This window comes from Pelomonas sp. Root1444 (assembly GCF_001426885.1).
Lineage (GTDB): Bacteria > Pseudomonadota > Gammaproteobacteria > Burkholderiales > Burkholderiaceae_C > Pelomonas.
On sequence record NZ_LMFP01000003.1, the window covers coordinates 1168216 to 1281598 of the forward strand.

Below are 113383 nucleotides of genomic sequence, written 5' to 3' on the forward strand. Positions count from 1 at the left end.
CAACGCCGGCGCTGCGCCGGTGTCGCTGAACGGCATGTCGGTGCAGTACGCCAGCGCCACGGGCACCGGCAACTTCGTCGCCGTGCCGCTGACCAACGTGATGCTGCAGCCTGGCCAGTACTACCTGGTCAAGCTGGCCACTGCCGCGGCGGGCGCCGACCTGATCACCCCGGACGCCTCCGGCAGCACCGACCTGTCGGGCACCAACGGCAAGGTCATCCTGGCCAGCCAAGCCACGACCATCGGCTGCAACGGCGGCTCCAACGCCTGCTCGGACGCGCAGAAGGCGCTCATCGTCGACCTGGTCGGCTACGGCACGGCCAACTTCTTTGAGGGCGCGGCGTCCATCGCCTCGAACAGCACGAGCGGCCTGTTCCGCGCCGCCAACGGCTGCACGGACACCGACAACAACCTGGCCGATTTCAGCCGCGGCACCCCGGCGCCGCGCAACACGGCGAGCACGTTCAACGCCTGCGGCGGTGGCGGCGGCAACGCCCCCATCGTGCCGAGCTGCCCCGACGCCGTCGCCGTGGCCGGCACCGCGTCCGGCTTCTCCGTCAGCGCCAAGGACACCGACAGCCGCGTCACGGCCGTCAGCGTCGTCGGCAGCCTGCCCGACGGCGTGGCGCTGGACAGCTTCGTTGCCGCCAGCGGCGACGGCGTGGCCGCCACGCAGTCGTTCAGCGTCGCCAACACGCTGGCCGCCGGCAACTACAACCTCAGCCTGAAATGGGACAACGACGAAGCGCAGACCGCGAGCTGCACGTTCAAGCTGACCGTCAGCGGCATCGTCACCATCCCGGCCATCCAGGGCTCGGGCGCCAAGAGCACGATGGACGGTGCCAGCGTCACCACTAGCGGCGTCGTCACCAAGCTGATCAACAACGGCTTCTACCTGCAGGACCCGGACGGCGACGGCGACCCGGCCACGTCCGACGGCGTCTTCGTCTTCACCAGCACCGCGCCTACCGTCGCCGTGGGCGACAAGGTGACCGTCTCGGCCAAGGTGCAGGAGTACTCGGTCTCCACCAGCGCGGCCAGCCAGGCCAACCCGCTGACCGAGCTGAGCAGCGTCTCCGCCGTCACCGTCGTCAGCACCGGCAACCAGCTGCCGCAGCCGGTCGAGGTGAGCCTGGCCGCGCTGGCCACGCAGTCGGCGATGGAGCGCTACGAGGGCATGCTGGTGCGCATCACCGACGCGCTGACTGTCAACCAGACCAACTTCGTCGGCAGCTGGGGCCAGCTGACCGTGTCGGCCGGCGGCCGCACGCTGACGCCCACCAACGTGCTGCGCCCCGGCGCCGCGGCCCAGGCCTTGCTGGCCGCCAACCTGGCCCGCAGCGTCGTGCTGGACGATGGCAGCGCCACCAAGTTCCCCAACCCGACGCCCTACCTCTGGCAGGACGGCACCGTGCGCGCCGGCGACAGCGTCGAGGGCGTGACCGGCGTGGTCGACTTCGGCCCGTCGACCGACTCGGCCGGCGGTCCGCTGTCGTACAAGATCCACCCGACCGCCGCGCCGGTGTTCGCCCGCCCGACCGCCCGCCCGGCCACGCCGCCGGCCGTGGGCGGCAACCTGCGCGTGGCCAGCGCCAACGTGCTGAACTACTTCACCAGCGGCAGTGGCGGCGCGTTCGTGGCCGGCAGCCCCAGCTGCGGCAGCGACTGCCGCGGCGCCAACACGCTGGCCGAGTTCAACCGCCAGCGCACCAAGATCCTGGCCGCGCTGTCGGGGCTGAACGCCGACGTCGTGGGCCTGATGGAGATCCAGAACGGCGGCAGCAACTTCGCCGTGCAGAACCTCGTCGACGGCCTGAACGCCATGCTGGGCGCCAACACCTATGCCGCCGTGCCGCTGCCGGCCGCCGGCACGGGCACCGACGCCATCCGCGTCGCGATGATCTACAAGCCGGCCAAGCTGGGCCTGATCGGCGCGTCCATGTCGGACACCAACGCCGTCAACAGCCGGCCGACCTTCGCGCAGGGCTTCGTCGCCCCGAACGGCGAGAAGTTCGCCGTCGCCGTCAACCACCTGAAGTCCAAGGGCAGCTGCGGCTCCGGCCTGAACGCCGACCAGGGCGACCTGCAGGGCTGCCACAACCAGACCCGCAAGGAGCAGGCCCAGCGCCTGCTGGCCTGGCTGCCCACCGTCAAGGCCACGGCCCAGACGGAGGACGTCATCCTCATCGGCGACTTCAACGCCTATGCCCAGGAAGACCCCATCGAACTGCTGACCACCGGCGGCCTGGTGGACCTGGTCGGCAAGTTCGACCCGGCCGACTACAGCTACGTGTTCGACGCCGGCGCCGGCCGCCTGGACCACGGCCTGGGCACGGCCAGCGTCGCCGCCAAGGTGGTGGGCGCCACCAGCTGGCACATCAACGCCGACGAACCCGAGTGGACCGACTACAACACCGAGGACAAGGCCGCCGGCAACGACTGGTACCAGCCGACGGTGTTCCGTGCGTCGGACCATGATCCGATGTTGATTGGGTTGAGTGTGGTGAAGAAGCTGGGCGGCACGGCCGGTAACGACACCATCGTGGGCACCGATGGCGACGACGTCATCGAAGGCGGCCTGGGTCGTGACACGCTGACCGGCAAGGCCGGCGCGAACCAGTTCGTCTACCGCACTGGCAGCGACGGCCTGGACACCATCACCGACTTCAAGCCAGGCGTGGACAGCCTCGTCTTCACCGACCTGCTGAAAGCCGTAGGCATTAACAGCGGTGCGCCGCTTGCCACCGGCCATGTCACCTGCGTCAACCAAGCGGACGGCGCTCTGATCGGCTACGACCCCGACGGCTCTGCCGGCGCCGCTGCGTCGCGCCCCGTCGCCAAGCTCAAGGCCGTGCTGTGCGCCGCAATCAACGCGGCGTCGTTCAAGTTCTGATTTCTTGCAAGGAGAACAACATCATGCAATTCCGCCCCCTGCTGATCGCTGCCGCCGCGCTCATGGCCGCGTCGGCCCAAGCCGCCACGTTCAACTTCAACGGCGTCATCGATGCCGGCCCGCTGGCGGCCGACAGCGTGCCGTTCTCGGGCAGCTTCAGCTACACCGACCCGGTCACCGGTTCGGGTTTCGAACAGATCGCGCTGACGGCCTTCTCGCTGAATTTCCTGCTGACGAACTTCCCGCTGAACGCGGGCGCGACGGCGGACTTCGACAACGGCGTATTCCTGGGCCTGAGCTACAGCCATCTCTCCAACGCCGACTTCACGCTGACGATGACCTCCGGCAGCATGGACGTGACCGACGCCTTCCTGCACTACACGCCCACCGGTGGCATCGAGAGCAGCGGCGGCTACAGCATCTCTGCCGTCCCCGAGCCGGAGAGCTACGCCCTCATGCTCGGCGGCCTCGGCCTGGTCGGCTGGATGGCCCGGCGTCGCAAGGCCTGAGCCTGCCTGCTGCGCCTGACGGCCCGCTTCGGCGGGCCGTTTGCTTTTTCAGGGAGGCGACGAATCCTGGCCCACCTGTCTCATCCGCGCAGCCATCTCCACCGAGCCGCGGGCGTGCAACTGGTCCGCAGCGCCCTCGCGGTCGCGCGCGTCCTTGTTCTGGCTGAGCTTGACCTTGCCCACCAGCGACGTGATGACGATCTCGATGCCGACGATGTGGCCCAGCAGGCCATCGATGAAATCGGGCGCGGAGTCGCCCATCTTCCACGGCCGGGGCTCGGCCGCTTCATGCCGGCGCGTCAACGCCGCCAGCAGGCCGCGGACGAAGCGCGCGTCGTCGCGCACGGTCATCACGCCATGCGCGTGCACGACCTCGTAGTTCCAGGTCGGCACCTGGCGGTGCGCCTCGTGCTTGCTCGGGTACCAGTTGGGCGAGACATAGGCCTGGGCGCCGCGGAAGGCGACCATCACCGCGGTGCCGGTGGGGCAGCGCCGCCACAGGTCGTTGGCGCGCGCCACGTGGGCCAGCAGCCGCCCGTGCGGGCCGTGCGCCACGTCGAGCTCGAACGGGATGTGGTCGGCGTCCAGCCCCGCGGGGCCGTGCGTGACCAGCATGCCCAGCGGGTGGGCGCGGATGATGCGGTGCAAGGCCTCGGGCCGGGTCTCGGCGAATTGCGGGGGGATGTACATCGGTGCGAGTTCGTTGCGGCAGGCACCGACGATGCCTGCAGGCCGGCACAATGAGAAGTGCCAGTTCGGAGGAATTCAAGTGGTCCAGTTGCGCGCCTCCGCGCCCGCCCGCCAGACGAGCCGTACCCGCCGCAGCCGCGATGGCACCGGGCGCCGCATCTACGACCTGCTGCGCGCCCAGATGGCCGACGGCACGCTGGCCGCGGGCGCCCGGCTGCCGTCCACGCGGGCGCTGGCCGCCGAGCTGGGCGTGTCGCGCACCACGGTGACGGCCGCCTACGAGCAGCTCGCGGCGGAAGGCTTCATCGCCACGTCCGCCGGCCGCGCCGCCACGGTGGCTTTGCCGGCGAGGCCGGCGCGGCCCATGGCACCGCGGGCGGGCAGCCGGCGCGCGAACGCACCGGCCTTGTCGGCGTTCGCGCACCGGCTGCTGGGGGCCGAACTGCCGGCCCTGCCGGCGGAGCGCGTCCGCATCGACTTCCGCTACGGCGCGCTGGCCTCGCGCGACTTCCCCGCGCTGGCCTGGCGGCGCGAGTACCAGGCCCAGCTGCTGCAGCAGCGCGACGCGCTCGGCTACATCGAGCCCGAGGGCGACGCCACGCTGAGGCAGTCGCTGCAGGGCTACCTGCGGCGCGCGCGGGGCATGGCCTGCGACGCCGGGCAGATCGTCATCGTCCACGGCTCGCAGCAGGCGATCGACCTGTGTGCGCGGCTGCTGCTGGATGCGGGCGATGCGTTCGTGTTCGAGGAGCCGGGCTACCTGATGGCGCGCGCTTGCTTCGAGGCGACCGGCGCGAGCCTGCTGGCCACGCCGGTCGATGCCCACGGCATCGACACCGCCAGGCTGCCCGAGGGCGACCGCGTTCGCCTGGCCTACGTCACGCCCTCGCACCAGTTCCCACTCGGCGGCGTGCTGCCGGTCGGGCGGCGCCAGCAGCTGCTGCAATGGGCCCAGCGGCACGGCGCCTGGGTCATCGAGGACGACTACGACGGCGAGTTCCGCTACGGCCAGCGCCCGATCGACGCGCTGCAGTCGATGGACGCGGACGGCCGCGTCATCTACATCGGCACCTTCTCCAAGGCGCTGTCGCCGCAGCTGCGGCTGGGCTACCTGGTGCTGCCTGCCGAGCTGGTGCCCGTGTTCCAGCGCGTCAAGCGGATGACCGACCGCCACGCGCCGGTGTGGGACCAGCGGGTGCTGGCGGCGCTGATCGCCAGCGGCGCCTACGAGCGCCACGTGCGCCGCATGCGGCGCGAGCACGAGCGCCGGCGCGCGGCGCTGCTGGATGCCGCCGCGCGCCACCTGCCCGCGGACTGCCGCATCGACGGCGCCGCCGCGGGGCTGCACGTCGTGCTCTGGCTGCCGTCGCTGCGGCCGCGGGACGAAGCCGCGCTGGCCACGGCCGCACGCGGCCGCGGCGTAGGTGTCTACCCGGTCTCGCCGCTGTATGCCGCGCCGCACGGTGCCGACCGGCCGGCTGGCCTGGTGCTGGGCTACGCCAGCCTGACGCTTGAGCAGATCGAGCAAGGCATCCACGCACTGGCGCTGAGCCTGAAAGCCCTGTCCAGGGCAGCGCGGCCGGCCCGGCCGGTCAGTACGTCCGGCCGCCCTTGAACTGCGCGTGCTGGCGGCGCTGCAGCGTCGTGCTGCGGCTCATCGCTTCGAAGCTGACGCGCGCATGCGCATGCATGATGGCAATGCCCAGCGCGTCCGCCGCGTCCTTGCCGGGCAGGCCCGGCAGGTTGAGCAGGCGCTGCACCATGGCCTGGATCTGCTCCTTCTTCGCGTGGCCGTGGCCCACGATGGCCTTCTTCATCTGCAGCGCCGTGTACTCGCTGACGAGCAGGTCGGCCGACACCAGCGCCGTGATCGCCGCGCCGCGCGCCTGGCCCAGCAGCAGCGTGGACTGCGGGTTGACGTTGACGAAGACGATCTCGACCGCGGCGCACTGCGGCTGGTAGCGCGCCGTCACCTCGCGGATGCCGTCGAACAGGATCTTCAAGCGCGCCGGCAGGTCGCCGGTGTCGACGGCGCTGGTCTTGATGGTGCCGCTGGCGACATAGGCCAGCCGCGGGCCGTCCGCTTCGATGACGCCAAAGCCGGTGGTCTGCAAGCCGGGATCGATACCGAGAATCCTCATCGCTGCCAAATGCCCATCAAGGTGACCGTGGCAAGGCTTCTGTGCAGGCTCATGAGCGCAAAGCGCTCGTGAAGTCGCGACAGCGACGGGCCGAAGCTAAAGCCGGTGGTCTGCAGGCCCGGGTCGATGCCGAGGATCCTCATCGATACCCCAGCGGCAGCTGGAAATACCAGCGCGCCGAATGGAAGAACACGGGCGCCGCAAAGCACAACACGGCGATGCGGTCCAGCAGGCCGACCGCGCCGGTGATGGAGCTGCGGTTGCCCCAGTAGCGCACGCCGGCGTCCTTCTTCAGCGCCTTCATGACGAGGCCGCCGAAACCTGCCGCGGCGGCGGTCAGGAAGGCCATGCCCAGCGCCTGGCCGGCCTTGAACGGCGTGATCCAGAACAGCAGCCCGCCGGCCAATGAACCGGTCAGCGTGCCTATCCACCAGGCGCGCATCGAGAAGCTGCGGCTGATGCGCCGCGCCACCGGCCGCCGGCGCAGCGTGCGCGTGGCGATCTCCTGCGCGATCTGCGAGGACGCCACCACCATGACGAGGAAGAACAGCAGGAAGGCGCCGCGGCCGGTGTAGCCGGGGAAGTCCAGCAGCAGCAGCGCCGGCGCGTGCGACAGGCCGTAGACGCAGACCATCACGCCCCACTGGATCTTGGCGTTGCGCTCCAGGTACTGGCGCGGGTCATCGGCGAAGGCGCTGACGATGGGCAGCGCCAGGAAGCCGTAGACCGGCAGGAAGACGGTGAACAGGTCGAAGAAGCGCGTGCCGCAGATCATGTACTGCACCGGCAGCAGCACGAAGAAGGCGACGATCAGCGTGCGGTGGTCGCTGCGCTGCGTGTGCACGAGAGTGATGAACTCGCGCAGCGCCAGGAAGGAGAACAGCGCGAACAGCAGCGTCGCGCCCAGCGGCCCGGAGATCCACGCGACCCAGAACATGCAGCCGCCGATCCAGGCCGCGCGCAGGTCGCGGCGCACGCGCTCCCAGGCCAGCTCGGATGCGCGGCGCGCGTCGTCGTCCTCGCGCTCGCGCAGCGAGTTCAGGAACAGGCCGATCGTCAGCAGCATCAGGAAGCCGAACAGCACGACGAAGAGCAGCGCCACCTGCTCGCTGGCGCTCAAGGCTTTCAGCCAGCGCATCAGTCGGCCTCCGCCAGGCGCCCGACCTGGGTCGGATCGGGCCGCTGCTCCATGACCGCCTCGCGGGCGCGGCACAGGAAGTCGGCCTTGCTCTCGCCTGGCAACAGCTGGATGGGCGCGCCGAACGTGACCGTGCACAGGATGGGCACCGGCACGACCTCGCCCTTGGGCATGACGCGCTGCACGTTGTCGATCCAGGTCGGGATCAGCGGCACGTGCGGGAACTGCTCGGCGAGGTGGTAGATGCCGCTCTTGAAGGGCTGCGGGTTGCCCTTGTTGGAGCGGGTGCCTTCCGGAAAGATGACCAGCGAGTCGCCGTTCGCGAGCGCCTCGACGAGCGGCTCCAGCGGGTCTTCGTCGGGGTTGGCGCGGGTGCGGCTGACGTAAATGGCGTTGAAGACCTCGGTCGTCAGCCAGCGCCTGAAGGCGCTCTTGGTCCAGTAGTCGCGCGCGGCGATGGCGCGGGTCTGCGCGCGCAGCTCATGCGGGAAGGCGGCCCAGATCAGGACGAGATCGAAGTGACTCTGGTGGTTGGCGATGTAGATGCGCTGCTCGGCTTGTGGCGGGCAGCCCTTCCAGTGGCCCTGCGCACCCGTGATGAGCCGGGCGATGGAGGCGAGCAACTGGCCGGTGAGAGCGGCTGGCGTCATGGGGCGGATTATCAGTGCCGCCCTCACCTCGGATAGCCGGGCTTACCAGTCGTCGCCACCGCCGCCGCTGAAGTCACCGCCGGCGTCGCCGCCACCACCCCAGCCGTCGCCGCTGCCGAAGTCGATGTCGCGCTGGGTCAGCTCGGTTGCGGCGCTATCGCCGCCGCTGAAGCTGCCGGGAATGAGGCCTCCCGCGGTGCCCGCACCGGCATCGGCCTGGTGCGCCGTGCCGCGCTCGTCATGGCCGCCATTGAGCAGCCGCTCGGCCAGCATGCCGGCCGCCACACCGCCGGCCGCGGCGAGGCCCACGCCCATCAGGCCCGAGCCGCCGCCCGCCATCGGGCCTTGCTGGGGCATGCCAGGGGCATAGCCGCCGCCCATGCCGTAGCCGCCGGCCATCGCCGGCTGTGCGGCCGGCGCAGCCGCGCGGCGGCGCATCCAGCTCGCGGCCAGCGCGATGAAGGCGATCGCGCCGACGACCAGCATCCAGACCGGCACGCCGCCGCCGCTCGACGATTCGGCCGCCGTGGCCGGCGCAACGCGTTGCTGTGGCGGTGGCGCGGTGGCCTCCAGCGGCGTCGGCGCGGCCGGCTTGGCAGCCGCGATCTGCTCGCGCTGCAGCAGCTGCTCGAAGGCCTTGAACTTGGCGGGGTCGGCGAACTTGATGGCCGGGTCCAGCGAGCGCGCGCGACGCGTGTGCTCGGCCGCCTCGTTGAACTGGCGCTCGTGCGCCAGGATCTCGGCCAGCACGTAGTGGGCGCGGGCACTGTCGGGCTTGGCCGTGACGACCTCGCGCATCATCTTCTCGGCGCCCGCATAGTCGCCGCGCTGCGCGGCGGCCTGCACCTGGTCGACGGTAGGCAGCGCCTGCACGGCGCCTGTCCACAACACCGCCAGCAGGCCCAGGCAGGCCAGCAGGAATCGGGGGTACTTCATGGCAACACTCCTCCAACCAACGCCCGCGCGACAGACGCGCGGAACGGCACAAGTTTGCGATCCGGATCTGACGCCGGGCCGTCGGCTTTCAAGGCTTTACCTGTAGGACTAGAACCAGTAGTCCGCGACGCAGCGCCCGTCGCGCGGCAGGTCGTCGAAGGTGTCGAGGCCGTCGAAGTGGTCGATGGGAATCGCCGCGACCGCCTCGGGCTCCGCCAGGCGCAGGTTGACGGCGATGCGGCGGCGGCCATCCGCCTCCAGCCGCAGCCCGCGCCAGTGCGTCACGCAGCCGCAGGCGGGGCAGAAGTGGAACTCCAGCGCCTTGCCGCGCACATAGGCCTGCGTGGCGCCGGTCACGTGGATGCCTTCGTCCACATGGTCGTAGGCCCAGAGCGTGCCGTAGCGCCGGCAGGCGGTGCAGTTGCACGCAGTGGCGCCGTCGGGCTGGCCATCGAAGCGCCAGCGCACGCTGCCGCACAGGCAGGAACCTTCGATCATGGCGTCAGGCCTCCAGGGACTGGGCGGCCGTGACGGGGGCCGCGTAGATCGGGTCGAAGTAGATTCGGCCGCCGAACAGGAACTCCTTGCCGCCGACCTGGGCGAAGCCGAAGCGCTTGTAGAACGCGACGGCCCGCAGGTTGCGATCGTAGACGCCGAGCCACAGCGTCTGCGCACCGCGCCTGCGAGCCTCGGCATGCACGGCCGCCATCAGCCGTGCGCCCAGGCCCTGGCCGATGAAGCCCTCGCCGAGATAGAGCCGCCACAGCTGCAGCGGCGCCGGCCCGGCCACGCAGCCGGGCGCCGGCTCGGCGCGGACGACGGCATAACCGGCCAACTGCTCGCCCACCCAGGCCAGCAGCGTCGAACAGGCCGGGTCCTCGACGACGCCGGCGACGATTTCGGGCGTGAAGTGCTCGGCGACGTAGTCGGCGATCTCCTGCGGGTCGTCCAGGCCGCGGTAGGTGTCGGTGAAGGCCTGGGTGGCGAAGGACGCCAGCAGGGCGGCGTCCTCGGGCGTGGCTTGGCGGATCGTCAGCGGCATGCCGCCGATTCTCGCCGTCAGGCCAGCGTCACCGCGTCGGCGCCCAGGCGCTGGATCAAGCCACTCGTCAGCCGCGTCGCCAGGCCGTAGACCGTCAGCTGCGGATTCGCGCCCAGGCTGGTCGGGAAGAGGGAGCCGTCGTGCACCGACAGGTTGGCCAATTGCCAATGCTGGCCGTCCGGCCGAACGACACCGCGGTTGGCGTCGGCGGCCATCGTGCAGCCGCCCATGACGTGGGCGCTGCCGACCGTGGCGAGGAAGGGCTTCATCGCCAGGCCCGCGATGCCCTGCTTGGCCTCGGCGAGGTTGGCGTAGCCGGCCGCCTGCTCGTGCACCGGGCGCACGGTCTTGGCACCGGCGGCGAACTGGATCTCGGCCATCGTCAGGTAGCTGCGCCGCACGCCTTCCAGCAGGTAGTCGCTCAGCGTGTAGTCCAGCACCGGCGTGCCGTCGCCGCGCAGCTTGACCGCACCGCCGGCCGCCTCGGCATGGAAGCCGTCGCGCAGCAGCGCGATCATCAGCTGGGTGCGCGGCATGTCGCGGGCGCGCTGGGCCAGTTCGGCGCCGATGCCGCCGCCATTGGTCAGCGCGAAGGCCGGGTGCACCGGCGCGACCTCCAGCTTGTAGCCCACCGGGCCGTCGATGGGGCCGGTGTGCAGGAAGTGGTCGCAGAACACCGACAGTGGCGCGCCGGCCCAGCCGGCCACGTCGTGGTCGAACAGCGCCACGCCGCCGGCCGTGGGGTGCAGGAAGGTGCGCTTGCCGAGCAGGCCGTGCGGGTCGGGCGCGTTGGAGCGCAGCAGCAGGGCCGGCGAGTTGATGGCGCCGCCAGCGACGACGTAGTGCCTGGCCGTGATGCGCAGCGGCGCCCCGTTGGCAGTGCCATCGAGCGCCACCGGCTCGGCGACGAGCGCCGTGACCTTGTCGCCCTGCAGCTCGAACTTCGCCGCGCGCGTCTGCACCAGCAGCGTGGCACCGAGGTCCAGCGCCGCCGGCAGCGTGCTGACCAGCATGGACTGCTTGGCATTCGTCGGGCAGCCCATGCCGCAGGAGCCGAGGTTCCAGCAGCCCTTGACGTTGCGGCGCACGACCTTGGTCGGGATGCCCAGCTTCTCGGCGCCGCGCCGCAGCACGCCATTGTTCTCGTTGGGCTCGGTCAGCCAGTCGCCGATGTTCAGGCGCTTCTCGACCTGCTCGAACCACGGCGCCATCGCCGCCTCGTTGAAGTCGGTCAGGCCGAACTTGTCGCCCCAATAGGCCAGCGCGTCGGGCGGGGTGCGGAAGGAGCCGGTCCAGTTGACCGTCGTCGAGCCGCCGACGCAGCGGCCCTGCAGGATGTTCATCGCCTGGTCGACGGTCTTGCGGCCGGCGGACTCCTGGTAGAGCTCGCGGTAGGCGTCGAGCTCGCGCTGCTTGAACTGGCTGCTGGAGCGCAGCGGGCCTTCCTCGACGATGACGATCTTCAGCCCGGCGCGGGCCAGCATCTCGGCCGTGATGCCGGCACCGGCGCCGCTGCCGATGATGGCGACGTCGCAGTCCAGCGTGGCGGGCAGCGTCGCGTGCGCGCCGCCGTGCACCTTCCAGCCGCGCTGCAGGCCTTCGAGGATGGGATCGGGGATGGAACTCATGGGATCTCGCGCTGGCCGGGGTAGCCGGCCGTCTGCCAGTTGCCAGGCTCGGTGAAGAAGGCGATGGCGTTCAGGTCGCGCAGCGCGTGATAGACCTGCTGCCTGGTGTTGGACGAGGACAGCCGCATGGCTTCCAGCGCCTGCTGCACGTCCTGCGTGCCGGCTTCGGCCCAGGGCTTGGACAGCCCCACGAGCGCGAAGCGGCCGGCCGCCGTGCCGAGCAGGCCCAGCGCGTCGGACAACTCCTTGCGCGTGGCCGCAGGCATGCCGGCGATGAAGGCATCGAGACGGCCGAGCTGCGCGTCCAGCGCGGCCTCGCGCGCCGCGCCCGCGGGCGGCAGCAGGTCGGACAGCACGGCCTGCGCGGCGGCGCGCATCAGCTCGCGCGAGCCGGGGCTGAGCTTGTTGTCCACCAGGCCCGGCTTGATCAGCGCGACGCCCACACCGGCGATGCCGATGGCGACGGCGGCGCCCAGGCCTAACTTCAGGAGTCGACGGCGTTGCATCAGATGATCTTCTTCAGGAGGGCCAGCAGGCGCTCGAAGGTCGCGCCGTACGGCGGCTGGAACAGCTTGGTGCCGGCGAAGCGCGACTGGATGAACAGCGGCTTCTCCTTGCTGAAGGTGCGAAAGCCCCACTCGCCGTGGTAGGAGCCCATGCCGCTGGCGCCGACGCCGCCGAAAGGCTGGTCCTCCTGGCCGAGGTGCCAGAGGCAGTCGTTGATCGTCACGCCGCCGGCATGGGTCTCGCGCATCACGTGGTCGCGCGCGCTGGCGTCCTGGCCGAACCAGTACAGCGCCAGCGGGCGGTCGCCGCGGTTGATGTGGGCGAGGGCTTCGCCGACCTGGTCGTAGCCGACGATGGGCAGCAGCGGGCCGAAGATTTCTTCCCGCATGACGGTCGCGTCGGGCGGCACGTCCAGCAGCAGCGCCGGCACGAGGCGGCGGTCGCCGGGCTGCTCGTCATGCGTGCGCAGCACGCGCGCGCCGCGCTGGGCCGCGTCGTCGATGAGGCCTTGCAGCCGCGCGTGGTGGCGCGGCGTGGCGATGCTGGTGTAGTCGGCATTGCCGGCGATGCGCGGATACATGCGGCGCATCTGGGCGAGGATCTTCTGGCTCAGCGGCTCGACCATCTCGCGCGGCACCAGCAGGTAGTCGGGTGCGACGCAGGTCTGGCCGGCATTGAAGAGCTTGCCGAAGGCCAGGCGTGAGGCGGTCAGGTCGAGGTCGCAGCTGCGGTCGACGAGGGCGGGCGACTTGCCGCCCAGCTCCAGCGTCACCGGCGTCAGGTTCTTGGCCGCGGCCTGCGCGACGTGGCGGCCGACGGCGGTGGAGCCGGTGAAGAAGAGATGGTCGAAAGGCAGCTGCGTGAACGCCTTGCCGACCTCGGCGTCACCGGTGATGACCTGCATCTCCTCGGGCTTGAAATGCTCGGTGACGAGGCGGGCCATCAGCTCGGACGTGGCCGGCGTCAGCTCCGACGGCTTGATGAGCACGCGGTTGCCGGCGGCCAGCGCGGCGACGGCGGGCTCCATCGCCAGGTAGTACGGGTAGTTCCAGGGCGAGACGATGCCCACAACACCCAGCGGCTGGCGCATGAGCACGTTGCGGCCGGGCAGGAAATGCAGTGGCGTCGACACGCCGCGCGGCTTCATCCAACGGCGCAGGTGCTTCAAGGCATGACGCGCACCGGACTCGACGGTGAAGATGTCAGCCAGCAGCGATTCCTGCCGCGCGCGGTGGCCGAAGTCCCGCGCCATCGCGGCGGCCAGCGCCTCGCCATGCTGGCGCGTCATCTTCAGCACTCGCTCAAGGCGATCGCGCCGGACCCCGTAGGCCGGCATGCGCTCGGCCTCGAAGGCGCGGCGCTGGCTCAGCAGTGCCAGATGCAGGCGTTCCTGCAGCGCGGTGTCCATGGGCTTGTCTCCGGCTCTCGATCGAATCCGGGGAGGCTAACCGCAACTGACGGGCCGCCCAACGGGGCCGGCCCTGGACTAGAGGACTGCATCTAGTCGCGCAGGCGACACCTGCTCAGTGCCGGAAGTGACGCACGCCCGTCAACACCATGGCGATGCCGCGCTCGTTGGCCGCCGCAATCACCTCGTCGTCACGCATCGAGCCGCCCGGCTGGATGACGCAGGTGGCACCGGCATCGGCCAGCACGTCCAGGCCGTCGCGGAAGGGGAAGAAGGCGTCGCTGGCCACCGCCGAGCCGGCGAGGCTCAGGCCGGCGTGCTGGGCCTTGATGGAGGCGATGCGGGCCGAGTCCAGGCGGCTCATCTGGCCCGCGCCGACGCCCAGCGTCATTCCGCCACCGCAGAACACGATGGCATTGCTTTTCACGTACTGCGCGACGGTCCACGCGAACATCAGGTCGTCGAGCTGCTGGGCCGTGGGCTGCAGCGTCGTGACGATCTTGAGGTCTTCCTTCTTCAGGAAGTGGTTGTCAGAGGTCTGCAGCAGCAGGCCGGAGCCGACGCGCTTGCTGTCGCCGGCGTTGCGGCCCTGCAGCCAGGGCGTGGCACCGCCGGGCGGCAGCGCGATCTGCAGCAGGCGCACGTTGACCTTGCCCTTGAAGGCTTCCAGCGCCTCGGCGCTGAAGCTGGGTGCCATCAGCACCTCGACGAACTGCTTGGCGACCAGTTGCGCCGCGGCGCCGTCCACCTCGCGGTTGAAGGCGATGATGCCGCCGAAGGCGCTGGTGGGGTCGGTCTTGAAGGCCTTGCTGTACGCCTCGGCCGGGTTGCCGCCGACGGCCACGCCGCAGGGGTTGGCGTGCTTGACGATGACGCAGGCGGGCGTGTCGAAGCTCTTCACACATTCCCACGCGGCATCGGCGTCGGCGATGTTGTTGTAGCTCAGCTCCTTGCCTTGCAGCTGCTTGCCGGTGACCAGCGAGCCGGGTGCGGGGAACAGGTCGCGGTAGAGCGCGGCGGTCTGGTGCGAGTTCTCGCCGTAGCGCAGGTCCTGCACCTTCACGAAGGTCGAATTCATCTGCGCCGGGTACTCGGCCTTGCTGCCGTCTTCCTGCAGCGCCGACAGGTAGTTGCTGATGGCCGCGTCGTATTGCGCGATGCGGTTGAAGGCGGCGACGCTGCAGGCGAAGCGCGTCTTGTCGCTGGTCTTGCCGCTGGCCTTCAGCTCGTCGAGCACGCCGGCGTACTGGGCCGCGTCGGTCAGCACCGTCACGTCGCGCCAGTTCTTGGCCGCGCTGCGCACCATGGCCGGGCCGCCGATGTCGATGTTCTCGATGGCGTCTTCCAGCGTGCAGCCTGGCTTGGCCACCGTCGCCTCGAACGGGTAGAGGTTGACGGCCAGGATGTCGATGCGCGTGATGCCGTGCTGGGCCATCGCGGCCACGTGCTCGGGCAGGTCGGAACGCGCCAGCAGGCCGCCGTGGATCTTGGGGTGCAGCGTCTTCACGCGGCCGTCCATCATCTCGGGGAAGCCGGTGTGCTCGGCCACCTCCGTGACGGGCAGGCCGGCGTCGGCCAGCAGTTTGGCGGTGCCGCCGGTGGACAGCAGCTTGGTGCCGAGGGCGTGCAGCGCCTTGGCGAATTCGAGGATGCCGGTCTTGTCGGATACCGAGAGGAGTGCAGTCAGTGCCATGTCGTCAGCCAAGGTTGTGATCGTTTAACTTGCGGCGCAACGTGTTGCGGTTGATGCCCAGCCATTGCGCCGCCTTGCTCTGGTTGCCGCCGGCTTCGCGCAGGACGATCTCGAACAGGGGCTTCTCGACGAGCTTGATCAGCATCTCGTGCATCGAGTGCGGCTCCTGGCCGTCGAGGTCACGGAAGAAGGCTTCGAGGTTGTCGCGCACGCAGGCGTCGATGGGGTTGGGCGGGGTGTTCTTTTGGGCGCTCATAAAGCTCAGGCGGCACACGCCGCCTCGGCCTCGTCGTCGTTGGCTGCAGGAACCGCCAGGGGTGGCAGGCGGTGATGGGTCTGGCCGAGATCGTCGAACCAGTCGCGGAGCGCCTGCAACTGCTCTTCGCAGCGCTCCAGGGTGTTCATGTGCTGGCGGAAGGCTTCACCGCCCGGCAGGCCGCGCACGGCCCAGCCGATGTGCTTGCGCGCGCTGCGCACGCCGCTCGCCTCGCCGTACAGGCCATAGTGGTCGTGCAGGTGCTCGGTCAACACGTCGCGCGCCTCCACCACCGTGGGCGCGGGCAGGTGTTCCCCCGTCGCCAGGAAGTGCGTCACCTCGCGGAAGATCCACGGCCGCCCTTGCGCGGCGCGGCCGATCATCAGCGCGTCGGCGCCGGTGTAGGCCAGCACGTCGCGCGCTTTCTCGGGCGAGTCGATGTCGCCGTTGGCGACGACCGGGATGGTCAGCGCTGTCTTCACGGCTGCGATCGTGTCGTACTCGGCCAGGCCCTTGTAGCCCTGTTCGCGGGTGCGGCCATGGATGGTCAGCATGGCAATGCCGGCGGCCTCGAACAGGCGCGCCAGGCGCAGCGCGTTGCGTTCGTCGGCGCTCCAGCCGGTGCGCATCTTCAGCGTGACCGGCACGCCGCGGGGGGCGCACACCGCGACGACGGCCTCGACGATCTCCAGCGCCAGCGCCTCGTTGCGCATCAGCGCCGAACCCGCCCACTTGTTGCAGACCTTCTTGGCCGGGCAGCCCATGTTGATGTCGATGATCTGCGCGCCGCGGTCGATGTTGTAGGCCGCGGCCTCGGCCATCATGGCCGCGTCGGTGCCGGCGATCTGCACCGCGATGGGCCCCGGCTCGCCGGTATGGTCGGCGCGGCGCGAGGTCTTCAGGCTGCCCCACAGCTCCTTGCGCGACGTGACCATCTCGCTGACCGCATAGCCCGCGCCCAGGCGCCGGCACAGCTGGCGGAAGGGCCTGTCCGTCACCCCTGCCATCGGCGCCACGAAGAGCCGGTTGGGGAGGAGGTGGGGGCCGAGGTGCACGGAGGGGTCTGCTCAAAAATGAGGCGAGATTGTAGCCAGGGCCTTCTCGCGGCCCGGCCCACAATGCCGCCATGGAAGCCTGGCTTGCCCAATTCATCACCGACCTGCTCGCGGCGTTGGCACTGCCGCAGGTCGGCCTGGTGGCCGTCTTCGTCATCGCCTTCGTGTCGGCGACGCTGCTGCCACTGGGCTCGGAACCTGCGGTCTTCCTCGTCGTCAAGGCCGACCCCGGCATGTTCTGGCCCGTCATCGCGGTGGCCACCGTCGGCAACACGCTGGGCGGCGCGGTCTCGTGGTGGATGGGCTATGGCATCGAGCGCGCCGTCGAGGCCGTGAAGCACCATGAGCCCTCACATTCGCGCGCCATGCGCTGGCTGCAGCACTTCGGTCCCAAGGCCTGCGTGATGAGCTGGCTGCCCGTCGTCGGCGACCCCCTGTGCGCCGTGGCGGGCTGGCTGAAGCTGCCGTTCTGGCCCTGCGTGGGCTGGATGGCGCTGGGCAAGTTCATACGTTTCGTCCTCTACACCGCCGCCTTGCTGTGGCTCATCCCGGAGACCTGGTTGCAATGATCACCACCCCCGCCTACCAAGACCTCGCGGCGCGCCAGCAGCGCCTGCATCGCCTTTCGCACCTGCAGGCCATCGCCCAGTGGGACCAGGCCGCCAACATGCCCGCCAAGGGCAACGAGGCGCGCAGCCTGGCGCTGGCCGAGATGGACGGCCTGCTGCACCAACTGGCCACCGACCCGGCGCTGGCCGGCCTGCTCGACACGGCCGCCGCCGAGCCGCTGGACGAAACGCAGCGCGCCAACCTGCGCGAGATCCGCCGCGCCTGGCGGGCCGCCAACGCCCTGCCGCAGGCGCTGGTGGAGGCCAAGAGCCTGGCCAACAACCGCTGCGAGCACGCCTGGCGCACGCAACGCCCGGCCAACGACTGGGCCGGCTTCGCGCCCAACCTGCGCGAGGTGCTGAAGATCGCGCGGCAGGAGGCGGAGTTCCTGTCGCAGAGCGCCGGCCTGTCCAAGTACGACGCACTGCTGGACATGTACGAGCCGGGCATGCGCAGCGCCGACGTCGAACGCGCCTTCGCCCCGCTGCGCCAGTGGCTGCCGGGGCTGATCCGCGACGTCATCGCCAAGCAGTCCACCGAGGCCGTCATCGAACCGGTCGGCCCCTTCCCCGCCGCGGCGCAGAAGGCGCTGGGCCTGGACGCGATGAAGCTGATGGGCTTCGACTTCGCCGCCGGCCGCCTGGACGAGAGCACCCACCCCTTCTGCGGCGGCGTGCCCGAGGACGTGCGCATGACCACGCGCTACCGTGAGGACAACTTCCTGCCCAGCCTCATGGGCACCATCCACGAGACCGGCCACGGCCGCTACGAGCAGGGCCTGCCGCGCGAACTGCTGGGCCAGCCCATCGCCCGCGCCCGCTCCATGGGCATCCATGAAAGCCAGAGCCTCTCGTTCGAAATGCAGCTCGGCAGCCACCCGGCGTTTGCCGGCCTGCTGTCGCCGCTGCTCATCAAGCACTTCGGCGACCAACCCGCCTTCGAGCCCGGCAACCTGCACCGGCTGCTGACCCGCGTGCAGCCGGGCTACATCCGCGTCGACGCCGACGAGGTCACCTACCCCGCCCACATCCTGCTGCGCTTCGACATCGAGCGCGCGTTGATCGAAGGCCAGGCCGAGGTCGACGACATCCCGGCCCTGTGGGACGCCAAGATGGCCGAGCTGCTCGGGCTGGACACGCGCGGCAATTTCAAGGACGGCCCGATGCAGGATGTGCACTGGCCGGCCGGGTTGTTCGGCTACTTCCCCTGCTACACGCTGGGGGCGATGTACGCGGCGCAATGGTTTGCGACGATGCGGGTGCAGCAGGCCGACCTGGACGCCCGCATCGCCCGGGGCGAGTTGGGCGGCGTGTTCGACTGGCTGTCCAGCCATGTCTGGCAGGCGGCCAGCCGCTACGAGACGCCGGAACTCGTGCAGCGCGCCAGCGGCGAGGCGCTGAACCCGGCGCACTTCGAGGCGCACCTGCGCGGCCGGTATCTGGGCGCCTGAGGCCCCTCGCCCGGCGCTTTGCCCGCGATTGCAGACGCCGAGGAGCGAAGCCCCTCGGGGCGGTTCAGGCGTTGGCCGCCGGATCAGCCGGCTGTCGCGGCGTTGGTCTTGGCGCGGTGGATGCGCGCGCTCTGGCGGTTCTCGGCGCGCTGCACGTGCCGCTGCTCGGCAGCGCCGACATGGCCATCCGCAGCGGCGTGCGCCTCGGTACGGTCCACCCGGGCCTGGCCGCGCTCCATGCGGGCGGCGTCGCGCTTCGTCAGCGAGCCGTCGGCCAGGCCGGACTCGATGCGCTTTTCCTGGTTGACGTTGCGCTGCACGTCGGCCTGCATGCGCCGGCTGGAGGCCGACTGCGGGTTGCCATCGACGCCGTTGTACTCGGCCGCCGCGATGTCGCGGCTGGCCTTGTTCTGCGCGGCGCGCAGCTGGCGGCGCTCGGCGGCACTGAGGTGGCCGTCCTTCATGCTTTGGGTCTGCAGCTTGTCGACGCGGGCTTGCTCGCGCTCGAGGGCACCGGCTTCGCGCGTCGTCAGCGTGCCGTCGTGCAAGCCGTTCTCGATGCGCTGTTGCTGGTTGACATCGCGCTGCACGGTGGTCTGCGCGGTGACGGGCGCGGGCGTCTGGGCCATCGCGAAGGGTGTCAGCAGGGCGAGGGCGGCGGAGGCGATCAGGGCGGTCTTCATGTCGAGGTCCTTTCTTTCAGCGGTCAGCGACAGCTGGCCTGCGCATTTCAACGCCCGCGCCATGCCCGGGCTGACGCTCGCCCCGGCCGCTCCGTGAAAGGACGTAACACCGGACAGCTTGCCGACAGCACCCGTGCGCGCCCCAAAAAAATAGGGCCGCTTCTGCGGAAGCGGCCCAAGTTCGGTTCGAACGATCTCTCTTGCAACCAACGGCGCTTCCCCGGCCCCCCGGCCATCTCCGCGCGTGGCACCCGGTGTCTTGTTCTCTCCGGGCTGGGCCGCCGCAACTCGTTGCTGCGACCGTGACGCAATTCTGAGCACCTCGCGCCGCAATCGCATCCCCGCAAGCCAAGGGGAGAGCCCTCCCGCCGTGAACGGATTCACAGCAACAGCGCCAATCTCTCCAGGATCAGCACGGCAAAGAAGGCCAGCGCGGCGATCAGCGTCCATTTCATGATGACCAGCCCCATGCGCCGCCAGCGCGCCTGGCCGGTCGCGATGGCGAAGGCGAAGCAGACGACGGCCGAGAACAGCAGCAGGCCGACCAGGAGGCGGGCGATCATCATGCCGACGCCCTCACCAGGCCGGCGCCAGCTCGGCGAAGCCCTTGGGCGCCGCGCGCTCGTCGTCGAAGGTGACGACCTCGTAGGCCGCCGGGTCGGCCAGCAGCGCGCGCAGCAGCTTGTTGTTCAGCGCATGCCCGCCCTTGAAGGAGGTGTAGGCCGCCAGCAGCGGCATGCCGGCCACCTGCATGTCGCCGATGGCGTCGAGGATCTTGTGCTTGACGAACTCGTCGTCGTAGCGAAGCCCGTCGGCGTTCAGCACCTTGTAGTCGTCCACCACGATGGCGTTGTCCATGGAGCCGCCGAGCGTCAGGCCGCGCGAGCGCATCAGGTCGATGTCGGCCGTCATGCCGAAGGTGCGCGCGCGGGCGATCTCCTTCTTGTAGGTGCCCGATCCCATGTCGAACACGAACTGGCTGCCGGTGGCCGCCACGGCCGGGTTGTCGAACTCGATCTCGAAGCTCAGCGTGTAGCCGTGGTGCGGCTCCAGCTTGGCCCACATCAGCTTCTTGCCCTCGCCCTGGCGCACCTCGACGGGCTTCTTCACGCGCAGGAAACGCTTGGGGGCGTCCTGCATGACGATGCCGGCCGACTGCAGCAGGAAGACGAAGCTGGCGGCCGAGCCGTCCAGCACGGGCACCTCGTCGGCGTTGATGTCGATGATGAGGTTGTCCAGGCCCAGCCCGGCGCAGGCCGACAGCAGGTGCTCGATGGTCTGCACCTTGGGGCCGCCCGGGTCGCCGCCCGGGCTGATGGTGGTGGCCATGCGGGTGTCGCTGACCGACATGACGCCGACCGGGATGTCCACCGGCGGGCACAGGTCGACGCGGCGGAAGACGATGCCGGTGTCGGCGGGCGCCGGGCGCAGCGTCAGCTCGACCTTCTGGCCGCTGTGGATGCCCACGCCGACGGCGCGCGTGATCGACTTCAGGGTGCGTTGCTTGACCATGCCTGGGATTGTCCCAGGATCAGGCCGGATTCCCTCTGTCTACGGGCAATCGCAGCGATAGCCGGGTCCCCATGCCCGGCGTCGAGTCGATGCGCAGCTTGCCGCCCAGCCGCTGGGCACGCTTGATCTGGCTCTTCAGGCCGCGGCCGTGCTGGATGGTCTGCAGGTCGAAGCCGGCGCCGTCGTCCTCGACGCGGATCTCGACATAGCTGCCGTGGTGGCGCGTGACCATGCGCACGCGGCTGGCGCTGGCGTGCTTGAGCACGTTGTTCAGCGCCTCCTGCATCAGCCGCAGCACGTGCAGCGCGTCGGGCGGCTCCAGCCAGGCCAGGGGCGGCAGGTCCTGCACGTCCCATTCGAGCTTGAGCCCGCCGATCTGCAGGCGCTTGCCGAGCCGGTAGCGCATGGTGGCCAGCAGCGAGACAAGGTCGTGGCCGACCGGCTCCAGCGAGTCGATGACCAGGCGCAGGTCATCCACGCATTCGCGCAGCACCTCGACGCATTGTTCGTGCGACATGCTGCCCTGCTCCATCGCAACCAGCGCCGACAGCAGCGACGAGCCCAGGCCGTCGTGCATGTCGGCCATGATGCGCTGGCGCTCCAGCAGCAGCGCCTGCTGGCGTTCGACCTCGCGCAATTGCGCGTTCTGCGCCTGCAGCACCGAGACCTGCTCGTCCAGGTCCTCCTGCAGCTGGCTGTTCTCCGCCTGCACCTGCTCCACCGTGCCGACGTAGCGGCGCTGCACGGCGTGCAGGAAGCTCAGCATGACGGCCAGCGTTGCGAACGGCATCAGGAAGAAATGCTCGGGCCAGGCCCAGCCGGCCAGCACGGCCAGGTCGTGGGCGCCGATCAGCACGCCGATCACCAGCGCCGCGGCCATGAGACGCAGCTCGGGCCGGCGCTCGCGCCAGGCCAGCCACGCCACCCAGGCGGTGCCGACCGCCGCGACGGCGGCCGTCACGGCGTACTGCAGCACCACCATGTCGAGCTGGCGCAGCCACAGCGGCATGCTCAGCACGCTGACGATCAGGACGCTGGCCATCAGCGTCTGCTCCAGCCACTTGGCGCGCCGGCTCGCGAAGCGCAGCGCGAACAGCACAGCCGTCAGCATGACCCAGCCCATGGAAGCATGCGTGGCCCACCAGAACCAGTCCTGCCCCCACTGCGAGACCGGCAGGCTGACGTAGTAGTGCAGGTTGCGCACCAGCCAGGCTGCGGCGCCCAGCGCGAACAGGCCGTAGATGGCTTCGGGCCGGCGCAGCCACAGCGTCAATGCGAACAGGCCCAGCACGGCCAGCGTCAGGCTGACGGCTTGCGGCAGGCCGGTCTGCGCGCGCACTCGCCACAGCCAGCGCTTCTCCAGCTGGTCGCGCGGCCCCACCCAGATGCGCGACACCGCGTGATAGCTCCCGGCCGGCACCGGCAGCGCAACGACCAGCTCCAGCCCCTTGGCTCCCGCGCCCGGCAGGGGCAGCCAGAGGGGCTGCACCCACTGCTCGCGCTCGGCATGCTGGTTGTCCAGCAGCGTCTGCCAGCCTTCGTCGGTGCGCATCAGCACCGCCGCCGACAGCGTCACGAGGCGAGGCAGGTAAAGGCCCAGCGCCTCATCACTGCCCGGCGGGATCTGCAGGCGATACCAGCGCATCTCGTAGCCCCGAACGTCGTTGACCATCGCGACGCCGGGCCGCGGGCGCACGTCGGGCAGGGTCACCGGCCGCCACGCTGCGGCGTCGTCGGGGGGCAGCAGCTCGACCGGCACGTTGAGGCGATCGCCGCCCGCGACGCTGTGGTGGCGCAGCGCCGCCCACCAGGCATCGAGCTGCGTGCGCGTCCATGCGCTGGTGGCCAGCTCTGCGGCCGCGGAGCCGTCGCCGGCCGGCCTGGCGCTGGGCTGCGGCAGGCGCTGCGCCAACACCGGCAGGCAGGCACCCAGGGCCAGCGTCAGCACCCAGGCACGCAGCAGGACGCCCAGCTCAAGCATCCCTATGAAACCTTCTAGGCATTGACATGGGGCGCGAGCATGCCACAGGGGTGCGGCGCCGGGCCAACCGCCCGGGCGGCGGCAGCGACCGTTCAGCCGCCGCCGGCCGGCACGCTCTTGCGCGCCGCATCGCGCAGCTCGCGCGACAGGCCGGTGTCGCCCACCGCGCGCGACAGCAGCAACGCACCGACCAGCGTCGACAGCATGGCCAGCGCCTCCTCGCGCCGCCCGGCGGCGTCGCCCGCGGGCATCTGCGCCTGCAGCGTCGCGACCAGGCTTTCGACGCCGTCGGCGAACACCTCGCGCACCGCCGGCCCGCCGCGCGCCGCGTCGCCCGCCAGCGCCACGAGCCCGCAGCCGGCACCGATGCGGTCGCGGTGGGCGTCTGACAGATAGGCCTTGACCCAGGCTGCGAGGCCGCGGTCGGTCTGCTTCTTCCACTGCTCGCGGTTGGCCTCGAGCGCACGCCGAGTGGCCTGGGCCGCGAGGTCGTCCTTGGACGTGAAGTGGCCGTAGAAGCCGCCGCGCGTCAGGCCCGCGGCCTGCATCAGGTCGTTCAGGCCGATGCCGTCGAAGCCCCGCTCGCGAAACAGCTGGGCGGCGTTGTCGAGGATGCGTTCGCGGTTCTCTTCGGCCTGGGCGCGGCTGACCTTCATCGCGGTCTCCTGGAGGACGGTGTTGACACAGTTTATATGTTGATCGACATTTATATCAATCATGTCAACCGACATGAAACCTGTAGATGACCCACCCATTGCCGAGCCGGCCCACGCGGGTCGGCGCAGCCGCCGCGGAGATCGCCATGCCCCCTGCCCTTGCCGCCCTTGCCCCATCGCTTGCGGCCCATGTCGACGGCCGCCTGGCGGCCGCACGCCACGCCTTCTCGACGCCCGAACGCATTGCCATGAGCGCCGACGACAAGGCCGCACTGGCCCACGCGGCCGAGCCGCCGCTGCGCCACGAGGGCATCAAGCTCGCACGCTGGACGCTGGGCCGCGGCCCGCGCGTCGTCCTCGTGCACGGCTGGAACGGCCGCGGCTCGCAGCTGCTGGGGTTCGCGGGCGCACTGGTCGATGCCGGCTTCTCCGCGACGCTGTTCGACCTGCCGGGCCATGGCGACTCCGGTGGCCATGCGTGCAGCGTCGTGCATGCCGGGCGGGCTCTGCGCTCGCTGCTGGCCGCAACCGGCGAAGTGCATGCCATCGTGGGCCATTCGATGGGCTCGGCGGCGGCGCTGCTGGCCTTCGCGCGCGGAACGCAGGTGCGACGCAGCGTGCATCTGGCCGGCCCATCGTCGCTCACGCCCATGGTCAAGCGGCAGGCCGCAGCGCACGGCCTGGGTCCCGAGGAAGCCGCCGCGTTCGCCGGCTGGGTGGAGGGTTTCATCGGCACGCGGCTGGCCTATGTTGACCTCGACCGGCTGCAGCACGGCCTGCGGCATGCGGGCCTCATCGTCCACGACCCCGAGGACCGCACCGTGCCCTTCGCCGCGTCGCAGGCGCTGCACAAGGCCTGGCCCGGCGCGCGGCTCGAACCGGCCCCGGGGCTCGGGCATCGTCGCCTGGTGGCTGACGCCGACGTCGTCTCGCGCAGTGTGGCGTTCATCGCCGAGGACGCCGCCGCATGAGCAACGCGAGCGCCGTGCCGCGCCCCTGGCTGCTGACGCTGGCCGCGCTGTCGGCACTCGCCACGCTGTCCACCAACATCCTGCTGCCTTCGCTGCCCGTCATCGCGTCGGCGTTGCAGGTCGACGAAGCCGCATTGGCCGCGGCCGTGCTCGGCCTGTTCCTCGCGGTATTCGCGCTCGCCCAGCTCGTCGTCGGGCCGCTGTCGGACCGCCTCGGCCGCCGGCCCGTCGTGCTCGGTGGCCTGGCCATCTTCGTCATCGGCAGCGCGATGTGCGCGGCGGCCGGCGCGCTGCCGCTGCTGCTGGCCGGCCGGGCGCTGCAGGCCATGGGCGTGGCGGCGGCCTCGGTACTGGCGCGTGCCGCCGCGCGCGACCGCTTCGAAGGCGCGCAGCTCGCCGCATTGCTCGGCCGCATCATGGTGGTGATGGCCGCCGCGCCCGGCTTCTCGCCCCTGCTGGGCGGCCTCGTGCAGGCGGCGCTGGGCTGGCGCGCATTGTTCGCCGTGCTGATGGTGGCGGGCCTGGCGCTGGCGGCTGCTTATGTGGGCATCGTCGGCGAGACGCTGCCGGCCGAGCGGCGCCGCCGCCAAAGCGCCGGGGCGTTGGCACGCGGCTACGTCGCGCTGCTGTCCGACCAGCGCTTCATGCGTCCGGCGCTGGCCACCGCGGCCATCCTGGGCGCGCTGTTCGCCTTCTTCGGCACCGCGCCGCTGGTGCTGGCGCGCGACTTCGGCTTCTCGGCGTTGCAGGTGGGCCTGTTCTTCGCGACATCGGTGTTCGTCGTCTTCGCTGCGGGCCGGACGGCGCCGCGCTGGACGGCGCACTGGGGCGCACCCGCCGTGCTGCGCCTCGGCGCGGCGCTGGCCATGCTCGGCGGCGTGGCGATGCTCGCCAGCGGCGCCGCAGGCCTTGCCGGCTTTGTCGTCACGGCCTGCCTCTTCCTGTTCGGCATGGGGCTGGTGTCGCCCACCGGCACGGCGCTGGCGTTGACGCCGTTCGCATCACAGGCCGGCCAGGCCTCGGCGCTGCTGGGTTTCCTGCAGATGGCCGCCGCCGCGCTGCTGACGACGACCGCCGCGACGCTGCCCGGCGCCCGCATGGCAGCGCTGGCGCTGGTGCTGGCAGGCGGCGGTTTGCTGGCCCTGCTTTCGGGCGCCAAGCGCGCGGCCGCAACGGCACGTCCGTCATAGGAGTGGCCGAGAAGCGGCGCGCGTCATCCAGCGCCGGTGACACGAACGCGCAACAGGGCCCCAAATGGCAAAAGGGCGAGCCACAAGGCCCGCCCTTTCATGGAGAGCGGAGATTCAGTCCGCCTGCTTGCGCAGGAAGGCCGGGATCTCGATCTCGTCCATGCCGTTGGACGACAGCGCCTCGACCTTGGCGGCCGCGCTGCCCGAACGGCCATGGCGCCAGACGCTCGGCACGTTGGCATTGGCAAAGTCGCCCAGGCCCAGGCCCACGTTGGCCTGCTGCGCCGCCGGCGCGGCCATCGCGACGGCTTGCGTCAGCACGGGCATGCCGTCGGTGCCGTTGCGCACGACCTGCTGGGTCTGTACCACCTGCAGCGGCGCCTGCTGGCGCGCGCGGCCGGCCGTCAGGCCGGTGGCGATGACGGTCACCCGCAGCTGGTCGCCCAACGACTCGTCGTAGGCCGTGCCGTAGATGATGTGGGCCTCCTCCGACGCGTAGCGCTTGATGGCGTTCATCGCGTTGCGGGACTCGCTCAGCTTGAAGTTGGCGCGGCTCGCGGCGATCAGCACCAGCACACCGCGCGCACCGGACAGGTCGATGCCTTCCAGCAGCGGGCAGGCTACCGCGGCTTCCGCCGCCTTGGTGGCGCGGTCGGGGCCGCCGGCCTGCGCCGTGCCCATCATGGCCTTGCCCGGCTCGCTCATCACGGTCTTGACGTCTTCGAAGTCGACGTTGACCAGGCCGGGGATGTGGATGATGTCCGAAATGCCGCCAACAGCGTTCTTCAACACGTCATTGGCATGCGCGAAGGCCTGATCCTGCGTGACGTCGTCGCCCAGCACGTCCAGCAGCTTGTCGTTCAGCACGACGATCAGCGAGTCGACATTCGCCTCCAGTTCGGCCAGGCCGGCATCGGCCGCCTTGGCGCGGCGGCCGCCTTCGAATTCGAAGGGTTTGGTGACGACACCGACAGTCAGGATGCCCATTTCCTTGGCGACGCGGGCAATCACCGGCGCGGCGCCCGTGCCGGTACCGCCGCCCATGCCGGCGGTGATGAACAGCATATTGGCGCCGGCGATGGATTCGCGAATGCGGGATTCAGCTTCCTCGGCGGCGGAGCGGCCCATTTCGGGTTTGGCGCCGGCGCCGAGACCGGAGGTGCCGAGTTGCAGCAATTGATCCGCCTTGGAGCGGTTCAGCGCTTGCGCATCGGTATTGGCGCAGATGAATTCCACGCCTTGAACGCCCTGGGCGATCATGTGGTCGACAGCGTTGCCGCCGCCACCACCGACCCCGATCACCTTGATTTGGGTGCCTTGGTCAAACTCTTCGATCATCTCGATGGGCATATGAACCTCCTAACTGCTGCAATTGTGCCTTGGCACTGAGTGAATGACTAGTTGCTGAAACAAAAAATCGTGGTTTAGGGGGGTCAAAAATTCCCCATGAACCAATCTTTGACGCGGCCGAGCAGGGTTTGCACCGAGCCGGCCTGCTGCGCCGCCTTGAAACCCCGGCTGCGCGACAGCCGGGCTTCTTCCAGCAAGCCCATCACGGTGGCCGAACGCGGATTGGCCACCATGTCGAAAAGAGCGCCCGAATAGGTCGGCAACCCGCGCCGGACGGGTTTCAGGAAAATATCCTCGGCCAGTTCCACCATGCCGGGCATGACGGCCGAACCGCCGGTCAGCACGATGCCGGAGGACAACAATTCCTCATACCCGCTCTCGCGGATGACCTGGTGCACGAGGGAAAATATTTCCTCGACACGCGGTTCGATCACGCCGGCCAGCGCCTGCTTGGACAGCATGCGGGGGCTGCGGTCACCCAGCCCAGGCACTTCCACCTGGTCGGACGGGTCGGCCAGCAGCTGCTTGGCGACGCCGTACTCGACCTTGATTTCCTCGGCATCCTTGGTCGGCGTGCGCAACGCCATCGCGATATCGCTGGTGATCAGGTCACCGGCGATCGGAATCACAGCGGTATGGCGGATGGAGCCGCCGGTGAATATCGCCACATCGGTCGTGCCGGCGCCGATATCCACCAGGGCCACCCCCAGATCGCGCTCGTCGGCGGTCAACGCGGCATGGCTGGAGGCGCTGGGGTTCAAAACCAGCTGGTCCACCTCCAAACCGCAGCGGCGCACGCATTTGACGATGTTTTCAGCAGCACTTTGCGCGCCGGTCACGATATGGACCTTGACTTCCAGCCGGCCGCCACTCATGCCGATGGGCTCTTTCACCTCATGGCCGTCGATGACGAATTCCTGCGGCTCGACCAGCAGCAGGCGCTGGTCGTTGGGAATATTGATGGCCTTGGCGGTTTCGACGACACGGGTCACATCGACCGGCGTGACCTCCTTGTCGCGCACGATCACCATGCCGGTGGAGTTCTGGCCGCGGATATGGCTGCCGGTGATACCCGTGTAAACCCGGGATATTTTGCAGTCGGCCATCATTTCGGCCTCTTTCAAGGCCTGCTGGATGGACTGCACGGTGGCATCGATATTGACGACCACGCCGCGCTTCAAGCCATGCGACGGCGCCACGCCGAGGCCGGCGATGCGCAATTCACCCCCGGGCAAAACCTCGGCCACGACCGCCATGATCTTGGCGGTTCCAATATCCAGACCGACGACCAGATCCTTGTATTCCTTGGGCATGTCCGTCCTCAGCGTTTTCTATTTGCGGGTTTACCCGGCATTTGTGTCGTCACGCCGCGCAGCTTCACCGCGTAGCCGTCGGCGTGGCGCAGGTCGGCGGACAGCAGCGGGCTGCGGTACTGCGCCGTCACCTGCGTGATGGAGTGGGCGAAGCGGCCGAAGCGCTCGACGACTTCCGGGCCGGCACCGCGGCCGAGTTCCACGACCGCGCCGCTGCCGAAGGTCGCCCGCCAGGAGCCGCGGCCCGACAGGTCCAGCCGTTCGATGCTTTCGCCAAGCTTCTCGGCCGCCGGAGACAGCGCCTGCCACATCTGCAACATGTCGGCGGCGGCGTGCGCGGGGCCGGCCAGCACCGGCAGGTTCTCGTCCTCGACGTCGCCGAGGTTGGCCTGGAAGACTTCGCCGAAGCTGTTGACCAGCGCGCGCTCGGCCGTCGCCTCGGTGGCGGAATCGGCCCCGTCGGTGCGCACCTCCCAGTACGCGGCGGCACGGTGCTCCTGCAGGTTGACCTTGAGCCGCATCGGCCACACGCGTTGCAACTGCGCTTGCCGCACCCATGGCACGGCCTCGAAGGCGGCGCGGCCGTCCCGCAGGTTCATGCTGAGGAAGGAGCCGTGCAGCCGCGGCAGTGCATTGGCGCGCAGCGACGCGACACTGTTGCGGCTGACGTCGCCCTCCACCTGGATGGCGCGGAAGTTGAAGACCGGCAACCGCACCACCCAGCGGATGAAGCCCCACGCCGCCGTGGCCAGCAGCGCCGCGACGAGCAGCGCCGACACCGCATTCATCAGGCGGACGTCGGGCGGCAGCGCAGCGGTGGCGGCTGAGTTCATGAATTCAAGCGCGGTCAAGGCGGGCCTGCGACAGCAGCCACAGGCAGAGATGCGGGTAGTCGATGCCCAGGGCCTGCGCAGCCTTGGGCACCAACGAGTGCGAGGTCATGCCCGGGCTGGTGTTCATTTCCAGCAGGAAGGGCTTCATGTCGGCCTTGCGCAGCATCAGGTCGGCGCGGCCCCAGCCACGGCAGCCGAGCAGCCGGTAGGCGTGCAGCACGAGGCGGCCGATGTCAGCCTCGAGCGCGGCGGGCAGCGAACCGAACAGGTACTGCGTCGTGTCCGTCTCGTACTTGTTCGCGAAGTCGTAGTTGCCGGCCTCGGCGCGGATCTCGATGACCGGCAGCGCGACGGCGCCCTCCCCCTCGCCCAGCACGGCGCAGGTCAGCTCGGGGCCCTCGATGCACTGCTCGAACAGCAGCTCGTCATCGAAGCCCAGCGCCAGCTCGACGGCGCCCTGCATGTCCGAATAGCCCGCGGCCTTGGTGATGCCGATGCTGCTGCCCTCGTGCGGCGGCTTGACGATGACGGGCAGGCCCAGCTCGTCGGGGATCTGGCGGATGCGCTCGCGCGTCAGCTCGGCGCGCGACAGCGCCAGGTACTGCGGCGTCGTCAGGCCCTCGGCGGCCCAGACGCGCTTGGTCATGGTCTTGTCCATCGCGACGCTGGAAGCCGTCACGCCCGAGCCGGTGTAGGGAATGCCCAGCCATTCCAGCGCGCCCTGGATGGTGCCGTCCTCCCCGCCGCGGCCATGCAGCGCGATGAAGGCGCGCGCGAAGCCTTCGTCCTTGAGCGCCTGCAGCGGTCGCTCGGCCGGGTCGAAGGCATGCGCGTCGACGCCGATGGACTGCAGCGCGGCCAGCACGCCGTTGCCGCTCATCAACGACACCGGGCGCTCGGCGCTCGTGCCGCCGAAGAGCACGGCGACGCGGCCGAGGCTCCTGGGGTCGATGTTCAGGTCGATCGCAGAGGTCATGCTGCGCCTCCTTGGAAATGCTGGGCGACGCGCCCCGGCAGGCTGCTCATCGAGCCGGCGCCCATGCCGATGACGACATCGCCGTCTCGGGTGAGTGCGGCCAGCGCGGCCGGCATGTCGGCAACCGCTGCGACGAAGTGCGGCGTGCCGACTGCCCGCGCGAGCGCAGCGCCGGTCGCGCCTTCGATGGGCGCCTCGCCCGCCGAGTACACCTCGGTCAGCAGCACCACATCGGCGCCGCCCATCACGCGCACGAAGTCCGCAAAGCAATCGCGTGTGCGCGTGTAGCGGTGCGGCTGGAAGGCCAGCACCAGCCGCCGGCCGGGGTAGGCGCCGCGCGCTGCGGCGAGCACCGCGGCCATCTCGACCGGGTGGTGGCCGTAGTCGTCGATCAGCACGAAGCGGCCGCCATCGGCCGCCGGCCATTCGCCATGCTTCTCGAAACGGCGGCCGACGCCTGAGAAGTTGGCCAGCGCCTTGAGGATGTCGGCATCCGCGCAGTCCAGCTCGGTCGCGATGGCGATGGCGGCGAGCGCGTTGCGCACGTTGTGCTCGCCGGCCAGGTTGAGCAGCACGGCGATGTCCTCGGCGCCCTCGCGCTGGCAGGTGAAGCGCATCTGTGCGCCGGGCAACGCCTGCACGTCGACCGCCCGCACGCTGACGCCGTCAGACAGGCCGTAGCTGACGACCGGCCGCTCGATGCGGCCGAGGATGGCGCGCACGCCCGGGTCGTCCGCGCAGACCACGGCCGCGCCGTAGAACGGCATGCGATGCAGGAACTCGACGAAGGCGCCGTGCAGCTTCTCGACGGAGTGGCCGTACGTGTCCATGTGGTCCTCGTCGATGTTGGTGACGACGGACAGCACGGGGCTGAGCTTCAGGAAGGAGGCGTCGCTCTCGTCGGCCTCGACGACGATGAACTCGCCCTGGCCCAGGCGCGAGTTGGCGCCCGCGGCATTGAGCTTGCCGCCGATGACGAAGGTCGGGTCCAGGCCCGCCTCCACCAGGATGGCGGTGACCAGCGAGGTCGTCGTCGTCTTGCCATGCGTGCCGGCGATGGCAATGCCGCGGCGCAGCCGCATCAGCTCGGCCAGCATGACGGCACGCGGCACGACCGGCACCTGCCGGCCACGGGCGGCCTGCACCTCGGGGTTGTCCGCAGCCACCGCCGTGCTGGTGACCAGCGCCTGGGCATCGCCGATGTTGGGCGCCGCATGCCCGATCTCGACGCGCAGGCCCAAAGCGCGCAGCCGCTGCGTCGTCGCGCTCTCGACGGCATCCGACCCGCTGACCGTGAAGCCCAGGTTGTGCAGGATCTCGGCGATGCCGCTCATGCCGGCGCCGCCGATGCCCACGAAATGCAGCCGTTGAACCGCGTGCTTCACTTCAACATTCCTTCGATTTCATCGGCCACTCGTGCAGCCGCCCGGGGCCGCGCGAGGGATCGGGCCTTCTCGCCCATCGCGAGCAGGGCGTTGCGGTCCAGGCCGCCCAGCAATTCGTGGAGGCTGGCCGGCGTCAGCTCCGTCTGCGGCAGGTGGATGGCCGCGCCGTGCTGGGCCATGAAGATGGCGTTGTCGCGCTGGTGCGAGGTGGTGCTCACCACGAGCGGCACCAGCACAGCCGCGCAGCCGGCCGCGCACAGCTCGCTGACGGTGATGGCGCCGGCGCGGCAGACGACCACGTCGGCCCAGGCCAGCGCCGTGGCCATGTCGTCGATGAAGGGCCGCACCTCGGCCGTCAGGCCGGCGTCGGTGTAGGCCTGCCAGACGGCGCCGAGGTGGTCCTGGCCGGACTGGTGCAGCACCTGCGGCCGCTGCTCTTCGGGCCACAACGCCAGCGCTTCGGGCAAGGCCTGGTTGAGCGCACGCGCGCCCAGCGAGCCGCCCAGCACCAGCAGGCGCAGCGGTCCGATGCGGTTGGCCATGCGCTCGGCCGGCAGCGGCAGCTCTTCGATCTCGGCGCGCACCGGGTTGCCGCTGACGACGGCGCCACGCGTGGAGGCCGCCGCCGCGCCGTCGAAGCCGAAGGCGATGCGGCGTGCGAAGGGCTTCAGCGCCAGGTTGCTCTTCAGCATCGCGGCGTCGGCATTGACCAGCATCAGCGGCCGGCCGGTCAGCGCTGCAGTGAGGCCGGCAGGCACGCAGACGTAGCCGCCCATGCCCAGCACGGCCGTCGCGTGGCGCTGTGCATAGACGCGCTTGGCCTGGCCCAGGGACTTGAAGAAGCCGACGATGCCGCGCAGCGTGTGCTTCAACCCCTTGCCGCGCAGCCCCGCGAAGGGCAGCGCATCCAGTTCGATGCCGCGCGCCGGCACCAGGCGGTTCTCCATGCCATGCGGCGTGCCGATCCACGACACCGTCCAGCCGCGGCGCTGCATCTCTTCGGCCACGGCGAGCCCGGGAATGACGTGGCCGCCGGTGCCGGCGGCCATGACGATCAGATGCCGCGTCATGACCTGCCCCCGCGCATCATTTGCCGGTTCTGGTGCCCGCCGGTCGCTGGCGCTCTCTTCACATGGCAATGCCATGTGAGCGGGCCCCAAACAGGCAAACTGCCCGCTGTGCGGGCCGCGGCCATCGTCAAGACGATGCCCTTCATGCGCGGCCTCCGCGCATCATCTGCCTGTTTTCAAGGTCAATCCGCAGCACCACCGCCAACGCCACGCAGTTCATCAGGATCGCCGACCCGCCGAAGCTCATCAGCGGCAAGGTCAGCCCCTTGGTCGGCAGCGCGCCGAGGTTCACGCCCATGTTGATGAAGGCCTGGCCGCCCATCCAGATGCCGATGCCCTGCGCATACAGGCCGGCGAACACGCGGTCCAGCGCGATGGCCTGGCGGCCGATGAGGAAGCAGCGGCGCGTCAGCCAGAAGAACGCCAGGATGACGAGCGCGACGCCGGCGAAGCCCAGCTCCTCGCCGATGACGGCGAGCAGGAAGTCGGTATGCGCCTCGGGCAGGTAGTGCAGCTTCTCCACGCTGCCGCCCAGGCCCTGGCCGAACCACTCGCCGCGGCCGAAGGCGATCAGGCTGTGGGTCAGCTGGTAGGCCTTGCCCTGGGCGTACTTGTCGTCCCAGGGGTTGAGGTAGGCAAAGATGCGCTCGCGACGGAACTCGCTGAAGGTGATCATCAGCGTGAACGCGCCCACCAGCACCAGCGTGATGAGCAGGAACATGCGGCCGTTGACGCCGCCGAGGAACAGGATGCCCATCGCGATGGCCGCGATGACCATGAAGGCGCCCATGTCCGGCTCGGCCAGCAGCAGCAGGCCCACGAAGGCCAGCGAGATGGCCATCGGCGTGACGGCGCGGAAGAAGTTCTCCCGCGCGTCCATCTTGCGCATCATGTAGTTGGCCGCGTACAGCGCGATGCCGAACTTGGCCAGCTCGCTGGGCTGGAAGTTCATGACGCCCAGCGGGATCCAGCGGCGCGCACCGTAGACGACCTTGCCGATGCCGGGGATGAGCACCGCCACCAGCAGCACCAGCGCGATGACGAAGACCCAGGGCGCATAGCGCTCCCACAGCGACACGGGGATCTGCACCGTGATGAGGCCGGCGATCAGCGCGAAGCCGATGGCCACCATGTGGCGGGTCAGGAAATGCGTCGGCAGGTACTTCGCGAAGCGCGGGTTGTCCGGCATCGCGATGGAGGCCGAATAAACCATCAACAGGCCCAGCGCCATCAGCGCGAGCACGACCCAGACGAGGGTGATGTCGAAGCCCTGCAACTGGGTCGGGCGGCCGGCGGACGTGGAGACCCAGTCGCGCACGGGCACCGGCCCGCCGGACTCGTCCTCACGCTTCCACAGGCTTTGCAACTTGGCGGTGAAGCCGCTCAGCACCGCGTTCACAGCGCGCCCCCCCGGTCATCGGCGAGTTGCTGCACCGTCGCGACGAAGACCTCGGCGCGGTGGGCGTAGTTGCGGAACATGTCCAGGCTGGCGCAGGCGGGGGACAGCAGCACGCTGTCGCCCGCTTGCGCCTGTTCCAGGCACCAGGCGGTGGCGGCTTCCAGCGTCGCGTGGTGCTGCAGCGGCACGCCGGCGTGGGCCAGCGCCGCTTCGATCTGCGCCGCGTCGCGGCCGATCAGCGCGACGGCGCGGGCATGGCGTTGCACGCCATCGGCCAGCGGCGCGAAATCCTGGCCCTTGCCGTCGCCGCCGAGGATCAGCACCAGCTTGGCCGGCGCGCGGTCGGCACCCAGGCCCGAGATGGCGGCAACCGTCGCGCCGACATTGGTGCCCTTGCTGTCGTCATAGAACTCGACCCCGTCGATGCTGCCCACCGGCTCCACGCGGTGCGGCTCGCCGCGGTACTCGCGCAGGCCGTGCAGCATGGGCGCGAGCTCGCAGCCGGCGGCGGTCGCGAGCGCGAGGGCGGCCAGCGCATTGGCGGCGTTGTGGCGTCCGCGCACGCGCAACGCGTCGGCGGGCATCAGGCGCTGGATGATGAGCGGCTCCTCGCCGTCGCCCTTCTTGCGCTTGATGGTCGGGTCCAGCTCCAGCGCGCGCACCAGCCAGGTCAGGCCGCCCTCTTCCACAAGGCCGAAGTCGCCGGCGGCCTTGGGTGCGTTCAGGCCGAAGCGCACGACACGGCGCGACACCGTGCGGCCGGGCTTGCCGCGGCTGCCCTTGACGAACACCGGCGCGGGCACCAGGCCCTCCACCTCGGCGTCGTCGCGGTTGGCGACGATGACGGATTCGCGGCCGAAGACGCGCGCCTTGGCGCGGCCGTAGGCGGCCATGTCGCCGTGCCAGTCGAGATGGTCCTGCGTCAGGTTCAGCACGGCGCCGGCCGTCGGTTCGAAGCCGGTGACGCCTTCGAGCTGGAAGCTCGACAGCTCCAGCACCCAGACCTCCGGCAGCGTCTCGAACACCGGGCCGCGCGGCGGCGGCGGGACTATCGGCAGCGGCGTGTCCTCGTCGGGCAGCACCGCGTCTTCCTCGGCAGCCGCTTCGGTGGGCGCGTCCTCGATCTCGGCCGCAATCGCTTCGGCCGGTGTCTGGGCCGGCGCGGGATCGGGCTCCTTCGCGAGCGCCTCGGTCAGCGTGTCCAGCAGCGTCGGGCCGATGTTGCCGGCGATGGCCACGCGCTTGCCGGCGCGCTCGACGAGCAGGCCGGTCATGCAGGTCGTCGTGGTCTTGCCGTTGGTGCCGGTGATGGCCAGCACCGCGGGCGCGTAGCCGTGCTGGGCCTTCAACGCAGCCAGTGCGTCGGCGAACAGGTCCAGCTCGCCGCGCACCGCGGGGCCATGCTCGTAGACGGCCTTGAGCCGCGCATCCAGCGGTGACAGGCCGGGGCTCTTCAACACGGCGTGGAAGCCGGCGACGATCTCCGCGGTCAGCTCGCCGGTGATGAAGGCGGCCGTGTCGCCCAGCGCACCGAGCTGTGGCGGCTGCGCACGCGAATCCCACACCGTGACCTGCGCCCCGAAGCGCGCGCACCAGCGGGCCATCGCGAGACCGGAGTCCCCGAGGCCCAGCACGAGCACGCGCTGTTGGTCGAGTTGCGGCAGGTCCAGCTTCATGCGGCTTACCGAAGCTTCAGGCTCGCCAGGCCGACGAGGCACAGCAGCATGGTGATGATCCAGAAGCGGATGACGACCTGGGTCTCGTTCCAGCCGCTCTTCTCGAAGTGGTGGTGCAGCGGCGCCATCTTGAAGATGCGCCGGCCCTCGCCGAATTTCTTCTTCGTGAACTTGAACCAGCTAACCTGCAGCATCACGCTCAGCACTTCGGCCACGAAGATGCCGCCCATGATGCCCAGCACGATCTCCTGGCGCGTGATGACGGCGATGGTGCCCAGGCCGCCGCCCAGCGCCAGCGCGCCGACGTCGCCCATGAAGACCTGCGCCGGATGCGCGTTGAACCACAGGAAGGCCAGGCCCGCGCCGGCCATGGCGGCGCAGAAGATCAGCAGCTCGCCGGCACCCGGGATGTAGGGCAGCAGCAGGTATTTGGCGAACACCGACGAACCCGTCAGGTAGGCGAACAGACCCAGCGCCGAGCCCACCAGCACCACCGGCATGATGGCCAGGCCGTCCAGCCCGTCGGTGAAGTTGACCGCGTTGCTGGTGCCGACCATGACGAAGTAGGCGAGCGCCACGAAGCCCCACACGCCCAGCGGCATCGAGATCGTCTTGAAGAACGGGATCAGCAGGTCGGCCTTGGGCGGCAGCTCGGTCGAGAAGCCGCTGGACACCCAGCGGAAGAACAGCTGCACGACGCCCAGGAACGACGTCTCCGACACGCTGAACGCCAGGTACAGCGCAGCGACCAGCCCGATCAGCGACTGCCAAAAGAACTTCTCGCGGCTGCGCATGCCTTCGGGGTTCTTGTCGACGACCTTGCGCCAATCGTCCACCCAGCCGATGGCGCCGAAGCCCATGGTGACCAACATGACGACCCAGACGAAGCGGTTGCTCCAGTCGAACCACAGCAGCGTCGAGATGCCGATGCCGATCAGGATCAGCACGCCGCCCATAGTGGGCGTGCCGGTCTTGGCCAGGTGTTGCTGCACGCCGTAGGCGCGGATGGGCTGGCCGATCTTCATCGCCGTCAGGCGGCGGATGACCCAGGGCCCGAAGGCCAGGCCGATCAGCAGCGCGGTCATGGCCGCCATCACCGCGCGGAAGGTGATGTACTGGAAGACGCGCAGGAAACCCAGGTCGGGGTACAGACCCTGCAGCCACTGGGCCAGGCTAAGCAGCATGCGTGTCTCCGGTGATGTTCTTGTTCTGCAATGCGGCGACCACTTGTTCCATCTTCATGAAGCGCGAGCCCTTGACCAGGGTCTGGGCCGCGCTGGGTTGTTCGTCGAGCGCCGCGATCAGCGCGGCGGTGGTGTCGAACGCACGAGCGGTCGGGCCATAGGCCGTGGCCGTGTCGCGCGCGGCGCTGCCGGCCGTCCACAGGTGCGCAATGCCGCGCTCGGCCGCATAGGCGCCGACCTCGCGGTGGAAGGCCGGGCCGTCGTTGCCGACCTCGCCCATGTCGCCCAGCACCAGCCAGCCATCGCCCGGCATGCCGGCCAGCACGTCGATGGCGGCACGCACGCTGTCGGGGTTGGCGTTGTAGCTGTCATCGATGAGCGTGCGGCCGCGGGCGTCGGTCTTCAGCTCCGAGCGGCCCTTGACCGCGCGAAAGGCTTCCAGGCCCTGCGCGATTGCCGTCAGCGGGGCACCCGCCGCCAGCGCGCAGGCGGCGGCGGCCAGCGCATTGCGCAGGTTGTGCTCGCCGGCCATGTGCAAGGCGACGGGCGCGGTGCCGGCGGGCGTGTGCAGCTCCAGCGCCCAGTGCCCGCCCATCCATTGCGCAGCGCCGGTGACGTCGGCCTCGCCGCGCAGCGCAAAGCTCAGGTGTGGCCGCGGACCCGCCAGCTCCAGCCAGATCGGCGCGCAGTTGTCCTCGGCTGGAAACACCGCGCAGCCGCTGCCGGACAGCGCCTCGATGACCGCGCCGTTCTCGCGCGCCACCGCCTCGACCGTGGCCATGAACTCCTGGTGCTCGCGTTGCGCGTTGTTGACGAGAGCCACGGTGGGCTGCGTCATCGCCGCCAGTGGCGCGATCTCGCCGGGGTGGTTCATGCCCAGCTCGACGACCGCGGCGCGGTGGCTCATTTCGTCGTCATGGCGCAGGCGCAGCAGCGTCAGCGGCACGCCGATGTCGTTGTTGTAGTTGCCCTCGGTGGCCAGCGCGGCGTCGCCCACCCAGGCGCGCAGGATGCTGGCGATCATCTGGGTCGTCGTCGTCTTGCCGTTGCTGCCGGTGACGGCGATGACCGGCAGTTGCTGCTGGCGGCGCCAGGCCGCCGCGAGTTGACCCAGCGCCGCCTTGGCGTCGGGCACCAGCAGGCCCGGCAGACCGGCGTCGGCCAGGCCGCGTTCGGCCAGCGCCGCGACGGCGCCTGCCGCCTTGGCCTGCGCCAGGAAGTCGTTCGCATCGAAACGCTCGCCGCGCAGCGCGACGAACAGGTCGCCAGCGCGCAGCGTGCGCGTGTCGCTGTGCACGCGGGCAAAGCCGGTCGCGCCGTCGCCGACGAGCACGGCGCCCGGCAGCAGCGCCTGCGCTTGCGTGAGCGTCAGGAACATGCCGCCCCCTCGTCCGAGGTGTACGTCGGCCGGTCCCCCGAGGGGATGCTGGCTGGCTTGGGACGCCCCTGCGCTGCGCCGCTCACAGGCCCGCCCTTTCCAGCAGCGCGGCGCGCGCCTCGGCCACGTCGGAGAACGGCCGGCGCACGCCGTTGACTTCCTGGTAGTCCTCGTGCCCCTTGCCGGCGATGAGCACGATGTCGCGCCCGCCGGCCTCGCCGATGGCGGCGCGGATGGCTTCCTCGCGGGCCTCGATGACGGTGGCTGCGGGCGCACCGGCAGCGATGTCAGCCAGGATCTGCGCTGGCGCTTCGGTGCGCGGGTTGTCCGTCGTCACGACCACGCGGCCGGCCAGCCGGGCGGCGATGGCGCCCATCTGCGGACGCTTGCCCCGGTCGCGGTCGCCGCCGCAGCCGAACACGCAGACCAGCTCGCCGCCGCGCGCCTTCGCCAGCCCCTGCAGCGCGGACAGCGCCTTGTCCAGCGCGTCGGGCGTGTGGGCATAGTCGATGACCACCTGGGGCAGCTCGCGGCCGTTGCCGACACGCTGCATGCGGCCGGGCACCGGCGTGACGCGCGCCAGCGCGCGCGCCACGTCGGCCAGCGGGTGGCCCTGGGCGCGCAGTGCGCCGGCCACGCCGAGCAGGTTGGCGGCGTTGTAGTCGCCGATGAGGCCGGTCTGCACCGCGATGGCGTCGCCACCTTCCTGCAACGTGAACGCCAGGCCCTCGCCGGTGTAGTGCAGGTCACGCGCCGTCAGCCGCGCATCCTGGCGCTGCACGCCGGTGGTCCAGACGTCCAGCGCCGCCAGCTCGGCCGCGAGCGAGTCGCCCTTGGCATCGTCCAGGTTGATGACCGCCGCCCGCAGGCCGGGGAAGCCGAACAGCGCGCGCTTGGCCACCCAGTAGGCGTTCATGTCGCCGTGGTAGTCGAGGTGGTCCTGCGTGAAGTTGGTGAACACCGCGACGCGGATGGCGCTGCCGGCCAGGCGCCCTTCGACGATGCCGATGCTGGACGCCTCGATGGCGCAGGCCACGAAGCCCTGGTCCACCATGCGTGCGAACGCGGCCTGCAGCAGCACCGGGTCGGGCGTCGTCAGGCCGTTGTAGTCCAGCTTGGGCGGCTCGCCGATGCCCAGCGTGCCGACGACACCGCAGCGCCTGGCCAGCTGTGCCGAGGCCTGAGCGATCCACCAGGCCGACGAGGTCTTGCCGTTGGTGCCCGTGACGGCGATGACGTCCAGCGTGTCGGTCGGCTTGCCGAAGAAGGCGGCGGCGATCTCGCCGGTGCGCGCCTTCAGGCCGGGCAGCGACGCAACCCGGGCATCGACGAAGCCGAAACGGTCGACATCGGCCTCTTCCACCAGGCAGGTGGCCGCGCCGGAGGCCAGCGCCGCGGCGACGTACTCGCGGCCGTCGCGCGCATAGCCCGGCCAGGCGATGAAGGCGTCACCGGGCATGACCTGGCGGCTGTCGGTCCGCAAGGTGCCGGTGCACCATTCGCGCAGCCAGCGGGCGGCGGCCTCGGGGGATTTCAAACGGGTCAGCATCAGAAGCTCTCTTCCACGGGAACCGCTTTTTGGTTCGCGACGATCTGGCTCTTCACGTCGAGGTCGGGCGCCACGCCCAGCAGGCGCAGCGTCTGCGCCGTCACCTGGCTGAACACCGGGCCGGCGACCTTGCCGCCGTAATAGACGCCGGCCGTCGGCTCGTCGACCATCACCGCCACGACGATGCGCGGCTTGCTGATCGGCGCCACGCCGACGAACCAGGAGCGGTACTTGTGGGCCGCATAACCGCGGCCTTCCTGCTTGTGGGCCGTGCCGCTCTTGCCGCCGACGCTGTAGCCCGGCACCTGCGCATCCGGCGCCGTGCCGCCCGGGCCGGCGGCGGCCTGCAGCATGTGGCGCAGCTCCAGCGCAACGCTGGGCGAGAACACGCGGATGCCGGCGACCGGATGGTCGTGCGGCTGGCGCAGCATGCTGACCGGGATGATCTCGCCGTCGCGCGCGAACACCGTGTAGGCGCGCGCCAGCTGGAACAGTGACGCCGACAGGCCGTAGCCATAGCTCATCGTCGCCTGCTCGATGGGGCGCCAGGTCTTGTAGGGCCGCAGCTTGCCGGTCACCGCGCCAGGGAAGCTGATCTGCGGCCGCTGGCCCAGGCCGATGGCGGTGAACAGCTCATGCATCTCGCGCGGCTGCATCTGCATGGCCAGCTTGGTCGTGCCGATGTTGCTGGACATCTGGATGACCTCGCGCACCGTGATGACGCCGTGCGCCTTGGTGTCGCTGATGACGGCGCCCTGGAAGGGGTAGCGGCCGTTGCCGGTGTCCACCAGCGTTTCGGGCTTCACGCGGCCGGTCTCCAGCGCCAGGCCGGCGATGAAGGGCTTCATCGTCGAGCCGGGCTCGAAGACGTCGGTCAGCGCACGGTTGCGCAGCTGCTCGCCGGAGAGGTTCTGCCGGTTGCCGGGGTCGTAGCTCGGGAAGTTGGCCAGCGCCAGCACCTCGCCGGTCTGCACGTCCAGCACGACGACCGAGCCGGCCTTGGCCTTGTTGGCGGCCACCGCGTCGCGGATGCGCTGGTAGGCGAAGAACTGCACCTTGGAGTCGACGGACAGGTCGATGTCGCTACCGTTAGCGGCGGGCACGACGTCGCCGATGTCCTCGACGACGCGGCCCAGGCGGTCGCGCACGACGGAGCGCGAGCCGTCGCGGCCCTGCAGCTCCTTCTGGAAGGCCAGCTCGATGCCCTCCTGGCCGCGGTCCTCGACGTTGGTGAAGCCCACGACATGCGCCGCCGCCTCGCCCTCGGGGTATTTGCGGCGGTACTCGCGGTCCTGAAAGATGCCCTTCAGGCCGATGGCCTTGACCTTGGCCGCCGTCTCGTCATCGGCCAGGCGCTTGAGCCAGACGAAGCGCGACTCGGGGTTGAGCTTGGCCTGCAGCTCCTTGTTCGACAGGCCCAGCGCCTTGGCCAGCTCGCGGCGCTTGTCGGCGTCGGCGTCGACTTCCTTCGGGATCGCCCAGATCGACGGCACGGCCACGCTGGCGGCCAGCGTCTGGCCGCTGCGGTCGTTGATGCGGCCGCGGCTGGCCGGCAACTCCAGCGTGTGCGCGTAGCGTGCCTCGCCCTGCTTTTGGAAGAACTCGGTGTGCAGCACCTGCACGTAGATGGCACGGGCCAGCAGGCCGGCGAAGGCCAGGCCGACCAGGGCGACCAGGAAGCGCGAGCGCCACGGCGGCGTCTTGGATGCCAGCAGCGGGCTGGTGGAGTAGGTGACGCCGCGGCCCGAGCCGAGGGCGCGCGCGCCGGCCTTGTTGGCCTTGCTGCCCTTGTCGCGGCCGATCACGGCGCCACTCCCGAGGCCACGACGGCCGGCGAGATCAGCCGCATGCCCAGCCGCTCGCGTGCGACCTGCTCGACGCGCAGGTTGGTCGCCTGCGCGTGCCGCTCGGCCTTGAGCCGCTCGGCGTCGGCCGCCAGGCGCTGGCCTTCGGCCTTGGTGCGCTCGCGCTCGGCGAACAGGCGGCGCGACTCGTAGGCGCTGTGCACCAGCACCAGGCCGCTGGCCAGCACGGCCAGGATGAGGATGAAGTTGAGCTTGGCCACGGCGCCGGCCCTCAGCCTTTCAACGGCGCATCGGTGCGCTCGGCCACGCGCAGCACGGCGGAGCGCGAGCGGGGGTTGGCCCTGATCTCGGTCTCGCTGGGCTTCACGCGGCCCAGCGACACCAGCGCCAGCTCGGGCGGCGGCGCAAATGGCGCGCGGCGGTCGACCTCCGCCTTGCTGTGCGCAGCGATGAACTGCTTGACGCGCCGGTCCTCGAGCGAATGGAAGCTGATGACCGACAGCCGGCCACCCGGTGCGAGCAGGCGCAGCGCTGCGTTCAGCCCTTGCTCAAGCTGCTCCAGCTCTCGATTGACGTGAATCCGAAGAGCTTGAAAGGTGCGCGTGGCCGGGTCCTGGCCGGGCTCACGGGTCTTGACCGTGCGAGCCACGAGTTCGCGCAGTTCGTCGGTGCGCGTGAGCGGCGCACCGGCTTCTCGGCGAGCAACAAGCGCCTTTGCAATCTGGCCAGCAAACCGTTCTTCGCCATAGTCCTTGATCACCTGTGCGATCTCGCGCTCGTCGGCGCGCGCGAGGAAGTCCGCCGCGCTCTGGCCACGGGTGGTGTCCATGCGCATGTCCAGCGGGCCGTCGAAGCGAAAGCTGAAGCCGCGCTCCGGGTTGTCGATCTGCGGGCTTGAAACACCCAGGTCCAGCAGCACGCCGTCCAGCTGGTGCACGCCGATGTCGGCGAGCGCGTCGGCCATGTCGGCGAAGGCGCTGTGCACGATGGTGAAGCGCGGGTCGGTGATGGCCGCGGCGGCGGCGACTGCCTCGGGGTCGCGGTCGATGCCGATGAGGCGCCCTGCCGGGCCCAGCCGGGCCAGCAACGCGCGTGAATGGCCGCCGCGGCCGAAGGTGCCGTCCACGTAGACACCGTCCGGCCGCGCAAGCACGCCGTCGACCGCCTCGTCCAGCAACACGGTGGTGTGGCGGAACTCGGCGCTGTCATTCATCTCGGCGCCCATCAGAAGCTGAAGTCCTTGAGCGCGTCGGGCAGCGGGCCGGCCATCACCTCGGCCTCGTGGGCGGCATGGGTTTCGGCATCCCAGAGCTCGAAGTGGCTGCCCATGCCCAGCAGCATCACGTCGTTCTTGAGCCCGGCGCTCTTGCGCAACTCCGGGGAGATCAGCACCCGCGCCGCCGAGTCGATGTCGACATCCATCGCGTTACCGAGGAAAACACGCTTCCAGCCGGCCGCAGACATGGGCAGCGCGGCGACCTTGTCGCGGAACTGCTCCCACGTGGGGCGGGGAAAGAGCATGAGACAGCCGTCGGGGTGCTTGGTGACGGTCAGCCGCCCCTGGCAGAGCAGCTGCAACACCTCGCGATGCCGCGTTGGAACGCTCAGGCGCCCCTTGGCGTCCAGCGCCAAGTTGGAGGCTCCTTGAAAGACGATTTCCGACACTTTTCACCACGAAACGACACTTCATCCCACTTTAAGCCCTGCAACCCCCGGGGTCAACATTGCGCACAAGTTTTTTCAATGAAATCAAGCACTTAGCCATGGCTGTGAAAATATCCAGCCCGCCGCGAAAATATCCTTCATAAATAAGGACTTGCCTAGACATTGCGAAGTGGCGCTTGAAGTGCGTGGCAAATGAGCGTGAGCGCGCCCAGGCTTTCAAACGCGCCGCGCACCGCCTCGACCGCCCGCGCGCCTTCAGCCGGTTTTGCCGCACATGTCACAGCCGGGTGTCTCGTTTGCCCGTCCGCGCGGTCGGCTGCGCCGGAATTTCTGCTGAAATTTCATGCTGTTTCATCGGCATGCGGTGGGAACGCCGCGCGCCGAGGCACCCGCCTCACCACACACCCAAGGCTGCTTTCATGACGTTCTTGTCCCATATGCGCATCGGGCAACGGCTCACCGCTGGTTTCATGGTGGTGATCGCCTGCTTGATGGCCATGGCCGGGCTGGGCTACTTCGGCATCCAGACGCTGAACGGCGAGATCAGCCAGCTGATCAGCAGCGACTACAAGGCCGTGGCACTGGCCAACAAGGCCAAGGCCGAGCTGGGCGACGCCTCGCGCAGCATGATGACGACGCTGATCATGACCGGCGAGGAGCAGATCAAGAAGGAGCTGGACACGACCGCCAGCTTGATGGCCGCTCATGAGAAGACCATGGTCGAGCTGGAGCCGCTGCTGACCGACGCGGCCAGCCAGGAGCAGCTCAAGGCGGTCAAGGAGGCGCGCGCCCGGTTCCTGACCGGCCAGGCCGCCTTCGTGAAGACGGTGGCGTCGGGCGATGCCGAAGGGGCGCCGCTGAAGTACCAGTTCTCCGTGCGCGCCGCCCAGGGCAAGTACATGGCCGCGCTGGACAAGCTGGTCGAGACCCGCAACGCGGAGATGGAAGCGGCCGGGCTGAAGTCCAACCAGGTCGCCCGCAAAACGGCGCTGCTGCTGCTGGGCCTGGCGATCGCCGCCATCGCCGCCAGCGTGCTGACCGGCCTGCTGATCACGCGCGGCATCGTCATCCCGCTGCGCGGCGCGGTGAGCGTGGCACGCAAGGTGGCCTCGGGCAACCTGACCAGCGAGATCGCGGTGCGCAGCCGCGACGAGACCGGGGAGCTGCTGCAGGCGCTGTCGGACATGAACGAGAGCCTGAAGGGCATCGTCGGCCGGGTGCGCGAGGGCACGGAGTCCATCTCCTCGGCGTCCAGCGAGATCGCCAGCGGCAACCTCGACCTGTCGGTGCGCACGGAGGCGCAGGCCGCGTCGCTGGAGCAGACGCTGTCGGCCATGCAGACGCTGACCGACGCCGTGCAGCAGAACGCGCAGAACGCACAGCAGGCCAACCAGCTGGCGCAGGCGGCGTCCACGGTGGCAGCCGAAGGCGGCGAGGTGGTGGCCAAGGTGGTCACGACCATGGGCAGCATCGACGCGTCGTCCAAGAAGATCGTCGACATCATCAGCGTCATCGACGGCATCGCGTTCCAGACCAACATCCTGGCGCTGAACGCCGCCGTGGAGGCCGCGCGCGCCGGTGAGCAGGGCCGCGGCTTCGCGGTGGTCGCAGGCGAGGTGCGGTCGCTCGCCGGCCGCAGCGCCGAAGCCGCCAAGGAGATCAAGCGCCTGATCGGCGACTCGGTCGAGAAAGTGGCTCTGGGCAGTCAGCTCGTCGCCCAGGCCGGCAACACCATGCAGGGCGTGGTGGCGAGCGTGCAACGGATGACTGACATCATGGGCGAGATCACCCATGCCAGCGCCGAACAGAGTTCCGGCATCGAACGCGTCACGCATACCATCCACGACATGGACAGGAGCACACAGCAGAACGCCGCGCTGGTGGAGCAAGCCGCCGCCGCCGCCGATTCACTGCGCGCCCAGGCCCATGGCCTCGAAGAAGTCGTCAGCCTCTTCAAGCTGGAAGCAGCGCACTGAGGCGCGCCCACATCCCACATCCAAGATCAGGAGACTGCATGAAGACGCACAACGCCATCCGCTGGATTGCCGGCCTGGCCCTCGCCGTCGGCCTGGGCGGCGCCGCACAGGCGATCGAGGTCGGCGGCCTGAAGTTCGATGACACGGTCAAGGTCGCCGGCAAGGAGTTGAAGGTCAACGGCGCCGGCGTGCGCACGCGCATCGTCATCAAGGTCTATGCCCTGGTGCTCTACCTGCCTGAAAAGAAGGACACGCCCGCTGGCGTGCTCGACAGCCCCGGCCCGCGCCGCTTCAGCCTGGGCCTGCTGCGCGAGGTGACCGGCGAGGAACTGGGTCAGGCCTTCCTGACGGGCATCACGGCCAACACCGACAAGGCCGAGCGCTCCAAGTTCGTCAACCAGCTCGCGCAGTTCGGCGAGGCCTTCGTCAACATCCCGCAGGCCAAGAAGGGTGACGTCATCAACGTCGACTGGGTGCCCGACACCGGCACCGTCATGACGTTCAACGGCAAGCCGATCGGCGAGCCGCTGAAGGACATCGCCTTCTACAACGCGGTGCTGAAGATCTGGCTGGGCGACAAGCCGGTCGATTCCTCGCTGAAGCCGGCACTGCTCGGCAAGGGCTGACACCCGCGCCGTGTTGCGGTGGGTGACGATGTCGCGGGCTGTGGCAGCATGACCCTATCTTGAGCCGCAAGCCCTCCTCCTCCTTGTTTGCCGCGCTGGCCCTAGGCGCGAGCATCGGGCTGCTTCTGCCGGCCCTGATCGTCGGCGGTCTGTTCATCGGGCTGCGCGAGTCCAAGGTGGCCGAGCAGTCGCTGCAGCGCGACCTCGATGCCAAGCTCGACGTGCTGGCCAGCAGCCTGCCCGAGCTGCTGTGGAACCTCGACGCCGTCGCGGCGCGGGAGGTGGTGTCGGCCATCGTCAAGTCGCCCGAGGTCGTGCGCGTCACCGTCAGCGATGCGTCCCAGGGCCTGCCCTTCATAGAGCACCACCTGCCCGAGCGGCGCCTGGGCCAGACGCTGACCGGCGAGCGCGACATCCTGCGCGGCGCCACGCGCATCGGCCACCTCCAGATCGAGATCGACGACCACCTCAGCACGGCCGCGGTGCTGCGCCAGCGCTGGCTCTACGGGGCCACCGTCGGCGGCCAGCTGCTGGTGTCGCTGGCGCTGGTGCTGTGGCTGCTGAACTCGCGCCTGTTCCGCCCGCTGCGCGACCTCGGGCACTTCGCCAACGACCTCGCAGGCGGCCGTTTCAACGCCAAGCTACAGCACACGCGGCAGGACGAGATCGGCCTGCTGGGCGGCCACCTCGAACACATGCGCGACGCCCTGCAGCAGCAGTTCGACGCCCAGCGCGCCCTCATCGAGCGGCTGCGCGGCATGGCCGAGACGGTGCCGGGCGTCGTCTACCAGCTGCGCCTGGCAGTGGATGGCGAGTTCAGCTTCTCGTACGTCAGCGAGGCGGTGCGCGAATACTTCCTGCTCGACAGCAGCGAACTCGGCCGCAGCGCCGCGGCCTGGTTCGAACGCATCCATCCCGACGACCGCGCGCTGGTGCGCGAAGGCCTGCTGGCATCGGCGCGCTCGTTGAGCCCCTGGCAGCAGGAGTTCCGCACGCCGCAGGCCGACGGCAGCGTGCGGTGGATCTACGGCAACGCCATCGCGCAGCGCGAGGCCGACGGCAACGTGCTGTGGCACGGCTTCCTGACCGACATCTCGCGCCAGCGCCGCGACGCGCTGGAGCTGGAGCGCTACCGTCACCACCTCGAGGAGCTGGTGGAAGCGCGCACCGCCGAACTGGCCGAGGCCACCCAGGCCGCCCAGGCCGCCAGCCTGGCCAAGAGTTCCTTCCTGGCCAACATGAGCCATGAGATCCGAACGCCCATGAACGCCATCATCGGCCTGACCTACCTGGCCCAGAGCGACGCCGTCGAGCCGGCGCAGCAGCAGCGCCTGCAGAAAGTGGCCAACGCGGCCGAGCACCTGCTGAGCGTCATCAACAACGTGCTGGACTTCTCCAAGATCGAAGCCGGCAAGGTGCAGCTGGAGCGCCGCCCGTTCACGGTCGACGAGGTGCTGGACAACGTCGCCAACATGACCGCGCAGTCGGCCGCTGCCAAGCGGCTGCGGGTCGAGACCGACATCGCGCCCGCCCTCAGCGGCCGCCTGCTGCTCGGCGACCCGCAGCGCATCGCCGAGGTGTTGCTGAACTTCGCCGGCAACGCGGTCAAGTTCACCGAGAGCGGCTTCGTGCGGCTGGCCGCGCGGCTCGACGGCGAGGCCACGGGCCCGCGCCTGACGCTGCGCTTCGAGGTGCAGGACAGCGGCATCGGCATCGCGGCCGAAGCGCAGGCGCGGCTGTTCCAGGATTTCGAGCAGGCCGACAGCTCAACCACGCGCCGCTACGGCGGCACCGGGCTGGGGCTGGCCATCTGCCGCCGCCTGGCCGAACTGATGGGCGGGCACGTCGGCGTGGACAGCACGCTCGGCGGCGGCAGCACCTTCTGGTTCGCGCTCGCCGTGGAGGCGACCACGCAGGTGCAGACCCCGCCCGCCGCGCCGCCGCGCCCGCATTCCGCGCGCGAGCGGCTGGCCGAGCTGGCCCGCAGCCAACCGCGCCGCATCCTGCTGGCCGAAGACAACGCAGTGAACCAGGAGGTCGCCGTTGCGCTGATCGGCAGCGCCGGGTTGACGGTGGACGTGGCCGTCGACGGCCGGCAGGCGGTCGACATGGTCCAGGCCGGCGACTATGCGCTGGTGCTGATGGACGTGCAGATGCCGGTCATGGACGGCCTGGACGCGACCCGCGCCATCCGCCGCCTCGCCAAGGGCGCGGCGCTGCCCATCCTGGCGATGACGGCCAATGCCTTCGACGAAGAGCGCCAACGCTGCCTGGACGCCGGCATGGACGACCATGTCGCCAAGCCGGTGGTCGCCGAGCAGTTGTTCGCGACGCTGTACGACTGGTTGTCGGGTGCGCGGACGACCGGCAAGGGCAAGGCCTGAGCCCGCAGGCTTTCGGGCCGAGCGCCAGGCAAGCGCCTACTGAGATTCTTTGATCAACCTGCCCGAGCCGGCCTGCAGCGGCCGCGCGTTCATCGGGTAGAGCCGCGCGAAGACCGCGATCTGCTGGGCTGTCAGCTGCACCGGCTGGCGCATCACCATCCACAGCACGCCCTCCTGGCACGGCGGCGTCGTCTGCGAGCCCATGTAGGTGTAGTAGCCGCGGTTCGCGGGCAGCAGCTGATTCAGGTCGATCTGCACCTGCGCCGCCAGCGCGTCGCCGCGCTCCAGCGGCAGGTTGGCCCAGACGGTCTGGATCAGCGGCTGCGGCTTGTCGTCGGGCCCGCGCTCCAGCAGCACGGCGACGATGGCCAGCCGGCCCTGGGCGTCCTTGTGCTCCAGGTGGGCCACCATGTCGAACTGCCGGCCGTTGACGCGCTCCTCGCTCGGCCGGTGGAAGTGGAACTGCACCAGTTCATAGCGCCGGCCCATCACCGTGAGGCCGCTGCCGGGGGCGACGTTGACCTGCACCGTGTGGCCGGTGTCCTGCACCGTGAAGCCACTGGCGCGGTAGTCGAAGGCGATCTTCTCCAGGTCGACCGCGATGCCGTCACGGATGTCGATCGGGCTCTGGCGGGTGCCCACGGCGCACAGCTTGTTCTCCGGCGCCAGCTCGGCCCAGCGGTCCGGGCCGATGTCGCCGGTGTAGCCCCAGTGGGCGGGCTTGGCGGGCTTGGCGGGCCTGGGCGGCTTGGCCGGCGCAGGCTTGGCGGGGCTGGCCGCGGGCTTGGCCGCCACCGCGCCTTCGGGCTTGGTGGCCAGCCGCTCCGCCAGGCGCTGGCGCAGCACCTCGGCCGGCTCCTTGGTGTCTTCGGCACGGGCGGCCGCGGCGGCCAGCAGCGCAGCGATCAGCCAAGAGGTCTTCATCTTCATCCCGTGGATTTCGGCAGTGCGGCGGGCGGCTTGAGCGCTCAGCCCGCCGCCACCGAGCGGCGCACGCCGTACCAGGCCGCCAGGCCGATCAGCATCAGCGCCGCGGACGTGACGGCCAGTGCGACGGTGGAGTGCATCACCAGCGGCACCAGCACGCCGGCGACCAGGCCGTTGGCGGCCGACCCGATGCAGGCCTGCAGCGACGAGGCCATGCCGCGGCGCTCGGGCACCTGGTCCAGCACCAACAGCGTCACGACCGGCACCATCAGCGCCCAGCCGAAGGCGAACAGGCCGACCATCGGCAAGGCCCAGAAGGCGTGCAGCGGCGCGAACAGGTTGAGCGCGATGTTCAGCGTCGACACCGCCACCATGATGCGAAAGCCCCGCATGATCTGGCGCTGCGGCGACATCTTGCCGGCCAGCCGGCCGCTGACCGCGGCGCCGGCCATGATGCCGCCGATGGAGCACAGGAAGAACCAGAAGAACTGCTGCGGCGCGAAGTGCAGGTGCTCGCCGAGGAACACCGGCGCGGCCAGCACGTAAAGGAACATGCCGTTGAACGGGATGCCGCTGGCCAGCACCAGCATCATGAACTTGGGGCTGCTGCACAGGCGCCAGTACTCGCGCATCAGCGCACCGACATGGAAGGGCTGGACGAGGTTGGGGTGCAGCGTCTCGGGCAGCAGCCGCCAGTTGGAGACGAACAGCGCCGCGCCGACGAAGGTCAGGAACCAGAAGATCGAATGCCAGTCGGCATGCACGAACAGGAAGCCGCCCACCATCGGTGCGATGGCCGGCGCGACGCCGAAGAAGAGGGTGACCTGCGACATCACGCGCTGCGCGTCCGCCGGCGGGAACATGTCGCGGATGATGGCCCGCGACACGACGATGCCCGCGCCGGCCGACATGCCCTGCACCGTGCGCCAGAACACCAGCTGGCCGATGGAGCCCGCCACCGCGCAGCCCACGCTGGCCAGCGTGAACACCGCCAGACCGATCAGCACGACGGGCCGGCGGCCGAAGCAGTCCGACAAGGCGCCGTGGAACAGGTTCATCACCGCGAAGCCGAACAGGTAGGCGGACAGCGTCTGCTGCATCTCCACCGGCGTCGCGTTCAGTGCCGCGGCGATGCCGGAGAAGGCCGGCAGGTAGGTGTCGATGGAGAACGGCCCGACCATGGCCAGGCAGGCCAGCAGCACGGACAGGGCCCAGCGGGGTGCGCGCCACAGGCGGCTGGCGTCGGGGTTCATGGCGGGTGGGGCAAAGCGGGCAGTCTATCGACACGCCGCCCACCCTGCCGGAAGAAAAAAGTGAAGCAAGCCGATAGGCCGGATTCTGTGCACCGCCCGCCCCTAACGGGTTGGGCGATGTGACCGCCATTCCTCTGGGCCGGGCATCGCTGCCCGGCTCGGTGCCACCTACCCGCCAGCTCTGCGAGCCGCATCAACGCTGGCCTACTTGGTGTTGCTGCACGTAGAGATTGCCGCGTTTCACTCCGGACTTAACCGGCTCGTCTCTGTGGCTCTGATCCGCACCTTGCGGTGGACGGGCGTTACCCGCTACGTCGCTCTTTGCAGTCCGGACCTTCCTCCAGGGCCATGTTTCCATGCTTGCCCCAGCGGCGGTCTGGCTTGCTTCACGCGGCGGATTATCGTTGCAGACGCACACGCGCCCACTCGCTACATTGGCCGGGGCGCCAAACCGGCGCAACGGAGGCGCGTGAATGACATCCCCGGTCAGAACCGGCCAGGCGCAAGCCCTGACCCGCCAGCAGTTCGGCGAGCGCTTCCGGCAGCGCTTCGTGGACCCGGCCTTCGACGCCGAACGCGACGCCCTCGTGCGGCTGGAGCAGATCGCCTGGGAGGCCTTCGACGAAGGCCGCAAGGCGCCGCTGACGGTCAAGGCCGGCGCCGGCTTTGCCGACCCGAGCTACGACCTGTCGCGCGAATGGCGCGACCTGCACCTGCGCCTGCAGGATGCGCAGGCCCGCTGGGCCGACCGCGCCACGCCGTCGCGCGTGCTGCTGATCAACGCCTCGCCGCGCAATGACGGCACCTGCCCTGGCGAGATGTCCAAGACCTGGCGCATGACGCAGTTGGCCCGCACCGCTTGCGAAGCCGAGGGCATGGCGGTCGACGTGCTGGACCTGAGCCGGCTCACGTCCGACTACGACCGCCACATCCACCCCTGCAAGGGCTGCGTGTCCACCGCCATGCCGCTGTGCCACTGGCCCTGCAGCTGCTACCCCAACCATGCGGCGGGCCAGACGAACGACTGGATGGCCGAGATCTATGAGCATTGGGTGCGCGCGCACGGCGTGCTGCTGCTGACGCCGGTGCACTGGTACCAGGCCAGCAGCCCCTTGAAGCTGATGATGGACCGCCTCGTCTGCGCCGACGGCGGCAACCCCGACCCGACATCCACCCAGGGCAAGAAGGCCGAGCTGGCGCGCCAGATGGAGCTGCGCGGCTGGGACTACCCCAAGCACCTGGCCGGCCGCGTCTACGGCGTCGTCGTGCATGGCGACGTGGCCGGCATCGAAGGCACGCGCCGGGCGCTGTCGGACTGGCTGGACTGGATGGGGCTCATCGACGCCGGCTTCGGCGCGCGGCTGGACCGCTATGTCGGCTACTACGAACCCTATGCGACCAGCCACGAGGCGCTGGACGCCGACACCGCCGTGCAGGACGAGGTCAGGCGCGCCGCGCGCGCGGTCGCCGCCGGCGTGCGCCTGATGCGCGACGGCCGCCTGCAGCAGGGCGACGGAGCGCTGCCGCCGCCCCGCAAGAAGTAGCGCAAGCGCTGGCACACTCATCCCCCTCACGCGAACAGGAGCCCTCGATGAAAGCCGCCAGCATCCTCGACACCATCGGCAACACGCCGCACATCCGCCTGCAGCGCCTGTTCAAGGGCGCCGAGGTGTGGGTCAAGTCCGAGCGCGCCAACCCGGGCGGCTCCATCAAGGACCGCATCGCGCTGTCCATGGTCGAGGACGCCGAGGCACAGGGCCTGCTCAAGCCGGGCGGCACCATCATCGAGCCGACGTCGGGCAACACCGGTGTGGGCCTGGCGATGGTGGCCGCGGTCAAGGGCTACAAGCTGATCCTCGTCATGCCCGACAGCATGAGCGTCGAGCGCCGCCGGCTGATGCTGGCCTATGGCGCGAGCTTCGACCTGACGCCGCGCGAAAAGGGCATGAAGGGCGCGATCGCGCGGGCGCGCGAGCTGCTGGAGCAGCACCCGGGCTCGTGGATGCCGCAGCAGTTCGAGAACGGGGCCAACCCGGCCGTCCATGCGAAAACGACCGCCGCGGAGATCCTGCGCGACTTCCCCGACGGCCTGGATGTGTTGATCACCGGCGTGGGCACCGGCGGCCACATCACCGGCTGCGCGCAAGTGCTCAAACGCGCCTGGCCGCAGCTGCGCGTCTATGCGGTGGAGCCCAGCGCCTCGCCGGTCATCAGTGGCGGCCAGCCCAGCCCGCATCCCATCCAGGGCATCGGCGCCGGCTTCATCCCGACGGTGCTGGACACCGCGCTGCTGGACGGCGTCATCCAGGTGGAGGCGGAGGCCGCGCGCGAGTACGCGCGCCGCTGCGCCCGCGAGGAGGGCCTGCTCGTGGGCATCTCCAGCGGCGCGACGCTGGCGGCCATCGCGCAGAAGCTGCCCGACCTCGCGCCCGGTGCCCGCGTGCTGGGCTTCAACTACGACACCGGCGAACGCTACCTGTCGGTCGACGGCTTCCTGCCGCAGAACTGAGCCGCCGCGGCCACCAGGCCGGCGCCGCGGCCCTCATCCGGCAACGTCACTCGCCGTCGTCGTCGCTGGCGCCTTCGTTGTCCTTGCGCGCCTGCCTGGCGAGCTCGGCCCTCAGCGGCTTCAGCGACTCGATGAGGTCTTCCGGCGGCTTGGGCGGCGCGATGCGCAGCGCCGGCGGTGGCAGGCTGGCCAGGTAGGGCGGGCCGAAGACGTACTGCTGCTCCTGCCGGTTGCCGATCTGCAGGCCCAGGCCCAGCAGCAGCAGCGCCGCAATGCCGATGTTCAGTGTGCGGCGGGCGCGCGGCCACACCAGGCGGGCGTGCCATGAGATCAACGCGGCCAGGGCCACCGGCGTGGCGAGCGACTCCACCGCCATCAGCCGCGGCCAGGAGAAGGCATAGGCGACTGCCGGCAGCAGCCACTCCAGCACCTGCAACACGACGATGACCACCAGCGCGCGGCGCAGGTGCGTCGTGAATGGGAAGCGGTGCTGGAAGATCTGGCTGGCCAGCGACCACAGGCCGGCCCAGCCCAGCACGAACGCCAGCGGCGCCAGCAGCGGCGCGGCGTAGTCGACCCAGCGTGCGTCCGGGTCCACGGCGCTCCAGCGGTCCACCCATTGGAAGAACACCATCGCCAGCAGCAGCAGCGGCACCAGCGCCCAATGGCGTGTCTTGTCGACGAGCAGGAGTTGCTCGGGCGCGAGCACGTCGGCGCTGGTGCGCAGGCGCAACGAGCTGCCGGCCAGTTGGAACATGCCGCCTTCCGGCAGCAGCGCTTCGTCTCCCGCGCGCAGGCGCTGCTTGCCGACGTGGCCGCCGTTGCGGCTGTCCAGCAGCTTGAGCAGCACGCCGCCGGCGGGTGCGAGGTGCAGCTCAGCATGCGCGGCGGCCAGGTGGGCGTCGTCGAGCACGACGTCGCAGGCGGGCGAGCGGCCGATGCGCACCGGCCAGCGCGTCACGCGCTGCACGAGCACGGCGTGGCCGTCACGGCCCAGCAGTTCGACGACCGCGGCGTCGGGTGCAACCGGCGCCGCGGGTGCCGGGGCGAAGGGTTCGATGGGATCGATGTCGGCGGGCATCACTTGGCCTTGCTGGGGTTCGTCCACGCGAAGCCCTCCAGGTAATGCGCCGCGAGCTTGAGCGCGTTGTCGAAGCTGACGCCACGGGCGTTGAAGCGGCCTAGCGCGCCCTGCTGCGGCGCGTCCACGGCGGTCACCAGCACGCTCAAGTCATGCAGGCCGTCCAGTTTGCGGTAGGCGCGCAGGCAGACCACGGCGCGCAACGGCAGGCCGTCACGGTCAACGAACTGCTCCTTGCAATAGGGCGCGGTGCGCGATTTGTCGGATTGCCCCAGCCGCTCGTTGCGGAAGCTCCCCGAATACTGGCGCGCAAAGCGCAGCGTCCCGAGCTTCTCGCCGTCATAGGCCTCGTGCGACATGTCGAGCCAGCCGGTCTGCAGGTTGCCGCTGACGAAGAGCGCGTGGTCCATGCGGCACTGCGAGCGCTCGAAAGCGAGCCCTTTGGTGTCAGCCGGCGTGCTGTTGCCCCAGCAGCGCATGAAGTCCTGCTTGGGCACGGGGAGCCGGTAGCGCTTGTTGTTCGCGCTTTCCCAGGGCAGCGCCACGAAGCGCGTGACGAGCTCGTCCTGGTAGGCCGTCAGCTGGTCGCGCAGCCGGCTCCAGGCCGCCGTGCGGATGGGCTTGGCGCCAAGGCTGCGCTTCACCAGGCCTTCGGCGAACTCGCCCGGCACCAGGAAGCTGACCTGCTGCGCGAACAGCATGGTCGACACGTTGACGCCGACGACCAGGCCGTCCTCGTCCAGCACTGGGCCGCCGCTCATGCCGGGGTTGATGCCGCCGGCGTAGTAGATGAGCGGGTCGAAGCTGCGCTCGACCAGGCCGTTGTAGTTGCCCTCGACGACGGCGAACGCGACGTCGTGCGGGTTGCCCATCGAGTAGATGCGCTCGCCCTTGGCCAGCGGCTGGCTCTGCGGCCGGAAGCCCAGCGCGCCGCGGCCCTTGAGGCCACCGCCCTTGCCGTCGTCCACGGCGCGCAGCAGCGCCAGGTCGCGGCGGGCGTCGAAGTCCAGCAGCTCCAGCGCGCCGCCCTGGCCATCGGTCGTCGCGTAGCGCAGCCGGTAGCTGTCGGGCTCCAGCGCGAACTGGCTGACGACGTGGTAGTTGGTGACGACATGGCCGTCGTCGCTGACCAGGAAGCCCGAGCCCACCGACGCCTGGCTGTCCTGGGTCTTGAGCAGCGTGCGGATCTGCAGCAGTTGGCCCTTGCTGCGCTCGTACAGGCGCCGCGCACTGGCCGACACCGTCGGCGGCTGTTGCGGCTGCGCCTGGCTGGCCGCGGCGGCGGGCGCCGGCGCAGACGGCGGTGCGGATGGCGGCGATTGCGCGCCGGCCAGACCGACCAGGCCGGCCAGGGCCAATGCCCGGAACTTCAAACAGGACTTCATCAACAAGCGACACCTCCCAAGGTGGGCGTCGATGCTAGCCGCTTCGGGCCCAAGGCCCGGTCCTCACCCACGCGGGCTGAGGATTGCCTCCCGCGCGACGCGCTCATCCGTGCCCGAAACGCACCTGGTTGGGCTGCTTGGCAGGCTGCAGCTGGAAGGCCTGCGGGTGCTTGCGGAACAGCTTGGTGGAGGCCGCCGTCTTGGGCAGCAGGCCGGCTTCCTTCAGCGCCTTGGCGGCCGCGCCGAGGTCGTGCCACTGGCCGTCGGCCAGCTTGGGCAGCAGCGCCAGGATGGCGTTGATCTCCCGTGCCGCGGCGACGTTGGCGTCGACGGGCGCGGGCGCGGCGGCCGGCTTGGGCGCGGGGGCGGCGGCCTTGGGGGCGGGGGCCGCCACCGGCTTGGGTGCGGGCGCGGGCGCCGGCTTGGCTTCGACTGCCGCGGCCTTGGGCGGCGGCGCGGCCTTCTTGGCAGCGGGGCGGCGCGCCGCGGCCTTGCGCGCGGGTTCGCGCTTGACGGCGGACTTGCCGCTGTCATGCGCCAGTTCGTTGAACTGGTCGTAGATGGCGATGACGCCGTCGCCGGTCTTGCCGTACTGGCCGAAGCCACGCAGCCAGGCGCCTTTCTCGCGCAGCCGCAGCACCAGCGGCGCGAAGTCGCTGTCGGACGAGACCAGCACGATGACGTCGGGCTTTTCGGTGATGGCCAGGTCCATCGCGTCGACGGCCATGGCGATGTCGGTCGAGTTCTTGCCGATGGCCAGGTTGACGATGGCGCGCAGGCCCAGGCGCTTCAGGAAGGCCTGGTGGGTCTGGGCCTGCTCGGCATTGCAGTAGGCGCGGCGGATGTGGACGGCCTCGTAGTCCTTGAAGGCCATTTGCAGGGCTTGTTCGATGACGTCGGTGGCGACGTTGTCGAAGTCGACGAGAAAGGCCACCTTCTTGAGTGCGTTCATGCGATCAGTTTCCAGTTCAGCGTTTCGCCACCGCGCAGCGGCTTGAGTTGGGCTTCGCCGAAGGGCACGGCGCTGGGCAGCGTCCACGGCTCGCGCTGGAGCGTGACGGTGCCGGTGTTGCGCGGCAGGCCGTAGAAGTCGGGGCCGTGGTGGCCGGCGAAGGCGTCGAGCTTGTCCAGCGCGCCGATGCCCTCGAAGGCTTCGGCGTACAGCTCCAGCGCGGACACGGCCGTGAAGCAGCCGGCGCCGCAGACGGAGTTTTCCTTGAGCTGCGCGGCATGCGGCGCACTGTCGGTGCCGAGGAAGAACTTGGCCGAGCCGGAGGCCGCGGCCTTCAGCAGCGCCTGGCGGTGCTCCTCGCGCTTGAGCACGGGCAGGCAGTAGTAGTGCGGGCGCAGGCCGCCGGTGAAGATGGCGTTGCGGTTGTAGAGCAGGTGCTGCGGCGTGATGGTGGCGGCCGTGAAGCGGTCGCTGTCCATCACGTACTGCGCGGCTTCCTTGGTCGTGATGTGCTCGAAGACGACCTTCAGCTCGGGCATGGCCGCGCGCAGCGGGCGCATCACGCGCTCGACGAACACCGCCTCGCGGTCGAAGACGTCGATGTCGCCGTCCGTCACTTCGCCGTGCACCAGCAGCAGCAGGCCTTCGCGCTGCATCGCCTCCAGCGCCTTGTAGGTCTTGCGGATGTCGGTCACGCCGGCATCGCTGTTGGTGGTGGCCCCGGCCGGATAGAGCTTCAGCGCCACGACGCCAGCGTCCTTGGCGCGCCGGATCTCGTCGACCGGCGTGTTGTCGGTCAGGTACAGCGTCATCAGCGGCTGGAAGTCCGCGCCCTCCGGCAGGGCGGCGAGGATGCGCCCGCGGTAGGCCACCGCCTGGGCGGCCGTGGTGACCGGCGGGCGCAGGTTGGGCATCACGATGGCGCGCGCGAACTGGCGGGCCGTGTAGGGCAGGACGCTGGCCAGCGCCGCTTCGTCGCGCAGGTGCAGGTGCCAGTCGTCGGGGCGGGTGAGGATCAGGGTGTCGGTCATGAGGGCGGATTGTCGTCGGCCAGCCCATCGCCTCGGGCGCTTGTTGGGGTGAGGCCTGCATCCAGGCGCGGAGGTGGCGCGTATAAACCGACCGCCCCACTCCTGGAGATGCCATGACCCGCCACGCCCCTGCCCTGGCTGCCACCGCCCTGCTGCTCGCCGCCTGCGCCACCCAGCCCATGGAGCCACTGGGCCCACCGGCCAAGGAGACGGTCTACGTGGTGACGGCGGCCAACCAGCTGGTCCAGTTCAACGCCGGCCAGCCGCAGAAGACGCTGTCGAGCAAGGCGCTGACCGGCCTGGCCGCGGGCGACACGCTGCTGGGCATCGACTACCGCGTGGCCAAGGGCCAGCTGTACGGGCTGGGCGCGAGCGGCCAGCTCTACCGCATCGACACCCGCACCGGCGCCGCCAGCACCATCGGCACACCCAGCGCGCTCCCCAAGGAAGGCGCGACCGAATGGGGCTTTGACTTCAACCCGACGGTGGACCGCATCCGCGTCGTCAACGATGCCGGCGCCAACCTGCGCCTGCACCCCGACACCGGCGCCCCCGTCGACGGCAACGCGAGCGAGCCGGGCGTGCAGCTGGACGGCCGCCTGGCCTATGACGCAGCCGACCCCAACGCCGGCAAGACGCTGGCGGTCGTCGCGGCCGGCTACACCTACAACAAGGACAACAACAGGATCACCACCAACTACGCGCTGGACGGCCGCCAGGGCGTGCTGGTGCACCAGGGCACGAAGGAAGGCGTGCAGCCCGCGGTGTCGCCCAACACCGGCAAGCTCTACACCGTCGGCTCGCTCGGCGTCGGCCCGTTCGACAAGGCGACGCTGGACATCTCGGACGTGTCCAATGCGGCCTACGCGGCGATCACCACGGGCGGCAGGTCGGCCTGGTATCGCATCGACCTGACGACGGGCAAGGCGACGCGCATCGGCACCGTGGCCGGCGGCCCGGTCGTCGGCGCGGCCATCGAGCCCTGAACGGCGCGACACAAGCAAAACGCCCGCCGATGGGCGGGCGTTTGCTTGCTGCGGCAGGAATCAGTGCTGCAGGATCTTGGCCAGGAAGTCCTTGGCACGCGGCGAACGCTCTTCGGGTTTCTGGAAGAAGTCGGCGCTGCTGCAGTCCTCGATGATCTTGCCCGCGTCCATGAAGATGACGCGGTTGCTGACCTTCTTGGCGAAGCCCATCTCGTGGGTCACGCACATCATGGTCATGCCCTCGTTGGCCAGCTGCACCATCACGTCCAGCACCTCGCCGACCATCTCCGGGTCCAGCGCCGAAGTGGGCTCGTCGAACAGCATCACGATGGGGTCCATCGACAGCGCCCGCGCGATGGCGACGCGCTGCTGCTGGCCGCCGGAGAGCTGGCCGGGGAACTTGTCCTTGTGCGCCGACAGGCCGACGCGCTCCAGCATCTTCAGGCCGCGCGTCTTGGCGTCCGCCTGCGAGCGACCCAGCACCTTGATCTGCGCGATGGTCAGGTTCTCGGTCACCGACAGGTGCGGGAACAGCTCGAAATGCTGGAACACCATGCCGACGCGCGCACGCAGCTTGGGCAGGTCGGTCTTGGGATTGGCGATGGAGATGCCGTCCACGACGATGTCGCCCTTCTGGAAAGGCTCCAACGCGTTGACGGTCTTGATCAGCGTCGACTTGCCGGAGCCCGACGGGCCGCAGACGACGACGACCTCGCCCTTCTGGATGGACGTCGTGCAGTCGGTCAGCACCTGGAAGCTGCCGTACCACTTGGAAACGTTCTTGATGTCGATCATGGCGGACTCTTGTTATCGAATGATCTGGATCTTGGCCTGCAGGCGGCGCACCGTCATGGACAGGCCGAAGCAGATGACGAAGTAGACGACCGCGGCGACGAGGTAGGTCTCGACCGGGCGGTTGAAGTTCTTGCCGGCGACCTCGAAGCCCTTGAGCATGTCATAGGCGCCGATGGCGTAGACCAGCGAGGTGTCCTGGAACAGGATGATGGTCTGCGTCAGCAGCACCGGCAGCATGTTGCGGAAGGCCTGCGGCAGCACGACGAGCTGCATGGTCTGCCGGTAGGTCATGCCGACCGCGTAGCCGGCATACACCTGGCCCTTGGCCACGCTCTGGATGCCCGCGCGCATGATCTCGGAGTAGTAGGCGGCCTCGAACAGCGTGAACGTGATGATGGCCGACACCTCGGCGCCCATGGGCCTGCCGGTCATCAGCGGGATGAGCAGGAAGAACCACAGGATGACCATCACCAGCGGGATGGAGCGCAGCGTGTTCACGTAGGCCGCGGCGGGCATCACCAGCCACGGCTTGCCGGACAGGCGCATCAGCGCCAGGAGCGTGCCGATCAGGATGCCGCCGATCATCGCGACCAGCGTCAGCTGGAGCGAGAAGAAGAAGCCCTTGGCGACGAAGCTGGAGATGACCCCCCAGTTCAGGAAGGCAAAGTCAAGGTTCAGCATCACTTGCCCCCCACCATGCCGGGCACGCGCACCCGGTTCTCGATGACGAGCGCTATCCGGTTGATCGCAAAGGCGGAGATGAAATACAGGCCCGTGACGGCAAGATAGATCTCGACGTTGCGCGAGGTTTCCTCACCGGCCTGGATGGAGAACATCGTCAGTTCGGCAATGCTGACTGCGAACGCCACCGACGAGTTCTTGATGATGTTCATGCTCTCGCTGGTCAGCGGCGGGATGACGATGCGGAAGGCCATCGGCAGCAGCACGTAGCGGTAGGTCTGCGGCAGCGTGAAGCCCATCGCCAGGCCGGCATAGCGCTGGCCCTTGGGCAGGCTCTGGATGCCGGCCTTGACCTGCTCCGCGATCCGCGCCGACGTGAAGAAGCCGAGCGCGAACACCACCAGCATGAAGGGCGGCACCACCCGCAGGCTGGTGAACAGCGACGGCAGCACGTGATACCAAAGAAAGAGCTGCACCAGCAGCGGGATGTTGCGGAACAGCTCCGTCCACGTGTTGCCCACCGCCACCAGCGTACGGCTCGGCGTGGTGCGCAGGATGCCCATCAGTGACCCGACCCCGAGCGCCAGCACCAGGGCCAGCAATGCGACGCTCAAAGTCCAGCCCCAGGCGGACAGCATCCATTGCAAATATGTGATGTCGCCGCCGCTGCCGAAGCAGCTGGCTATCACTTCACCATCGAGGGTGTTCTTGCAGAACACCTGCCAATCCCAACTCATCGCCTCTCCTTCGACCCTTCTAGAACAAAGCGGGTGCACCGCACCCGCTTTGTGTTAGCTCAAACCGTGCCTGTCATCACTTCTTGACGGCGTACTCTTCCATCGGTTTGTCGTTCGGGTTGGCCCAGGCGTCCTTGGTCGCCGGCGAAAGCGGCAGGCCGATCTTGGTGTTGGTCGGCGGGATGGGCTGCAGGAACCACTTGTCGTAGATCTTGGCCAGCTCGCCCGACTTCATCATGCCCTTGATGCTGTCGTCCACGGCCTTCTTGAAGGCGGGGTCGTCCTTGCGCATCATGATGGCGATCGGCTCGACGGACAGCACGTCGCCGACGATCTTGAAGTCGGCCGGGTTCTTGGACGTCGCGATGTTCTTGGCCAGGATGGAGCCGTCCATCACGAAGGCATCGGCGCGGCCGGAATCCAGCAGCAGGAAGCTGTCGGCGTGGTCCTTGCCGTAGACCTCCTTGAAGTCGACGCCCGCGGCGCGCTCGTGCTTGCGCAGGGTCTGCACCGAAGTCGTGCCCGTCGTCGTCGCGATCGTCTTGCCGTTGAGCTGATTGATGGCGTTGATGCCCGAATTCGCCTTCACGGCGATGCGCACTTCCTCGACATAGGTCGTCACGGCGAAGGCCACGTCCTTCTGGCGCGCGGCGTTGTTGGTCGTCGAGCCGCATTCGAGATCGACGGTGCCATTGACGATCAGCGGAATGCGGTTGGCCGACGTGACCGGCTGGTACTTCACGTCGATCTTGCCGCCCAGCTGCTTGCGCAGGTCGGCGACGACACGCTCGCAGACATCGATGTGGTAGCCGACGTACTTGCCATCGCCAATCGTGTAAGACAGGCCCGAGGATTCGCGCACGCCCAGCGTGATCGCACCGCTGTCCTTGATCTTCTTCAGCGTGTCCTCGGCGTGCACGGCCGTGACACCGGCCAGCAGGGCCGCGACGAGCAGAACTTTCTTCATGGAGACTCCAACAACAAGGAAGTAGGTATCGAAAACAGGCGTGAGCAGACCACGCCGCGCCGTCAGCCCGAATACGGGTTTACGCGATTCATGCACAGCTGCGATGAGTTCATGCCGCGGACGCAAGATAGTCCCAGAGCGCCTGGGCCGCGGGCTTCTGGCGGCGCGACATCTCCGGCCGCTCGCGATAGATGCGCAACTCCATGCTGACGCTGAAAGTGCCCGCCGCCGCGGCGGGCACGAGGCGCCCACCGGCCAGTTCCTTCTGCACCGAGCTGGCCGGCAGGAAGGCAAATCCATGCCCCTCCAGCGCCATCGCCTTCAGGCCTTCGGCCATGTCGGTTTCATAAATGGCGTCCAGGTTCAACGCGCAGTCCGCCTCCTTGACGATCAGCTCGACGAGGCGGCCGAGATAGGCGCCGGCCGCATAACTGAGGAACGGGATCTTCTGGCCGGGTCGGCCCGGCAGGCGGAACAGCGGCTCGCCATGCGCGTCCGCCCTGGCGTAGGGGGAGAGCGTCTCGTGGCCCAACGACACCATCTGGTAACGCTCGGGGTCCAGCTGCAGCGGCTGGCTGGCGTGGTGGTAGACCAGCAGCAGATCGCAGTTGCCTTCGCTGAGCTGCAGCATGGCGTCATGCACGTTGGCGGCGTTGAGCCGGCACTTGATCGCTCCGAAGCCGCGCCGCAGGCCCATCAGCCAGTGCGGGAAGAAGCTGAAGGCCAGCGAATGCGGTACGGCGAACTCGATCATGTCCTGGTCCGCCGCCTGATGGCTGCGCAGCATGTTGCGCGTTGCCTGCAGGTTGCCGAGCAACTCGACCGCCTGGGCGAGCAGCGTCGCGCCGGCCGCGGTCAGCCGCGTCGGATAGGACGAGCGGTCCACCAGGTCGACCCCCGCCCAGGCCTCGAGCGCCTGGATGCGCCGTGAGAACGCCGGCTGGGTCACGTGGCGCAGCTGGGCCGAACGGGAGAAGCTGCGCGTCTCGGCCAAGCTGACGAAATCTTCAAGCCATTTGGTTTCCACCCAAGGCAGTGTAGCCATGGCGCTTCGCCCCCCCTAAGCCCGGTATCCCGCATGGCCGTCCCCCTCAACTGAAGGGGCGCTGGCCCGCCTGGGGTGGCAGTGCTTGTTTACAGTCCTTTCACCCACCAACTCGAACAAACCGGACGGAGAACGCCATGCGCGCGACAAGCAAACTTCTGGGCCTGACCCTGGCCGCAGCGCTGCAGCCGGCCGTGGCCGGTGTCGTGGCGTTGAATTTCGAGGACGTCACCACCGTCGGCAAGCTGGGCCAATACAAGGGCGTGACGTTCACCGGTCCCGCCTGGGGCGTCACCTCCGCCCTCAACGATTGCGACGGCCTGTGGCTGTTCGCCAAGACTGGCAGCTGCGGTGCACTGCTGCTTGGCAACCCCGGACAGGGCGCAACCCCGAACGCCCTCAGCTTCACCATCGACCTGGCTGGCGGCTTCGTCAACGAATTCGACTTCGTCTACGGCATCCGCGCCGGCTCCAACGTGACGGTCCGCGTGTTCGACGGCCTCGGCGGCACCGGCAATGCGCTGGAGACACTGGCCGGCCTGACCGGCAGCAGCTGCGACCAGCCCGGCATCAGTTTCTGCCAGTGGCACAACGGCAGCATCAAGTTCGACGGCACGGCCCGTTCGGTCACCTTCAGCGGCGTCGACCAACGCCTGATGCTCGACGATCTGGAGTTCACGGCACCGACCGTCGGCACCCCGCTGCCTGAGCCCGGCAGCATCGCCCTGGCGTTGGGCGCCCTCGGCGCCCTCGGCTGGGCACGCAAGCGCGCGGCCCGCTGAGCGCCCACCGCTTCACAAGAACGACCGCCACGGCGGTCGTTTTTTATTGCCTGCGCAGCAGCGCAAAGCCCGCCGGACCCGCTTGAATCGTCAAAGTCCGTCCCTATAATGCCGGACTGCTAGCACTCGATTTGATCGAGTGCTAACTGTATCGGGCCGGCTTCCCGGCCCCGTTTTCCAGTGCGCCGCAACTCGAGGAGCATGCGGCCGCTCCAATGCAAACTCTCAAAGGAGATTCCATGAAACTGCGCCCCCTGCACGATCGCGTGATCGTTCGCCGTCTGGAACAAGAAACCAAGACCGCCTCGGGCATCGTCATCCCCGACAACGCCGCCGAGAAGCCCGACCAGGGTGAAGTCCTGGCCGTCGGCCCGGGCAAGCGCAATGACAAGGGCGAATTCGTGGCCCTGAACGTCGCCGTGGGCGACCGCGTGTTGTTCGGCAAGTACTCGGGCCAGACCGTCAAGGTCGATGGCGAGGAACTGCTGGTCATGCGCGAAGAGGACCTCTTCGCCGTCGTTCAAAAGTAATGACTCGGGGACAGTCCTTCACGCAGTGAAGCCCTGCCCCGCTGATCGCGAGTCGACGCAAAACAAATCGACTCTGACCCCAATTTAGGAATCCGGAGAATCAAATGGCAGCAAAAGACGTGATCTTTGGCGGTGAAGCCCGCGCCCGCATGGTTGAAGGCGTGAACATCCTCGCCAACGCGGTCAAGGTGACCCTGGGCCCCAAGGGCCGCAACGTGGTGCTCGAGCGCTCTTTCGGCGCCCCGACCGTGACCAAGGACGGTGTGTCGGTCGCCAAGGAAATCGAGTTGAAGGACAAGCTCCAGAACATGGGCGCGCAGATGGTCAAGGAAGTCGCTTCCAAGACGTCCGACAACGCCGGTGACGGCACGACCACCGCCACGGTGCTGGCCCAGGCCATCGTCCGCGAAGGCATGAAGTACGTGGCCGCCGGCATGAACCCGATGGACCTGAAGCGCGGCATCGACAAGGCAGTCACCGCCCTGGTCGCCGAGCTGAAGAAGGCTTCGAAGGCCACCACGACCTCCAAGGAAATCGCGCAAGTCGGCACGATCTCGGCCAACAGCGACTCCGAAGTCGGCCGCATCATTGCCGAGGCGATGGACAAGGTCGGCAAGGAAGGCGTCATCACCGTCGAAGACGGCAAGTCGCTCGAGAGCGAACTGGACGTCGTCGAAGGCATGCAGTTCGACCGCGGCTACCTGTCGCCCTACTTCATCAACAGCCCCGAGAAGCAGTCCGCCATCCTGGACAACCCCTTCGTGCTGCTGTTCGACAAGAAGATCAGCAACATCCGCGACCTGCTGCCCACGCTGGAGCAAGTGGCCAAGGCCGGCCGTCCGCTGCTGATCATTGCCGAAGAAGTCGAAGGCGAAGCCCTGGCGACGCTGGTGGTCAACACCATCCGCGGCATCCTGAAGGTCGTCGCCGTCAAGGCGCCTGGCTTCGGTGACCGCCGCAAGGCCATGCTGGAAGACATCGCCATCCTGACGGGCGGCAAGGTCATCGCCGAAGAAGTCGGCCTGACGCTGGAGAAGGTCACGCTGGCCGACCTGGGCCAGGCCAAGCGCGTCGAAGTGGGTAAGGAAAACACCACCATCATCGACGGCGCCGGCGCTGCTGCCGACATCGAAGCCCGCGTCAAGCAAGTGCGCATCCAGATCGAGGAAGCCACCAGCGACTACGACCGCGAGAAGCTGCAAGAGCGCGTGGCCAAGCTGGCCGGCGGCGTGGCCGTCATCAAGGTCGGTGCCGCTACCGAAGTCGAGATGAAGGAAAAGAAGGCCCGCGTCGAAGACGCGCTGCACGCCACCCGTGCAGCCGTTGAAGAAGGCATCGTGGCCGGTGGCGGCGTCGCGCTGCTGCGCGCCAAGCAAGCTGCTGGCGCCATCAAGGGCGACAACGCCGACCAGGACGCCGGCATCAAGCTGGTCCTGCGCGCCATCGAAGCCCCTCTGCGCGAGATCGTCTACAACGCCGGTGGCGAAGCCTCCGTCGTCGTGAACGCCGTGCTGGCCGGCTCGGGCAACTACGGCTTCAACGCCGCCAACGACACCTATGGCGACATGATCGAGATGGGCATCCTGGACCCGACCAAGGTGACCCGCACCGCGCTGCAGAACGCCGCTTCGGTCGCATCGCTGATGCTGACGACCGAGTGCATGGTGGCCGAGTCCCCCAAGGACGACGCTCCCGCCGGCGGCATGCCTGGTGGCATGGGCGGCATGGGTGGCATGGGCGGCATGGACATGTAAGTCCACGCCGGCGACCCACCCGTCGCTGACAAACGAAGGGGCTGCGCAAGCAGCCCCTTTTCTTTTGCGCGTTTGCGCAGCCCTCGTCGCCGACTCAGTCGCTGGCGCGCGCCGCCGATCGCATCAACGTGTAGGTCAGTCCGATGCCGACGCTCCCGCCCGTCGTCCGTCGCACGAGTGGGCTGTCGCGGTTCTCGGCGCCGGTCACGCTATCGACGCGGCCAAAGGCGAACAGCCGCAGGTCCGGCGTCAGCTGGCGCGACACGCCGCCCTTCAGCCGCCAGGCAATCAGCCCGGCACGCGCCGCATAGGCCGGCCGGTCCGGCAGCGCCTCGTCGGGCGCGACGGTGTAGTAGGTGGACGCGAGCCGGCGGTCGCCAACCAACATGCCCACGCTCACGCCATAGCTCCACGGATCACCCTTGGCGCGCCCCTCCAGGCCCAGCTCGGGCTCCAGGCTCATGCCGCGATGCCGGCGCAGGTCGCGCGCTTCGAACACACCACGCAGCGGCAGCTCGAAGGTCAGACGCCCGGCGGCGTCACGGCCGTTCAGGAACCAGCGCCCCACCGGCCCGAACTCGACCAGCGTGCCCAACCGCGGCATGCCCTCACGCGCGCGCAGCGACCTGCCGCCGGAACTCAGCGAGCCCGCGAACGACACGTCCAGCTCGAAGCCCTCGGTCTTCACTGCCCGCAGCCCAGCGCCCTCGTTGTCGGCCCGCAGCACCTTGCCGCGGTAGATCACGTAGGGCAGCACCGGCGTGCGCCGGACCTGCTCATCCGACCCCGGGTAGGCCTGCTGCGACAGGGTGCCGGCCGCGACCCCCAGCTCCCACAGCGGCAGATCGGGGCGCTTGGGCGCTTCGTCCTGCGCGGACGCGGCGGCACAGGCAAGACATGCGAAGCTGGCGGCGAAGAGGCGTTTCATGGATGAAGCGAGAGCCGGGACGGCGCGCATCATGCCTGCAGCGGCGCAGGCCCGCCGCCCAGGCGCCCCGCCGTCCCGGCATGGTGTTAGCGCCGCAAACGTGAAAACGTCCCGAACCGCCGCACCAGCCCCTGTGGATCAGGGGCCGTAAGCGAGGGCAACACGCCCGGGCGCCCCAAGCTGGGGCCAGATAATGGTCCGGCCGCCTCACCGAGCCCATGTCCGCCTCTCTGCACCCCCACGCCCTGCTCGACCACGCGCTGACCGAAGCCGGCCCGCTGGCCCGCGAGCTGATGAACGTCGTGCAGGACGAACTGGACGCCCAACCGCAGCATTTCCCGTTGCGCGAGGGATGGCGCAAGGTGCGCGCCACGTTCGCGGCCGACTTCGAAGGCAAGCTCATCGAACTGCTACAGGCCGGCCGCCGCGGCGAGGACCCGCTGCACCGCGTGCCGCTGCAGCTCGGCGGCGGCGATAGCCTCAGCCTCGTTGACGAACGCCAGGCGCTGCAGGACGTCGCCATTGCCCACGTCGCCCACGCCGCCGAGGAACTCAACCGGGCCGAGCTGCACCAGATCGGCAACTTCTACGCGGCACTGCGCGGCACTGCCCGCGCCCGCGAACGCGACAACCCGTTGCGCCCCGCGCTGTATGCCCATGCGCTGCACCACGCGCTGGCCGCCAGCCCCGTCAGTGCCGAGGTGCAGTACGAGCTGATGCGCGCCGCAGCGGGGCCGCTGGCCCGCGCGCTGGCCCGCCAGTACGGCCAGGCCTGCGCCGCGCTGCGCGCCGCCGACATCAGCGACATGGTCGCCTCGCACGGCCGCGCCCAGACCGACCCGCTGGCCCACCAGCGCCTGGCCGCCGCGCGCGGCATCGGCACGCGGCCCACGCCCCAGGCCACGCTGGACGGCCTGTCGCGCCGCGTCGATGCGGCCAATTCGCGCCCCCAGGGCCTGACTGCCGCCGCACCGCGCGACCCGAACGCGACCGCGCCCTTCGTGCGCACCACCGGGCCGGACATGCTCAGCCGTCTCTACGACCAGATCCTGGCCGACCCGCGCCTGCTGCCGCCGCTGAAGGCGCTGCTGGCGCGGCTGCAGATCGCCGTCGTACGCCTGGCGCGCAGCGACGCGACGCTGCTGCGCCGTCAGGATCACCCCACCTGGGCACTGCTGAACCGCGTCGCCGCGCACGGCATGGCCTTCGAGCGCGCCGACGACGAGCGCCTCGTCGACTTCCTGCGCTTCATGGAGGCCGAGGCCCAGCTCCTCGTCGACGCGCCGACGCCGACCGCCGCGCTGTTCCAGCAGGTGCTGGCGCGCGTCGATGCACGCATCGACAAGCAGGCGCGCCAGAGCAGCGAGCGCAATGCGGTGGCACTGGCGGCGCTGGAGCGGGAGCAACTGCGCACCGAGTGGCGCGAGCTGCTGCGCGAGCAGATCGACCACCAGATCGCCGATGCGCCGCTGGGGCCGCGCATGCACCGCTTCCTGCAGACGGCCTGGGTGGAGGCCATCGTCACGGCGATGGTGCGCCACGGCCGCGACTCCCAGGAGGCGCAGGCGGCGATGGAACTCGTCGACGCCGTCATCGACAGCCTCACCACGCCGCGCGACCAGGCCGACCGCGAGGCGCTGCGCATGCGGCTGCCGGTGCTGATCGAGCGCCTCATCGCCGGCTGCGACAGCATCCAGCTGCCCGAAGCCAAGCGCGAGCCGCCGCTGACCGAGCTGATGGCCCAGCACGCCCGCCTGCTGCGCGGCCTGCCGGCCATGGACCCGGGCGACCGCCGCCCCGCGGCGCCGCGGCCCGCGCAGGCCGGCAGCGCCGCGCCGTCCGCCGACGAGATCGTGCAGCGGCTGATGGAGGAGCGCGACTCGCAGGTGCCGTCGCATTGGCTCAGCGCCGATGTCGACCGCGGCGAGCTGCCGACCGTGCCGGTGCAGCTCTACGACGAGCACGCGTCGCCGGACGCACGCGCCGCGCTGCAGCGCTGGATCGACGGGCTGCAGATCGGCCGCTGGTTTCACATGTTCATCCAGGGCGACTGGCACACGGCGCAGGTCGCCTGGATCAGCGAGGGCCGCCAGTTCATGCTCTTCGTTGGCCGCGAGGCCGATGAGCGCCTGCCACTGACGCGCCGCGCGCTGGAGGCGCTGCTGGCCAACGGCCTCATCACGGCGCTGGAGGACGACAGCGTCGTCCAGCGCGCCGTCGACACGCTGATGAGCGACCTAGACGGAGGCTGACGCTTCGAAAGGCTCCGTGCCATGGGCCCATTCATGCAGGGCCAGCGCGACGTCGCCGACGCCGCTTTTCTTCAGCGCCGAGAACAGCGTCACCGCCACGTCGGAGGTCTCGGTCGTCAGGCCGGCGAGGAACTCGGTCGTCGCCCGCAGGGCCGCGTCGGCCTCCTTGCGGTTGAGCTTGTCGGACTTGGTCAGCAGCACCAGCAGCTTGATCTCGCCGGTCGCCACGCGCGCCGCAACGAACTCCAGCAACTGCTTGTCCAGGTCGGTCAGGCCCAGGCGCGAGTCGACCATCAGCACGACGCCGGACAGGCTGCGGCGCACCTCCAGGTACTCGGCCATGACCTTCTGCCAGCGCAGCTTTGCCGACTTGTTGACCGCGGCATAACCGTAGCCCGGCAGGTCGGCGAACAACGCGTCGGGCGCGTCCTTGGGGCCCAGCTCGAACAGGTTGATGTGCTGGGTGCGGCCGGGCGTCTTTGACGCAAAGGCCAGGCGCTTCTGCTGCGCCAGCGTGTTGATGGCGGTGGACTTGCCGGCGTTGGAGCGGCCCACGAAGGCGATTTCCGGCAGCTCAGTCGCCGGCAGGTGGACGAGCTGGCTGGCGGTCGTCAGGAAGCGCGCGGTGTGCGTCCAGGCCAGAGCCAGCTTCTCGGTGATCGGCTGGGCCTCAGGGATTTCGTTGGTCATGGCAGGGTCGGACGCTTTGGTCGGGCATTGTAAAATTCGAAAGTTGCGCCCAACGAAACCCAATAAATCCATGAAGACTGTCGCCACCCTCCTGTCGAGTCTGCTGCTGGCCACCGTGGCTCAGGCGAACGAGCCCGCCGCGGCAGCGGCCAAGCCCGATCTGGGCAAGGGCGGCGCCATCTCCACCCAGGTGTGCGCGGCCTGCCACACGGCCGACGGCTCGCGCGGCGCGCCCGCCAACCCCATCATCGCCGGCCAGCATGCCGAGTACCTCGCCAAGCAGTTGGTCGAGTTCAAGACCAACAAGCGCAAGAGCCCCGTGATGAACGGCATGGCCGCGCCGCTGTCGGAGGAAGACATCCGCAACGTGGCGGCCTTCTATGCGTCCAAGACCGCCAAGCCCGGTTTCGCGAAGAGCAAGGACACCGTCGCCCTGGGCGAGAAGATCTACCGCGGCGGCATCGCCGACCGCAACGTGCCGGCCTGCGCCGGCTGCCACGGCCCGAACGGCTCCGGCATCCCCGCGCAGTACCCGCGCATCGGCGGCCAGCATGGCGACTACGTCGAAGCCCAGATGGTTGCGTTCCGTAGCGGCGCCCGCGCCAACGGCCCGATGATGACGAGCATCGCCGCCAAGATGAACGACAAGGAAATCAAGGCGGTGTCCGACTACATCGCCGGGTTGCGTTGAACCTCTAGCAAGCCTCGAGGAACGAAGGCCGGTGTCCCCCACCGGCCTTTTTTCTTGGCCCTGATCCCGACCGCTGATGTCATCCCCCACCGCCTCCCGCCCCACCGCTGCCCGCGAGCTGCTGGACCTGCTCGCGTCCATGCGCTTCGCGATCACGCTGCTGAGCGTGATCTGCATCGCCTCGGTCATCGGCACCGTGCTGCGCCAGAGCGAGCCGATGGGCAACTACATCAACCAGTTCGGCCCCTTCTGGGCCGAGGTGTTCGGCCGCGTCGGCCTGTACACGGTCTACAGCGCGCCATGGTTCCTCGCCATCCTGACCTTCCTGGTCGTCTCGACCAGCCTGTGCATCGCCCGCAACACGCCCAAGATCGTTGCCGACCTCAAGAGCTACAAGGAGAGCGTGCGCGAGCAGTCGCTGCAGGCCCACCATCACAAGGCCATCGCCGAACTGCCGAGCAACCCGCCCATGGCGCTCGCCGAGATCGGCGCGGCGCTGACCCAGCTCGGCTGGAAGGCCCGCGTGCAGCAGCGCGAGCACGGCACCATGATCGCGGCCCGCCGCGGCGCGGCCAACAAGCTCGGCTACCTCGCGGCGCACTCATCCATCGTGCTGATCCTGGTCGGCGGCGTGCTGGACGGCAACGCCATGGTCAAGGTGGCGATGTGGCTGCAGGGCAAGCAGCTGTACACCGGCTCGGGTCTGGTGTCTGACATCAAGCCCGAACACCGCCTCAGCGTGGCCAACCCCAGCTTCCGCGGCAACGTGTCGGTGCCGGAGAAGCAGCGCCAAGGCATCGCGGTGCTCAGCCTGCCCAACGGCGTCGTGCTGCAGGACCTGCCGTTCGACATCGAGCTCAAGCAGTTCAGGGTCGACTACTACCCCACCGGCATGCCCAAGAGCTTCGCCAGCGACATCGTCATCCACGATGGCCGTACGGTCCGCGAGGCGACGGTGAAGGTCAACGAGCCCGTCATCCACCAGGGCCTGGCCATCTACCAGAGCAGCTTCGAGGACGGCGGCAGCAAGCTGCAGCTCAAGGCCTTGCCGCTGGCCGGTGGCGCGGCGCTGCCGCTGGAGGGCCGCGTCGGCACGCAGATGAAGTTCGGCGACCAGACGCTGGAGCTGGACGGCCTGCGCGTCATCAATGTCGAGAACCTCGCCAATGACGGCAACGCCAGCGGTGCGGACGTGCGCAAGGTCGACCTCGGCGAACGCCTGAGCCAGCATCTGGGCAGCGGCGCCAAGACCAGCACCGACAAGGCGCTGCACAACATCGGCCCGAGCTTCAGCTACAAGCTGCGCGACGCCGCCGGGCAGGCGCGCGAGTACAACAACTACATGCTGCCGGTCGAGTTGGACGGCCAGAAACTCTTCCTGGCCGGCATGCGCGAGACGCCGGCCGAATCGTTCCGCTACCTGCGCATGCCCGCCGACGAAAACGGCGAACTGGCCGGCTGGCTGCGGCTGCGCCAGGCCCTGGCGCAGCCGGCGCTGCGCGATGCCGCGGCGCGCGCTTATGCCGTCAGCGCCACGCCGCCGGGACAGCCGCAGATGGCAGAGCAGCTGCAGCTGACCGCCCAGCGCGCGCTCAGCCTGTTCTCCGGCGCCGCGGCCAAGCCGGGCGACGATGCCAAGGACGGCAAGGATGGCGTCCGGGGCGGCCTGCCGGCCCTGTCCCGCTTCATCGAGGCCGACGTGCCGGAGGCCGACCGCCAGCGCGTGTCCGAGGTGCTGCTGCGCATCCTCAACGGCAGCCTGTTCGAGCTGCACCAGCTCGCCCGCGAGCGCGCGGGCCTGCAGCGCGTGGCCACCGACGCTGCGACGCAGGCCTTCATGACGCAGGCCGTGCTCTCGCTGTCCGACAGCCTGTACTACCCCGCCCCCATGCTGCTGCAGCTGGAGAACTTCGACCAGGTGCAGGCCAGCGTCTTCCAGGTGGCACGCGCCCCTGGTCAGAAGCTGGTCTATCTCGGTGCCCTCTTGCTCATCGTCGGCGTCTTCGCCATGCTCTACATCAAGGAGCGGCGGCTGTGGGTCTGGATCGCGCCCAGCGCCGACCCTGGCGGCTCGCAGGTGCGCATGGCCATGTCCAGCACCCGCGAATCGCCCGACAACGCGGTGCTGTTCGCCCAGCTGAAGGCCGCCATCCTGAAGGAACGCTCATGAACACCACCACCTTCGACCTGCCGCGCCGCCACGCGCTGCAGCGGCGCGACGCGCTGGACTGGGTCTTCGCCGCGCTGGTGCTGCTCGGTGGCGGCTACGCCTTCAGCCGCTATCACGCGTCGATGGACGGCTACGAGCAAGGCATCCTGCTGTTCGCGATGCCGGCGCTGATCGCGCTGGGATGGTTCTGGAAGCCATTGCGCTGGCTGAGCGTCGGCGCCGGTGCGGCAGCGCTGGTGGCCATCGGCCTGTACGCCCAGCACACCGACGGCTTCGGCGCCGACCTGGCTGCGGGCGAGAAGGTCTTCTGGCTCAAGTACATGCTGTCCAGCCAGAGCGCCATCCTGTGGATGAGCCTGCTGTTCTACATGAGCACTCTCTTCTACTGGGGCGGCTTCTTCACCGGCGCGGGCCGGCACAGCGTGGCCGAGGTCGTCGGCTCCAAGCTGGCCTGGGGCGGCGTGCTGATGGCGCTGGTCGGCACGCTGGTGCGCTGGTACGAGAGCCACCAGATCGGCGCCGACATCGGCCACATCCCCGTCAGCAACCTCTACGAAGTCTTCGTGCTGTTCTGCTGGCTGACCACGCTCTTCCACCTGTACTACGAGCAGCGCTTCGCGACGCGTTCGCTGGGCGCCTACGTGATGCTGGTCGTCAGCGCCGCGGTCAGCTTCCTGCTCTGGTACACGGTGGCGCGCGAGGCGCAGGAGATCCAGCCGCTGGTGCCGGCATTGCAGAGCTGGTGGATGAAGATCCACGTGCCCGCCAACTTCGTCGGCTACGGCGCCTTCGCGCTGGCCGCCATGGTGGCGCTGGCCTACCTGCTCAAGACGGCCGCGACGCGCTCGCTGTGGATCGGCCTGGTCGCGATGCCCGTGGGCGTCATCGCCCTCATCCTGGCGGTGCGCTTCGGCGCCGCGCTGGATGCCGCCACCATCGCTGGCCTGGATGGCTGGGCGCGCAAGATCGCCGGCGTCGCCGTGTTCCTGGCGGTGGTCATCGCGCTGCGCAGCCGCCTGAGCGCCCGCCTGCCCGACCTGCCTCAGCTCGACGACCTCATGTACAAGGCCATCGCGCTGGGCTTTGCCTTCTTCACCATCGCGACCATCCTGGGCGCCTTCTGGGCTGCAGAGGCCTGGGGCGGCTACTGGAGCTGGGACCCCAAGGAAACCTGGGCCCTGATCGTCTGGCTCAACTACGCGGCCTGGCTGCACATGCGGCTGATGAAGGGCCTGCGCGGCACCGTCGCGGCCTGGTGGGCGCTGGTGGGGCTGCTGGTGACGACCTTCGCCTTCCTCGGCGTCAACATGTTCCTGTCGGGCTTGCACAGCTACGGCACGCTGTGACGCCTCGCCCCCGAACGCATCCACCCCGCGGCAGCGGCCGTTGCGGCTGGCGCGGGTCATTTCTTTCGTTGCGCCGCTCGGGCCGATAGCCGCCACGACGCGCCATTCACCGACCGAACATGAAGCTGCCTGCCCCGGAGACCTGGCCCACGGAGCTCGACGCGCGGCAGAGCCTGCTGCTCGTCGACGACGACGCCGCCAGCGTGCAGGTGCTGGCGCGCATGCTGCACGGCCTGGGCGAGCTGCGCTTCGCACTGTCGGGCGAGGACGCGCTGCGCCTGGCGCACGAGAGCGCGCCCGACCTCGTCCTCATCGATGCCGAGATGCCAGGCCTGTCGGGGCTGGAAGTCTGTGCCGCGCTGCATGCCGACCCGCTGCTGGCCGACGTGCCGGTCATCATCGTCACCGGCCACACCGAGGTGGCTGCCGAGGTGGCGGGTTTTGCAGCCGGAGCGGCGGACTTCATCCGCAAGCCGCCGGTGGCCGAGGTGGTGGTGGCGCGCGTGCGCACGCAGCTGCGGCTCAAGGCGCTGGGTGACGCGCTGCGCGCCTCGGCGCTGACCGACGGCCTGACCGGCCTGTCCAACCGCCGCCGCTTCGACCAGGACCTGCACACCGAGTGCGAGCGCGCGCGCCGCGGCGGCGACAGCCTGGCGCTGCTGCTCGTCGACGTGGATCATTTCAAGCGCTACAACGACCACTACGGCCACGTCAGTGGCGATGCCTGCCTGCGCGAGGTCGGCACCGCCATCCGCGCGGCCATCCGCCGCCCCGGCGACCTCGCCGCACGCTACGGTGGCGAGGAGTTCGCCGTGCTGCTGCCCCAGACCGACGCGGCCGGCGCGCGCGGCATGGCCCAGCGCGTCGTCGATGCCATCGGCGCGCTGGCACTGCCGCACGCGGCGGCGCCCTCCGGCGCCATCAGCGTCTCGGTCGGCTGGGCAGCCGCGCGGCCCGACCAGGACCCCAGCCTCATGGCGAGCCGCGGCGAGTCCCTCGTCGAGGCCGCCGACCGGCGGCTGTACGCGGCCAAGGCGGCCGGCCGCGGCCGCGTCGGCGAGGCCGAGCCCGGCTGAGCGCCGGCACAATGCGGCCATGCGCCTCACCCAGCAGACACGTCCAGCCCTCGCTAACCTGCTGCTCGCGCTGACCCTGCTGTTGATGCCGCTGGCCCGCGCCGCCGCTGCGCCGCTGGTGCTGGCGGTCGGCGAGACGCCGCTGTTCGCGCCGCTGCAGCTGGCCGGCCTGGAGGGTCATTTCGCGGCCGAGGGGCTGGACGTGCGCGTGCTGCCCTGCATCAACGGCCGGCGCTGCCTGAAACACCTGACCGACGGCGAAGCCCAGATGGCCACAGCGGCCGACACGCCGATGGTCTTCGCGCTGCATTCGGGCCATCGCTTCGACATCGTCGCCACCTTCGGCACCTCGTCCAAGGACACGATGATGGTGGCACGCCAGGACCGCGGCATCCGCACGCCGGCCGACCTGGCCGGCAAGCGCATCGGCGTCGTGCGTGGCACCAGCGCGCACTACTTCACCAACGTCTTCCTGCTCGTCAACGGGGTGGCGCGCGACTCGGTCACGCTGGTGTTCCTCGATCCGGCGCGCGGGGCCGAGCCGCTGCTGCGCGGCGAGGTCGACGCAGCGGCCCTGTACCGCCCCGTTGGCCCGCAGGCGGTCGAACAGCTGGGCGCCAAGGGCCTGGTGCTGCCGACGCTGCGGTCCTACACGGTCACGGTCAACCTGGTCGCCCAGCCGGGCCTCAGCCAGGACACGCTGCTGCGCCTGCTGAAGGCCGTGCAGCGCAGCATCGCGCTGCTGAACAGCGAGCCGGCGCGCGCCCACGCCCGCCTGGCCACGTTGTGGAAGCAGGACGCCAAGGCGGTGGGCGTCCAGCTCGAAGGCTATGAATTCCGCCTCGGGCTGGACCAGACGCTGCTGTCCACGCTGGAGGCCGAGTCCCGCTGGGCGACACGCGAGGGCCTGGTGGGCGGCGCCGGTGCGCCGGACTATCTCGAACTGATGCGCATCGAGCCGATGCGCGCCCTCGACGCGCGCGCGATGACCGTCATCAAGTAGCCCATGCGCCTGCGCCCCGCCCTGATGACCTGCGTGATCGCGGCGCTCGCGGTCGTCGGCCTGCGCCTGACGACCATCGCGATGGAGCGCCAGTCGTCCGCCCGCAACGACGCGCTGCGCGAAACCGTCGAGGTCATCGCCCGCGACGCCGCCGGCCTGCTGGTGCTGACGCAGGACTACGGCCTGTACCACAGCGAACGCGCCGCGCGCCAGTGGGCGCTAGTGCATGAGCGCCTGAGCCGCGCGCTGGCCGACTATGCGGAGGCGGGCCAGGCCAGCGAGGTGCAGGAGCTGCAGGACACGGCGCGCAACCTGCCGCAAGTCTTCGCGGCGCTGCGCCAGACCTCCCGCGGCGGCGTCGACGACGACACCGTCGTGCGCCGCGAGACGCTGACCGACCAGCTCGTCAACGAGACCCGCCGCGTCAGCGATGGCGCCTTCGACCTGTCGCGCAGCCTGACCGAAACCCGCCGTCGCGACGCGGTGCGCCAGCGCTGGCTGGCCGTCGCGACGCAGGCCACGCTGCTGGCGCTGACGCTGCTGCTCGCCGGCCTGCTGCTGCGCCGCGTGCTCGGGCCCATCGACCGGCTGCGCCGCGTGGCCCAGGCCGTCGAGGGCGGCGACCTGGCCGCGCGCAGCGGGCTCCGCAGCGGCGACGAGCTGGGCCAGCTGTCGCAGGCGCTGGACGCGATGACCGAGGCGCTGCAGCAGCGCGAGGCGGCGCTGCGCGACTCCAACCGGCAGCTCGCGCAGAACGAGGCGGTGCTGACCGAGGCGATGCAGGCGGCCGACGCCGCCAATGCGGCCAAGACCGAATTCCTGGCCAACATGAGCCACGAGATCCGCACGCCGATGAACGCCGTCATGGGCCTGAGCTTCCTGCTCGAGCGCACGCCGCTGGATGCCGACCAGCGCGAGCTGCTGGGCAAGATCAGCAGCGCCAGCCGCTCGCTGCTGGACATCATCAACGCGGTGCTGGACCTGTCCAAGATCGAAGCCGGCGAGATGGTGCTGGAGGCCGCCCCCTTCGACCCCGCCGCGCTGCTGCGCGACATCGCCAACCTGTTCCGGCCGCAGGCCGACGGCAAGGGCATCGCGCTGCAGCTGGACCTGGAGCCCGGCCTGCCGGCGCTGCTGCTCGGCGACGCGCCGCGGCTGCGCCAGATCGTCAACAACCTGCTGTCCAACGCGATCAAGTTCACCGCCGAGGGCCAGGTGCGCCTGGCCGCGCGCAGCAAGCCGGGCGCGCGGCTGACGCTGGAGATCGCCGTCGAGGACAGCGGCATCGGCATCCCGGCCGAGGCGCTGGCCCGGCTCTTCACGCCCTTCACGCAGGCCGACAGCTCGACGTCGCGCCGCTACGGCGGCACCGGCCTGGGCCTGTCCATCGTCAAGCAGCTGTGCGAGCTGATGGGCGGCAAGGTGGACGTCAGCAGCAACCCGGGCGCGGGCACGCGCTTCGTCGTGAGGCTGCCGTTCGAGCCGGCGCAGCTGGCGCCGGGCCTGCCCAGCCGGCCGCTGGCGCTGCTGCTGGCCAGCGACGACGCGGCCCAGCGCGATGCGCTGCAGCGGCTGTGCGCCGACCTCGGCTGGCAGGCCGAGCCGCTGACCGACGTGGCCGCGCTGCAGGCCCGGCTGGCCGGCGCGCCGGCCGACCTGCTGCTGCTGGACCACCGCCTGCTGCAGCCGCTGAACCCGGCCGCCCAGCACGCGCTGCAGCGGCGCCTGGCGACGCTGCCCTGCGTGCTGATGAGCCGCGCCGCCGGTGCGGCCGGGCCCGGCCGGCTGCGCCTGCCGGCCGATGTGTCCAGCCTGTTCGACGCGGCGCATGCGGCTCTGGCCCAGCACGGCACGGGCGAGTCGCTGCTGGCCAGCACGCGCGGCGCGACGGCCGTGCAGTTGCTGCCCGGCGTGCGCGTGCTCGTCGCCGACGACAGCCCCATCAACCTGGAGGTGGTGCAGCGCATCCTCGAACAGGAGGGCGCCCGCGTGACGCTGGCGCAGGACGGCGCCGCCGCCGTCGCGCTGTTGCAGGCCACGCCCGACGGCTTCGACCTGGTGCTGATGGACGTGCAAATGCCGGTGCTCGACGGCCTGGCCGCGGCCCGCCACATCCGCGCCGAGCTGGGCCTCACGGCGTTGCCCATCCTGGCGCTGACAGCCGGCGCGCTGCTCAGCGAGCGCCAGCGCGCGCTGGACGCCGGCATGAACGGCTTCGTCAGCAAGCCCTTCGACCCGGCGGGCCTGGTGCAGCTGCTGCGCCAGCATGTCGAGCGCCTGCGCGGCCGGCAGCTGCCAGTCGCCCCGCGCGCCACCGAGGCGCCCGCGCCCGATGGCTGGCCGGTGCTGGACGGCATCGACCGCGAAGAGGCCCGCCAGCGCCTGCAGGGCGACGCGGCCTTCTTCGCACGGCTGCTGGAGCGGCTCATCAACGAGTTCGCCGACATCGGCGCCGAGGCCCCTCCGCTGCCGGATGCCTCGGCGGTTGCGGCGCGCCTGCACAAGCTGGGCGGCAGCGCCGGGCTGCTGGCTGCACGGCCGTTGCGCGAGGCCGCCCAGCACGCCGAAGCGCAGGCGCGCGCGGGCGCCGACTTCCGCGAGGAGCTGGCCGAGGTGCGCCGCCGGATGACGGCGCTGAGCGCCGCCGCGCGGCCCTGGCTGCTTCAGCAGCGGGCCGCGCAGGAAGCCGCCAAACCCGCCGCCGGACCGCTGGACGACGAGGCGTTGGCGCCGTTGCGCCAGGCCTTGTTGACGCAGGACCTGGCCGCGCTGGACCTCTTCGAGAAGCTGGCGCCGGCGCTGCAGGCCGCCTGCGGCGCGGACGGCCTGGCGCGCCTGCGCGACGCGATGGGCCGGCTGGATTTCGCCGCGGCGCTGCAGCAGCTCGGTGCCGCGACGCGCGGTCCCCGGGCTTAGCCCGCCAGCGCCTGCCGGTGGTCCTCGGCATAGGTGCGCAGGCTGCGCGCCGCCTGCCCCGTCAGCCGCGGCACCGCGTCGGTCACCGCCGCAGTCCAGCCCTCGCGGACCGGATGGAAGATGGCGGCGAGGAATTCCGCATACGCCCTCGACACCCCGGCGCTGCTCAGCTGGTCGATGAAGCGCGCATCGTCGACGGCCTCGTAGCGCACCGGCTTGCCAAGGACGTCCGACAGCAGTTGCGCGGCCTCGGCGTAGCCCAGTGCTTCGGGGCCGGTCAGGTCCCAGGCCTGGCCGTCGAAGTCGCCGCGGCTCAGCGCGGCAGCGGCGCTGGCGGCGATGTCGCGCGCGTCGATGAAGCTGGTGCGGCCCTGGCCCGCCGGCACGGCGATGACGCCATGGTCGACGCCGGCCTTCCAGTAGGTGTGGAAGTTGTCGGCGAACCAGTTGGGCCGCAGGATGACGAAGGGCGTGCCGGAGCGCTCGATCGCGAGCTCCACCTGCCGGTAGGGGATGTTGTCGTCAGCATTCACGCCCATGGCGCTTTGGAAGACGATCTTGATGCGCCGCGCGGCCAGCAGCTCGACGACCGGCAGCAGCAGCGCCAGCGCCTCCACATGGCCGGCCGGCAGCATCAGGTAGGCACGGTCGACGCCGCCCAGCGCGGCGGCGAGCGTGGCCGGGTTTGCGTAGTCGAACGCCACACCCGCGGCGCCCTCGACGGCGTGGCCCGAGCGCGTCGCCGCGATGACCTTTTCGCCCTGTGCCAGCAGTGCCTTCACCAACGGCCGGCCGACATTGCCACCCGCGCCCAGCACCAGAATCGTTCCGCTCATCAGTCACTCCTTGGTATCCATTGGAAACCAGTACATTGGAGCAACTCCGGCCCATCCTTCCAAGCAGGCACCTGCGCAGCACCAGGTTCCCTGCAGGTAACCACCCATGAGCGCACGCCCCTCCTTCGCCTACGACGTCTACGAGGACGAATGTCCCACCCGCTTGGTGCTGGGGAGGCTGGCCGACAAATGGGCGCTGCTGATCCTCGACCGGCTGCGTGACGGGCCGATGCGCTTCAGCGCGCTCAAGCGTGACATCAAGCGCATCACGCAGAAGGTCCTCACGCAGACGCTGCGCAAGCTGGAGCGCGACGGGCTGATCTCGCGCACGGTGACCGCCACCAGCGTGCCGGTCACCGTCGAGTACGCGCTGACGCCGCTGGGCGACACGCTGACCGACACCATCGCGACGTTCGCCCATTGGGCCGAGCGGCACATGGACGCCGTGCTGGCCGCGCAAGCCGCTTTCGATGCCGCGGCGCAGGCCAGCCGTGAGGCGGTGGCCGGCAGCGTCGTGCACCGATTGCGCTGAAAGCCCTCACCCCACCGGCAGCGCCGTCTCGTACTTGACCTCGCGCAGCACGACGTTGCTGCGCACGCTGCTGACGCCGGGCAGCTTGAAGATGTGCTGCTGCAGGAACAGGTCGTAGGCCTTCATGTCGGCCGCGACGACCTTGATGACGTAGTCGGCCTCGCCGGTGATGGCGTGGCATTCGATGATCTCGCGCCGCGTGCCCACCAGCCGCTCGAACTGCTCGACCGCGCCCTCGCTGTGCCGCACCAGGCTCACGTTGGCCAGCACGCAGATGGACAGGCCGATCTTCTCGCGGTCCACCAGCACGACCTGGCCGCGGATGACGCCGCGGTCCTCCAGCTCCTTCACGCGCCGCCATACCGGCGTGGCGGACAGGCCGACCTTCTCCGCCAGCGCCTGCGTGGAAAGCCGCGCATCGACCTGCAGCGCTTCTAGGATCTGCAGGCTGGCGCGGTCGAACTCGTTCGTTTCCATGATTCCCCTCTTTGGAGAAGAATCATCTCACCCACCATGCAATCCATCGGCAATGAGGCAAGTTCTTCCGCCGTTGCGGAGGAAGAATTTCCGGCCCCGAGGAGCCTCCAATGTCCGACACCCCCGCGCTGCGTCCCTACGAGCTCAGCGACAACCTCGCCGCCCCCAGCGGCGCCGTCTTCCTGACCGGCACCCAGGCGCTCGTGCGGCTGCTGCTGGCGCAGAAGCAGCAGGACGAACGGGCTGGACTGAAGACGGCCGGCTTCGTTTCCGGCTACCGCGGGTCGCCGCTGGGCATGGTCGACCAGCAGCTGTGGAAGGCCAAGAAGTTCCTCGACGCGGCGCACATCGAGTTCCTGCCCGCCATCAACGAAGACCTGGCCGCCACCGCCTGCCTGGGCGTGCAGCGCGTGGCGCTGGACCCGCAGCGCACCGTCGATGGCGTGTTCGCGATGTGGTACGGCAAGGGCCCGGGCGTGGACCGCTCGGGCGACGCACTCAAGCACGGCAACGTCTACGGCACGTCAAAGCAAGGCGGGGTGCTGGTGGTGTGCGGCGACGACCACGGCTGTGTGTCCAGCAGCACGCCGCACCAGAGCGACCAGGCGCTGCAGGCCTGGAGCATGCCGCTGGTCCACCCGGCCAACGTCGCCGAGTACCTGGAGTTCGGCCTGTACGGCTGGGCGCTGAGCCGATTCTCGGGCGCGTGGGTGGGCTTCAAGGCCATCTCCGAAGTGGTGGAGAGCGGCATGACCGTCGATCTCGACAGTGTGGCGCTCGACTTCGAGCATGCCGTCGACTACACCGCGCCGACCGACCTGCACATCCGTTCGGTCGACCTGCCCTCGCTGGAGCTGGAGTCGCGCCTGGGCCACAAGATCGAGGCGGTGAAGGCCTTCGCCAAGGTCAACAGCATCGACAAGCACATCGTCACCAGCCCCGCCGCGACGCTGGGCATCGTGACCGTCGGCAAGGCGCATTACGACTTCATGGAGGTGCTGCGCCGGCTGGACCTGGACCCGAACGCCTTGGCCGCCGCGGGCGTGCGCGTCTACAAGGTGGGCCTCGTGTTCCCACTGGAGCCGACGCGCATCACTGAGTTCTGCAGCAACCTGACCGACGTCCTGGTCATCGAGGAGAAGGGCCCGGTCGTCGAGCGCCAGATCAAGGAACTGCTCTACCACCTGCCCGAGTTCCAGCGCCCGCGCGTCGTCGGCAAGACGGACGAGCATGGCGCACCGGTGCTGAGCGCGCTCGGCGAACTGCGGCCGAGCCGCATCATGGGCACCGTGGCCGACTGGCTGGCGCGGCTGAACCCGGCGCTGGACCGCCGCCACCTGGTCGTCGACTTCCTGACGCCCTGCCTGCTGAGCAACGCCGCCGACGGCGTGCGCCGCCAGCCCTACTTCTGCTCGGGCTGCCCGCACAACACCAGCACCAAGCTGCCCGAAGGCTCGCGGGCGCTGGCCGGCATCGGCTGCCACTTCATGGCCAGCTGGATGGAGCGCGGCACGTCGGGCCTCATCCAGATGGGCGCCGAGGGCGTGGACTGGGCGGCGCACTCACGCTTCACGAAGGAAAAGCACGTCTTCCAGAACCTGGGCGACGGCACCTACTACCACTCGGGCTACCTGGCCATCCGGCAGGCCATCGCGGCCAAGACCAACATCACCTACAAGATCCTCTACAACGACGCCGTCGCGATGACCGGCGGCCAGCCGGTGGACGGCCAGACCAGCGTGCCGCAGATCGCGCGCCAGGTCGAAGCCGAAGGTGTGAAGCGGCTTGTCGTCGTGTCCGACGAGATCGGCAAGTACGACGACCACCATGGCCTCTTTCCCGCCGGCACGACCTTCCACGACCGCAGCGAGCTGGATGCCGTGCAGCGCGAGCTGCGCGAGATCGAAGGCGTGACGGTGCTGATCTACGACCAGACCTGCGCCGCCGAGAAGCGCCGCCGCCGCAAGAAGAAGGAGTTTGCCGACCCGCCGCGACGCATCTTCATCAACGAGCAAGTGTGCGAAGGCTGCGGCGACTGTGGCGTGGCGTCGAACTGCCTGAGCGTCGTCCCGGTCGAAACCGACTGGGGCCGCAAGCGCGCCATCGAGCAGAGCAGCTGCAACAAGGACTTCTCCTGCGTGAACGGCTTCTGCCCCAGCTTCGTGTCCGTGCACGAGCCGGTGCTGAAGAAGAAGGCCGGCGCCACCTACACCGCGCAAGACCTGGCCCGCGAACTCGCGGGCATCGCGGCGCCCGCGGCCTGGAACTGGACGGGGCCTTTCGACCTCCTCGTCACCGGCGTCGGCGGCACCGGCGTCGTCACCGTCGGCGCGCTGGTCACCATGGCCGCCCACCTCGAAGGCAAGCAGGCCTCCGTGCTGGACTTCATGGGTTTTGCGCAGAAGGGCGGCGCGGTGCTGAGCTTCGTGCGCGTCGCGCCCACGCTCGACCTGCTCAACCAGGTGCGCATCGACACCCAGCAGGCCGACGTGCTGCTGGCCTGCGACATGGTGGTGGGCGCCTCGCCCGATGCGCTGGGCACCGTCAAGGCCGGCCGCACCGTCATCCTGGCCAACACGCACGAGCTGCCGACCGCGAGCTTCGTGCGCAACCCGGATGCGTCGCTGCAGGGCGACTCGCTGCTGGCCAAGATGAAGTTCGCCGTCGGCGAGCAGGGTTCACTCGAAACCCTCGATGCGCAGGACATCTCGCAGCGCCTGATGGGCGACACGCTGCCCAGCAACATCATCATGCTGGGCGCCTGCTGGCAACGCGGCCTGGTGCCCGTCAGCGAAGCCGCGCTGATGCGCGCCATCGAACTGAACGGCGTCGCCGTCGAGGCCAACAAGACCGCCTTCGCGCTGGGGCGCCTGGCCATCGCCGCGCCCGACGCGATCGCCAGGCTGGCGGGCGACGTCAACGTGGTGAAACTCTTCAACTACGACCAGCTCGATGGCCCGGACGGCCTGATTGAGCGGCGTGTGAAGTTCCTGACGGACTACCAGGACGCCGCCTACGCGGCGCGTTACCGCACGCTGGTCGACCGCGTTCGCGCGGCCGAGTCATCGCTGGGCAAGGGCCAACGGCTCACGCAGGCGGTGGCGCGCTACTACGCCAAGCTGCTGGCCATCAAGGACGAGTACGAGGTCGCGCGCCTGTACACCGACGGCCGCTTCGAGGCCGCGATGAAGGACCAGTTCGAGAACTGGGAGCGCATCTCCTTCCACCTTGCCCCGCCGTTGATCTCCAGGCCCGGCGCCGACGGCCGCGCGAAGAAGATCGAACTGGGCAGCTGGACCTTCACGGCCTTCAAATGGCTGGCGAAATTGAAGGGGCTGCGCGGCGGCGCGCTGGACATCTTCGGCAAGACCGAGGAACGCCGCATGGAGCGCCAGTTGATCACCGACTACGAAAAACTGGTCGACGAGATCCTGGCCTCACTGACGGCTGCCAACCTCAACACCGCGGTCGAACTGGCCCGCCTGCCCGAGAAGATCCGCGGCTACGGCCATGTGAAGCACGCCAACGTCGTCGCGGTGAAGCAGCAGTGGCAGGCGCTGCTGGACCGCTTGCACGGCAAGGCGGCCGAGGTGGTGGCCCAGCCGGTCGCGCTGCCGGTGCGAGTGAAAGGAGTGGCGGAGCTGTAGCCGCGTCAGCGCCGGGTCACACCGGCTCTTCCCACCCCAGCGCCAACATGTCCCCGCCGCGGTGCACCGAATCCCCCAGCATGATGAAGTCATCCAGCTGCGGCGGCTTCACCGACGTGCCGGCCAGCATCGCGTGCGCCTGGCCGCGGTGGTGGGTCTGGTGCATGAAGAGATGGGCCAGCACCCGCCCCAGCGGCTCGCGCGGCCCCGCTGCGATGCCGGCGCCGCGGTCGAAGGCAATGATGCGGTCGTCGTCGTCCGCCGCCAGCCCTTCGCAGAAGGCGATCAGCCGTTGGTCGCTTTCGTCCTGCCGCCCGGCCAGCTCGGTTGCGGTGCGGGCCGGCACGTAGGTGGCCCAGATGTCGCGCATCGCCGCGTCGCCGTGCAAGGCGGCGATGTAGTAGTGGTCGACATTGAGGATGTGGTTCAACGTCAGCGCCAGGCTCGGGAAGAAGCTCGTGCGCGGTGCGTGGAAGTCGGCCTCGGACAGCTGGGCCACGGCCCCCAGCAGGCGGCGGTTGGCGAGGCGGTTGGCGCGGGCCTGGATCAGGTGGAGGTTCATAACGTCCAGATTGTGCGCCGCCCAGATGGCCGCATGGGGCTGACGGCGCCGCCGGGACATGCTTCAATGAACGGCACGACCTGCCAGAGACACCAGCTTGCGAATCGGAGACGGCTACAAGGGGCCAGAAATGGTCAGCACGACCGCCTGGGTGGCGGCCGCGGCGGTGCTGTCCATCGGCCTGGCGCTGACCGCCGGTGCGGTCATCTGGCAGCAGCGCCTGGCCAGCGCCGAGGCGCGCAGCCAGCAGGAGCGCCAGGTGGAGCGGCTGCAGGCCGACCTCGTCAAGCGCGTGACCATGCCGGTCTACGGCCTCAAGGGCGCGCGCGGCACGCTGGCCGCGATGGACGGCAAGCTCAGCCGGCCAGCCTTCCGCGCCTATGTCGAATCGCGCGACCTGCCCAGCGAGTTCCCCGGTGTGCGCGGCTTCGGCTTCATCGAGAAGGTGGCCCATGCCGACCTCGACGCCTTCGTCGACGCGCAGCGGCGCAACGGCGCACCGGACTTCCGCGTGCACGGCCTGGGCGCGGGCGACCCGCACTATGTCGTCACGCAGATCGAGCCGCTGGCACGCAACGCGCAGGCCTGGGGCATCGATTCGGGCGGCAACCCGGTACGCCGCCAGGCCATCGAGCAGGCCGTGGACAGCGGCGAGGCCACGCTGACCAGCCCGGTGACCCTGGTGCAGGACCAGCAGCAGGGGCACGGCTTCATGCTGCTGGTGCCGGTCTACAAGCAGGGCCGCGACCCGGGCACGCCAACCGAGCGCCGCGCCGCATTGCTCGGCCTGCTGTATGCGCCGCTGGTGGCGAACGAACTGCTGCAGGGTGCGACGGACACCGCCGCGACACTGCTGAACCTGAAGCTGTCCGTGCGCACTTTGGACGGTGATTTCGCGCCGCTGCTGGCCACCCGCGAAGGCCAGCCGCTGACACTGGCCGAAGCCGCGGACTACGCGCTGGCCGACGCGCCGATGGCCGAGTCCACCCAGTTCACCATCGCCGGGCGCGAGTTCCGGCTCGATGCCGCGCTGACGCACAAGGCGGCCATGCGGCTGCTGGGCCTGGCCGGCGTGGGCCTGGAGGTGGGCGGCGCCTTGCTGAGCCTGCTGCTGGCCATCACCGTCTACCTGCTGGCGGCCGGCCGTGCGCGCGCCGAGCAGATGGCGCGCGACATGACGGCCGACCTGGCGCGCCTGGCCACCGTGGCCAGCCACACCACCAACGCGGTGCTGATCACCGATGTCCAGCGCCGCATCACCTGGGTCAATGCCGGCTTCACGCGGCTGTTCGGCTACGCGAGCGAGGAGGTCACGGGCCGCCTGCCCGGCGAGCTGCTGCAATCGCCGCGGACCGACCCCGACACCGCACGCCACATGCGCGAGGCGACGGAAGCCGGGCTGGGCTGCCACCTGGAACTGCTCCAGCGCACCAAGGACGGCCAGGACCGCTGGGTGGACGTCGAGGTCCAGCCGCTGCATGCGGGCAACGGCGAGCTGAACGGCTTCATGGTTATCGGGTCGGACATCACCGCCCGCCGGGCCCTGCAGGCGCAGGCCGACGAGGCCCGCCAGAGCCTGCTGGACCTCTACGACAACGCGCCTTGCGCCTACTACGCGGTGGACGCCAACGGCTGCTTCCTGCAGATCAACGCGCTGGGCCTGACATGGCTGGGCTGTTCCGCCGAGGAGCTCATCGGCCGGGTCGGCCCGCGCGACTTCTTCACCGAGGAGGGGCAGCGCCAGTTCGACGAGAACTTCGCGCGCTTCAAGCGCGAAGGCCGCGTGTCGGGGCTGGAGTACGACCTGGTCGGCCGCCAGGGCGAGACGCGCCGCGTCAGTCTGTCGGCGACGGCCGTCTACGACACGGCCGGGCACTTCCTGCGCAGCCGCTCGGTGATGTTCGACATCAGCGAGACCCACCGCATCCGCCAGCAGCTGCACCAGCTCACGCTGGACCAGCAGGCCATGCTGGAGAGCGACCTGGTGGGCATCGTCAAGCTCCGCGACCGCCGGTCGGTCTGGCACAACCGGGCGCTGGAGCGCATGTTCGGCTACCGCGAAGGCGAGCTGCTCGGCGCGCCCGCCCAGCAGCTCTACCCCGATGACGCGAGCTTCGAGGCCTTTGGCCGGCTGGCCTATCCGCAGCTGCGCGCGGGCGGGCGCTTCCGCACCCAGCAGAAGATGCGCCGCAAGGACGGCTCGCTGATCTGGGTGGACATGGCCGGCGTGGAGCTGCCCGGCAGCGGCGGCACGACGCTGTGGATGTTGCTGGACATCACGCAAAGCAAGGCCCATGAGGCGCGCATGGAGCGCGCCGCGCTGCACGACGCGCTGACCGGCCTGCCCAACCGCCTGCTGCTGGCCGACCGCCTGCGGCAGGCCATCCACGGCGCCGAGCGCAGCGGCCACGTGTTTGCGCTGGCCTACATGGACCTGAACGGCTTCAAGCAGATCAACGACACCCATGGCCATGACGCCGGCGACGAGGTGCTGAAGACCGTCGGGGCGCGCCTGCTGGCCGGCCTGCGCGCCAGCGACACCGTGGCCCGCCTGGGCGGCGACGAGTTCGTCGTGCTGCTGACGCCGGCCCAGGCGCCCACCGAGGCCGAACCGGTGCTGGACCGGCTGCTGGACGCGCTGAGCCAGCCCATCACGCTGAGCAGCGGCGCCCAGGTCGCCGTCGGCAGCAGCCTGGGCCTGGCCCACTACCCCGGCGACGGCCGCACACCGGATGCGCTGATGCGGCACGCGGACGAGGCGATGTTCGCCAACAAGCGCGCGGGAAGGTCGCGGGCGCTGGCGCGCTAGCCCCTGTCGTCCTTCGGTGAATCCATGACGATGTAGCTGGTGATCATGCTGACCTGCGGCAGCCCGCCCAGCACGTCGGCGTGGAAGCGCTTGTAGGCCGGCAGGTCGGCCACCTCCACCCGCAGCAGGTACTCGAAGGCGCCGGTCACGTTGTGGCATTCGCGCACGACGGGGCAGTCCTTCATCGCCTGCTCGAAGCCCTGCTGTTCGCCCAGCGTATGGCGCGACAGGCCGATGGCGACATAGGCGACAAAGCCCAGCCCCAGCCGCGCCGGGTCCAGCACCGCGCGGTAGCCCCTGATGACGCCCAGCCGTTCCAGCTCCTGCACGCGGCGCAGGCAGGCCGAGGGGCTGAGGGCGATGCGCTGGGCCAGTTCGGCGTTGGTCACCCGGCCGTCTTTGACCAGTTCGCGCAATATCTTCTCGTCGATCACATCCATGACCGCAGATGATTGCACAGCACCGCCCATCCGCACTGCAGAACGCAAGCCCATTCGACGTCGCCCTGCCTAGAGTTGCGGCCCATGAATACCAGTGCCACCCTGCTCGCCCTCGCCGGCTTCGCCTTCGTCACGTCCATCACGCCCGGCCCCAACAACCTGATGCTGCTGGCCTCCGGCACGCACTTCGGGTGGCGGCGCAGCCTGCCGCACCTGCTGGGCATCTCGTTCGGCTTCGGCGTCATGCTGGTGCTGGTCGGCTTGGGCCTGGGTGAAGTCTTCAGCCGCTACCCGGGCCTGCATGACGTGCTGAAGTGGGCGAGCCTGGCCTACCTGCTCTACCTGGCCTGGAAGGTGGCGACCGCGGCACCGCCGACGCCGGGCGACGGGCCGGGCCAGGGCGGCGGACGCCCGATGGGCTTTGGTGCCGCGGCGTTGTTCCAGGTCATCAACCCCAAGGCATGGGCGATGGCGCTGACCGCCGTCACGGCCTACGGCGAACTGGGCCTCGTGGCGATCACCGCCATCTTCGTGCTCGTCAACCTGCCCTGCTGCGGCTCCTGGGCGTTGCTGGGCGAGCAGATGCGCCGCTGGCTGCACCGGCCGCGCGCGCTGCAGGCCTTCAACTGGGGTGCGGCGGCGCTGATGGTGGCGTCGGTGCTGCCGCTGCTGCGCGGCTGAACAGGGAAAGCTGCGATGTGTCGGTGGTGACACAGAGCGGCATCCAGCGGCATCAAGCGGAATGCGCACCTCGGCGAGCATCGGCATCGGCCTGGCCGCACCGGTCCTCGCCGACCTCGCCGCGCGCCGGTGGCGGCGCGGCTCAGGCGACCATCGGCTCCACGCTGACGCCCACGTTCAGCTGCGCCACGCCGCCGCCGCGCAGCACGCCGCGCAGTGGCGCCACGTCGGCATAGTCGCGGCCCCAGGCCAGCGTGACATGGTCCAGCCCCGCGGGCACGGCGTTGGTCGGGTCCAGCGCCAGCCAGCCCTGCTCGGGGCACCAGACTTCGGCCCAGGCGTGCGAGGCGTCGGCGCCCACCAGCTTGGCCTGCCCCGGCGGCGGCCGCGTCAGCAGGTAGCCCGACACGTAGCGCGCCGCCAGGCCCAGCGAGCGGCAGGCGGCGATGAAAACGTGGGCGAAGTCCTGGCACACGCCGCTGCGCTGCGCCAGTGCATCGGCGGCGCGCGTCGCCACCGTCGTGCTGTGCGGCTGGTAGCGCAGGTCGGTATGGATCTGGTGCATCAGCGCCAGCCCGCCCGCGGCCAGCCGGCGTCCGGGCGGGAAGGCGCGGCGCGCATAGGCGGCGAGCGCCTCGTCCGGCGCGGCGTAGGTGGAGGCCAGCGCGAATTCGTCGGCCTCCTGCAGCGCACGGCCGGCACGGTAGCGCAGGCTGCGCGCGACGGCCTCCCAGGCGGGGCCGCGGTCCACGTCGGGTGCTGGCCGGTCGGTCAGCGTGGCCTCGAAGCGGCTGTCAACGACGAGGCGCTCATGCACGCGCGCATGGCCGAAGCTCAGGTGCCGGTTGCCCCAGGGGTCGCGCCGCAGGTGGCGGGCCAGCTCGGCGGCGTCCAGCTCCAGGCCTTCGATGCCCCAGCCGTCGGGCAGCGGGTCGATGTTGAGCTTCCAGCCGCTGACCTTCTGCCCGGGCGTGTCGCGCGGCGCCAGGCAGGCGGCGTGGTAGGCCCACTCCACCGAGGCCTCGTAGGTGTACTCGGTGACGTGGTGGACCGCGAGCCGAACGCTCATTGCCACACCCGCTGCTCGGCGCCGAGCACATGCGCGAAGTAGCGCTGGCTGATCAGGCTGGACAGCTCGCCCGCCTGCGCCGCGGCGCGTGCCAGGTGCTGGACCAGCGCCGGCCCCGGTGCGGCCAGCTCGGCCAGCGGCCAGGCCTCGGGCACGGGCAGGTCGGCGGCGATGTCGGTGGCCCAGCCCGGGTCGTGGCGGGCCAGCTTGGCGAAGCGGTCGCGCAGCGTGCGCGCCACCCAGGCCAGCGAACGCGGGTTCTCGGTGTCGTGCACCAGCAGGTGCAGCAGCGGCGGCGCCTCGCGGCGAGCCTGGAACTGGGCGCGGTAGGTGATGGTGGAGTCGAACACGCCCAGCAGCAGCGCGAAGCCGTCCTCGGTGAGGGCAAGGTCTTGCGCAAAAGTCTCCGCCAGCACTTCCGCATGGAAGGACAGGCGCTCGATCTGGCGGCCGATGGACAGCAGCCGCCAGCCATCGTCGCGCGTCATGCGGTCGGTCTGGGCGCCGGTGATGGCGGCCAGGTGGGTGTCGGCGCGCGCCAGCACGTTGAGCACGTCGCTCACCGGCGCCATGGATGAGGCCGGGCCGGGGCGGTCCAGCACGGCGCGCAGGTGCTGCTCGAACTGCGCGGCGGTCTCGTGGATGAGGCGCCAGGCCTCAGGCGACAGCCGTTCGCGCAGCGCCAGTGCGCAGCCTTGCAGCGCGCGCAGGTTCCAGCCGACGCTGGTGACGCCGGAACTCGGCAGCAGCGAGGCGAGCAGCGCACGCTCGAAGCCGCGCGGGTCGTCCGCGGCCTGCGGCGCCTTGGCGTCGATGAGGCCGTGGCTGCGCGCCAGCGCGTCCAGCAGCGGCAGCATCGGCGCCGGCATGGCGCCGCGCTGCACCATGACGCTGGCCTCGATGACGTGGCGCGCCAACCGCGCGCTGTTCTCGGCGCGTTCGGTGTAGCGGCCCAGCCAGAACAGGTTCTCGGCGGCGCGGCTGGTGACGGTCCAGTGCACGTCGCGCAGGTCGGCGGCCTGCAGCGGCTGGGGCAGCAGCGAGGTGGGGTCGACCTCGCCGTCGGTCATGACCCAGGTGTCGGCGCTCAAGGACCCGCGCTGGATGGACAGCCAGGCGTCGGCCAGCGGGTCGCGGCGCGGCGCGACGCGGGTCAGGCCGCCCGGCAACACCTTCCAGCCGCCCTTGCCATCGGTCAGCGCGAACACGCGCAGCAGCGCCACCCGGGGTTCCAGCGCGCCGCGTATCCAGACCGGCTGCTTGGTCGGCTTGACGCGCGCCTGCAGCGTGTAGGCGGTGGGGTCGGCGTCGATGCGCGCAGCCAGTTCCTGCAGCGCCTCGGCGCCAAGTTCGGCGGCGACGACGGGCGCGAAATGCTGGGTCGTGCTGCTGGCCGAGAAGGTCGGCACGACGATGAACTCCGCCAGCCGCGGCCGCAGCGCGCGCCAGGCGCTCTCTTCGCCACACCACCAGCTCTGGATGGCCGGCAGCGAGAGTTCCTCGCCGAGCAGGCTCTCGGCCACGCCGGGCCAGAAGGCCGCGAGGCCGGGGCTTTCCAGCCAGCCGGCGCCAGGCGCGTTGGCGATGACCACCTCGCCGGCGCGCGCCGCCTGCAGCAGGCCCGGCACGCCGAGGATGGAGTCGGGGCGCAGCTCCAGCGGGTCCAGCCAGGTGTCGTCGACGCGGCGCAGCAGCACGTGCACGCGCTCCAGGCCGGCCAGCGTCTTGAGGTACACCTTGTCGGCGCGCACCGTCAGGTCGGCGCCCTCCACCAGCGTGATGCCGAGGTAGCGGGCCAGGAAGGTCTGCTCGAAATAGGTCTCGTTGCGCGGCCCGGGCGTCAGCAGCGCCACGCGGCTGCGCTCGCCGCCGGGCGAGAGCGTCGTTAGCGCGCGGATGAAGTCGCGGTAGCTGGCGGCCAGGCGCTGCACGGCCATCTGGCGGAAGGCCTCGGGGAACTGCTGGGCAATGATGAGCCGGTTCTCCAGCACATACCCGAGGCCCGAGGCGGCCTGCGTGCGCTGGCCGACCACCCACCAGTGGCCGTCGGCGCCGCGCGTCAGGTCGAAGGCCAGCACATGCAGGTGCACGCCGTGCGGCGGCCGGGCGCCGTGCATGGCGCGCAGGTACTGCGGATGGGCCAGCACCAGCGAGGCCGGCAGCAGGCCCTGCTGCAGCAGCCGGCGCTCGCCGTAGGTGTCGGCCATCACGGCCTCCAGCAGCCGCGCGCGCTGGGCGATGCCGGCCTCGATGTGGCGCCACTCCTCGGGCTCGATCAGCATGGGCAGCAGCTCGAGCGGCCAGTGGCGGGCCAGCGGCGCGCTGTCCTTGCCGTCTTCGCCCGGCAGCGGCGGCGCGTCGCTGTGCACGTTGTAGCTGGCGCCGTCCTCCAGCACACGGCGCTGCACGCGCAGGGCCTTGGCCGACAGCTCCTGCCAGCCGGCCGGGCCGCCAGCGGCGAAGAAGCGCTGCCAGCGCTCGCTGAGGCCGGCCTGCGGCTCGCCGGGCTGGTTGACCTGGCCGGTCAGCTCGTAGAAATGGCCGTCACGGCTGCGCAGCGCGCTGGAGGCGGCCTGCGCCAGCGGATCGGGGGCGGACGGCTCGTCCGCCTCGTCGGGGAGCAGGCTCCACTGACTGGGTGTGAGCTCGGGCATCGCGGGTCGCTACGGCTGGCATGCAGCGCTGGGGAAAGGCAGGCATTGTCAATGCAATGCCAGCGCCTCAGCCTTCGGGTTGAACCGGCCCGGCGCCCGTATTTCTCGAGGCTCACGGCCGCCAAGCCGCATCACGGCGCGTCGGGCATCCGGCTGTCGCCGGACTGCGCGCGCGGCGACAGGAAGGCTCGCAGCACACGCTCGGCCGCCTCGGGGTCGTCGCGCCAGGCGCCATGGCCCACGCCGGCAAAGCGCTCGAACTGCACCCATTGCGCCGGCAGCGCGGCGACGATCTCCTGCGCGTCCTCCAGCGGCGTGACCGGGTCCTGCTCGCCGGCCATCACCAGCACCGGGCATTGCACGTTCGCCAGGCCCGGGCGCAGGTCCATGCTGGGAAGCTCGGTGCGCGTGTGGGCGAACAGGATCTCGGGCTTGAAGATCATCCAGCCGCCCGCGTTGGGGTTGCGGGCCTGGGTGTTGTAGAGATGGCGGCAGTGCTTCTCGTAGAGCGCCCAGGTGTCCGCGCCGGGGCGCTCCCAGAACGCGCGCGCCGCGTCCGCCGCGGCCGGGCCGCCGAGGGCGCCGAAGCGCTGGATCTTGCGCTCCAGGCCGAAGTGGTGGGAGGTGCTGGACAGCACGACCTTGCCGGGGTGTTGCGGATGCCGCGCCAGGTAGCGCTGCACGACGAAGCCGCCGAAGCTCTGGCCCAGCACGATGGGGTTGACGATGCCGAGGGCCTCGCACAGCCGCACGATGTCGTCGGCGAACACGTCCAGCACCCATTCATCGGCCGGCCGCGGGTCGCTGCGGCCATGGCCGCGCAGGTCGAAGTAGACGACCTGGCAGAGGTCCGCGAAACGGCTGAAGAAGGGGCGGAAGGCGGTGTGGTCGAAGCCCGGGCCGCCGTGGACGAGGATGAGCGTCGGCTTCTCGCGCAGCTCGGGACCCTCCGGCACATGGCCGAGGCCTTCGATGTCGACGAAGAGGCGGACGCCGGGTTGGATTTCGATGCGCATGGCGTTCAGCCTCGCCCTTGTCGCGCGGACGGCGGGCGTCGATGGTGGAAGACCGCCAGCACCCACAAGGTGCCCCCGGCGACGCGGTCGTAGAGCGAGTAGGGAAAGCGCCTCAGCACGACGCGCCGGCATCCCTCTTCGACTTCGGCGAATCCGTCAGGATTGCGGCACGCCGACTGCAACGCGGCGTCGAAGGCACGGGCGAACTCCAGGCCGAGGCCCACGGCTTGCGCTTCGTACCAAGCCTGGGCGTCGAGCAGCTCGGCGCGCGCCTCGGGCCTGAACAGCACGCGCATGCTCAGCGCGATGGCGTGGCGGCCATCAACTCCGCGCGAACCTCATCCCACGGGATGCCGGCATCGGGTTCAGCCTCGACGGCCAGCGACCGACGGCGCAACTCCAGGCGCTGCGCCTCCGTCAGGCCAGGCGCCTGGGCCGCATCGAGGGCGACGCTGTCCCACAAGTCCTCGGCAAGCTGGATGCGCTCAGCCACCGAGAGCTTGCGGAGTTCGGCGAGGTCGATGCTCATGCCGCAAGTTTGCACCAAGTAGGCTTCAACCCAGCTTGCGCAGATCCAGCGTGAACGGGAACTCGAGGCTGCGTTGCGGCTCTTTCACTTCGACACGACCCGGCGTGTGGCCGATGGACGCAAAACGCGCCAGGCGTCGGCTCTCCGCCTCGTAGGCGTTGACCGGCAGCGTGTCGTAGTTGCGACCGCCCGGGTGGGCGACGAAATAGCGGCAGCCGCCGAGGGACTTCTGCTGCCAGGTGTCGACGAGGTCCACCGTCAGCGGCGCATGGATGCCGATGGTCGGGTGCAGCGCCGACTGCGGCAGCCAGGCGCGGTAGCGCACGCCGCAGACGAACTCGCCGACGCGGCCGGTGGGCTGCAGCGGCAGCGGCTGGCCGTTGACCGTCACGCGGTGGCGCGGGTCGACGAGGCCGCTCACGTGCAGCTCCAGCCGCTCCATCGACGCGTCCACGTAGCGCACGGTGCCACCGGCCGAGCCTTCCTCGCCCATCACGTGCCAGGGCTCCAGCGCGCCGCGCAGCGTGACGTGCACGCCGCGCGCGGCGAACTCGCCGTACTTGGGGAAGCGGAACTCGAAATGCGGCGCGAACCAGGCGGCGTCCAGCGCATAGCCGGCCTCGCCCATGTCCTGCATGACGTCGGCGAAGTCCTCGCGGATGAAGTGCGGCAGCAGCCAGCGGTCATGCAGCTCGGTGCCCCAGCGCACCAGCGGCGCGCGGTAGGGTGCTTGCCAGAAGCGCGCCACCAGCGCACGCAGCAGCAGCTGCTGCACGATGCTCATGCGCGCATGCGGCGGCATCTCGAAGGCGCGCAGCTCCAGCAGGCCCAGCCGCCCCGTCGCCGAGTCGGGCGAGTAGAGCTTGTCGATACAGAACTCGCTGCGGTGGGTGTTGCCGGTCACGTCGACGAGGACGTTGCGCAGCATGCGGTCGATCATCCACGGCTGAGTGTTGTCACCCAGACGGTGGATCTCGCCCAGCGCGATCTCCAGCTCGCGCAGCTGATCGTTGCGCGCCTCGTCCACGCGCGGCGCCTGGCTGGTCGGGCCGATGAACAGGCCGCTGAACAGGTAGCTCAGCGAGGGGTGGTTGTGCCAGTAGGCCAGCAGCGAGGCCAGCAGCGACGGCCGGCGCAGGAAGGGCGAGTCCGCCGGCGTGGCGCCGCCCAGCACGAAATGGTTGCCGCCGCCGGTGCCGGTGTGGCGGCCGTCGATCATGAACTTCTCGCTGGACAGCCGCGTCAGCCGTGCGGCTTCGTAGAGGAACTCGGTGTGGTCGACCAGCTCGCGCCAGTTGTGCGCCGGGTGGATGTTGACCTCGATGACGCCGGGGTCGGGCGTGACCTGCAGCAGCTTCAGGCGCGGGTCGCGCGGCGGCGGGTAGCCCTCCAGCACGATCTTGAAGCCGGTGTCCTCGCAGGCGGCCTCGACGGCGGCGAGCAGTTCCAGGTAATGCTCGAGCTTCTCGAGCGGCGGCATGAAGACGTAGAGCACGCCGCTGGCCTGCCCCTTGGCCTCGGCCGCCGGGCCGTTGGCGCGGCGCGGGTCGCGGGCCTCGACGCACAAGGCCGTGCGGGTCACGTCGTGGGCGCTCTCGAAGCGGCCAGGCGTGGCGTCGGCACGGGCGGCGCCCCCCGCCAGCCCCTCCCCGCCGGTGCTGGTGCTGGCGCCGCTCTGCCGCAAGCCCGGCGTCGGCCCCGCCGACGTCACGCCCTGCACCTGCGTGCGCAGCGCGGCCGCGGCGGGCAGCATGCCGCGCGGTGCGAAGGGGTCCTGCTCGATCAGGTAGGGGTAGTCGCCCTTGCTGACCCAGGGCAGCGAGTCCAGCGGCAGGCGCCAGCCCATCGGCGAGTCGCCGGGGTGCAGGTACAGGCGCTCGTCGCGCAGGAACCAGGGCCCCGTCTGCCAGCGCGCGCCGGCCAGCGCGGGCGCGTCGCCGCTGCGCCGGATGGGCAGCACATAGCCGACGACATGCGACAGGCCCTGCTCGAAGATGCGGCGCAGGCGCGTGCGCTCCATCTCGTCGTCCAGCCGCGAGTCGAAGGGGTCGACGTTGACCGGCAGGCGGCGCTCGCGCCACAGGTAGTAGAAGGTGTCTTCATAGCCGGGCCGCACATGGGCGTCGGTCAGGCCCAGGCGGCGCGCGAGCGCGCCCATGAAGGTGCGGGCGTGCTCGCTGGTGTAGGCATGGCCCTCGCGCTCGTCGGCGAACCAGTCGGGGTTGCGCCAGCAAGGCTGGCCGTCGGCGCGCCAGCAGATGGACAGCGCCCAGCGCGGCAGCTGCTCGCCGGGGTACCACTTGCCCTGGCCGAAGTGCAGGAAGCCGCCCTGCCCGTATTCGTCGCGCAGCTTGTGCGTCAGCTGCTGGGCATAGAGGCGCTTCGTCGGCCCGAGCGCGTCGGTGTTCCATTCGGGCGCGTCGCGGTCGGCGATGGCGACGAAGGTGGGCTCGCCGCCCATCGTCAGGCGCACGTCACCGGCTTCGAGTTCGCGGTCGACCTGCTCGCCGAGCTTGAGCACGTCGGCCCATTGCGCCTCGGTGTAGGGCTTGGTCACGCGCGGCGACTCGTAGATGCGCGTGACGCTCATCTCGTGGCCGAACTCGACCTCGCTCTGGTCCACGCCGCCGCTGATCGGCGCGGCGCTGCCCGGCGTGGGCGTGGCGGCCAGCGGGATGTGGCCTTCGCCGGCCATCAGGCCCGAGGTGGGGTCCAGGCCGACCCAGCCGGCGCCGGGCAGGTAGACCTCGCACCAGGCATGCAGGTCGGTGAAGTCGACCTCGGTGCCGCTGGGGCCGTCGAGCGCCTTCTCGTCGGGCGTCAGCTGGATCAGGTAGCCCGACACGAAGCGGGCCGCCAGGCCCAGGTGGCGCAGCACCTGCACCAGCAGCCAGCCGGAGTCGCGGCAGGAGCCCGAGGCCTTCTGCAGCGTCTCCTCCGGCGTCTGCACGCCGGGCTCCAGCCGGATCAGGTAGGACACGCTGCGTTGCACGCGCTGGTTGAGGTCGACGAGGAAGTCGATGGTCGTGCGCTCGGTGCGCGGGATGTCCGCCAGGTAGGCGGCCAGCAGCGGCGTGACCGGCTCGACCTGCAGGTAGGGCGCCAGCTCGATCTGTTGCGCCTCGTCGTAGCCGAACGGGAAGGTCTGCGCGTGCGGCTCCAGGAAGAAGTCGAACGGGTTGTAGACCGACATCTCGGCGACCAGGTCTACCGTGACGGTGAACTCGGTCGTCTTCTCGGGGAACACCAGCCGCGCCAGGTAATTGGCGAACGGGTCCTGCTGCCAGTTGATGAAGTGCCCTTCGGGCTCGATGCGCAGTGAGTAGCTCAGCACCGGCGTGCGGCAATGCGGCGCCGGGCGCAGGCGCACGACCTGCGGGCCGAGGCTGACCGGACGGTCGTACTTGTAGCGCGTGACGTGCTTGAGGGCGACGTGTATGGACATGCGTGGCCCTTAGACGAGGAAGTCGCGGCTGATGGCCGAACCGAGATCGGCAACCTCGGCCAGGAAGCCATCGAGGAAGGGGTGCAGGCCCTGGGCCAGGATCTCGTCGATGCGGCCGAAAGCCAGCTCGGCCTCCAGGCGCCCGACGCGGCGCAGCGTCTCGCCGGACTGGGCATTGGCCACGCGCTTGAGGTTGGCCTGCATGCGCGTCACGCAATGCGACAGCGAGCGCGGCATGTCGGGGCGCAGGATCAACAGCTCGGCCACCTTGTCCGGCTGGATGACGTTGCTGTAGACCTTGCGGTAGATCTCGAAGCCCGACACCGAGCGCAGCACGGCCGACCAGTAGTAGAAGTCCCGTGCGGTGTCGCGCTCGGTCGAGGCCTCGCCGTCCTGGCGATAGAACTTCACGTCGATCAGCCGCGCCGTGTTGTCGGCGCGCTCCAGGAAGGAGCCGATGCGGATGAAGTGGAAGGCCTCGTCCTGCAGCATGGTGCCGACCGTCACGCCGCGCGACAGGTGCGAGCGGTACTTGACCCACTCGAACAGCTGCGACGGGTCGCGCGCCAGCGCGCCTTCGCGCAGCAGGCGCCGGAACTCCAGCCAGGTCTGGTTCATCGTCTCCCAGACCTCGGTCGTGAGAGACCCTCGCACCGCCCGCGCGTTCTCGCGCGCGGCGCGCAGGCAGTTGTAGATGGACGAGAGATTGCTCTCGTCGGCCACCATGAACTCCATGACGTTGCGGCCGTTGATGGCCGCGTACTTGGCGCCGTACAGGCCGTTCAGCTCGGAGATGGACACCAGGCTGCGCCAGGACTGCTCGGACTCCTGTGCCGACTGCGGCTGCAGCGACGTCTGGTAGGCGATGTCCAGCATCCGGGCCGTGTTTTCGGCCCGCTCGATGTAGCGGCTGAGCCAGAACAGGTGGTCGGCGGTCCTAGAGAGCATGGCACAGTCTCACGAAAAGTTGTTCATCAGGCACCGCGCGCCGAAGCTTGCGCGATATCCAGCGGACGCCGCAGAACCGGCTTTGCCGGGCTGCTGGCGTCGCCCCCTTGAGGGGGCCGGCGAAGCCGGTAGGGGGTGGGCTGACCATTCCCTCAGTCTTCCAGGACCCAGGTGTCCTTGGTGCCGCCGCCCTGGCTGCTGTTCACCACCAGTGAGCCCTCCTTCAACGCGACCCGCGTCAGCCCGCCCGGCACCATGCGCACGGATGCCCCCGACAGCACGAAGGGTCGCAGATCAATATGACGGGGCGCGATGCCTGATTCGACGAAGGTCGGGCAGGTGGACAGCGACAGCGTCGGCTGCGCGATGTAGTTGCCGGGGTTGGCGACGATGCGCTCGCGGAAGGCCGCGATCTCGGCCTGCGTCGCCGCCGGGCCGACCAGCATGCCGTAGCCGCCCGCGCCGTGCACCTCCTTCACCACCAGCTCGCCCAGGTGGGCCAGCGTGTAGGCCAGGTCCTCCTTCTCGCGGCACACATAGGTGGGCACGTTCTGCAGGATGGGTTTCTCGCCGAGGTAGAACTCGATCATCTTCGGCACGTAGGGGTAGATGGACTTGTCGTCGGCGATGCCGGTGCCGATGGCGTTGGACAGCGTCACCTTGCCGGCCTTGTAGGCACCGACCAGCCCCGCGCAGCCCAGCTGCGAGTCGGCGCGGAACACCTGCGGGTCGAGGAAGTCGTCGTCCAGGCGGCGGTAGATGACGTCCACCCGCTTGGGGCCGCGCGTGGTGCGCATGTACACGAAGCCGCCATCGACAAACAGGTCCTGGCCCTCGACCAGCTCCACGCCCATCTGCTGGGCCAGGAAGGCGTGCTCGAAGTAGGCCGAGTTGTACATGCCCGGCGTCAGCACGACGACGGTGGGGTCGGACACACCCGACGGCGCCACGCTGCGCAGCGTGTCCAGCAGCAGGTCGGGGTAGTGCGCCACCGGCGCGATGCGGTGCTGCACGAACAGCTCGGGGAAGAGCCGCATCATCATCTTGCGGTTCTCGAGCATGTAGCTCACGCCCGAGGGCACGCGCAGGTTGTCCTCCAGCACGTAGTAGTGGCCGCTGCCATCGGCGTGGCCGGCGCGCACGATGTCGACGCCGGCGATGTGGCTGTAGACGCCGCCCGGCACGTCCACGCCCATCATCTCCTTGCGGAACTGGGCGTTGTTCAGGATCTCGTCGGCGGGCACGATGCCGGCCTTCAGGATCTCCTGGTCGTGATAGACGTCGTGGATGAAGCGGTTCAGCGCCGTCACGCGCTGCGCCAGCCCGGCCTGCATCGACGTCCATTCGGCAGCCGGGATGACGCGCGGGATCAGGTCGAAGGGGATCAGCCGCTCGGTGCCCTCGCCGCTGTCCTTGTCGCCATACACAGCGAACGTGATGCCCACGCGCCGGAAGATCAGTTCAGCCTGCGCGCGCCGCTCGCGCATCAGGGATTCGGGCTGCTCCGCCAGCCAGCGGGCATAGGCCTCGTAGTGGGCGCGGGTGGCGGTCCCCGCGGCATTCATCTCGTCAAAGGCGGTCTGCATCGTCGCTCCTGTTCCCTGCCGCGTCGCAATTTACGCGCCCGCCCAGACAGAAGCTTCCGGTGCGCGCACGCACGACCAGCGTGCACGCCGCCCGATGTGCGGGCGGCATGCACGGTTGTACACCGGCTTGAGGATCAGAAACGGATCTGCAGACCCGTACTGGCCGCGCGGCCGGGCTGGGGCGACAGGTCGCGAATGGTCGGCACGGCCGTCGCGTTGTAGGCCAGCTTGTTGCCGAGGTTGGTCAGCCGCAGGTACCACAGGCCGTCCAGGTCGCCCAGCTTGAGCTGCCGGGCCAGGCTGAAGTTGACCGTGCCGTAGCCCGGTGTCGGCTTGTCGAAGGCGTCGACCCGGTCCTGGCGGGCGGCCAGGCGCCATTCCAGCCGGCCCGACCAGTCGCCCTGGCGCGCCTCCAGGCCCAGCATCGCGCGGCGCGGCGCCAGCCGCGGCAGCGCCTCGCCGGTCTGCGTGTTCTCGCCGTGCACCATGTCGAACTGGCCCAGCAAGGCCAGCCACGACATGGCCTGCCAGCGGCCCTCCAGCTCGACGCCGCGCAGCCGCGCCGGCACGCCCTGGAAGACGTAGACCGGCAGCGTGCTGCCCGCCTCCTCGCCCGGGACGGTCTCGCCGTTGGCCTGCAGCGCGATGTAGTTCGAGAAGCGGGTCTCGTAGACGTTGACATGCGCATGGCTGCGCTCGCCCTCCCACTTCAGGCCGAAGTCGGCGCCATGCGAGCGCTCCAGCCCCAGCGTCGTGTCGCCGCGCTCGTAGGCGTCGGTGGCCAGGTGCAGGCCGTTGGCGAACAGCTCGTAATAGGCCGGCGCGCGCTGCGTGCGGTTCAGGTTGGCGCTGACGCTCCAGCCCCCCGCCAGCGGGTAGACGCCGCTGAACGCCAGGCTGGTCGGGCTGAAGCGGCGCTGCTGCGGCGAGCCGAAGCGGCCGTCGCTGTTGTCGGTGTCGCCGGCCGAATCGATGCGCACCTGCTCGTGCCGGGCGCCGGCCGACAGCTGCAGGTCGCCGAACCGGTACTGTTCCAGCACGAAAAGGCCGTTGTTGTGCGTGCGCGTGCTCGGCACGAAGGCCTCCTCGCCCAGGGCTGAGAAGTCCAGCGTCTCCCACTGCAGGCCCACGACGCCGTGCAGCCCGCCCAGCGGCGCATGAGTCAGCTCCAGGCGGCCGTCGGTGCCGGTGCTCTTGAAGGTCGTGCCGACCGCGCCGTCCTCGATCTCCGAGTGCTCGTAGCGGTTGCGGCTGAGCTGCCAGCCGACGTGGCGCACCGGCCCGTCCTCGGTGCTCCACTCGCCGGCCGTGGCCACGCGCTGGCGCTTCATCTTGATCTGGGCGGCGTCCTCCACGGTGGTGCCATAGGTGGTGCGGAAGTCGTCCACCGACACGCCGGCGTAGCCGCCCTTGAAGAACACCGAGCCGCCCAGCGCCGCGCTGTGGTCGTGCGAGGCCGAGTTACGCACCGAGGTGCGGCTCTCGCTGCCGTCGTCGGTCGGGCTGGAGAAGCGCGGCGCGCGCTGGTTGCCGGCATCGCGGCCGGAGAGGTCGGCATGCCAGCCCCAGCCGGCGTCGGCACGGCCGCCACCGCCGTCCAGCACGACGGCGCCGCTGCGGTCGTTGGACGGCCCGCCCAGGCGCACCTCGGCCGCGCCGCTCAGGCCGTCGATCAGCGTGCGCGGGATGCGGTTGTCCAGCGTGTTGACGACGCCGCCGACCGCATTGCCGCCGTACAACAGCGCTGCGGCGCCGCGCAGCACCTCGACCTTGTCGATGACCAGCGGGTCGATGGCCACGCCGTGGTCGAAGCTGAGGTTGGACGCATCCACCGACGCGCCGGAGTTGTTGAGGATGCGCACCCGGTCGCCGTCCAGCCCGCGGATGCTGGGGCGGCTGGCGTTCGGGCCGAAGTTGGTGGCGGCCACGCCAGGCAGGCCCTGCAGCGTGTCGCCCAGGTTGGAGGAACGGGTCAGCACGAGCTGGTCGCCGGAGAGGGAGTCGCTGGGCTGGGCCAGCACCTGGCTTTTCAGCGGGTTGCCGGTGACGACGACCTTGTCGAGGGATTCGGCGGGCTCGGCGTGAGCGGCGGAGACGAAGACGGACAGACAGGCGGCCGCAACGGGCGCCAGAGCAAAGGAACGCATGAGGGTACTTCCACGAGAAAACGCAAACGACCACACCCCGGGAGCGGGGCGCGGCAAGGCTTGGGGTTCAGGCGGAAGCGGGAGGCGCCCGCGCGGGCGGGAGGCCCAGGCTGACGGCGCGCGGGACGCTGCCCTGGGCAACCCACGGCGCGGCATGCGTGACCGTGGCGACCACCAGCGCAGGCGACTGGGTTGCGGGCGCGCCAGCGCCAAGATCCGCGGCGGTCAGGCACAGGTCGCAGTGAACCAGGTGGGCGATGCCCTCGCCCTGCCGGTCGTCGATGTGCGACAGCGCATGCACGCCCGCCATCGCTTGCGCGATGGGGAGCAGCAGGGCCAGCCAAAGTAGCCAGCCGCGAGCGTTGCGACGGAGGTTCACGGGCGCAATCCTAAACTCCGGGACTTCACTGAGCCTGAAGTCACCCTGTCATGAAGCTCATCGACACCATCCTGGCCGACGCGGCCGAGATCACGGCCATCCGCCGTGACCTGCACAAGCATCCCGAACTCTGCTTCCACGAGGAGCGCACCGCGGACGTCATCGCCAAGGCCCTGACCGACTGGGGCATCCCCGTGCACCGCGGCCTCGGCAAGACCGGCGTCGTCGGCATCGTCAAGAACGGCACGTCGGACCGCGCCGTGGGCCTGCGCGCCGACATCGACGCGCTGCCGATGACCGAGCGCAACGAGTTCCCGCATGCCAGCAGCATCCGCGGGCGCATGCATGCCTGCGGGCATGACGGTCACACGGCCATGCTGCTCGCCGCGGCCAAGCACCTGGCAACCAACCGCAACTTCGACGGCACGGTATACCTCGTCTTCCAGCCTGCCGAGGAAGGTGGCGGCGGCGCGCGTGAGATGATCAAGGACGGCCTGTTCGAGAAGTTCCCGATGGAGGCCATGTTCGGCGCCCACAACTGGCCCGGCATGAAGGCCGGCCAGTTCGCGCTGAAGCCCGGCCCGGTGTTCGCCAGCAGCAACGAGTTCAAGATCACGCTCAAGGGCAAGGGCTCCCACGCCGCCATGCCGCACCTGGGGCTGGACCCGGTGCCCGCTGCCTGCCAGCTGGTCACGGCCTTTCAGACCATCATCAGCCGCAACAAGCGGCCGATCGATCCCGGCGTCATCTCCGTGACGATGATCCACGCCGGCGAGGCCACCAACGTCGTGCCCGACTCGGTCGTCATGGAAGGCACGGTACGCACCTTCACGCTGGAGCTGCTGGATCTGCTGGAGCGCCGCATGAAGGGCATGACCGAGCAGCTGGCCGGCGCCTTCGAGTTGAGCGCCGAGTTCGAGTTCCGCCGCAACTACCCGCCGACCATCAACCACATCGCCGAGACCGAGTTCGCGCGCCGCGTGCTGACCGACATGGTGGGCGCCGACAACGTGCAGGAGTTCGAGCCAACCATGGGCGCAGAGGACTTCAGCTACTACCTGCTGGACAAGCCGGGCTGCTACTTCCTCATCGGCAACGGCGACGGCGAGCACCGCCTGGGCGGCCACGGCATGGGGCCATGCATGCTGCACAACCCCAGCTACGACTTCAACGACGAGCTGATCCCGCTGGGCGGCTCGATGTGGGTTCGGCTGGCCGAAGAATGGTTGGCCCCTCGCCCGGTCTCGTCCCGCTGAACGCGGACGCGCCCAGCCGGTCCCCCGGGGGGACGGCGATGCCTGCGGCTTCGGGCCGCAAGCATCGCCAGCGCGGGCCGGCTTGGGAGCGGCCCGGCGCTCGGCCCGAAAGGCAAATTCAATGCATCAAGAACAAATCATCCAGGACACCCGCGACTGGGTCGTCAAGGCCATCATCGGCCTGAACCTCTGCCCGTTCGCGAAGGCGGTGCATGTCAACGAACGAATCCGCTACGTGGTCAGCGACGCGACCGAACCCGAGGCGCTGCTGAAGGACCTGGCGCACGAGCTGCTGGCGCTGAACCGCGCCGACCCCGAGGTGGTGGACACGACGCTGCTCATCCACCCCAACGTCCTCACCGACTTCCTCGACTTCAACGACTTCCTCGACGCCGCCGACGCGCTGGTGGAGGAGTTGAAGCTCGACGGCATCCTGCAGATCGCCGACTTCCACCCCGACTACCAGTTCGAGGGCAGCGCGGCCGACGACATCACCAACTACAGCAACCGCGCGCCCTACCCCACGCTGCACCTGCTGCGCGAGGAGAGCATCTCGCGGGCTGTCGAGGCGATGCCGGACACGGCAGCCATCTACGAAAACAATCTTGACACGCTGGCCCGTCTCGGCCATGCGGGCTGGCAGGCGCTCGGCCTCAAGCGCTGAGCGTCACTCCTTGACCCAGGACAGGCCACCGCCCTTCTTGGGTGAATTCGCGCGCGTGCGCAGCACGGCGTCGAAGCCGCTCTTGCCGCCGTTCCAGATCGCCGTCAGCAGGCTCACGACGTCCTCGCGCGTGAGGCGTCCAGGTCGGCACGGAACTGCTTGATGGCCGCGGCCAGCATGTCGCGCGGCAGCTCCTGGTGCGTGGCCAGCACCACCAGCATGGCGGCATGCAGGTCCGGCCAGGCGCCGCACAGCAGCTGGATGCGCTTGAGCGCCTCGGCAGGCGCGGTGCGGCGGCCGGGGAGCACCCAGGCCAGCGTGTCGGCAGCGTCGTCGTCCGGCGAGGTCGCGTCCATGGCTCGTCTCCTTCGGGGCTGCAGATTTCGCGGCGCCGGGCCAGTGTCAATCATTTATGGCCCGGGCGCCCGAGGAAATCGGCACGCCGCGAGGCGGGACATGCCGCCTGACGCCTCAGTCATGCGGCAAACTCCGCGGTTGCTTTCGTGCCCCGCCGCCATGCAGCCCAAGACCCTCGCCCTGATCGACGATGACGCCGAGTATTCGGAATTCCTGACGCAGTTCCTGCAGGAGCAGGGCATCGCGGTCAGCCGCTTCGACGACAGCAACGCGCTGCTGGCCGCGCCGGAGGCCTTCGGCTTCGATTTCTACCTGGTCGACCTGATGCTGCCGGGCGTGAACGGTGTGGAGCTGATCAAGATCCTGCGCCGCCGCACCGATGCCGGCATCGTGGTCGTGTCCGGCCGCCTGGGGCCGGAGGTGTTCCGCGAGGTCATCACCGCCGGCGCCGACATGTACCTCGTCAAGCCGGTGCAGTTCGAGCAGGTGTCGCTGGCCATCGCCGCCGTGCAGCGCCGCGTCGCCAAGCCCGCCACCGCCGATGCGGCCTGGAAGCTGGACCGCGCCGCGGGCGAGCTCGTCGTGCCGGACGGCACGCGCATCCAGCTCAGCGAGGCCGACCGGCAGCTGCTGGAATGCTTTGCCCAGGCCGGCGGCGAGCCGGTCACGCGCGAGGCGCTGCTGAACAAGCTCGGCCGTGAGGTGCCCGAAGGCGAATCCGATGACGGCCTCTCGGCCACCATCTACCGGCTGCGCCGCCGCATCGAGCGCGCCACGCCCACCCTCGTGCCGCTGCAGAGCAAGTCGCGCGTGGGCTACGTCTTCCGCGCGCCGCTGCAGGTGATCTAGCAGCCTGCGCGGCAGCTTCAGTCCTGCGGCAGCGTGAGCCGCATGACGGTGCCCAGCGCGCCGGTGCGCAGCAGCTCGGCGCTGCCGCCGTGCAGGTCCATGACACGCTTGACGATGTAGAGCCCGAGGCCGTGGGCCGACTCATGCCCGCCGCCGCGCGCGCCGCGGGTGAACAGGCGCGGCAGCAGCTCGCGCGGGATGCCCGGGCCCGCGTCAGCGACCTCGAACTGCAGCGCCGCGGGCTCGTCGAAGTCCATCACGTGCAGCGTCACCGGGCTGAGGCCGGGCGCGTACTTCAGCGCGTTGGACAGCAGGTTGCGCAGCGCCAGCCGCAGCAGGCTCATGTCCATCAGCGCGGTGCGCGTGGCGGTGTGACGGTGCACGGCGACGCGGTCGCGCTGCTCGCGCGGCAGGTCGGCAATGGTCACGGCGATCAGCGTGTCGATGTCGGTGTCCAGCCGCGCGATGCTGCCGCCGCCGGCCAGCAAGCTGGCGGCAGCCAGCGTGTTGTCCACGCCGGCCAGCACCTGGCCCAGCACGGCCTGCGCGCGCGTCAGCCGCTCCTGCGCCTGGCGCTCGCCGCGGCCGGCCAGGCTGGCGGTGGCGCTCTGCAGCGCGGCGCTGGCGTTGTTCAGCGGCTGGCGCACCTCGTGGGCCAGCACGTCCAGCATCTCCGAGCGCTCCCGCAGCAGCTGGTCCAGCTCCTGCACGTGGCGCTCGGTCTGGCGGCGCATCCTCTGCTCCCGCTCCAGCTCGGCGCGGCGCTTGAGGTCCTCGGTGATGTCGTCCACCAGCGCCTGGGCGCGCACCGGCCGCCCCAGCGCATCGAATTCGGCCACCGCCGAGACCAGCACGTCGCGCAGCCGCCCGTCGGCGCAAATCAGCTGCACCGGGCAGTCGTCGACATGGCCGTCGCGCCACATCGCCGGCCGGTAGACCTCGCGCACCTGCTGGCTGGATTCGAGCGTCAGAAAGTCGTCCAGCATGCGGCCGATGACCTGTTCGCGCCGGTAGCCCAGGCGCTCCAGCCAGCGGTCCGACACGCTGAGCACGCGCCCGGCCGCGTCGACCGAGTGCATCAGCGCCGGCGTCGACTCGTACAGCGCACGCAGGCGCTGGCGGCTGTGCTCCAGCTCGGCGGCGGCGCGGTGGTGCTCCGTCACGTCCTGGAAGGCGCCCACCAGCCGCACCGGCACGCCGTCCTGCCAGTCCACCTGGCCCTGCGACAGCACCCAGATCTCGCGCCCCGTGGCTGTGACGAGCGGCAGCTCCAGGCTCCAGGGTTCGCCATGGCTGATGCCGCGCCGCACCGCCGCCTCGATGGCAGCACGCGCCTCGGGCTTGTAGTAGCCGACCGCCTCCTCCACCGTCGGCCGGTGGCCCGGCTCGAGATCGTGGATGCGACAGGTCTGGTCGCTCCAGACCAGCTCGCGGGTCTGCAGGTCCAGGCTCCAGCCGCCCACGCCGGCGACGCGCCCGGTGCGGTCCAGCAAGGCCTTGCTCTCGCGCAGCTCGCGCTCCACGCTGAGCCGGTCGGTCACGTCCTCGGCGATGCCCACGTAGCCCGCCAGCCCGCCGTCGGGCGCCAGCAGGGGCCGCGCCCGCATCCAGACCTGGCGCAGCGCGCCGCCGCCTGGGCGGCGCACGCGGTAGCGCATCTCGAAGGGCTGGCAGCCCGCCACGCAGCGCCGCCAGTGGGCCAGCACCGAGGCCGCGTCCTCGGGCGCCAGCGTGGCCACCCAGCCCTCGCCCAGCGCCGCCTTGGGCGTCAGGCCGCAGATCTGCTGCCAGGCCAGGTTGGTGTAGATGCATTGGCCGGCCGCGTCGGCGCGGAAGACGCCCAGTGGCGCCGTCTCGGCCAGCACGCGAAACGGCTGCTCGGCGGCCACCGGGTCGACCCAGGCCAGCGCACGCTCGCGCATCATCAGCGCCTCGGCGGCCATGCCGGCCAGGCGCGTCAGCGCCTCGCGCTGGGCCTCGCTGAGCTCGCGCGGCTGGAAATCGACGACGCACAGCGTGCCCGGATGGCTGCCGTCGTCCAGGCGGATGGGCACACCGGCATAGAAGCGCAGCGGCGGGTCGGCGCGCACGTCGGGGTGGTCGACGAAGCGGTCGTCCAGGCGGGCATCACGCACCTCGAACAAGCCGTCGCACAGCAGCGTGTGGGCACAGAAGGTCTGGCCGCGCGGCGTCTCGCTGCGGCCGAAGCCGACGGCGGCCTTGAACCACTGGCGCTTCTCGTCCAGCAGGCCCAGCAGGGCCACCGGCGTGCCGCAGATCTGCGCGGCCAGCGCGGCCAGATGGTCGAACAGCGGCTCGGGTTCGGTGTCCATGACGGCCAGCTGGGCCAGGCGGGCCAGGCGGCGGTCTTCGTCGGGCGGCAGGTCGGCTATCACCATGGTGGCAAGCTTAGGGCAAGGCTCGCCGCCGTTCGTCGATGACCACCGTCCCTGCAGCTGGGACACGCCCGAGGCCATGGGCCGCGAGCTGGCCGATTCACGCGTCTGGAGCGGCGTTCACTTCCGCAACTCGGTGGACGTGGGCTACCGCATCGGCCAGAAGGTCGCCGAGGCAGTGCTGGCGATGCAGCTCAGGCCCTTGCAATGAGCGCTTTCGCGCCGTGCCCGGTCAACGCAGCGCCGTGACGCCGCTCGGCAACGTGGAGTTCCGGGATTTGCGCCACAGCGCCACTGCCACATGCACCGCCAGGCCAACACCCAGCAGCAGCAACGCGCCAACGCTCCACACCACCCAAGCGAGCACGGTGACACCGCCGGACAGCCACGGCAGCGTGCCAGCCAGGGCCTGCAGTTGAGGCGTCAGGTTTTCGAGCAGGGCCGCCAGCCATTCGGCCACCGGCACCGGCAGCCACGCGGTCAACGCCGCAGGCAGGCTCCAGTCGCCGACGCCGAGCGTGCCCGCGTGAGCCAGCATGGCCGCCAGCAGCGCCTGGCCCGACCACACCAGGCCGGACCACAACGCCAGCAGCAGCAACACCAGCACCCATCCCAGAACGATCACCACGGCAGGCTCCAGTCGATTGAAGGTCGGCAGTGTGTGCGACCTCGGCATGGCGAGGAACCAGGCTGTGGCTCAGCGAGGCTTCCAGAAAGCCAAGGGTGTTCGACGCCCACGCATCAGGCAGCCCTTGCCAAGACCGGCCGCAGCGCGACGCCCGTGTGGCTGCCGCTGGCCACCACGTCCTCGGGCGTCCCCGTGACGACGACGCGGCCCCCGGCGTCGCCGCCCTCCGGCCCCAGATCCAGCACCCAGTCCGCCTCGGCGATCACGTCCAGGTCATGCTCGATGACGACGACCGAATGCCCGCCCGCCACCAGCCGGTGCAGCACGCGGATCAGCTTCTCCACGTCGGCCATGTGCAGGCCCACCGTCGGTTCGTCCAGCACGTACAGCGTGTGCGGCGCCTTCTGCCCGCGCCGCGTGACGTCGTCGCGCACCTTGACCAGCTCCGACACCAGCTTGATGCGCTGTGCCTCGCCGCCGGACAAGGTCGGCGACGGCTGGCCCAGCGTCAGGTAGCCCAGGCCCACGTCCTTCAGCAGTTGCAGCGGATGCGCGATGGACGGCATGGAGGCGAAGAACTCCACCGCCTCGTCGACCTCCATCGCCAGCACGTCGCCGATGCTCTTGCCGCGCCATGAAACGCCCAGCGTCTCGGGGTTGAAGCGCTGGCCGTGGCACTGGTCGCAGGGCACCTTCACGTCGGGCAGGAAGCTCATCTCTATGGTCTTCATGCCCTGGCCTTCGCAGCCGGGGCAGCGGCCCGCGCCGGTGTTGAAGCTGAAGCGCGCCGGCGCATAGCCGCGCGCCTTGGATTCCAGCGTCTCGGCGAACAGCTTGCGAATGGCGTCCCAGAAGCCGATGTAGGTCGCCGGGCAGGAGCGCGGCGTCTTGCCGATGGGGGTCTGGTCGACCTCCAGCACGCGGTCGACCTGCTCGTGGCCCTGGATGCCGTCGCAGCCCGTCCATTGGGCGGGTGCCTTTCTCAAAGGCACCGCCACGGCCATGCCGGCCAGCAGCACGTCGCGCGCCAACGTGGACTTGCCGGAGCCGGACACGCCCGTCACGGCGACCAGGCGGTGCAACGGCACGTCCACCGTCACGCCCTTGAGGTTGTGCAGCGCGGCGTTCAAAACGGTCAGCTTGGGCGCGTCCGCCTCGATGGGCCGGCGATCCTGCAGCGGGTGGATCAGCGGATGGGCCAGCATGCGGCCGGTCGTCGATTCGGGCTGCAGCGCGAGCTGCGCCGCCGTGCCCTCGGCCACCACGCGGCCGCCGCGCTTGCCCGCGCCCGGGCCGATGTCGATGATGTGGTCGGCGCGGCGGATGGTGTCCTCGTCGTGCTCGACGACCACCAGCGTGTTGCCCTTGTCGCCCAGCGTGGCCAGCGCCTTCAGCAGGATCTGGTTGTCGCGCGGGTGCAGGCCGATGGTGGGCTCGTCCAGCACGTAGCAGACGCCCTGCAGGTTGCTGCCCAGCTGCGCGGCCAGTCGGATGCGCTGGGCCTCGCCGCCGGACAGCGTGGGCGCGGCGCGGTCCAGCGTCAGGTAGCCCAGGCCCACCTCTTCGAGGAACTCCAGCCGGCCGAGGATCTCGCTGACGACATCGCGCGCGATGTCCGCGTCGCGGCCTTCGAGGTGCAGGCCGCGCACCCAGTCGCGCGCCTCGCCCACGCTCCAGGCGGCGACGTCGCCGATGCCCTTGTGCTCGAACTCCACCGAGCGCGCGGTGGCATTGAGTCGCGTGCCGTGGCAATCCGGGCAGGCCGCGTCGGTCAGGCCTTCGACCTCGGCCTCTTCAGACGGGAAGCTCTGCTCGCGGCCGCGGTTGTCGTCGCTCTGCACGCTGTCGTCCAGCGCCTTGCGCTGTTCGCGCGTCAACGCCAGCCCGGTGCCGACACAGCTGGTGCACCAGCCGTGCTTGGAGTTGTACGAGAAAAGCCGCGGGTCCAGCTCCGGGTAGCTGGTGCCGCAGACCGGACAGGCGCGCTTGGTGGAGAACACCTTGACCTGGCCGATACCGCGCCCGGTCTCGCCATCGGCCAACACGTCGCTCAGGCCGTCGAGCGGCGCCAGCAGGTGCAGCACGCCCTTGCCGATGTCCAGCGCCTTGGCCAGCAGCTCGCGCAGCTCCGCCTCGCTCTCGGGCGTCACCACCAGGTCGCCTACCGGCAGCTCCAGCGTGTGCTCCTTGAAGCGGTCGAGGCGCGGCCACGGCGACGTGGGCAGGAACTCGCCGTCCACGCGCAGGTGCGTGTGGCCTCGACCCTTGGCCCATTTGGCAAGGTCGGTGTAGACGCCCTTGCGCGCCACCACCAGCGGCGCCAGCAAGCCGACATGCTGGCCGCGGTAGTCGCGCATCAGCTGCGCGGCGATGCTCTCGACGCTCTGCGGCCGCACCGGCGCGCCGTCGTTGACGCAATGCTGGACCCCCAGCTTCACGTACAGCAGCCGCAGGAAATGCCAGACCTCGGTCGTCGTCGCGACCGTGCTCTTGCGGCCGCCGCGGCTCAGGCGCTGCTCGATGGCCACCGTCGGCGGGATGCCCCACACCGCATCCACCTCCGGCCGCCCGGCCGGCTGCACGATGCTGCGCGCGTAGGCGTTCAGCGATTCGAGGTAGCGGCGCTGGCCCTCGTTGAACAGGATGTCGAAGGCCAGCGTGGACTTGCCCGAGCCGCTGACGCCGGTGACGACGTTGAACTTGCCGCGCGGGATGTCGACGCTCAAGCCCTTGAGGTTGTGCTCGCGGGCGTTGACGATCTTGATGGCCTCGTCGGCCTGACGGCGGCCGCGCACGATGGACTGCAGCGGCCGGCCTTCCTCCACGACGGTGGCGGGGCGGTCCATGTGCAGCGCGTAGTCGCGCAGCGCCGCGGCGGTGTGCGAGCTGGCGTGCTTGGTGATCTCTTCCGGCGTGCCCACGCAGACGACCTCGCCGCCGCCCTCGCCGCCCTCGGGGCCGAGGTCGATGAGCCAGTCGGCCGCGCGGATCACGTCGAGGTTGTGCTCGATGACGATCAGCGAATGCCCGGCGCTCAGCAGCTTGCGCAGCGCGCGCATCAGCTTGGCGATGTCGTCGAAATGCAGGCCGGTGGTCGGCTCGTCGAACAGGAACAGCGTGCCCTTCTTGGCCACGCCGTAGCGCGGCGACGCCGCCGCCTCGGCCAGGAAGCCGGCGAGCTTCAGGCGCTGCGCCTCGCCGCCCGACAGCGTGGGCACCGGCTGGCCCAGGCGCACGTACTCCAGGCCCACGTCGACGATGGGCTGCAGCTTGGCGACGACGGCGCGGTGGTCGCTGAACAGGTGCACCGCCTCGGCGACGGTCAGCTCCAGCACGTCGGCCACGCTGAGGTCCCTGTCCTTCAGCGCCAGCTTCACGTCCAGCATCTCGGCGCGGAAGCGCTTGCCGTCGCAGTCCGGGCAGCGCAGGTAGACGTCGCTGAGGAACTGCATCTCGACATGCTCGAAGCCCGAGCCGCCGCAGGTGGGGCAGCGGCCGTCGCCCGCGTTGAAGCTGAACATGCCGGCCGTGTAGCTGCGCTCGCGCGCGATCGGCGCGTCGGCGAACAGCTTGCGGATCTCGTCGAACGCGCCGACGTAACTGGCCGGATTGGAGCGCGCCGTCTTGCCGATGGGCGACTGGTCGACGAACACGGCGTCGGCGAGGAAGTCTGCGCCCAGCAGCTGCTCGTGCTGCCCGGGGGTCTCGGTGGCCTTGCCGAACTGGCGGGCCAGCGCGGGGTAGAGCACGTCCTGCATCAGCGTGCTCTTGCCCGAGCCGCTGACGCCGGTCACGACGACCAGGCGCTGCAGTGGGAACTCCACCGTCACGTCGCGCAGGTTGTGCTCGCGCACGCCCTGCAGGATGAGCTTGGGCGTGTTCTCCTCGACCAGCCGCTTCAGCCCCATGCCGACATGCTTGCGCGCGCCCAGATAGGCGCCGGTCAGCGTGTCGGCTGAGCGGATGCTTTCCGGCGTGCCGTCGAAGACGATCTGCCCGCCACGCTCGCCGGGGCCGGGGCCCATGTCGATGAGGCGGTCGGCCGCCAGCATCACGGCCGGGTCGTGCTCCACGACGACCAGCGTGTTGCCCGCGTCGCGCAGCCGCTGCATGGCCTGCACGATGCGGCCCATGTCGCGCGGGTGCAGGCCGATGCTGGGCTCGTCCAGCACGAACAGCGTGTTGACCAGCGACGTGCCCAACGCCGTCGTCAGGTTGATGCGCTGCACCTCGCCGCCGGACAGCGTGCGGCTCTGGCGGTCCAGCGTCAGGTAGCCCAGGCCCACGTCGCACAGGTAGCGGCTGCGGTGGCGGATCTCGTCCAGCAGCAGCTTCAGCGCCTCGTCCAGCATGGTGCTGGGCAGCTGCAGGCCGTCGACGAAGTCGCGCAGGCGCTGGATGGGCAGTTGCATCAGGTCGTGCAGGCTCAAGCCGGGCAGCGCCTCCAGCTGCTCGCGCGTCCAGTCCACGCCGACTGGCAGGAAGCGCTGCGACGCCGGCAGCGCCGCGTCCGCCAGGGCCTTGGAGCCGACACGCCACAGCAGCGCCTCCAGCTTCAAGCGCGCGCCGTGGCAGGCCGGGCATTCGGTGTAGCTGCGGTACTTGGACAAGAGCACGCGGATGTGCATCTTGTAGGCCTTGCTCTCCAGGTAGTCGAAGAAGCGCTTGACCCCGTACCACTGCTTGTTCCAGTTGCCGTTCCAGTTCGGCGTGCCGTTGATGACCCACTCGCGGTGCGACGGCGACAAGTCCTTCCACGGCGTGTCGCGCGGGATGCCGGCCTCGCCGGCGTACTTCAGCAGGTCGTCCTGGCAGTCCTTCC

96 protein-coding genes and 1 other RNA gene (2 of these 97 running past the window's edge) are annotated in these 113383 nt (G+C 69.9%); 31 read left to right on the plus strand and 66 right to left on the minus strand.

Annotation, left to right across the window (positions count from 1 at the left end; translation table 11 throughout):
- Together ASD35_RS08125 and ASD35_RS08130 are read left to right on the plus strand one after the other, a co-directional pair.
- On the plus strand, positions 1 to 2893 hold the 3' portion of the coding sequence (locus ASD35_RS08125; protein ID WP_056874348.1) for an ExeM/NucH family extracellular endonuclease. It extends 140 nt beyond the left edge of the window; 2893 of the gene's 3033 nt are visible here — the last part of the coding sequence; its start codon lies off the left edge, out of view; its stop codon occupies positions 2891 to 2893.
- Positions 2894 to 2916: 23 nt separating this feature from the next.
- A complete protein-coding gene (locus ASD35_RS08130) occupies positions 2917 to 3402 on the plus strand; it encodes an FxDxF family PEP-CTERM protein (RefSeq protein WP_056874349.1) in 486 nt (161 codons plus the stop codon).
- A 48-nt stretch (positions 3403 to 3450) separates the two neighbouring features.
- Here the strand turns inward: ASD35_RS08130 and ASD35_RS08135 are convergent, their stop codons facing one another.
- Positions 3451 to 4092, minus strand: a complete 642-nt coding sequence (locus ASD35_RS08135; RefSeq protein ID WP_056874350.1) for an FMN-binding negative transcriptional regulator — start codon at positions 4090 to 4092, stop codon at positions 3451 to 3453.
- A gap of 88 nt (positions 4093 to 4180) precedes the next feature.
- On the opposite strand from ASD35_RS08135, the gene ASD35_RS08140 reads away from it, so the two are divergent.
- Positions 4181 to 5707, plus strand: coding sequence for a PLP-dependent aminotransferase family protein (locus ASD35_RS08140; RefSeq protein WP_056874646.1), 1527 nt, complete (start codon positions 4181 to 4183; stop codon positions 5705 to 5707).
- Here the strand turns inward: ASD35_RS08140 and ruvC are convergent.
- The 13 genes from ruvC to dusB form a co-directional block, all read right to left on the minus strand.
- Complete coding sequence (gene ruvC / locus ASD35_RS08145) at positions 5685 to 6233, minus strand: crossover junction endodeoxyribonuclease RuvC (protein ID WP_056874351.1); 549 nt, start codon at positions 6231 to 6233, stop codon at positions 5685 to 5687. The genes ASD35_RS08140 and ruvC overlap by 23 nt on opposite strands.
- On the minus strand, positions 6230 to 6376 hold the full coding sequence (locus tag ASD35_RS27050) for a hypothetical protein (protein WP_157275432.1): 147 nt from the start codon (positions 6374 to 6376) through the stop codon (positions 6230 to 6232). The genes ruvC and ASD35_RS27050 overlap by 4 nt, the downstream gene beginning before the upstream one ends.
- Positions 6373 to 7371 (minus strand): phosphatidate cytidylyltransferase, encoded by a 999-nt coding sequence (locus ASD35_RS08150; RefSeq protein WP_056874352.1) that lies wholly within the window; start codon positions 7369 to 7371, stop codon positions 6373 to 6375. Before ASD35_RS08150 ends, ASD35_RS27050 begins: the two co-directional genes overlap by 4 nt.
- A complete protein-coding gene (locus tag ASD35_RS08155) occupies positions 7371 to 8021 on the minus strand; it encodes a 1-acyl-sn-glycerol-3-phosphate acyltransferase (protein ID WP_056874353.1) in 651 nt (216 codons plus the stop codon). The genes ASD35_RS08150 and ASD35_RS08155 overlap by 1 nt, the downstream gene beginning before the upstream one ends.
- A 42-nt stretch (positions 8022 to 8063) precedes the next feature.
- Entirely contained in the window at positions 8064 to 8957 is an 894-nt protein-coding gene (locus ASD35_RS28375; protein ID WP_056874354.1) for a tetratricopeptide repeat protein, read from the minus strand.
- Positions 8958 to 9065: 108 nt separating this feature from the next.
- Positions 9066 to 9455, minus strand: a complete 390-nt coding sequence (locus ASD35_RS08165; RefSeq protein ID WP_056874355.1) for a GFA family protein — start codon at positions 9453 to 9455, stop codon at positions 9066 to 9068.
- A gap of 4 nt (positions 9456 to 9459) precedes the next feature.
- Complete coding sequence (locus tag ASD35_RS08170; protein ID WP_056874356.1) at positions 9460 to 9999, minus strand: GNAT family N-acetyltransferase; 540 nt, start codon at positions 9997 to 9999, stop codon at positions 9460 to 9462.
- Positions 10000 to 10016: 17 nt separating this feature from the next.
- Positions 10017 to 11627, minus strand: coding sequence for a GMC family oxidoreductase (locus tag ASD35_RS08175; protein WP_056874357.1), 1611 nt, complete (start codon positions 11625 to 11627; stop codon positions 10017 to 10019).
- Positions 11624 to 12133, minus strand: coding sequence for a hypothetical protein (locus tag ASD35_RS08180; RefSeq protein ID WP_056874358.1), 510 nt, complete (start codon positions 12131 to 12133; stop codon positions 11624 to 11626). The genes ASD35_RS08175 and ASD35_RS08180 overlap by 4 nt, the downstream gene beginning before the upstream one ends.
- Positions 12133 to 13542 (minus strand): coniferyl aldehyde dehydrogenase, encoded by a 1410-nt coding sequence (locus tag ASD35_RS08185; protein ID WP_056874359.1) that lies wholly within the window; start codon positions 13540 to 13542, stop codon positions 12133 to 12135. The genes ASD35_RS08180 and ASD35_RS08185 overlap by 1 nt, the downstream gene beginning before the upstream one ends.
- A gap of 115 nt (positions 13543 to 13657) precedes the next feature.
- Positions 13658 to 15235, minus strand: coding sequence for a bifunctional phosphoribosylaminoimidazolecarboxamide formyltransferase/IMP cyclohydrolase (gene purH, locus ASD35_RS08190; RefSeq protein ID WP_056874647.1), 1578 nt, complete (start codon positions 15233 to 15235; stop codon positions 13658 to 13660).
- A 4-nt stretch (positions 15236 to 15239) separates the two neighbouring features.
- Complete coding sequence (locus ASD35_RS08195) at positions 15240 to 15491, minus strand: helix-turn-helix domain-containing protein (RefSeq protein WP_056874360.1); 252 nt, start codon at positions 15489 to 15491, stop codon at positions 15240 to 15242.
- 5 nt (positions 15492 to 15496) lie between these two features.
- The gene (gene dusB, locus ASD35_RS08200; RefSeq protein WP_056874361.1) at positions 15497 to 16546 is read right to left on the minus strand and encodes a tRNA dihydrouridine synthase DusB; all 1050 of its coding nucleotides are present in this window, start codon (positions 16544 to 16546) and stop codon (positions 15497 to 15499) included.
- Positions 16547 to 16617: 71 nt separating this feature from the next.
- Between dusB and ASD35_RS08205 the strand changes: the two genes are divergently transcribed.
- Both ASD35_RS08205 and ASD35_RS08210 read left to right on the plus strand, forming a co-directional pair.
- Positions 16618 to 17115 carry a YqaA family protein gene (locus tag ASD35_RS08205; RefSeq protein WP_056874362.1) on the plus strand — a complete coding sequence of 166 codons (498 nt, stop codon included), beginning with the start codon at positions 16618 to 16620 and terminating at the stop codon, positions 17113 to 17115.
- On the plus strand, positions 17112 to 18605 hold the full coding sequence (locus ASD35_RS08210; protein WP_056874363.1) for a carboxypeptidase M32: 1494 nt from the start codon (positions 17112 to 17114) through the stop codon (positions 18603 to 18605). Before ASD35_RS08205 ends, ASD35_RS08210 begins: the two co-directional genes overlap by 4 nt.
- A gap of 83 nt (positions 18606 to 18688) precedes the next feature.
- Here ASD35_RS08210 and ASD35_RS08215 read toward each other — a convergent pair whose 3' ends face one another.
- From ASD35_RS08215 to ASD35_RS08235, 5 genes are all read right to left on the minus strand, one after another.
- Entirely contained in the window at positions 18689 to 19288 is a 600-nt protein-coding gene (locus tag ASD35_RS08215) for a hypothetical protein (protein WP_056874648.1), read from the minus strand.
- A gap of 380 nt (positions 19289 to 19668) precedes the next feature.
- Positions 19669 to 19854, minus strand: a complete 186-nt coding sequence (locus ASD35_RS08220; RefSeq protein WP_056874364.1) for a hypothetical protein — start codon at positions 19852 to 19854, stop codon at positions 19669 to 19671.
- 10 nt (positions 19855 to 19864) lie between these two features.
- Positions 19865 to 20800, minus strand: coding sequence for a UDP-3-O-acyl-N-acetylglucosamine deacetylase (gene lpxC, locus ASD35_RS08225; RefSeq protein ID WP_056874365.1), 936 nt, complete (start codon positions 20798 to 20800; stop codon positions 19865 to 19867).
- A 19-nt stretch (positions 20801 to 20819) separates the two neighbouring features.
- A complete protein-coding gene (locus tag ASD35_RS08230) occupies positions 20820 to 22781 on the minus strand; it encodes an ATP-binding protein (RefSeq protein ID WP_056874366.1) in 1962 nt (653 codons plus the stop codon).
- Between the two features lie 92 nt (positions 22782 to 22873).
- Positions 22874 to 23437, minus strand: coding sequence for a TetR/AcrR family transcriptional regulator (locus ASD35_RS08235; protein WP_056874367.1), 564 nt, complete (start codon positions 23435 to 23437; stop codon positions 22874 to 22876).
- Positions 23438 to 23583: 146 nt separating this feature from the next.
- Here ASD35_RS08235 and ASD35_RS08240 point away from each other — a divergent pair, with 146 nt between their 5' ends.
- Both ASD35_RS08240 and ASD35_RS08245 read left to right on the plus strand, forming a co-directional pair.
- Entirely contained in the window at positions 23584 to 24408 is an 825-nt protein-coding gene (locus tag ASD35_RS08240) for an alpha/beta hydrolase (RefSeq protein ID WP_162254434.1), read from the plus strand.
- Positions 24405 to 25598, plus strand: a complete 1194-nt coding sequence (locus ASD35_RS08245; RefSeq protein ID WP_056874369.1) for a Bcr/CflA family efflux MFS transporter — start codon at positions 24405 to 24407, stop codon at positions 25596 to 25598. Before ASD35_RS08240 ends, ASD35_RS08245 begins: the two co-directional genes overlap by 4 nt.
- Positions 25599 to 25712: 114 nt before the next feature.
- Here the strand turns inward: ASD35_RS08245 and ftsZ are convergent, their stop codons facing one another.
- The 15 genes from ftsZ to mraZ form a co-directional block, all read right to left on the minus strand.
- Complete coding sequence (ftsZ, locus tag ASD35_RS08250; protein WP_056874370.1) at positions 25713 to 26948, minus strand: cell division protein FtsZ; 1236 nt, start codon at positions 26946 to 26948, stop codon at positions 25713 to 25715.
- 83 nt (positions 26949 to 27031) lie between these two features.
- The gene (ftsA, locus tag ASD35_RS08255; protein WP_056874371.1) at positions 27032 to 28261 is read right to left on the minus strand and encodes a cell division protein FtsA; all 1230 of its coding nucleotides are present in this window, start codon (positions 28259 to 28261) and stop codon (positions 27032 to 27034) included.
- Positions 28262 to 28269: 8 nt separating this feature from the next.
- The gene (locus ASD35_RS08260; RefSeq protein WP_056874649.1) at positions 28270 to 29094 is read right to left on the minus strand and encodes a cell division protein FtsQ/DivIB; all 825 of its coding nucleotides are present in this window, start codon (positions 29092 to 29094) and stop codon (positions 28270 to 28272) included.
- A gap of 4 nt (positions 29095 to 29098) precedes the next feature.
- On the minus strand, positions 29099 to 30070 hold the full coding sequence (locus tag ASD35_RS08265; RefSeq protein ID WP_200956012.1) for a D-alanine--D-alanine ligase: 972 nt from the start codon (positions 30068 to 30070) through the stop codon (positions 29099 to 29101).
- A complete protein-coding gene (gene murC / locus ASD35_RS08270) occupies positions 30067 to 31455 on the minus strand; it encodes a UDP-N-acetylmuramate--L-alanine ligase (RefSeq protein ID WP_056874372.1) in 1389 nt (462 codons plus the stop codon). The genes ASD35_RS08265 and murC overlap by 4 nt, the downstream gene beginning before the upstream one ends.
- Positions 31452 to 32525 (minus strand): undecaprenyldiphospho-muramoylpentapeptide beta-N-acetylglucosaminyltransferase, encoded by a 1074-nt coding sequence (murG, locus tag ASD35_RS08275; RefSeq protein WP_056874373.1) that lies wholly within the window; start codon positions 32523 to 32525, stop codon positions 31452 to 31454. The genes murC and murG overlap by 4 nt, the downstream gene beginning before the upstream one ends.
- A 142-nt stretch (positions 32526 to 32667) precedes the next feature.
- Complete coding sequence (gene ftsW, locus ASD35_RS08280) at positions 32668 to 33924, minus strand: putative lipid II flippase FtsW (RefSeq protein WP_082579994.1); 1257 nt, start codon at positions 33922 to 33924, stop codon at positions 32668 to 32670.
- Positions 33921 to 35600 (minus strand): UDP-N-acetylmuramoyl-L-alanine--D-glutamate ligase, encoded by a 1680-nt coding sequence (gene murD, locus ASD35_RS08285; RefSeq protein WP_056874374.1) that lies wholly within the window; start codon positions 35598 to 35600, stop codon positions 33921 to 33923. Before murD ends, ftsW begins: the two co-directional genes overlap by 4 nt.
- A 5-nt stretch (positions 35601 to 35605) precedes the next feature.
- Positions 35606 to 36784, minus strand: coding sequence for a phospho-N-acetylmuramoyl-pentapeptide-transferase (gene mraY, locus ASD35_RS08290; protein WP_056874375.1), 1179 nt, complete (start codon positions 36782 to 36784; stop codon positions 35606 to 35608).
- Positions 36774 to 38162, minus strand: coding sequence for a UDP-N-acetylmuramoyl-tripeptide--D-alanyl-D-alanine ligase (gene murF, locus ASD35_RS08295; protein WP_056874376.1), 1389 nt, complete (start codon positions 38160 to 38162; stop codon positions 36774 to 36776). Before murF ends, mraY begins: the two co-directional genes overlap by 11 nt.
- Before the next feature lie 82 nt (positions 38163 to 38244).
- The gene (locus ASD35_RS08300; RefSeq protein WP_056874377.1) at positions 38245 to 39711 is read right to left on the minus strand and encodes a UDP-N-acetylmuramoyl-L-alanyl-D-glutamate--2,6-diaminopimelate ligase; all 1467 of its coding nucleotides are present in this window, start codon (positions 39709 to 39711) and stop codon (positions 38245 to 38247) included.
- Positions 39711 to 41516 carry a penicillin-binding protein 2 gene (locus ASD35_RS08305; protein ID WP_235538273.1) on the minus strand — a complete coding sequence of 602 codons (1806 nt, stop codon included), beginning with the start codon at positions 41514 to 41516 and terminating at the stop codon, positions 39711 to 39713. Before ASD35_RS08305 ends, ASD35_RS08300 begins: the two co-directional genes overlap by 1 nt.
- The gene (gene ftsL, locus ASD35_RS08310; protein WP_056874378.1) at positions 41513 to 41776 is read right to left on the minus strand and encodes a cell division protein FtsL; all 264 of its coding nucleotides are present in this window, start codon (positions 41774 to 41776) and stop codon (positions 41513 to 41515) included. Before ftsL ends, ASD35_RS08305 begins: the two co-directional genes overlap by 4 nt.
- 11 nt (positions 41777 to 41787) lie before the next feature.
- Complete coding sequence (gene rsmH / locus ASD35_RS08315; RefSeq protein ID WP_056874653.1) at positions 41788 to 42729, minus strand: 16S rRNA (cytosine(1402)-N(4))-methyltransferase RsmH; 942 nt, start codon at positions 42727 to 42729, stop codon at positions 41788 to 41790.
- A gap of 11 nt (positions 42730 to 42740) precedes the next feature.
- The gene (mraZ, locus tag ASD35_RS08320) at positions 42741 to 43172 is read right to left on the minus strand and encodes a division/cell wall cluster transcriptional repressor MraZ (protein ID WP_056874654.1); all 432 of its coding nucleotides are present in this window, start codon (positions 43170 to 43172) and stop codon (positions 42741 to 42743) included.
- A 428-nt stretch (positions 43173 to 43600) separates the two neighbouring features.
- Here mraZ and ASD35_RS08325 point away from each other — a divergent pair, with 428 nt between their 5' ends.
- From ASD35_RS08325 to ASD35_RS08335, 3 genes are read left to right on the plus strand one after another with little or no spacing between them, the layout of a single operon-like run.
- The gene (locus tag ASD35_RS08325; RefSeq protein ID WP_235538274.1) at positions 43601 to 45157 is read left to right on the plus strand and encodes a methyl-accepting chemotaxis protein; all 1557 of its coding nucleotides are present in this window, start codon (positions 43601 to 43603) and stop codon (positions 45155 to 45157) included.
- A gap of 38 nt (positions 45158 to 45195) precedes the next feature.
- A complete protein-coding gene (locus ASD35_RS08330; protein ID WP_082579996.1) occupies positions 45196 to 45783 on the plus strand; it encodes a chalcone isomerase family protein in 588 nt (195 codons plus the stop codon).
- 59 nt (positions 45784 to 45842) lie between these two features.
- The gene (locus tag ASD35_RS08335; protein ID WP_082579997.1) at positions 45843 to 48167 is read left to right on the plus strand and encodes an ATP-binding protein; all 2325 of its coding nucleotides are present in this window, start codon (positions 45843 to 45845) and stop codon (positions 48165 to 48167) included.
- 36 nt (positions 48168 to 48203) lie between these two features.
- Here the strand turns inward: ASD35_RS08335 and ASD35_RS08340 are convergent, their stop codons facing one another.
- The 3 genes from ASD35_RS08340 to rnpB form a co-directional block, all read right to left on the minus strand.
- Entirely contained in the window at positions 48204 to 49097 is an 894-nt protein-coding gene (locus ASD35_RS08340; RefSeq protein ID WP_082579998.1) for a carbonic anhydrase, read from the minus strand.
- Positions 49098 to 49135: 38 nt separating this feature from the next.
- The gene (locus tag ASD35_RS08345; protein ID WP_056874381.1) at positions 49136 to 50347 is read right to left on the minus strand and encodes a multidrug effflux MFS transporter; all 1212 of its coding nucleotides are present in this window, start codon (positions 50345 to 50347) and stop codon (positions 49136 to 49138) included.
- A gap of 58 nt (positions 50348 to 50405) precedes the next feature.
- Positions 50406 to 50735: RNase P RNA component class A (rnpB, locus tag ASD35_RS09305), an RNA gene on the minus strand.
- A gap of 85 nt (positions 50736 to 50820) precedes the next feature.
- On the opposite strand from rnpB, the gene ASD35_RS08350 reads away from it, so the two are divergent.
- Both ASD35_RS08350 and cysK read left to right on the plus strand, forming a co-directional pair.
- Positions 50821 to 51891: a flavodoxin family protein gene (locus ASD35_RS08350; RefSeq protein WP_056874382.1), complete on the plus strand. Its 1071-nt coding sequence runs from the start codon at positions 50821 to 50823 to the stop codon at positions 51889 to 51891.
- A 47-nt stretch (positions 51892 to 51938) separates the two neighbouring features.
- On the plus strand, positions 51939 to 52856 hold the full coding sequence (cysK, locus tag ASD35_RS08355; RefSeq protein ID WP_056874383.1) for a cysteine synthase A: 918 nt from the start codon (positions 51939 to 51941) through the stop codon (positions 52854 to 52856).
- A 46-nt stretch (positions 52857 to 52902) separates the two neighbouring features.
- Here the strand turns inward: cysK and ASD35_RS08360 are convergent, their stop codons facing one another.
- The 4 genes from ASD35_RS08360 to pyrC form a co-directional block, all read right to left on the minus strand.
- Positions 52903 to 53937 carry an FHA domain-containing protein gene (locus ASD35_RS08360; RefSeq protein WP_056874384.1) on the minus strand — a complete coding sequence of 345 codons (1035 nt, stop codon included), beginning with the start codon at positions 53935 to 53937 and terminating at the stop codon, positions 52903 to 52905.
- Positions 53937 to 55322 (minus strand): serine protease, encoded by a 1386-nt coding sequence (locus ASD35_RS08365; RefSeq protein ID WP_056874385.1) that lies wholly within the window; start codon positions 55320 to 55322, stop codon positions 53937 to 53939. Before ASD35_RS08365 ends, ASD35_RS08360 begins: the two co-directional genes overlap by 1 nt.
- A 103-nt stretch (positions 55323 to 55425) precedes the next feature.
- Positions 55426 to 56274 carry an NYN domain-containing protein gene (locus ASD35_RS08370; protein ID WP_056874386.1) on the minus strand — a complete coding sequence of 283 codons (849 nt, stop codon included), beginning with the start codon at positions 56272 to 56274 and terminating at the stop codon, positions 55426 to 55428.
- Positions 56271 to 57305, minus strand: coding sequence for a dihydroorotase (gene pyrC / locus ASD35_RS08375; protein ID WP_056874387.1), 1035 nt, complete (start codon positions 57303 to 57305; stop codon positions 56271 to 56273). Before pyrC ends, ASD35_RS08370 begins: the two co-directional genes overlap by 4 nt.
- A gap of 113 nt (positions 57306 to 57418) precedes the next feature.
- Between pyrC and ASD35_RS08380 the strand changes: the two genes are divergently transcribed.
- Positions 57419 to 58291 carry a DUF4394 domain-containing protein gene (locus ASD35_RS08380; RefSeq protein WP_056874388.1) on the plus strand — a complete coding sequence of 291 codons (873 nt, stop codon included), beginning with the start codon at positions 57419 to 57421 and terminating at the stop codon, positions 58289 to 58291.
- Between the two features lie 60 nt (positions 58292 to 58351).
- Here the strand turns inward: ASD35_RS08380 and ASD35_RS08385 are convergent, their stop codons facing one another.
- The 5 genes from ASD35_RS08385 to ASD35_RS08405 all read right to left on the minus strand — a co-directional run bounded on the left by ASD35_RS08385 (position 58352) and on the right by ASD35_RS08405 (position 62498).
- On the minus strand, positions 58352 to 59086 hold the full coding sequence (locus ASD35_RS08385; protein WP_056874389.1) for an amino acid ABC transporter ATP-binding protein: 735 nt from the start codon (positions 59084 to 59086) through the stop codon (positions 58352 to 58354).
- A 12-nt stretch (positions 59087 to 59098) separates the two neighbouring features.
- Positions 59099 to 59767 carry an amino acid ABC transporter permease gene (locus ASD35_RS08390; protein WP_200956013.1) on the minus strand — a complete coding sequence of 223 codons (669 nt, stop codon included), beginning with the start codon at positions 59765 to 59767 and terminating at the stop codon, positions 59099 to 59101.
- Positions 59767 to 60504, minus strand: a complete 738-nt coding sequence (locus ASD35_RS08395; RefSeq protein ID WP_056874390.1) for an amino acid ABC transporter permease — start codon at positions 60502 to 60504, stop codon at positions 59767 to 59769. Before ASD35_RS08395 ends, ASD35_RS08390 begins: the two co-directional genes overlap by 1 nt.
- Before the next feature lie 76 nt (positions 60505 to 60580).
- A complete protein-coding gene (locus ASD35_RS08400) occupies positions 60581 to 61471 on the minus strand; it encodes an amino acid ABC transporter substrate-binding protein (protein ID WP_056874391.1) in 891 nt (296 codons plus the stop codon).
- A gap of 109 nt (positions 61472 to 61580) precedes the next feature.
- Positions 61581 to 62498 (minus strand): LysR substrate-binding domain-containing protein, encoded by a 918-nt coding sequence (locus ASD35_RS08405; protein ID WP_056874392.1) that lies wholly within the window; start codon positions 62496 to 62498, stop codon positions 61581 to 61583.
- Positions 62499 to 62653: 155 nt separating this feature from the next.
- Between ASD35_RS08405 and ASD35_RS08410 the strand changes: the two genes are divergently transcribed.
- The 3 genes from ASD35_RS08410 to groL all read left to right on the plus strand — a co-directional run bounded on the left by ASD35_RS08410 (position 62654) and on the right by groL (position 65582).
- Positions 62654 to 63298 (plus strand): PEP-CTERM sorting domain-containing protein, encoded by a 645-nt coding sequence (locus tag ASD35_RS08410; RefSeq protein ID WP_056874393.1) that lies wholly within the window; start codon positions 62654 to 62656, stop codon positions 63296 to 63298.
- 239 nt (positions 63299 to 63537) lie between these two features.
- Positions 63538 to 63828 carry a co-chaperone GroES gene (gene groES / locus ASD35_RS08415; protein ID WP_056874394.1) on the plus strand — a complete coding sequence of 97 codons (291 nt, stop codon included), beginning with the start codon at positions 63538 to 63540 and terminating at the stop codon, positions 63826 to 63828.
- A gap of 104 nt (positions 63829 to 63932) precedes the next feature.
- Complete coding sequence (gene groL, locus ASD35_RS08420) at positions 63933 to 65582, plus strand: chaperonin GroEL (RefSeq protein ID WP_056874395.1); 1650 nt, start codon at positions 63933 to 63935, stop codon at positions 65580 to 65582.
- A 94-nt stretch (positions 65583 to 65676) separates the two neighbouring features.
- On the opposite strand, the gene ASD35_RS08425 is transcribed toward groL, so the two are convergent.
- Positions 65677 to 66510 carry a MipA/OmpV family protein gene (locus tag ASD35_RS08425; RefSeq protein ID WP_056874396.1) on the minus strand — a complete coding sequence of 278 codons (834 nt, stop codon included), beginning with the start codon at positions 66508 to 66510 and terminating at the stop codon, positions 65677 to 65679.
- A 218-nt stretch (positions 66511 to 66728) separates the two neighbouring features.
- Between ASD35_RS08425 and ASD35_RS08430 the strand changes: the two genes are divergently transcribed.
- Positions 66729 to 68762: a DUF1631 family protein gene (locus ASD35_RS08430; protein WP_056874397.1), complete on the plus strand. Its 2034-nt coding sequence runs from the start codon at positions 66729 to 66731 to the stop codon at positions 68760 to 68762.
- On the opposite strand, the gene yihA is transcribed toward ASD35_RS08430, so the two are convergent.
- Positions 68748 to 69452 carry a ribosome biogenesis GTP-binding protein YihA/YsxC gene (gene yihA / locus ASD35_RS08435; RefSeq protein ID WP_056874398.1) on the minus strand — a complete coding sequence of 235 codons (705 nt, stop codon included), beginning with the start codon at positions 69450 to 69452 and terminating at the stop codon, positions 68748 to 68750. The two genes, ASD35_RS08430 and yihA, sit on opposite strands and share 15 nt — an antisense overlap.
- 70 nt (positions 69453 to 69522) lie before the next feature.
- Between yihA and ASD35_RS08440 the strand changes: the two genes are divergently transcribed.
- The 6 genes from ASD35_RS08440 to ASD35_RS08465 all read left to right on the plus strand — a co-directional run bounded on the left by ASD35_RS08440 (position 69523) and on the right by ASD35_RS08465 (position 78654).
- Positions 69523 to 70143, plus strand: coding sequence for a cytochrome c (locus tag ASD35_RS08440; protein WP_056874399.1), 621 nt, complete (start codon positions 69523 to 69525; stop codon positions 70141 to 70143).
- A gap of 76 nt (positions 70144 to 70219) precedes the next feature.
- Positions 70220 to 72313, plus strand: coding sequence for a cytochrome c biogenesis protein ResB (locus tag ASD35_RS08445; protein ID WP_056874400.1), 2094 nt, complete (start codon positions 70220 to 70222; stop codon positions 72311 to 72313).
- Entirely contained in the window at positions 72310 to 73659 is a 1350-nt protein-coding gene (gene ccsB / locus ASD35_RS08450; protein ID WP_056874401.1) for a c-type cytochrome biogenesis protein CcsB, read from the plus strand. Before ASD35_RS08445 ends, ccsB begins: the two co-directional genes overlap by 4 nt.
- Positions 73660 to 73778: 119 nt before the next feature.
- Positions 73779 to 74735 carry a diguanylate cyclase gene (locus ASD35_RS08455; RefSeq protein ID WP_056874402.1) on the plus strand — a complete coding sequence of 319 codons (957 nt, stop codon included), beginning with the start codon at positions 73779 to 73781 and terminating at the stop codon, positions 74733 to 74735.
- Between the two features lie 19 nt (positions 74736 to 74754).
- On the plus strand, positions 74755 to 75738 hold the full coding sequence (locus ASD35_RS08460; protein WP_056874403.1) for an ABC transporter substrate-binding protein: 984 nt from the start codon (positions 74755 to 74757) through the stop codon (positions 75736 to 75738).
- Between the two features lie 3 nt (positions 75739 to 75741).
- Positions 75742 to 78654 (plus strand): ATP-binding protein, encoded by a 2913-nt coding sequence (locus ASD35_RS08465; protein WP_056874404.1) that lies wholly within the window; start codon positions 75742 to 75744, stop codon positions 78652 to 78654.
- On the opposite strand, the gene ASD35_RS08470 is transcribed toward ASD35_RS08465, so the two are convergent.
- Positions 78651 to 79490: an SDR family oxidoreductase gene (locus tag ASD35_RS08470; RefSeq protein ID WP_056874405.1), complete on the minus strand. Its 840-nt coding sequence runs from the start codon at positions 79488 to 79490 to the stop codon at positions 78651 to 78653. The genes ASD35_RS08465 and ASD35_RS08470 overlap by 4 nt on opposite strands.
- 106 nt (positions 79491 to 79596) lie before the next feature.
- Between ASD35_RS08470 and ASD35_RS08475 the strand changes: the two genes are divergently transcribed.
- Positions 79597 to 80022 (plus strand): helix-turn-helix domain-containing protein, encoded by a 426-nt coding sequence (locus ASD35_RS08475; RefSeq protein WP_056874406.1) that lies wholly within the window; start codon positions 79597 to 79599, stop codon positions 80020 to 80022.
- Positions 80023 to 80028: 6 nt separating this feature from the next.
- Here the strand turns inward: ASD35_RS08475 and ASD35_RS08480 are convergent, their stop codons facing one another.
- On the minus strand, positions 80029 to 80499 hold the full coding sequence (locus ASD35_RS08480) for an Lrp/AsnC family transcriptional regulator (RefSeq protein WP_056874407.1): 471 nt from the start codon (positions 80497 to 80499) through the stop codon (positions 80029 to 80031).
- Between the two features lie 110 nt (positions 80500 to 80609).
- Between ASD35_RS08480 and ASD35_RS08485 the strand changes: the two genes are divergently transcribed.
- Positions 80610 to 84146: an indolepyruvate ferredoxin oxidoreductase family protein gene (locus tag ASD35_RS08485; RefSeq protein WP_056874408.1), complete on the plus strand. Its 3537-nt coding sequence runs from the start codon at positions 80610 to 80612 to the stop codon at positions 84144 to 84146.
- Between the two features lie 16 nt (positions 84147 to 84162).
- On the opposite strand, the gene ASD35_RS08490 is transcribed toward ASD35_RS08485, so the two are convergent.
- Entirely contained in the window at positions 84163 to 84708 is a 546-nt protein-coding gene (locus ASD35_RS08490) for a DinB family protein (protein ID WP_056874409.1), read from the minus strand.
- 130 nt (positions 84709 to 84838) lie between these two features.
- On the opposite strand from ASD35_RS08490, the gene ASD35_RS08495 reads away from it, so the two are divergent.
- Complete coding sequence (locus tag ASD35_RS08495) at positions 84839 to 87517, plus strand: CHASE domain-containing protein (protein ID WP_056874410.1); 2679 nt, start codon at positions 84839 to 84841, stop codon at positions 87515 to 87517.
- On the opposite strand, the gene ASD35_RS08500 is transcribed toward ASD35_RS08495, so the two are convergent.
- Entirely contained in the window at positions 87514 to 87957 is a 444-nt protein-coding gene (locus ASD35_RS08500; RefSeq protein WP_056874411.1) for an Lrp/AsnC family transcriptional regulator, read from the minus strand. The two genes, ASD35_RS08495 and ASD35_RS08500, sit on opposite strands and share 4 nt — an antisense overlap.
- Before the next feature lie 84 nt (positions 87958 to 88041).
- Here ASD35_RS08500 and ASD35_RS08505 point away from each other — a divergent pair, with 84 nt between their 5' ends.
- The gene (locus ASD35_RS08505) at positions 88042 to 88638 is read left to right on the plus strand and encodes a LysE family translocator (protein ID WP_056874412.1); all 597 of its coding nucleotides are present in this window, start codon (positions 88042 to 88044) and stop codon (positions 88636 to 88638) included.
- 142 nt (positions 88639 to 88780) lie between these two features.
- On the opposite strand, the gene ASD35_RS08510 is transcribed toward ASD35_RS08505, so the two are convergent.
- The 10 genes from ASD35_RS08510 to ASD35_RS08555 form a co-directional block, all read right to left on the minus strand.
- Positions 88781 to 89707: a transglutaminase family protein gene (locus ASD35_RS08510; RefSeq protein WP_056874413.1), complete on the minus strand. Its 927-nt coding sequence runs from the start codon at positions 89705 to 89707 to the stop codon at positions 88781 to 88783.
- Positions 89704 to 92361, minus strand: coding sequence for a circularly permuted type 2 ATP-grasp protein (locus tag ASD35_RS08515; RefSeq protein WP_056874414.1), 2658 nt, complete (start codon positions 92359 to 92361; stop codon positions 89704 to 89706). The genes ASD35_RS08510 and ASD35_RS08515 overlap by 4 nt, the downstream gene beginning before the upstream one ends.
- A gap of 131 nt (positions 92362 to 92492) precedes the next feature.
- Complete coding sequence (locus ASD35_RS08520) at positions 92493 to 93377, minus strand: alpha/beta fold hydrolase (protein ID WP_056874415.1); 885 nt, start codon at positions 93375 to 93377, stop codon at positions 92493 to 92495.
- Positions 93378 to 93382: 5 nt separating this feature from the next.
- Entirely contained in the window at positions 93383 to 93673 is a 291-nt protein-coding gene (locus tag ASD35_RS08525) for a type II toxin-antitoxin system RelE/ParE family toxin (RefSeq protein WP_056874416.1), read from the minus strand.
- Positions 93674 to 93675: 2 nt separating this feature from the next.
- Positions 93676 to 93906 carry an addiction module protein gene (locus ASD35_RS08530; protein ID WP_056874417.1) on the minus strand — a complete coding sequence of 77 codons (231 nt, stop codon included), beginning with the start codon at positions 93904 to 93906 and terminating at the stop codon, positions 93676 to 93678.
- Positions 93907 to 93931: 25 nt separating this feature from the next.
- A complete protein-coding gene (locus ASD35_RS08535) occupies positions 93932 to 97351 on the minus strand; it encodes a DUF2126 domain-containing protein (protein ID WP_056874418.1) in 3420 nt (1139 codons plus the stop codon).
- Between the two features lie 9 nt (positions 97352 to 97360).
- Positions 97361 to 98299 (minus strand): alpha-E domain-containing protein, encoded by a 939-nt coding sequence (locus ASD35_RS08540; protein WP_056874419.1) that lies wholly within the window; start codon positions 98297 to 98299, stop codon positions 97361 to 97363.
- Between the two features lie 152 nt (positions 98300 to 98451).
- Positions 98452 to 99885: a circularly permuted type 2 ATP-grasp protein gene (locus ASD35_RS08545; RefSeq protein WP_056874420.1), complete on the minus strand. Its 1434-nt coding sequence runs from the start codon at positions 99883 to 99885 to the stop codon at positions 98452 to 98454.
- Positions 99886 to 100019: 134 nt separating this feature from the next.
- Complete coding sequence (locus tag ASD35_RS08550; protein WP_056874421.1) at positions 100020 to 102032, minus strand: TonB-dependent receptor; 2013 nt, start codon at positions 102030 to 102032, stop codon at positions 100020 to 100022.
- A gap of 67 nt (positions 102033 to 102099) precedes the next feature.
- Entirely contained in the window at positions 102100 to 102411 is a 312-nt protein-coding gene (locus ASD35_RS08555) for a hypothetical protein (protein ID WP_056874422.1), read from the minus strand.
- Positions 102412 to 102461: 50 nt separating this feature from the next.
- Here ASD35_RS08555 and ASD35_RS08560 point away from each other — a divergent pair, with 50 nt between their 5' ends.
- Both ASD35_RS08560 and ASD35_RS08565 read left to right on the plus strand, forming a co-directional pair.
- Positions 102462 to 103667, plus strand: a complete 1206-nt coding sequence (locus ASD35_RS08560) for a M20 aminoacylase family protein (RefSeq protein WP_056874423.1) — start codon at positions 102462 to 102464, stop codon at positions 103665 to 103667.
- Between the two features lie 121 nt (positions 103668 to 103788).
- A complete protein-coding gene (locus ASD35_RS08565) occupies positions 103789 to 104331 on the plus strand; it encodes a DUF1415 domain-containing protein (RefSeq protein WP_056874424.1) in 543 nt (180 codons plus the stop codon).
- A 113-nt stretch (positions 104332 to 104444) separates the two neighbouring features.
- On the opposite strand, the gene ASD35_RS08570 is transcribed toward ASD35_RS08565, so the two are convergent.
- Positions 104445 to 104687: a hypothetical protein gene (locus tag ASD35_RS08570; RefSeq protein ID WP_056874425.1), complete on the minus strand. Its 243-nt coding sequence runs from the start codon at positions 104685 to 104687 to the stop codon at positions 104445 to 104447.
- Between the two features lie 160 nt (positions 104688 to 104847).
- On the opposite strand from ASD35_RS08570, the gene ASD35_RS08575 reads away from it, so the two are divergent.
- Positions 104848 to 105537, plus strand: coding sequence for a response regulator transcription factor (locus ASD35_RS08575; RefSeq protein WP_056874426.1), 690 nt, complete (start codon positions 104848 to 104850; stop codon positions 105535 to 105537).
- 17 nt (positions 105538 to 105554) lie between these two features.
- Here the strand turns inward: ASD35_RS08575 and ASD35_RS08580 are convergent, their stop codons facing one another.
- On the minus strand, positions 105555 to 107936 hold the full coding sequence (locus ASD35_RS08580; protein WP_056874427.1) for a PAS domain S-box protein: 2382 nt from the start codon (positions 107934 to 107936) through the stop codon (positions 105555 to 105557).
- Between ASD35_RS08580 and ASD35_RS27545 the strand changes: the two genes are divergently transcribed.
- Positions 107935 to 108144 (plus strand): hypothetical protein, encoded by a 210-nt coding sequence (locus ASD35_RS27545; RefSeq protein WP_056874428.1) that lies wholly within the window; start codon positions 107935 to 107937, stop codon positions 108142 to 108144. The genes ASD35_RS08580 and ASD35_RS27545 overlap by 2 nt on opposite strands.
- 21 nt (positions 108145 to 108165) lie before the next feature.
- On the opposite strand, the gene ASD35_RS08590 is transcribed toward ASD35_RS27545, so the two are convergent.
- Together ASD35_RS08590 and uvrA are read right to left on the minus strand one after the other, a co-directional pair.
- Positions 108166 to 108561 (minus strand): hypothetical protein, encoded by a 396-nt coding sequence (locus ASD35_RS08590; RefSeq protein WP_056874429.1) that lies wholly within the window; start codon positions 108559 to 108561, stop codon positions 108166 to 108168.
- 113 nt (positions 108562 to 108674) lie between these two features.
- Positions 108675 to 113383 carry the 3' portion of an excinuclease ABC subunit UvrA gene (uvrA, locus tag ASD35_RS08595; RefSeq protein WP_056874430.1) on the minus strand. It continues 922 nt past the right edge of the window, so 4709 of the gene's 5631 nt are visible here — the last part of the coding sequence; its start codon lies beyond the right edge, outside the window; its stop codon occupies positions 108675 to 108677.

Excerpts from the sequence above, each read along its gene's own strand:
- ASD35_RS08130 (WP_056874349.1), top strand. The coding sequence starts at position 2,917 with ATGCAATTCCGCCCCCTGCTGATCGCTGCCGCCGCGCTCATGGCCGCG.
- ASD35_RS08135 (WP_056874350.1), bottom strand. The coding sequence starts at position 4,092 with ATGTACATCCCCCCGCAATTCGCCGAGACCCGGCCCGAGGCCTTGCAC.
- ruvC (WP_056874351.1), bottom strand. The coding sequence starts at position 6,233 with ATGAGGATTCTCGGTATCGATCCCGGCTTGCAGACCACCGGCTTTGGC.
- ASD35_RS27050 (WP_157275432.1), bottom strand. The coding sequence starts at position 6,376 with ATGAGGATCCTCGGCATCGACCCGGGCCTGCAGACCACCGGCTTTAGC.
- ASD35_RS08150 (WP_056874352.1), bottom strand. The coding sequence starts at position 7,371 with ATGCGCTGGCTGAAAGCCTTGAGCGCCAGCGAGCAGGTGGCGCTGCTC.
- ASD35_RS08155 (WP_056874353.1), bottom strand. The coding sequence starts at position 8,021 with ATGACGCCAGCCGCTCTCACCGGCCAGTTGCTCGCCTCCATCGCCCGG.
- ASD35_RS28375 (WP_056874354.1), bottom strand. The coding sequence starts at position 8,957 with ATGAAGTACCCCCGATTCCTGCTGGCCTGCCTGGGCCTGCTGGCGGTG.
- ASD35_RS08165 (WP_056874355.1), bottom strand. The coding sequence starts at position 9,455 with ATGATCGAAGGTTCCTGCCTGTGCGGCAGCGTGCGCTGGCGCTTCGAT.
- ASD35_RS08170 (WP_056874356.1), bottom strand. The coding sequence starts at position 9,999 with ATGCCGCTGACGATCCGCCAAGCCACGCCCGAGGACGCCGCCCTGCTG.
- ASD35_RS08175 (WP_056874357.1), bottom strand. The coding sequence starts at position 11,627 with ATGAGTTCCATCCCCGATCCCATCCTCGAAGGCCTGCAGCGCGGCTGG.
- ASD35_RS08180 (WP_056874358.1), bottom strand. The coding sequence starts at position 12,133 with ATGCAACGCCGTCGACTCCTGAAGTTAGGCCTGGGCGCCGCCGTCGCC.
- ASD35_RS08185 (WP_056874359.1), bottom strand. The coding sequence starts at position 13,542 with ATGGACACCGCGCTGCAGGAACGCCTGCATCTGGCACTGCTGAGCCAG.
- purH (WP_056874647.1), bottom strand. The coding sequence starts at position 15,235 with ATGGCACTGACTGCACTCCTCTCGGTATCCGACAAGACCGGCATCCTC.
- ASD35_RS08195 (WP_056874360.1), bottom strand. The coding sequence starts at position 15,491 with ATGAGCGCCCAAAAGAACACCCCGCCCAACCCCATCGACGCCTGCGTG.
- ASD35_RS08205 (WP_056874362.1), top strand. The coding sequence starts at position 16,618 with ATGGAAGCCTGGCTTGCCCAATTCATCACCGACCTGCTCGCGGCGTTG.
- ASD35_RS08210 (WP_056874363.1), top strand. The coding sequence starts at position 17,112 with ATGATCACCACCCCCGCCTACCAAGACCTCGCGGCGCGCCAGCAGCGC.
- ASD35_RS08215 (WP_056874648.1), bottom strand. The coding sequence starts at position 19,288 with ATGAAGACCGCCCTGATCGCCTCCGCCGCCCTCGCCCTGCTGACACCC.
- ASD35_RS08220 (WP_056874364.1), bottom strand. The coding sequence starts at position 19,854 with ATGATGATCGCCCGCCTCCTGGTCGGCCTGCTGCTGTTCTCGGCCGTC.
- lpxC (WP_056874365.1), bottom strand. The coding sequence starts at position 20,800 with ATGGTCAAGCAACGCACCCTGAAGTCGATCACGCGCGCCGTCGGCGTG.
- ASD35_RS08230 (WP_056874366.1), bottom strand. The coding sequence starts at position 22,781 with ATGCTTGAGCTGGGCGTCCTGCTGCGTGCCTGGGTGCTGACGCTGGCC.
- ASD35_RS08235 (WP_056874367.1), bottom strand. The coding sequence starts at position 23,437 with ATGAAGGTCAGCCGCGCCCAGGCCGAAGAGAACCGCGAACGCATCCTC.
- ASD35_RS08240 (WP_162254434.1), top strand. The coding sequence starts at position 23,584 with ATGCCCCCTGCCCTTGCCGCCCTTGCCCCATCGCTTGCGGCCCATGTC.
- ASD35_RS08245 (WP_056874369.1), top strand. The coding sequence starts at position 24,405 with ATGAGCAACGCGAGCGCCGTGCCGCGCCCCTGGCTGCTGACGCTGGCC.
- ftsZ (WP_056874370.1), bottom strand. The coding sequence starts at position 26,948 with ATGCCCATCGAGATGATCGAAGAGTTTGACCAAGGCACCCAAATCAAG.
- ftsA (WP_056874371.1), bottom strand. The coding sequence starts at position 28,261 with ATGCCCAAGGAATACAAGGATCTGGTCGTCGGTCTGGATATTGGAACC.
- ASD35_RS08260 (WP_056874649.1), bottom strand. The coding sequence starts at position 29,094 with ATGAACTCAGCCGCCACCGCTGCGCTGCCGCCCGACGTCCGCCTGATG.
- ASD35_RS08265 (WP_200956012.1), bottom strand. The coding sequence starts at position 30,070 with ATGACCTCTGCGATCGACCTGAACATCGACCCCAGGAGCCTCGGCCGC.
- murG (WP_056874373.1), bottom strand. The coding sequence starts at position 32,525 with ATGACGCGGCATCTGATCGTCATGGCCGCCGGCACCGGCGGCCACGTC.
- murD (WP_056874374.1), bottom strand. The coding sequence starts at position 35,600 with ATGAAGCTGGACCTGCCGCAACTCGACCAACAGCGCGTGCTCGTGCTG.
- mraY (WP_056874375.1), bottom strand. The coding sequence starts at position 36,784 with ATGCTGCTTAGCCTGGCCCAGTGGCTGCAGGGTCTGTACCCCGACCTG.
- murF (WP_056874376.1), bottom strand. The coding sequence starts at position 38,162 with ATGTTCCTGACGCTCACGCAAGCGCAGGCGCTGCTGCCGGGCGCCGTG.
- ASD35_RS08300 (WP_056874377.1), bottom strand. The coding sequence starts at position 39,711 with ATGCTGACCCGTTTGAAATCCCCCGAGGCCGCCGCCCGCTGGCTGCGC.
- rsmH (WP_056874653.1), bottom strand. The coding sequence starts at position 42,729 with ATGAATGACAGCGCCGAGTTCCGCCACACCACCGTGTTGCTGGACGAG.
- ASD35_RS08325 (WP_235538274.1), top strand. The coding sequence starts at position 43,601 with ATGACGTTCTTGTCCCATATGCGCATCGGGCAACGGCTCACCGCTGGT.
- ASD35_RS08330 (WP_082579996.1), top strand. The coding sequence starts at position 45,196 with ATGAAGACGCACAACGCCATCCGCTGGATTGCCGGCCTGGCCCTCGCC.
- ASD35_RS08340 (WP_082579998.1), bottom strand. The coding sequence starts at position 49,097 with ATGAAGATGAAGACCTCTTGGCTGATCGCTGCGCTGCTGGCCGCCGCG.
- ASD35_RS08345 (WP_056874381.1), bottom strand. The coding sequence starts at position 50,347 with ATGAACCCCGACGCCAGCCGCCTGTGGCGCGCACCCCGCTGGGCCCTG.
- ASD35_RS08350 (WP_056874382.1), top strand. The coding sequence starts at position 50,821 with ATGACATCCCCGGTCAGAACCGGCCAGGCGCAAGCCCTGACCCGCCAG.
- cysK (WP_056874383.1), top strand. The coding sequence starts at position 51,939 with ATGAAAGCCGCCAGCATCCTCGACACCATCGGCAACACGCCGCACATC.
- ASD35_RS08360 (WP_056874384.1), bottom strand. The coding sequence starts at position 53,937 with ATGCCCGCCGACATCGATCCCATCGAACCCTTCGCCCCGGCACCCGCG.
- ASD35_RS08365 (WP_056874385.1), bottom strand. The coding sequence starts at position 55,322 with ATGAAGTCCTGTTTGAAGTTCCGGGCATTGGCCCTGGCCGGCCTGGTC.
- ASD35_RS08370 (WP_056874386.1), bottom strand. The coding sequence starts at position 56,274 with ATGAACGCACTCAAGAAGGTGGCCTTTCTCGTCGACTTCGACAACGTC.
- pyrC (WP_056874387.1), bottom strand. The coding sequence starts at position 57,305 with ATGACCGACACCCTGATCCTCACCCGCCCCGACGACTGGCACCTGCAC.
- ASD35_RS08380 (WP_056874388.1), top strand. The coding sequence starts at position 57,419 with ATGACCCGCCACGCCCCTGCCCTGGCTGCCACCGCCCTGCTGCTCGCC.
- ASD35_RS08385 (WP_056874389.1), bottom strand. The coding sequence starts at position 59,086 with ATGATCGACATCAAGAACGTTTCCAAGTGGTACGGCAGCTTCCAGGTG.
- ASD35_RS08390 (WP_200956013.1), bottom strand. The coding sequence starts at position 59,767 with ATGCTGAACCTTGACTTTGCCTTCCTGAACTGGGGGGTCATCTCCAGC.
- ASD35_RS08395 (WP_056874390.1), bottom strand. The coding sequence starts at position 60,504 with ATGAGTTGGGATTGGCAGGTGTTCTGCAAGAACACCCTCGATGGTGAA.
- ASD35_RS08400 (WP_056874391.1), bottom strand. The coding sequence starts at position 61,471 with ATGAAGAAAGTTCTGCTCGTCGCGGCCCTGCTGGCCGGTGTCACGGCC.
- ASD35_RS08410 (WP_056874393.1), top strand. The coding sequence starts at position 62,654 with ATGCGCGCGACAAGCAAACTTCTGGGCCTGACCCTGGCCGCAGCGCTG.
- groES (WP_056874394.1), top strand. The coding sequence starts at position 63,538 with ATGAAACTGCGCCCCCTGCACGATCGCGTGATCGTTCGCCGTCTGGAA.
- groL (WP_056874395.1), top strand. The coding sequence starts at position 63,933 with ATGGCAGCAAAAGACGTGATCTTTGGCGGTGAAGCCCGCGCCCGCATG.
- ASD35_RS08425 (WP_056874396.1), bottom strand. The coding sequence starts at position 66,510 with ATGAAACGCCTCTTCGCCGCCAGCTTCGCATGTCTTGCCTGTGCCGCC.
- ASD35_RS08430 (WP_056874397.1), top strand. The coding sequence starts at position 66,729 with ATGTCCGCCTCTCTGCACCCCCACGCCCTGCTCGACCACGCGCTGACC.
- yihA (WP_056874398.1), bottom strand. The coding sequence starts at position 69,452 with ATGACCAACGAAATCCCTGAGGCCCAGCCGATCACCGAGAAGCTGGCT.
- ASD35_RS08440 (WP_056874399.1), top strand. The coding sequence starts at position 69,523 with ATGAAGACTGTCGCCACCCTCCTGTCGAGTCTGCTGCTGGCCACCGTG.
- ASD35_RS08445 (WP_056874400.1), top strand. The coding sequence starts at position 70,220 with ATGTCATCCCCCACCGCCTCCCGCCCCACCGCTGCCCGCGAGCTGCTG.
- ccsB (WP_056874401.1), top strand. The coding sequence starts at position 72,310 with ATGAACACCACCACCTTCGACCTGCCGCGCCGCCACGCGCTGCAGCGG.
- ASD35_RS08455 (WP_056874402.1), top strand. The coding sequence starts at position 73,779 with ATGAAGCTGCCTGCCCCGGAGACCTGGCCCACGGAGCTCGACGCGCGG.
- ASD35_RS08460 (WP_056874403.1), top strand. The coding sequence starts at position 74,755 with ATGCGCCTCACCCAGCAGACACGTCCAGCCCTCGCTAACCTGCTGCTC.
- ASD35_RS08465 (WP_056874404.1), top strand. The coding sequence starts at position 75,742 with ATGCGCCTGCGCCCCGCCCTGATGACCTGCGTGATCGCGGCGCTCGCG.
- ASD35_RS08470 (WP_056874405.1), bottom strand. The coding sequence starts at position 79,490 with ATGAGCGGAACGATTCTGGTGCTGGGCGCGGGTGGCAATGTCGGCCGG.
- ASD35_RS08475 (WP_056874406.1), top strand. The coding sequence starts at position 79,597 with ATGAGCGCACGCCCCTCCTTCGCCTACGACGTCTACGAGGACGAATGT.
- ASD35_RS08480 (WP_056874407.1), bottom strand. The coding sequence starts at position 80,499 with ATGGAAACGAACGAGTTCGACCGCGCCAGCCTGCAGATCCTAGAAGCG.
- ASD35_RS08485 (WP_056874408.1), top strand. The coding sequence starts at position 80,610 with ATGTCCGACACCCCCGCGCTGCGTCCCTACGAGCTCAGCGACAACCTC.
- ASD35_RS08490 (WP_056874409.1), bottom strand. The coding sequence starts at position 84,708 with ATGAACCTCCACCTGATCCAGGCCCGCGCCAACCGCCTCGCCAACCGC.
- ASD35_RS08495 (WP_056874410.1), top strand. The coding sequence starts at position 84,839 with ATGGTCAGCACGACCGCCTGGGTGGCGGCCGCGGCGGTGCTGTCCATC.
- ASD35_RS08500 (WP_056874411.1), bottom strand. The coding sequence starts at position 87,957 with ATGGATGTGATCGACGAGAAGATATTGCGCGAACTGGTCAAAGACGGC.
- ASD35_RS08505 (WP_056874412.1), top strand. The coding sequence starts at position 88,042 with ATGAATACCAGTGCCACCCTGCTCGCCCTCGCCGGCTTCGCCTTCGTC.
- ASD35_RS08510 (WP_056874413.1), bottom strand. The coding sequence starts at position 89,707 with ATGAGCGTTCGGCTCGCGGTCCACCACGTCACCGAGTACACCTACGAG.
- ASD35_RS08515 (WP_056874414.1), bottom strand. The coding sequence starts at position 92,361 with ATGCCCGAGCTCACACCCAGTCAGTGGAGCCTGCTCCCCGACGAGGCG.
- ASD35_RS08520 (WP_056874415.1), bottom strand. The coding sequence starts at position 93,377 with ATGCGCATCGAAATCCAACCCGGCGTCCGCCTCTTCGTCGACATCGAA.
- ASD35_RS08525 (WP_056874416.1), bottom strand. The coding sequence starts at position 93,673 with ATGCGCGTGCTGTTCAGGCCCGAGGCGCGCGCCGAGCTGCTCGACGCC.
- ASD35_RS08530 (WP_056874417.1), bottom strand. The coding sequence starts at position 93,906 with ATGAGCATCGACCTCGCCGAACTCCGCAAGCTCTCGGTGGCTGAGCGC.
- ASD35_RS08535 (WP_056874418.1), bottom strand. The coding sequence starts at position 97,351 with ATGTCCATACACGTCGCCCTCAAGCACGTCACGCGCTACAAGTACGAC.
- ASD35_RS08540 (WP_056874419.1), bottom strand. The coding sequence starts at position 98,299 with ATGCTCTCTAGGACCGCCGACCACCTGTTCTGGCTCAGCCGCTACATC.
- ASD35_RS08545 (WP_056874420.1), bottom strand. The coding sequence starts at position 99,885 with ATGCAGACCGCCTTTGACGAGATGAATGCCGCGGGGACCGCCACCCGC.
- ASD35_RS08550 (WP_056874421.1), bottom strand. The coding sequence starts at position 102,032 with ATGCGTTCCTTTGCTCTGGCGCCCGTTGCGGCCGCCTGTCTGTCCGTC.
- ASD35_RS08560 (WP_056874423.1), top strand. The coding sequence starts at position 102,462 with ATGAAGCTCATCGACACCATCCTGGCCGACGCGGCCGAGATCACGGCC.
- ASD35_RS08565 (WP_056874424.1), top strand. The coding sequence starts at position 103,789 with ATGCATCAAGAACAAATCATCCAGGACACCCGCGACTGGGTCGTCAAG.
- ASD35_RS08570 (WP_056874425.1), bottom strand. The coding sequence starts at position 104,687 with ATGGACGCGACCTCGCCGGACGACGACGCTGCCGACACGCTGGCCTGG.
- ASD35_RS08575 (WP_056874426.1), top strand. The coding sequence starts at position 104,848 with ATGCAGCCCAAGACCCTCGCCCTGATCGACGATGACGCCGAGTATTCG.
- ASD35_RS27545 (WP_056874428.1), top strand. The coding sequence starts at position 107,935 with ATGGTGGCAAGCTTAGGGCAAGGCTCGCCGCCGTTCGTCGATGACCAC.
- ASD35_RS08580 (WP_056874427.1), bottom strand. The coding sequence starts at position 107,936 with ATGGTGATAGCCGACCTGCCGCCCGACGAAGACCGCCGCCTGGCCCGC.